The organism is Kordiimonas lipolytica, assembly GCF_042651265.1.
Classification (GTDB): Bacteria; Pseudomonadota; Alphaproteobacteria; order Sphingomonadales; family Kordiimonadaceae; genus Kordiimonas; species Kordiimonas lipolytica.
On sequence record NZ_JBHSCR010000001.1, the window covers coordinates 284,321 to 399,663 of the forward strand.

The 115,343-nt window shown below is 54.9% G+C and carries 109 protein-coding genes and 1 tRNA gene (2 of these 110 running past the window's edge); 59 read left to right on the plus strand and 51 right to left on the minus strand.

The features are described 5' to 3' along the window. A protein-coding gene (locus ACFO5Q_RS01305) for a bifunctional aconitate hydratase 2/2-methylisocitrate dehydratase (protein WP_068151081.1) crosses the window boundary here: on the minus strand, positions 1-773 show its 5' end (the start). Its footprint begins 2,011 nt before the window's first position; the window shows 773 of its 2,784 coding nt (coding positions 1-773); its start codon is at positions 771-773; the stop codon falls past the left edge of the window. A 218-nt stretch (positions 774-991) separates the two neighbouring features. On the opposite strand from ACFO5Q_RS01305, the gene acnA reads away from it, so the two are divergent. Then, complete coding sequence (acnA, locus tag ACFO5Q_RS01310) at positions 992-3,670, plus strand: aconitate hydratase AcnA (RefSeq protein ID WP_068151084.1); 2,679 nt, start codon at positions 992-994, stop codon at positions 3,668-3,670. A 65-nt stretch (positions 3,671-3,735) separates the two neighbouring features. Here acnA and ACFO5Q_RS01315 read toward each other — a convergent pair whose 3' ends face one another. Beyond that, the gene (locus ACFO5Q_RS01315) at positions 3,736-4,215 is read right to left on the minus strand and encodes a hypothetical protein (RefSeq protein WP_068151086.1); all 480 of its coding nucleotides are present in this window, start codon (positions 4,213-4,215) and stop codon (positions 3,736-3,738) included. 177 nt (positions 4,216-4,392) lie between these two features. Between ACFO5Q_RS01315 and ACFO5Q_RS01320 the strand changes: the two genes are divergently transcribed. From ACFO5Q_RS01320 to ACFO5Q_RS01330, 3 genes are all read left to right on the plus strand, one after another. Beyond that, the gene (locus ACFO5Q_RS01320) at positions 4,393-5,151 is read left to right on the plus strand and encodes a DUF1223 domain-containing protein (protein ID WP_068151089.1); all 759 of its coding nucleotides are present in this window, start codon (positions 4,393-4,395) and stop codon (positions 5,149-5,151) included. Positions 5,152-5,441: 290 nt separating this feature from the next. Further along, complete coding sequence (locus ACFO5Q_RS01325) at positions 5,442-6,896, plus strand: DEAD/DEAH box helicase (RefSeq protein WP_068151093.1); 1,455 nt, start codon at positions 5,442-5,444, stop codon at positions 6,894-6,896. A gap of 76 nt (positions 6,897-6,972) precedes the next feature. Continuing rightward, positions 6,973-8,250 (plus strand): hypothetical protein, encoded by a 1,278-nt coding sequence (locus ACFO5Q_RS01330; RefSeq protein ID WP_156432033.1) that lies wholly within the window; start codon positions 6,973-6,975, stop codon positions 8,248-8,250. Here ACFO5Q_RS01330 and ACFO5Q_RS01335 read toward each other — a convergent pair. The 5 genes from ACFO5Q_RS01335 to ACFO5Q_RS01355 form a co-directional block, all read right to left on the minus strand. Next, positions 8,247-8,546: a hypothetical protein gene (locus tag ACFO5Q_RS01335; RefSeq protein WP_068151098.1), complete on the minus strand. Its 300-nt coding sequence runs from the start codon at positions 8,544-8,546 to the stop codon at positions 8,247-8,249. The genes ACFO5Q_RS01330 and ACFO5Q_RS01335 overlap by 4 nt on opposite strands. Continuing rightward, complete coding sequence (gene queG / locus ACFO5Q_RS01340; protein ID WP_068151101.1) at positions 8,543-9,613, minus strand: tRNA epoxyqueuosine(34) reductase QueG; 1,071 nt, start codon at positions 9,611-9,613, stop codon at positions 8,543-8,545. The genes ACFO5Q_RS01335 and queG overlap by 4 nt, the downstream gene beginning before the upstream one ends. A 1-nt stretch (position 9,614) precedes the next feature. Then, positions 9,615-10,283 (minus strand): glutathione S-transferase family protein, encoded by a 669-nt coding sequence (locus ACFO5Q_RS01345; RefSeq protein ID WP_068151104.1) that lies wholly within the window; start codon positions 10,281-10,283, stop codon positions 9,615-9,617. A 137-nt stretch (positions 10,284-10,420) separates the two neighbouring features. Continuing rightward, complete coding sequence (gene gltB, locus ACFO5Q_RS01350) at positions 10,421-14,929, minus strand: glutamate synthase large subunit (protein WP_068151107.1); 4,509 nt, start codon at positions 14,927-14,929, stop codon at positions 10,421-10,423. An 18-nt stretch (positions 14,930-14,947) separates the two neighbouring features. Continuing rightward, positions 14,948-16,375: an NAD(P)-dependent oxidoreductase gene (locus ACFO5Q_RS01355; protein ID WP_068151109.1), complete on the minus strand. Its 1,428-nt coding sequence runs from the start codon at positions 16,373-16,375 to the stop codon at positions 14,948-14,950. A gap of 376 nt (positions 16,376-16,751) precedes the next feature. On the opposite strand from ACFO5Q_RS01355, the gene ACFO5Q_RS01360 reads away from it, so the two are divergent. Beyond that, the gene (locus ACFO5Q_RS01360) at positions 16,752-17,582 is read left to right on the plus strand and encodes an undecaprenyl-diphosphate phosphatase (RefSeq protein ID WP_068151162.1); all 831 of its coding nucleotides are present in this window, start codon (positions 16,752-16,754) and stop codon (positions 17,580-17,582) included. Here ACFO5Q_RS01360 and ACFO5Q_RS01365 read toward each other — a convergent pair. After that, positions 17,579-18,520 carry a complex I NDUFA9 subunit family protein gene (locus tag ACFO5Q_RS01365; protein WP_068151113.1) on the minus strand — a complete coding sequence of 314 codons (942 nt, stop codon included), beginning with the start codon at positions 18,518-18,520 and terminating at the stop codon, positions 17,579-17,581. The two genes, ACFO5Q_RS01360 and ACFO5Q_RS01365, sit on opposite strands and share 4 nt — an antisense overlap. 212 nt (positions 18,521-18,732) lie before the next feature. On the opposite strand from ACFO5Q_RS01365, the gene ACFO5Q_RS01370 reads away from it, so the two are divergent. Next, positions 18,733-18,819 (plus strand) — tRNA-Leu (locus tag ACFO5Q_RS01370). Positions 18,820-18,977: 158 nt separating this feature from the next. On the opposite strand, the gene ACFO5Q_RS01375 is transcribed toward ACFO5Q_RS01370, so the two are convergent. Next, positions 18,978-19,199: a helix-turn-helix domain-containing protein gene (locus tag ACFO5Q_RS01375; protein WP_068151116.1), complete on the minus strand. Its 222-nt coding sequence runs from the start codon at positions 19,197-19,199 to the stop codon at positions 18,978-18,980. A gap of 166 nt (positions 19,200-19,365) precedes the next feature. Between ACFO5Q_RS01375 and ACFO5Q_RS01380 the strand changes: the two genes are divergently transcribed. The 6 genes from ACFO5Q_RS01380 (at position 19,366) to ACFO5Q_RS01405 (ending at position 23,041) form a co-directional block, all read left to right on the plus strand. Then, a complete protein-coding gene (locus tag ACFO5Q_RS01380; protein WP_068151119.1) occupies positions 19,366-19,575 on the plus strand; it encodes a hypothetical protein in 210 nt (69 codons plus the stop codon). 12 nt (positions 19,576-19,587) lie between these two features. Then, positions 19,588-20,772 carry a tyrosine-type recombinase/integrase gene (locus tag ACFO5Q_RS01385; protein WP_068151123.1) on the plus strand — a complete coding sequence of 395 codons (1,185 nt, stop codon included), beginning with the start codon at positions 19,588-19,590 and terminating at the stop codon, positions 20,770-20,772. A 3-nt stretch (positions 20,773-20,775) separates the two neighbouring features. Continuing rightward, positions 20,776-21,207: an MbcA/ParS/Xre antitoxin family protein gene (locus ACFO5Q_RS01390; RefSeq protein WP_068151126.1), complete on the plus strand. Its 432-nt coding sequence runs from the start codon at positions 20,776-20,778 to the stop codon at positions 21,205-21,207. A 34-nt stretch (positions 21,208-21,241) separates the two neighbouring features. Beyond that, on the plus strand, positions 21,242-21,433 hold the full coding sequence (locus ACFO5Q_RS01395; protein WP_068147957.1) for a hypothetical protein: 192 nt from the start codon (positions 21,242-21,244) through the stop codon (positions 21,431-21,433). Between the two features lie 12 nt (positions 21,434-21,445). Continuing rightward, positions 21,446-21,796: a hypothetical protein gene (locus ACFO5Q_RS01400; RefSeq protein WP_068150123.1), complete on the plus strand. Its 351-nt coding sequence runs from the start codon at positions 21,446-21,448 to the stop codon at positions 21,794-21,796. 99 nt (positions 21,797-21,895) lie between these two features. Continuing rightward, a complete protein-coding gene (locus ACFO5Q_RS01405) occupies positions 21,896-23,041 on the plus strand; it encodes an NAD(P)/FAD-dependent oxidoreductase (protein ID WP_068150125.1) in 1,146 nt (381 codons plus the stop codon). A 160-nt stretch (positions 23,042-23,201) separates the two neighbouring features. Here ACFO5Q_RS01405 and ftsH read toward each other — a convergent pair whose 3' ends face one another. After that, positions 23,202-25,013 carry an ATP-dependent zinc metalloprotease FtsH gene (ftsH, locus tag ACFO5Q_RS01410; RefSeq protein WP_068150131.1) on the minus strand — a complete coding sequence of 604 codons (1,812 nt, stop codon included), beginning with the start codon at positions 25,011-25,013 and terminating at the stop codon, positions 23,202-23,204. 348 nt (positions 25,014-25,361) lie between these two features. Between ftsH and ACFO5Q_RS01415 the strand changes: the two genes are divergently transcribed. The 3 genes from ACFO5Q_RS01415 (at position 25,362) to ACFO5Q_RS01425 (ending at position 28,220) form a co-directional block, all read left to right on the plus strand. Continuing rightward, positions 25,362-26,138 (plus strand): alpha/beta fold hydrolase, encoded by a 777-nt coding sequence (locus ACFO5Q_RS01415; RefSeq protein ID WP_269448986.1) that lies wholly within the window; start codon positions 25,362-25,364, stop codon positions 26,136-26,138. Positions 26,139-26,332: 194 nt separating this feature from the next. Further along, positions 26,333-27,409: a phospholipase D-like domain-containing protein gene (locus ACFO5Q_RS01420; RefSeq protein ID WP_380084277.1), complete on the plus strand. Its 1,077-nt coding sequence runs from the start codon at positions 26,333-26,335 to the stop codon at positions 27,407-27,409. A 112-nt stretch (positions 27,410-27,521) separates the two neighbouring features. After that, positions 27,522-28,220 (plus strand): lycopene cyclase domain-containing protein, encoded by a 699-nt coding sequence (locus ACFO5Q_RS01425; protein ID WP_068150138.1) that lies wholly within the window; start codon positions 27,522-27,524, stop codon positions 28,218-28,220. Here ACFO5Q_RS01425 and ACFO5Q_RS01430 read toward each other — a convergent pair. From ACFO5Q_RS01430 to ACFO5Q_RS01455, 6 genes are all read right to left on the minus strand, one after another. Beyond that, on the minus strand, positions 28,217-29,491 hold the full coding sequence (locus tag ACFO5Q_RS01430) for an APC family permease (protein ID WP_156432009.1): 1,275 nt from the start codon (positions 29,489-29,491) through the stop codon (positions 28,217-28,219). The genes ACFO5Q_RS01425 and ACFO5Q_RS01430 overlap by 4 nt on opposite strands. A 77-nt stretch (positions 29,492-29,568) precedes the next feature. Continuing rightward, on the minus strand, positions 29,569-30,897 hold the full coding sequence (locus tag ACFO5Q_RS01435) for an APC family permease (RefSeq protein WP_068150142.1): 1,329 nt from the start codon (positions 30,895-30,897) through the stop codon (positions 29,569-29,571). A gap of 9 nt (positions 30,898-30,906) precedes the next feature. After that, entirely contained in the window at positions 30,907-31,302 is a 396-nt protein-coding gene (locus ACFO5Q_RS01440) for a MerR family transcriptional regulator (protein ID WP_197421191.1), read from the minus strand. A 36-nt stretch (positions 31,303-31,338) separates the two neighbouring features. Further along, positions 31,339-32,073 carry a PepSY domain-containing protein gene (locus ACFO5Q_RS01445; RefSeq protein WP_068150147.1) on the minus strand — a complete coding sequence of 245 codons (735 nt, stop codon included), beginning with the start codon at positions 32,071-32,073 and terminating at the stop codon, positions 31,339-31,341. A gap of 47 nt (positions 32,074-32,120) precedes the next feature. After that, positions 32,121-32,525, minus strand: a complete 405-nt coding sequence (locus ACFO5Q_RS01450) for a MerR family DNA-binding protein (RefSeq protein WP_068150151.1) — start codon at positions 32,523-32,525, stop codon at positions 32,121-32,123. Positions 32,526-32,537: 12 nt separating this feature from the next. Continuing rightward, entirely contained in the window at positions 32,538-35,015 is a 2,478-nt protein-coding gene (locus ACFO5Q_RS01455; RefSeq protein WP_082719983.1) for a heavy metal translocating P-type ATPase, read from the minus strand. 182 nt (positions 35,016-35,197) lie between these two features. On the opposite strand from ACFO5Q_RS01455, the gene ACFO5Q_RS01460 reads away from it, so the two are divergent. The 3 genes from ACFO5Q_RS01460 to ACFO5Q_RS01470 all read left to right on the plus strand — a co-directional run bounded on the left by ACFO5Q_RS01460 (position 35,198) and on the right by ACFO5Q_RS01470 (position 36,484). After that, positions 35,198-35,410 carry a DUF2933 domain-containing protein gene (locus ACFO5Q_RS01460; RefSeq protein ID WP_068150157.1) on the plus strand — a complete coding sequence of 71 codons (213 nt, stop codon included), beginning with the start codon at positions 35,198-35,200 and terminating at the stop codon, positions 35,408-35,410. A 6-nt stretch (positions 35,411-35,416) separates the two neighbouring features. After that, a complete protein-coding gene (locus tag ACFO5Q_RS01465; protein ID WP_068150160.1) occupies positions 35,417-36,052 on the plus strand; it encodes a methyltransferase family protein in 636 nt (211 codons plus the stop codon). Between the two features lie 69 nt (positions 36,053-36,121). Continuing rightward, entirely contained in the window at positions 36,122-36,484 is a 363-nt protein-coding gene (locus ACFO5Q_RS01470; RefSeq protein WP_068150163.1) for a hypothetical protein, read from the plus strand. Positions 36,485-36,538: 54 nt separating this feature from the next. On the opposite strand, the gene ACFO5Q_RS01475 is transcribed toward ACFO5Q_RS01470, so the two are convergent. Genes ACFO5Q_RS01475 through ACFO5Q_RS01515 form a run of 9 tightly spaced genes read right to left on the minus strand, consistent with a single transcriptional unit; the run spans position 36,539 to position 48,889 of the window. Beyond that, on the minus strand, positions 36,539-37,651 hold the full coding sequence (locus ACFO5Q_RS01475; RefSeq protein ID WP_068150166.1) for an ABC transporter permease: 1,113 nt from the start codon (positions 37,649-37,651) through the stop codon (positions 36,539-36,541). 6 nt (positions 37,652-37,657) lie between these two features. Further along, positions 37,658-38,779 (minus strand): ABC transporter permease, encoded by a 1,122-nt coding sequence (locus ACFO5Q_RS01480; RefSeq protein WP_068150168.1) that lies wholly within the window; start codon positions 38,777-38,779, stop codon positions 37,658-37,660. After that, positions 38,776-40,491: an ATP-binding cassette domain-containing protein gene (locus ACFO5Q_RS01485; RefSeq protein WP_156432011.1), complete on the minus strand. Its 1,716-nt coding sequence runs from the start codon at positions 40,489-40,491 to the stop codon at positions 38,776-38,778. The genes ACFO5Q_RS01480 and ACFO5Q_RS01485 overlap by 4 nt, the downstream gene beginning before the upstream one ends. After that, positions 40,475-41,515: an efflux RND transporter periplasmic adaptor subunit gene (locus tag ACFO5Q_RS01490; protein ID WP_068150174.1), complete on the minus strand. Its 1,041-nt coding sequence runs from the start codon at positions 41,513-41,515 to the stop codon at positions 40,475-40,477. Before ACFO5Q_RS01490 ends, ACFO5Q_RS01485 begins: the two co-directional genes overlap by 17 nt. Then, on the minus strand, positions 41,512-42,417 hold the full coding sequence (locus ACFO5Q_RS01495; RefSeq protein WP_068150176.1) for a ribose-phosphate pyrophosphokinase: 906 nt from the start codon (positions 42,415-42,417) through the stop codon (positions 41,512-41,514). Before ACFO5Q_RS01495 ends, ACFO5Q_RS01490 begins: the two co-directional genes overlap by 4 nt. Then, positions 42,417-43,943, minus strand: coding sequence for a thymidine phosphorylase family protein (locus ACFO5Q_RS01500; protein WP_068150179.1), 1,527 nt, complete (start codon positions 43,941-43,943; stop codon positions 42,417-42,419). The genes ACFO5Q_RS01495 and ACFO5Q_RS01500 overlap by 1 nt, the downstream gene beginning before the upstream one ends. Further along, a complete protein-coding gene (locus ACFO5Q_RS01505; protein ID WP_068150346.1) occupies positions 43,940-45,298 on the minus strand; it encodes an MBL fold metallo-hydrolase RNA specificity domain-containing protein in 1,359 nt (452 codons plus the stop codon). Before ACFO5Q_RS01505 ends, ACFO5Q_RS01500 begins: the two co-directional genes overlap by 4 nt. After that, complete coding sequence (locus tag ACFO5Q_RS01510) at positions 45,298-47,766, minus strand: phosphoketolase family protein (protein WP_068150181.1); 2,469 nt, start codon at positions 47,764-47,766, stop codon at positions 45,298-45,300. The genes ACFO5Q_RS01505 and ACFO5Q_RS01510 overlap by 1 nt, the downstream gene beginning before the upstream one ends. A gap of 34 nt (positions 47,767-47,800) precedes the next feature. Beyond that, complete coding sequence (locus ACFO5Q_RS01515; RefSeq protein ID WP_197421193.1) at positions 47,801-48,889, minus strand: acetate/propionate family kinase; 1,089 nt, start codon at positions 48,887-48,889, stop codon at positions 47,801-47,803. 296 nt (positions 48,890-49,185) lie between these two features. Between ACFO5Q_RS01515 and ACFO5Q_RS01520 the strand changes: the two genes are divergently transcribed. The 7 genes from ACFO5Q_RS01520 to ACFO5Q_RS01550 all read left to right on the plus strand — a co-directional run bounded on the left by ACFO5Q_RS01520 (position 49,186) and on the right by ACFO5Q_RS01550 (position 59,717). Beyond that, on the plus strand, positions 49,186-49,473 hold the full coding sequence (locus tag ACFO5Q_RS01520) for a hypothetical protein (RefSeq protein ID WP_156432012.1): 288 nt from the start codon (positions 49,186-49,188) through the stop codon (positions 49,471-49,473). A gap of 90 nt (positions 49,474-49,563) precedes the next feature. Continuing rightward, positions 49,564-50,877 carry a TolC family protein gene (locus ACFO5Q_RS01525; RefSeq protein ID WP_082719985.1) on the plus strand — a complete coding sequence of 438 codons (1,314 nt, stop codon included), beginning with the start codon at positions 49,564-49,566 and terminating at the stop codon, positions 50,875-50,877. Then, positions 50,870-52,369, plus strand: a complete 1,500-nt coding sequence (locus ACFO5Q_RS01530) for an efflux RND transporter periplasmic adaptor subunit (protein ID WP_082719986.1) — start codon at positions 50,870-50,872, stop codon at positions 52,367-52,369. Before ACFO5Q_RS01525 ends, ACFO5Q_RS01530 begins: the two co-directional genes overlap by 8 nt. An 18-nt stretch (positions 52,370-52,387) precedes the next feature. Further along, positions 52,388-55,564 (plus strand): efflux RND transporter permease subunit, encoded by a 3,177-nt coding sequence (locus tag ACFO5Q_RS01535; protein ID WP_068150194.1) that lies wholly within the window; start codon positions 52,388-52,390, stop codon positions 55,562-55,564. Further along, complete coding sequence (locus ACFO5Q_RS01540; protein WP_068150198.1) at positions 55,557-56,543, plus strand: DUF2231 domain-containing protein; 987 nt, start codon at positions 55,557-55,559, stop codon at positions 56,541-56,543. The genes ACFO5Q_RS01535 and ACFO5Q_RS01540 overlap by 8 nt, the downstream gene beginning before the upstream one ends. A gap of 33 nt (positions 56,544-56,576) precedes the next feature. Continuing rightward, positions 56,577-56,933 carry a copper-binding protein gene (locus tag ACFO5Q_RS01545; protein ID WP_068150201.1) on the plus strand — a complete coding sequence of 119 codons (357 nt, stop codon included), beginning with the start codon at positions 56,577-56,579 and terminating at the stop codon, positions 56,931-56,933. A gap of 678 nt (positions 56,934-57,611) precedes the next feature. Beyond that, complete coding sequence (locus ACFO5Q_RS01550) at positions 57,612-59,717, plus strand: TonB-dependent receptor (RefSeq protein WP_068150204.1); 2,106 nt, start codon at positions 57,612-57,614, stop codon at positions 59,715-59,717. A gap of 53 nt (positions 59,718-59,770) precedes the next feature. Here the strand turns inward: ACFO5Q_RS01550 and ACFO5Q_RS01555 are convergent, their stop codons facing one another. From ACFO5Q_RS01555 to ACFO5Q_RS01580, 6 genes are all read right to left on the minus strand, one after another. Then, positions 59,771-62,056: a TonB-dependent receptor family protein gene (locus tag ACFO5Q_RS01555; RefSeq protein ID WP_082719987.1), complete on the minus strand. Its 2,286-nt coding sequence runs from the start codon at positions 62,054-62,056 to the stop codon at positions 59,771-59,773. A 109-nt stretch (positions 62,057-62,165) separates the two neighbouring features. Beyond that, positions 62,166-62,510 (minus strand): c-type cytochrome, encoded by a 345-nt coding sequence (locus ACFO5Q_RS01560; protein ID WP_068150211.1) that lies wholly within the window; start codon positions 62,508-62,510, stop codon positions 62,166-62,168. Positions 62,511-62,520: 10 nt separating this feature from the next. Continuing rightward, entirely contained in the window at positions 62,521-62,814 is a 294-nt protein-coding gene (locus tag ACFO5Q_RS01565; RefSeq protein ID WP_068150216.1) for a hypothetical protein, read from the minus strand. Between the two features lie 17 nt (positions 62,815-62,831). Beyond that, positions 62,832-63,254, minus strand: a complete 423-nt coding sequence (locus tag ACFO5Q_RS01570) for a hypothetical protein (RefSeq protein ID WP_068150220.1) — start codon at positions 63,252-63,254, stop codon at positions 62,832-62,834. A 3-nt stretch (positions 63,255-63,257) separates the two neighbouring features. Then, complete coding sequence (locus ACFO5Q_RS01575; RefSeq protein WP_068150222.1) at positions 63,258-64,166, minus strand: carbohydrate porin; 909 nt, start codon at positions 64,164-64,166, stop codon at positions 63,258-63,260. A gap of 117 nt (positions 64,167-64,283) precedes the next feature. After that, positions 64,284-64,655, minus strand: a complete 372-nt coding sequence (locus ACFO5Q_RS01580) for a hypothetical protein (RefSeq protein WP_156432013.1) — start codon at positions 64,653-64,655, stop codon at positions 64,284-64,286. Positions 64,656-64,841: 186 nt separating this feature from the next. On the opposite strand from ACFO5Q_RS01580, the gene ACFO5Q_RS01585 reads away from it, so the two are divergent. Continuing rightward, positions 64,842-65,243 (plus strand): MerR family transcriptional regulator, encoded by a 402-nt coding sequence (locus tag ACFO5Q_RS01585; RefSeq protein ID WP_068150230.1) that lies wholly within the window; start codon positions 64,842-64,844, stop codon positions 65,241-65,243. Between the two features lie 97 nt (positions 65,244-65,340). On the opposite strand, the gene ACFO5Q_RS01590 is transcribed toward ACFO5Q_RS01585, so the two are convergent. The 6 genes from ACFO5Q_RS01590 to ACFO5Q_RS01615 form a co-directional block, all read right to left on the minus strand. Then, positions 65,341-66,159 carry a formyltransferase family protein gene (locus ACFO5Q_RS01590; protein WP_197421195.1) on the minus strand — a complete coding sequence of 273 codons (819 nt, stop codon included), beginning with the start codon at positions 66,157-66,159 and terminating at the stop codon, positions 65,341-65,343. 7 nt (positions 66,160-66,166) lie between these two features. Continuing rightward, complete coding sequence (locus ACFO5Q_RS01595; protein WP_068150236.1) at positions 66,167-66,664, minus strand: c-type cytochrome; 498 nt, start codon at positions 66,662-66,664, stop codon at positions 66,167-66,169. 66 nt (positions 66,665-66,730) lie between these two features. Continuing rightward, positions 66,731-67,369, minus strand: coding sequence for a CBS domain-containing protein (locus tag ACFO5Q_RS01600; RefSeq protein ID WP_068150239.1), 639 nt, complete (start codon positions 67,367-67,369; stop codon positions 66,731-66,733). Positions 67,370-67,417: 48 nt separating this feature from the next. After that, complete coding sequence (locus ACFO5Q_RS01605) at positions 67,418-67,741, minus strand: P-II family nitrogen regulator (protein WP_068150241.1); 324 nt, start codon at positions 67,739-67,741, stop codon at positions 67,418-67,420. A 29-nt stretch (positions 67,742-67,770) separates the two neighbouring features. Further along, entirely contained in the window at positions 67,771-68,307 is a 537-nt protein-coding gene (petA, locus tag ACFO5Q_RS01610; protein WP_068150243.1) for a ubiquinol-cytochrome c reductase iron-sulfur subunit, read from the minus strand. 402 nt (positions 68,308-68,709) lie between these two features. Continuing rightward, positions 68,710-69,312: a PAS domain-containing protein gene (locus ACFO5Q_RS01615; RefSeq protein ID WP_068150248.1), complete on the minus strand. Its 603-nt coding sequence runs from the start codon at positions 69,310-69,312 to the stop codon at positions 68,710-68,712. A gap of 247 nt (positions 69,313-69,559) precedes the next feature. On the opposite strand from ACFO5Q_RS01615, the gene ACFO5Q_RS01620 reads away from it, so the two are divergent. The 3 genes from ACFO5Q_RS01620 to ACFO5Q_RS01630 all read left to right on the plus strand — a co-directional run bounded on the left by ACFO5Q_RS01620 (position 69,560) and on the right by ACFO5Q_RS01630 (position 71,138). Next, on the plus strand, positions 69,560-69,985 hold the full coding sequence (locus tag ACFO5Q_RS01620; RefSeq protein WP_068150250.1) for a response regulator: 426 nt from the start codon (positions 69,560-69,562) through the stop codon (positions 69,983-69,985). A gap of 140 nt (positions 69,986-70,125) precedes the next feature. Next, entirely contained in the window at positions 70,126-70,671 is a 546-nt protein-coding gene (locus ACFO5Q_RS01625) for a PAS domain-containing protein (protein WP_197421197.1), read from the plus strand. 113 nt (positions 70,672-70,784) lie between these two features. Continuing rightward, positions 70,785-71,138, plus strand: coding sequence for a response regulator (locus ACFO5Q_RS01630; protein WP_156432014.1), 354 nt, complete (start codon positions 70,785-70,787; stop codon positions 71,136-71,138). A gap of 48 nt (positions 71,139-71,186) precedes the next feature. On the opposite strand, the gene ACFO5Q_RS01635 is transcribed toward ACFO5Q_RS01630, so the two are convergent. Next, on the minus strand, positions 71,187-71,690 hold the full coding sequence (locus ACFO5Q_RS01635; protein WP_068150259.1) for an AAA family ATPase: 504 nt from the start codon (positions 71,688-71,690) through the stop codon (positions 71,187-71,189). A 484-nt stretch (positions 71,691-72,174) separates the two neighbouring features. Continuing rightward, entirely contained in the window at positions 72,175-72,879 is a 705-nt protein-coding gene (locus ACFO5Q_RS01640; protein WP_156432015.1) for a hypothetical protein, read from the minus strand. 141 nt (positions 72,880-73,020) lie between these two features. On the opposite strand from ACFO5Q_RS01640, the gene ACFO5Q_RS01645 reads away from it, so the two are divergent. The 6 genes from ACFO5Q_RS01645 to ubiV all read left to right on the plus strand — a co-directional run bounded on the left by ACFO5Q_RS01645 (position 73,021) and on the right by ubiV (position 79,761). Continuing rightward, entirely contained in the window at positions 73,021-74,298 is a 1,278-nt protein-coding gene (locus tag ACFO5Q_RS01645) for a PAS domain-containing sensor histidine kinase (protein WP_068150265.1), read from the plus strand. A gap of 19 nt (positions 74,299-74,317) precedes the next feature. Continuing rightward, positions 74,318-76,204, plus strand: coding sequence for a methyl-accepting chemotaxis protein (locus ACFO5Q_RS01650; protein ID WP_231727301.1), 1,887 nt, complete (start codon positions 74,318-74,320; stop codon positions 76,202-76,204). 164 nt (positions 76,205-76,368) lie between these two features. Then, positions 76,369-77,253, plus strand: coding sequence for a helix-turn-helix transcriptional regulator (locus tag ACFO5Q_RS01655; protein ID WP_068150267.1), 885 nt, complete (start codon positions 76,369-76,371; stop codon positions 77,251-77,253). Between the two features lie 101 nt (positions 77,254-77,354). Continuing rightward, positions 77,355-77,882, plus strand: coding sequence for a ubiquinone anaerobic biosynthesis accessory factor UbiT (ubiT, locus tag ACFO5Q_RS01660; protein ID WP_068150269.1), 528 nt, complete (start codon positions 77,355-77,357; stop codon positions 77,880-77,882). Then, a complete protein-coding gene (ubiU, locus tag ACFO5Q_RS01665) occupies positions 77,879-78,853 on the plus strand; it encodes a ubiquinone anaerobic biosynthesis protein UbiU (protein ID WP_197421199.1) in 975 nt (324 codons plus the stop codon). The genes ubiT and ubiU overlap by 4 nt, the downstream gene beginning before the upstream one ends. Then, on the plus strand, positions 78,850-79,761 hold the full coding sequence (gene ubiV, locus ACFO5Q_RS01670) for a ubiquinone anaerobic biosynthesis protein UbiV (protein ID WP_068150275.1): 912 nt from the start codon (positions 78,850-78,852) through the stop codon (positions 79,759-79,761). Before ubiU ends, ubiV begins: the two co-directional genes overlap by 4 nt. A 166-nt stretch (positions 79,762-79,927) precedes the next feature. Here ubiV and ACFO5Q_RS01675 read toward each other — a convergent pair whose 3' ends face one another. Next, on the minus strand, positions 79,928-80,626 hold the full coding sequence (locus ACFO5Q_RS01675) for a class I SAM-dependent methyltransferase (RefSeq protein ID WP_068150279.1): 699 nt from the start codon (positions 80,624-80,626) through the stop codon (positions 79,928-79,930). Between the two features lie 135 nt (positions 80,627-80,761). Between ACFO5Q_RS01675 and ACFO5Q_RS01680 the strand changes: the two genes are divergently transcribed. After that, positions 80,762-81,652, plus strand: coding sequence for a sterol desaturase family protein (locus ACFO5Q_RS01680; RefSeq protein ID WP_068150282.1), 891 nt, complete (start codon positions 80,762-80,764; stop codon positions 81,650-81,652). Positions 81,653-81,712: 60 nt separating this feature from the next. After that, positions 81,713-82,186 (plus strand): YybH family protein, encoded by a 474-nt coding sequence (locus ACFO5Q_RS01685; protein WP_082719993.1) that lies wholly within the window; start codon positions 81,713-81,715, stop codon positions 82,184-82,186. Here the strand turns inward: ACFO5Q_RS01685 and ACFO5Q_RS01690 are convergent. Continuing rightward, positions 82,183-82,857, minus strand: a complete 675-nt coding sequence (locus ACFO5Q_RS01690) for a helix-turn-helix transcriptional regulator (protein ID WP_068150284.1) — start codon at positions 82,855-82,857, stop codon at positions 82,183-82,185. The genes ACFO5Q_RS01685 and ACFO5Q_RS01690 overlap by 4 nt on opposite strands. 11 nt (positions 82,858-82,868) lie before the next feature. Continuing rightward, the gene (locus ACFO5Q_RS01695) at positions 82,869-83,276 is read right to left on the minus strand and encodes a MerR family transcriptional regulator (RefSeq protein WP_068150351.1); all 408 of its coding nucleotides are present in this window, start codon (positions 83,274-83,276) and stop codon (positions 82,869-82,871) included. Between the two features lie 164 nt (positions 83,277-83,440). Between ACFO5Q_RS01695 and ACFO5Q_RS01700 the strand changes: the two genes are divergently transcribed. The 8 genes from ACFO5Q_RS01700 (at position 83,441) to ACFO5Q_RS01735 (ending at position 93,054) form a co-directional block, all read left to right on the plus strand. After that, positions 83,441-84,031 carry a cation transporter gene (locus tag ACFO5Q_RS01700; protein WP_231727303.1) on the plus strand — a complete coding sequence of 197 codons (591 nt, stop codon included), beginning with the start codon at positions 83,441-83,443 and terminating at the stop codon, positions 84,029-84,031. Positions 84,032-84,074: 43 nt separating this feature from the next. After that, positions 84,075-84,389: a hypothetical protein gene (locus tag ACFO5Q_RS01705; RefSeq protein ID WP_068150291.1), complete on the plus strand. Its 315-nt coding sequence runs from the start codon at positions 84,075-84,077 to the stop codon at positions 84,387-84,389. Positions 84,390-84,477: 88 nt separating this feature from the next. Continuing rightward, positions 84,478-85,719 carry a TolC family protein gene (locus tag ACFO5Q_RS01710; protein ID WP_068150294.1) on the plus strand — a complete coding sequence of 414 codons (1,242 nt, stop codon included), beginning with the start codon at positions 84,478-84,480 and terminating at the stop codon, positions 85,717-85,719. Then, positions 85,716-86,891, plus strand: coding sequence for an efflux RND transporter periplasmic adaptor subunit (locus ACFO5Q_RS01715; RefSeq protein WP_068150297.1), 1,176 nt, complete (start codon positions 85,716-85,718; stop codon positions 86,889-86,891). Before ACFO5Q_RS01710 ends, ACFO5Q_RS01715 begins: the two co-directional genes overlap by 4 nt. Positions 86,892-86,900: 9 nt before the next feature. Continuing rightward, on the plus strand, positions 86,901-90,029 hold the full coding sequence (locus ACFO5Q_RS01720) for an efflux RND transporter permease subunit (RefSeq protein WP_068150300.1): 3,129 nt from the start codon (positions 86,901-86,903) through the stop codon (positions 90,027-90,029). Continuing rightward, positions 90,026-90,343 (plus strand): P-II family nitrogen regulator, encoded by a 318-nt coding sequence (locus tag ACFO5Q_RS01725; protein ID WP_068150301.1) that lies wholly within the window; start codon positions 90,026-90,028, stop codon positions 90,341-90,343. The genes ACFO5Q_RS01720 and ACFO5Q_RS01725 overlap by 4 nt, the downstream gene beginning before the upstream one ends. A gap of 245 nt (positions 90,344-90,588) precedes the next feature. Next, positions 90,589-91,071, plus strand: a complete 483-nt coding sequence (locus ACFO5Q_RS01730) for a c-type cytochrome (protein WP_068150305.1) — start codon at positions 90,589-90,591, stop codon at positions 91,069-91,071. An 87-nt stretch (positions 91,072-91,158) separates the two neighbouring features. Then, complete coding sequence (locus tag ACFO5Q_RS01735) at positions 91,159-93,054, plus strand: cytochrome c/FTR1 family iron permease (RefSeq protein WP_197421201.1); 1,896 nt, start codon at positions 91,159-91,161, stop codon at positions 93,052-93,054. A 110-nt stretch (positions 93,055-93,164) separates the two neighbouring features. Here ACFO5Q_RS01735 and ACFO5Q_RS01740 read toward each other — a convergent pair whose 3' ends face one another. After that, complete coding sequence (locus tag ACFO5Q_RS01740) at positions 93,165-93,575, minus strand: MerR family transcriptional regulator (protein WP_068150311.1); 411 nt, start codon at positions 93,573-93,575, stop codon at positions 93,165-93,167. Between the two features lie 105 nt (positions 93,576-93,680). On the opposite strand from ACFO5Q_RS01740, the gene ACFO5Q_RS01745 reads away from it, so the two are divergent. The 8 genes from ACFO5Q_RS01745 (at position 93,681) to ACFO5Q_RS01780 (ending at position 103,805) form a co-directional block, all read left to right on the plus strand. Further along, positions 93,681-94,052: a mercuric transporter MerT family protein gene (locus ACFO5Q_RS01745; RefSeq protein WP_068150314.1), complete on the plus strand. Its 372-nt coding sequence runs from the start codon at positions 93,681-93,683 to the stop codon at positions 94,050-94,052. 15 nt (positions 94,053-94,067) lie between these two features. Beyond that, positions 94,068-94,394, plus strand: a complete 327-nt coding sequence (locus ACFO5Q_RS01750) for a heavy-metal-associated domain-containing protein (RefSeq protein ID WP_068150317.1) — start codon at positions 94,068-94,070, stop codon at positions 94,392-94,394. 1 nt (position 94,395) lies between these two features. Continuing rightward, a complete protein-coding gene (gene merA, locus ACFO5Q_RS01755; RefSeq protein ID WP_082719995.1) occupies positions 94,396-95,841 on the plus strand; it encodes a mercury(II) reductase in 1,446 nt (481 codons plus the stop codon). Positions 95,842-96,018: 177 nt separating this feature from the next. Beyond that, positions 96,019-96,432 carry a hypothetical protein gene (locus ACFO5Q_RS01760; RefSeq protein WP_068150321.1) on the plus strand — a complete coding sequence of 138 codons (414 nt, stop codon included), beginning with the start codon at positions 96,019-96,021 and terminating at the stop codon, positions 96,430-96,432. Positions 96,433-96,806: 374 nt separating this feature from the next. Continuing rightward, positions 96,807-98,258, plus strand: coding sequence for a Wadjet anti-phage system protein JetA family protein (locus ACFO5Q_RS01765; RefSeq protein ID WP_068150326.1), 1,452 nt, complete (start codon positions 96,807-96,809; stop codon positions 98,256-98,258). Continuing rightward, positions 98,251-98,955 carry a DUF4194 domain-containing protein gene (locus ACFO5Q_RS01770; protein ID WP_068150328.1) on the plus strand — a complete coding sequence of 235 codons (705 nt, stop codon included), beginning with the start codon at positions 98,251-98,253 and terminating at the stop codon, positions 98,953-98,955. Before ACFO5Q_RS01765 ends, ACFO5Q_RS01770 begins: the two co-directional genes overlap by 8 nt. 16 nt (positions 98,956-98,971) lie before the next feature. Continuing rightward, on the plus strand, positions 98,972-102,568 hold the full coding sequence (locus ACFO5Q_RS01775) for an SbcC/MukB-like Walker B domain-containing protein (RefSeq protein ID WP_068150331.1): 3,597 nt from the start codon (positions 98,972-98,974) through the stop codon (positions 102,566-102,568). Then, entirely contained in the window at positions 102,555-103,805 is a 1,251-nt protein-coding gene (locus tag ACFO5Q_RS01780; protein WP_068150334.1) for a Wadjet anti-phage system protein JetD domain-containing protein, read from the plus strand. The genes ACFO5Q_RS01775 and ACFO5Q_RS01780 overlap by 14 nt, the downstream gene beginning before the upstream one ends. A 43-nt stretch (positions 103,806-103,848) precedes the next feature. Here ACFO5Q_RS01780 and ACFO5Q_RS01785 read toward each other — a convergent pair whose 3' ends face one another. From ACFO5Q_RS01785 to istA, 6 genes are all read right to left on the minus strand, one after another. Continuing rightward, entirely contained in the window at positions 103,849-105,054 is a 1,206-nt protein-coding gene (locus ACFO5Q_RS01785; protein ID WP_068150337.1) for a Fic family protein, read from the minus strand. A gap of 258 nt (positions 105,055-105,312) precedes the next feature. Further along, positions 105,313-105,525: a hypothetical protein gene (locus ACFO5Q_RS01790; RefSeq protein ID WP_068147794.1), complete on the minus strand. Its 213-nt coding sequence runs from the start codon at positions 105,523-105,525 to the stop codon at positions 105,313-105,315. 59 nt (positions 105,526-105,584) lie between these two features. Continuing rightward, positions 105,585-105,794, minus strand: coding sequence for a hypothetical protein (locus tag ACFO5Q_RS01795; protein ID WP_380084278.1), 210 nt, complete (start codon positions 105,792-105,794; stop codon positions 105,585-105,587). A 13-nt stretch (positions 105,795-105,807) separates the two neighbouring features. Beyond that, positions 105,808-106,029 (minus strand): DUF2188 domain-containing protein, encoded by a 222-nt coding sequence (locus ACFO5Q_RS01800; RefSeq protein ID WP_082719886.1) that lies wholly within the window; start codon positions 106,027-106,029, stop codon positions 105,808-105,810. 116 nt (positions 106,030-106,145) lie between these two features. Then, positions 106,146-106,904: an IS21-like element helper ATPase IstB gene (gene istB, locus ACFO5Q_RS01805; protein ID WP_380084279.1), complete on the minus strand. Its 759-nt coding sequence runs from the start codon at positions 106,902-106,904 to the stop codon at positions 106,146-106,148. Further along, positions 106,901-108,397, minus strand: a complete 1,497-nt coding sequence (gene istA, locus ACFO5Q_RS01810; protein WP_380084283.1) for an IS21 family transposase — start codon at positions 108,395-108,397, stop codon at positions 106,901-106,903. Before istA ends, istB begins: the two co-directional genes overlap by 4 nt. A 391-nt stretch (positions 108,398-108,788) precedes the next feature. Between istA and ACFO5Q_RS01815 the strand changes: the two genes are divergently transcribed. Then, complete coding sequence (locus ACFO5Q_RS01815) at positions 108,789-109,907, plus strand: THUMP domain-containing class I SAM-dependent RNA methyltransferase (RefSeq protein ID WP_068147987.1); 1,119 nt, start codon at positions 108,789-108,791, stop codon at positions 109,905-109,907. A gap of 3 nt (positions 109,908-109,910) precedes the next feature. On the opposite strand, the gene ACFO5Q_RS01820 is transcribed toward ACFO5Q_RS01815, so the two are convergent. Together ACFO5Q_RS01820 and ACFO5Q_RS01825 are read right to left on the minus strand one after the other, a co-directional pair. Continuing rightward, on the minus strand, positions 109,911-110,879 hold the full coding sequence (locus ACFO5Q_RS01820; protein ID WP_068147990.1) for an oxidoreductase: 969 nt from the start codon (positions 110,877-110,879) through the stop codon (positions 109,911-109,913). Positions 110,880-110,968: 89 nt separating this feature from the next. Further along, a complete protein-coding gene (locus ACFO5Q_RS01825) occupies positions 110,969-111,760 on the minus strand; it encodes a thioesterase family protein (RefSeq protein WP_197421087.1) in 792 nt (263 codons plus the stop codon). Between the two features lie 262 nt (positions 111,761-112,022). Between ACFO5Q_RS01825 and ACFO5Q_RS01830 the strand changes: the two genes are divergently transcribed. The 5 genes from ACFO5Q_RS01830 to rpoN all read left to right on the plus strand — a co-directional run. Next, positions 112,023-112,634, plus strand: a complete 612-nt coding sequence (locus ACFO5Q_RS01830) for a ribonuclease D (RefSeq protein ID WP_068147994.1) — start codon at positions 112,023-112,025, stop codon at positions 112,632-112,634. A 17-nt stretch (positions 112,635-112,651) separates the two neighbouring features. After that, entirely contained in the window at positions 112,652-113,380 is a 729-nt protein-coding gene (locus ACFO5Q_RS01835; RefSeq protein WP_068147997.1) for a hypothetical protein, read from the plus strand. After that, positions 113,377-113,904, plus strand: coding sequence for an LptA/OstA family protein (locus ACFO5Q_RS01840; protein WP_068148000.1), 528 nt, complete (start codon positions 113,377-113,379; stop codon positions 113,902-113,904). The genes ACFO5Q_RS01835 and ACFO5Q_RS01840 overlap by 4 nt, the downstream gene beginning before the upstream one ends. Before the next feature lie 204 nt (positions 113,905-114,108). Continuing rightward, on the plus strand, positions 114,109-114,888 hold the full coding sequence (lptB, locus tag ACFO5Q_RS01845) for an LPS export ABC transporter ATP-binding protein (RefSeq protein ID WP_068148003.1): 780 nt from the start codon (positions 114,109-114,111) through the stop codon (positions 114,886-114,888). 11 nt (positions 114,889-114,899) lie between these two features. Beyond that, positions 114,900-115,343, plus strand: partial view of an RNA polymerase factor sigma-54 gene (gene rpoN / locus ACFO5Q_RS01850; protein WP_068148006.1) — the start only. Its footprint extends 1,140 nt past the window's final position; 444 of the gene's 1,584 nt are visible here — the first part of the coding sequence; it begins with the start codon at positions 114,900-114,902; its stop codon lies off the right edge, out of view.

Here is a 115,343-nt window from a genome sequence, read left to right on the forward strand (position 1 = left end):
TGCTTGCCGGTCCAGAGCGCCACGTTGTTCACGCCGGACATCCGGGATGAACCCACGCCCATGGTGCCCTTTTCCGCCACCAGCATCACGCGCGCATCAGGGTGCTGTTTCTGCAGCGCCTGAATGTCAGCCTGTGCCTTCTCCGAGATCATGCATTTACCGTGCAGCTCACGGTCCGAGCGGGAGTGCGCCTGGTTACCAGGAGAGAGAAGGTCAGTCGACACATCGCCTTCAGCGGCAATGTAAGTGACAACCTTGATCTCTTCTTCGATGTCCGGAAGCTTGGTGAAGAATTCAGCCTTGGCATAGCTTTCCAGAAGCTCTTTCGCCACTGCGTTGCCGGCCTGGTAGGCAGCTGCCAAGCGGTCAGTATCCGCCTCATACAGGAATACCTGCGACTTCAGGACGTCCGCCGCCTGGGCCGCGATCGCCGCATCGTCACCGAGCGCAAGATCGAGCAGAACCTCAACAGACGGGCCACCCTTCATGTGCGACAGAAGCTCGAAGGCGAAGTCTGGGGTGATTTCTTCAACAGCAGCCGTCCCGAGGATGATGTCCTTGAGGAACATGGCTTTCACGCCAGCCGCGCTGGTGGTGCCCGGCAGGGTGTTATAGATGAAGAAATGGAGTGAATCTTTCCGGTGTTCATTGCCTTGATCCATGATCTGGGCAATGAGCTCTTTCACAAGCGCGCCATCATCGATGGGCTTCGGATTCAGTCCCTGTGATTTTCGAGTTTCGATCTCATTCAAATATTCAGCGTACAAACCCATGACTATCCTGACATAAAAGTGTTAGAAGAAGCTTGAAACCCGGGCGGCAGGGATGGCTGCCGAGCAAGGGAAAAGCGGGCCGGCGCGCATACTATTTCAACAAGCGTTGGGTTGCAAGATGGTTCGGCGCGAAAAGCGTATGTTTTCGGCCATTTTTTGCGCTTTCCCGTACGCGAAATCGACCTATTTGAAACTCTTTAAGTGGAGGCCTTTATCTCATGACATCCGTTAGCAAGGACACACTCCAGACTCGCCGCACCCTTACGGTTGGTAGCAAAGAGTATGATTATTACAGCCTGAGGGCTGCTGAAGCCACAATCGGGGACGTCTCCAGGCTGCCCTACACGCTGAAGGTTCTCCTTGAAAACCTGCTGCGGTACGAGGACGGCACAAGCGTGACCGCCAACGATATCCAGGCACTGGCAGACTGGCAGAAAGAGCGCCGGTCAGACCATGAAATCGCCTACCGCCCGGCCCGCGTTCTGATGCAGGACTTCACGGGCGTGCCCGCAGTTGTTGACCTGGCCGCCATGCGCGATGCGATGGCCGAGATGGGCGGCGACCCGGAGAAGATCAACCCGCTGGCGCAGTGCGACCTGGTGATCGACCACTCGGTGATGGTGGACAAATTCGGCACACCGCAGGCCTTCAAGCAGAATGTTGACCTGGAGATGGCGCGGAACGCCGAACGGTATGAGTTCCTCAAATGGGGCCAGAACTCGCTCAACAATTTCAACGCCGTGCCGCCCGGCACCGGCATCTGCCACCAGGTGAACCTTGAATATATCGCCAAAGCGGTATGGACCTCAGATGAAGGCGGCCGCACGGTGGCCTACCCGGACACCTGCGTCGGCACCGACAGCCACACCACCATGGTGAACGGCCTTGCGGTTCTGGGCTGGGGCGTCGGCGGCATTGAAGCCGAAGCTGCCATGCTGGGCCAGCCGGTCTCCATGCTGATCCCCGAAGTTGTCGGCTTCAAGCTGACCGGCAAGCTCAATGAAGGCATCACCGCAACCGACCTGGTGCTGACCGTGGTTCAAATGCTGCGCGAAAAGGGCGTTGTGGGCAAATTCGTTGAATTCTTCGGTGACGGCCTTGATGAACTGACGCTCGCAGACCAGGCAACCATCGCCAACATGGCTCCCGAATATGGCGCCACATGCGGCTTCTTCCCCATTTCCCGGCGTACGCTTGACTATATGACCTTCACAGGCCGCGACGATGAGACCGTTGCCCTTGTTGAAGCTTACGCCAAGGAGCAGGGCATGTGGCGGGATGCATCAAGCCCGGAGCCACTGTTCACCGACACGCTTGAGCTGGATATCTCTACCGTCAAACCGTCGCTCGCGGGGCCAAAGCGCCCGCAGGACCGGGTTGAGCTTGATGTTGCCGCAGAGGCATTTGAAGGCGTGCTCGAAGGGTTCGGCAAGAAAGGCGACGATACCGACTATATCGTCGACGGCGAAGACTTTGCGCTCAATCAGGGCGATGTCTGTATCGCGGCCATCACCAGCTGCACCAACACATCGAACCCCGATGTATTGGTAGCAGCCGGCCTTGTTGCCAAGAAAGCCAATGCGCTTGGCCTCAAGCGCAAGCCCTGGGTCAAGACCTCCTTTGCGCCCGGCAGCCAGGTGGTGACGGACTATCTGGACAAGGCAGGCCTGACCGAACATCTGGACGCCCTTGGCTTCAACCTTGTGGGCTATGGCTGCACCACCTGTATCGGCAACTCCGGCCCGCTGGAGCCCGCCATCTCGAGGACCATCAACGAAAACAATATGGTGTGCGTCAGCGTCCTGTCGGGTAACCGGAACTTTGAAGGCCGGGTCAGCCAGGACATCAGGGCCAACTATCTGGCTTCGCCGCCGCTGGTGGTCGCCTATGCCATCGCGGGATCGATGAAGATCAATGTGGCCACTGACCCCATCGCCCAGACCGAAGACGGCAGGGATGTGTACCTCAAGGACCTGTGGCCCACGAATGCGGAAGTCCAGGCCGAGATCGAGAAGGCGCTGACGCGTGAGATGTTCATCGAACGCTACGCCAATGTGTTCCTGGGCACGCCCGAATGGCAGGCGGTTCCTGTGTCTGAAGGCAAGACCTATGAGTGGAACAGCAAATCCACCTACATCCAGCACCCCCCCTATTTCCTGGGCATGAGCCAGCAGGTAGCCGCCACCTTAAACATCATCGGCGCACGACCGCTTGCGCTTCTGGGGGACAGCATCACGACCGACCATATCTCACCCGCCGGCGCCATCAAGGCCGACAGCCCGGCAGGCCAATATCTGCAGTCGAAGGGTGTAGCCAAGGCAGACTTCAACTCATATGGCTCCCGCCGCGGCAACCATGAAGTGATGATGCGCGGCACCTTCGCCAACATCCGGTTGAAGAACCTGATGGCGCCGGGCACCGAAGGCGGCTGGACCACACACCAGCCATCGGGCGAGCTGATGAGCATCTTTGATGCATCGATGAAATACCAGGAAGACAGCACACCGCTTGTGGTTATCGGCGGCAAGGAATATGGCACTGGCTCAAGCCGCGACTGGGCCGCCAAGGGCACCAACCTTCTCGGCGTCAAAGCGGTGCTGGTGGAGAGCTTTGAGCGCATTCACAGGTCCAACCTTGTGGGCATGGGCGTGCTGCCACTCCAGTTCAAGGAAGGAGATGGCCGCGAAAGCCTGGGGCTTGTAGGCACCGAAGTGTTCGACGTCACGGGCATTGAGGGCACGATTGAGCCCCGCCAGGACGTGGCTGTCACCATCCATTATGCTGACGGCACAACAAAAGAGATCACTGCCCTTTGCCGCATCGATACCGAAGACGAGGTGGACTACTACAAGCACGGCGGCATCCTGCATTATGTGCTCAGGCGCCTGGCGGCATAGGCTTTCAGATAGCGTATTTACTCGGAAAGGGCCGTACTGCGGCCCTTTTTTGTGGGAAGGCCCTTTTAGTGGGCAGCAAAGTCTCCGTCATCGTCAGGTGTCAGCACCCTGATGAAGGAAAGTAGATAGGTCACATTGCCATGCTCGTCGCGCGCCGGAAGGTCCAGAATGTCGGCAGCGATATGTTCCCTGCCATTATGGGGCAGAAAGCCGACGAACCGGCCGATGCACGGCGTGCGAATAAGCCTCGCGCAATAGCTGCTGAGGTTCACAAGCTTGGGATGGTCAACCTCGGACAAATGCATGCCCTGCCACAAGACACCGCTGAACAGCCTGCGGTATTCCTCGCCCAGGATGCGTATCTCCCCGTCTTCCGGAGCGCCAGGGAAATGCATCAGGTTGAAAAAGGCATGCCAGCCCGCCAGCTCCTGAAAATGAAAATCCGCCTTGAAAGGCGGAATGCGTGGGTCGGTGGATTTCGACCGATAGAGGTCGACAATGCCCTCGAAGCCTTCCAGCGATGAGAGATCCTCGTTCATTTCCATGAAACAGGCTCGCCCCCATTTGTGCCGGATAACCTTTGGCCTTGCGCTATGTTCCACCTGTAGCACCTTCGATAATCCTACTCCGATTACAGTGTCGACTGGGCATACCCGCCATGATAAGGAATGCTCACACACTGGTGATTGGCAGTTGACATTCTCTGACGATAGACTGGATTTATGAGAAAGTGGTTAATACTCCTTGCCCTGTTTGCAACGGGCTTCAGCGCCTCGGCGGATGACGCGAAAGCGCCGCGCCTGACGGTGATCGAGCTCTTTACAAGCCAGGGCTGTTCATCCTGCCCGCCCGCTGACGCGGCGCTCAGAAGCCTGCGTGGCCGCCCCGGCATCCTGACGCTTTCCTGGGCTGTGGATTATTGGGACCGACTTGGCTGGGAAGACACATTCGCCCATCCGCACAACAGCATGCGGCAGGCCGCCTACAATAAGCGCCTGGGTCGCGGCGGTGTTTTCACGCCGCAGATGATCCTTGATGGCCGGGTGCAGTGTGTGGGTTCCAAACCTGAAAAGGTCCGTGCGTCTATTGATAAAGCCCGTGCGATCGAACGCCCGGTGATCACACCGGCGCTCGCGGAAACTGCCGATGGCAAGGTCGAGCTGACGCTTCCTGCCGCCAATGTCGGCGACATGGTATCCGTCCGCGTGGTCTGGTTCCTCAGTGACGCGACGGTGCAGATCGGCGACGGCGAAAATCAGGGCCGGTCCCTGCATTATACCAATGTTGTGCGGACGTCCGACATCCTGATGGACTGGAAAGGTGACGCCAAAACGGTGATGCTTGACCCGGCGGATGGCCTCAAGGCCGGTGCAGACCATGTGGCGATCCTGCTGCAGGATGATTATGGTCACGGCCCGATCGTTGGGGCAGCCTCCATGGCCATTGGACAGGCCTCCACAACAGCCGCCAGCGCCCGCTGAACCGCCACTGCCTGGGCGGTCGCAACAAAAGCAATTTCTTGACTTTGCGGCCGAAAACCGTCATAGAGCGCGCCAACCTGCTTGACCCAAGGGGCCTGCAGCGCGCAATGAAAGCGTGAGAATGCCCGACTGTTTTGGGCAGATGATTGAACGAAGTTTCCGTGCGACAGTCGCACAAACCCAGTCAGTGACAAGGCCGATACGGCCCCTGCCCGGTTGAGGAAAAGGCGTTCATTCGAAATGAATGCAGCAGCGCCCATGGCCTGCCTTAACCGTGTTAGGAAAACTGAATGACTGACTTCACCGCGCTTGGTCTGAGCGTGCCTGTAATGGATGCGCTCGAGTCCGAAGGCTTCAAGACCGCCACCAAAATTCAAGCCCGTACCATCCCGTTCCTTCTGGACGGTCGCGATGTCGTGGGCCTTGCCCAGACGGGCAGCGGCAAGACAGGCGCCTTCGTGCTGCCAATGATCGAACGGCTGCTCAATCACGAGGAACGGCCGAAATCAGGCATGCCGCGTGCTCTGATCCTTGCGCCAACCCGCGAGCTGGCGATCCAGATCACCGATGCGGTGAAGACCTTCTCGCGCAACACCAAGCTGAGGAACTGCACCATCTTTGGCGGCGCCCCCTACCGCACGCAAACCCATATCCTGCGCCGCGGCGTGGATATCCTTGTGGCAACGCCGGGCCGCCTCTTGGACCATATGAAGCAGGGAAATATCTATCTGGATGAAGTTGAGTATTTCGTGCTGGATGAAGCTGACCGCATGCTGGACATGGGCTTTGTTGACGACGTGACAAAAATCTCCGCCAACATCCGGCGTGAGCACCAGAGCGTGATGTTCTCCGCGACCCTCAATGACAAGATCAAGGATCTGGCGTCCACGCTTCTGAAAAACCCGGAGCATGTTGAGATCACGCCGGAAGCTACCGTTGCCGACAACCTGATCCACAAGGTAATGTTCGTGGCGCGGCACGACAAACATGAGCTGCTGTTCCACATGATCGAAGAAAAGCGCGTTTCCAAAGCCCTTATCTTCGTGCGCACCAAAAAAGAAGCCGACGAGTTGGCGGAAATCATGCTCGAGAAGGGCTATCTGGTTGACGCCATCCACGGCGACAAGCAGCAGCGCCAGCGCGAACGCATCATCCGCTCTTTCCGGAGCGACAAGATCGATTTCCTCGTGGCGACCGACGTGGCGGCACGCGGTATCGACGTCAAGGACATCGACCATGTGTTCAACATCGATGTGCCGATCGAAGCTGAAAGCTATGTCCACCGCATCGGCCGCACCGCCCGCGGCGGCAAAAGCGGCGAAGCCTATACTTTCTGTTCAAAAGGTGAATTCAACCTGCTGCAGGCCATTGAGCGCCTGATCAAGATGCGGATCGAGATCGATCACGATCACCCGTTCCCACAGCAGCCCAACCCCAAGAAAGGCAAGGCCAAAGTACGTCCGCGCCCGGGTGGCCCGCGCACAGACCGCGCAGAAGCCAGCGGAAAGAAGCGGAAAGACCGCAAAGACCGGACGCCGCTTCACAAGCAGAGCAAGCACCGCAAAGGCCAGAGCGCTGCAGGCAAAGCTTCTGGCAAACCAGGTAAAAGCAGGCCCGCAAAAGGCAAGTCCGACCAGGGCAAGCCCACGAAGGGCAAGCCAGCCCGCAGCGGTAAGCCAATGGCGAAATCGGCCCGCCCGAAGAAAAGCGGTGGCGGCTTCGATACCCTGAAGCGTCGTGCTTGATCTGAGGGCCTGATCTGGGGCGCTGATCCAAAGACAGGCTTGGCGGATTGACAGAATTGTGCCTAGGATGCGTTCCATGAAACACATCCTGGGCATTTTCATTTTTGCCGTCGTGCTGGCGAACTCCGCCACCGCGGCGGACCTTTTCTTTGAAACCGAGGCTGCCTATCAGGCGAGCCAGGCAGAACGCAACAAGGGTGTCGCAGCCTTCCGCGAAGGCGACCACCAGACCGCTCTGACGCACATCGAAGAAGCCCTCAGGCACCGACCCAATCACCCCCTGCTTGTGGGATATGTGGCCTATCTGGCGGCGGAAACGGGCGATACAGACAAGGCCTGGAAGGCCGCCAATCAGTATGCGGCGCTGGGTGTCGCGCCGGGGGCCGATATCCGCCTCGCGCTCAGGAACGCGCTGGGTGAAGTGCGCGGCGATGAGCTGGACCGCCTGTTTGATGCCAACATGGCGGTGGCAGGTAGCGCCCAAGTAAAACTCATGCTGCCGGAAAACCACCGGTTGGTGGAAGGCATCGCACAGGACGCCCACGGGCGCTTCTATTTCGGCACCGTGGTGTCGGGCGAAATCATCCGCATGGACGCCACTGGCCCGAAAAAGATCGTCGACGCCAAACAGCATGAGTTTGGCAGCTTCTTCGGCATGACCTTCCATGACGGCAGCCTTTACGCCACCTTCGCCCACATCGAGCAGACCCCCGGCTATACTGAAGGCGAAGGCCAGACCGGCATCGCCCGCATCGATCCGGCAACCGGAGACATTCAGGATGTCTGGACGCTGCCGGGCGGCACGGAAGACCAACAGCTGGCGGATATCACCGTGACCAAGGATGGCAGCATTTTCGCCACGGACGCCAAAGGCGGGAAGGTCTATCAGATCACGGGCGATACGCTGTTCCCGCTGTTCGCCCATGATGGTTTCATGAGCCCACAAGGGATCGCGGAAACCGCTGACGGCCAGCTGATCATGGCGGACTATGGCCGCGGCCTGTGGCATCTGGACCGGAAGAGCGGCGATGTGAGCCTGCTCGGCGTCCCGACGGACGCCAGCCTGCACGGCATTGACGGGCTGGCACGCGGTGGCGATAGGCTGATTGCCATCCAGAACGGGGTCAACCCGCACCGCATTCTGGCGCTGACAATCACTGAGGATGGCAGGTCTGTTCAAAATGTCGTGGTGAAGGCACAGGCCCTGCCTGATTTTGACGAACCCACCCTTGGGGTCGGCACCCCAGACGGCTTCTATTTCATCGCCTCAAGCCAGTGGCCCAAGTTCGGGCCGGGCGGCATGGTCAAGGAAGGCACTGTGGTTAGCCCCACCGCGGTGATGAAGCTCAATTAATCGACACTGTCGCTGACAATGTCATAAACATCCGGGAACAGGGTGCGCTCAAAAATGCCAACCTTGGCCTTGTAGCCCGGCTTGAAAAAGAAGGGGGCGAGCGTTTCAATGGTGCGTTCCTGCCCGTCTGCGAACCGTACCGTGATCAGGCGATAGCCGTTGCCGCCGGGCACGTCCTCAAGCTTGACGATTTCAGCAACCACCGTGATGGAGGGCTTGGCGGGTACGCGCGAGAAGAACCACGCACCGACGGCCACAGCAAGCAGCACAAACCCTATGGGTAAAAACCTTTTCATTCCAAATCCCCCACTTCTTTTAGTTGCGCTTGCGCCCATTTGGCTGCATCACGCACCACGGCGCTTTCATCCTCGCAAAGCTTGGTCACACGTGGCAAGTGGCTTTCGTCGCCCGAATTGCCGATGGCATAAAGCACATTGCGGACAAACCGGTCACGGCCAATGCGTTTGATCGGGCTGCCGGAAAACACTTCGCGGAAAGTAGCGTCGTCCAGTTCGGCCAGGTCTTCAAGTGCCGGGGCGCCCAGTTCCACCCGCGCGTGGAAGGCGGCCTCCGCCGAGACCTGCGCGAACTTGTTCCAGGGGCAGGCGGCCAGGCAATCATCACAGCCATAGATGCGGTTGCCAAGCGCCTTGCGGAACTCTTCCGGAATCGGGTCCTTGTGTTCGATCGTCAGGTAGCTGATACAGCGCCGGGCGTCGATCTGATAGGGCGCGGGGAAGGCGTCTGTCGGGCAGGCATCAAGGCAGGCCCGGCAACTGCCGCACTGGTCCCGGTGCGGTTCGTCTGTGGGCAAGTCCAGGGTGGTATAGATGGCGCCCAGGAAAAGCCAGCTGCCAAAATCGGGGCTGACCATATTGGTGTGCTTGCCTTGCCAGCCAAGGCCTGCGGCGGCAGACAGCGGCTTTTCCGGCACGGGCGCGGTGTCCACGAATACCTTCAGTTCGCAGCCCCAGGTCTCCACCATCCAGCGCGCCAGCGCCTTCAGGCGTTTCTTGATGATGTCGTGATAATCCTTGCCGCGCGCATAGACGGAGATATTGCCGAAGCCCTTTTCCTCAAGCAGCAGGCGCGGGTCTGCCTTCGGGCCATAGTTAACGCCCAGCATGATGGCGCTTTTCGCCTCGGGCCACAGGTTCGTGGGGCTTTCGCGGTGATGCAGGCGCTCTTTCATCCAGGCCATGGTGCCGTGGCGGTCCTGCGCCACGAACGCCCGAAGCCCCTCTACCACCTTGTCGCTGGTTTCCGCGCGTGTGATGCCGAAGGCGTCGAAGCCCAGCTCGCGTGCTTTTTCTTCAAGCGCGCCCCGAATGTCGCCGGGGCCGGATTTCGGACCCCCCGACACCTTAGAAATCCAGTTCGCAATAGTGCGCCGGCGGCTTCAGCCCGGTGATGCGGTCTTCAAGAAGCGCGCGCACAGACCGGCGGGACTTGACCCGCACATACCATTCCTTGACCTGCGGCCAGTCTTCCCAGTTGATGTCGCCGAAATAGTCGACCACCGAAATGTGCGCGGCAGCCGCTGCATCTGCCATGGTGAACTGCGGCCCCGCCAGATAGTGGCGGCGCTCCGACAGGTAAGAGATATATTTTAGGTGCACCTTCAGGTTATGGGCCGCACAGCGGATGGCTTCCGAATCCGGCTCGCCCATCCTAAGGAACCGCTTGAACAGCTTTTCCGAGACCGTATGGCGCGTCACTTCCGTACCCAACTTATTATGGAACCAGCCCGTAAGGCGGCGGATTTCATAGCGGTCTTCCGCGTCGCCGATCAGCATCGGCGGCTCCGGGATCACTTCCTCAAGATATTCGGCGATGGCCATGGTGCCGGAATAGGCGTGCCCGTCGTCCATCACCAGCACAGGCACCTCGCCTGCAGGGTTAAGGGCAAGGAAAGCCGGGCGGCGCTCCCACTCCTTTTCAAGGCGCAACTCAAAAACCACGCGCTTCTCCACCAGAAGCGCGCGTACAAACCGCGCGGAAGGACTAAGCCAGTGATGATAAAGTATTGGCATAACAGCCCCTTATTAGCCGATGCGTAGCGCCGCGCCAATCCGGAAAACGCTGGCACACGTGAAAAACCCCCGGGAAGGCAAATGCTCCCCAGGGGTTATGGTCTCTTTCAATTAAGGCTGTTGTTTGACAGGCCGCTTTATGCCGTCAAGGCTTCCTCTTCGGCTTCGTCGCTTATCGGATACTCCAGCCGGTTCACCATTTCCTTCGGCACAACCTGCCAAAATTTGCCCCGCTTGGCTTCCCAGTTTGAAAGCACCGTCGCGCCCCAGCGAGAGTGGGTTTCCGCTACATGCTCCTCAACGAGGGCCTTCAGGACAGCTTCCCAGTGCGCGGAAGACAGGCGATTATAAAGCACCGTTTCCTCGTTCACATGTTCTTCGAACGTGCCTTCAGCGTCGAGAACGAAGGCCATGCCGCCGGTCATACCCGCGCCGAAGTTGTCACCAACCCCGCCAAGGATCACCGCTGTGCCGCCGGTCATATATTCGCAGCCGTTGGCACCACAGCCTTCAACCACCACTGTCGCGCCCGAGTTCCGGACCGCGAAACGCTCGCCCGCCTGGCCGGCCGCAAACAGCTTGCCCGCCGTGGCACCATACAGCACGGTGTTGCCAATGATGGTGTTGTCGTTTGAGTTGAACGACGCCCGGTTCGATGGCCGCACCACAATGGTGCCACCCGAAAGGCCCTTGCCGACATAGTCGTTGGCGTCACCCGCCACTTCAAGCTTCAAGCCCTGCACCGCAAAAGCGCCGAGCGACTGACCGGCAGAGCCGCGCAGCCGCACGGTCACATGGTCAGGCTTCAGGCCGGTCATGCCGAAGGTCCGCGTGATCTCTGATGAGAAGCGCGTGCCAATGCCGCGAAGCGTGTTCTGCACCGAGTATGTCAGCTGCATCTTCTCGCCTTTACTGAAGACTGCCTTGGCGTCCTCCAGCATCTGGGCGTCCAGCGTGTCCGGCACTTCGTTGCGGCCTTCAAGCGTGCAAACAGCGCGGCGGTTACGGCCGCCGACTTGCACCAGAAGTGGGTTGAGGTCCAGATCATCCAGATGGTCCGCGCCGCGACTGACCTGATGCAGCAGGTCCGTGCGGCCAATGATGTCATCGAGCTTCTGGACCCCGAGCTCAGCCAGGATTTCGCGCACTTCTTCAGCGATGAAGCTGAACAGGTTCACCACCTTGTCGGCCGTGCCGTCGAACTTCTTGCGAAGGTCTTCGTCCTGCGTACAGATGCCCACCGGGCATGTGTTCGAGTGGCACTGGCGCACCATGATGCAGCCCATGGCCACAAGGCTTGCCGTGCCCACGCCGTATTCCTCAGCGCCCAGCATTGCGGCGATCACCACGTCGCGCCCCGTGCGGATACCGCCATCGGTCCGCAGTTGCACCCGGTGACGAAGCCCATTGAGGGTGAGCACCTGATTGACCTCTGCAAGACCAATCTCCCACGGCGTTCCGGCATATTTGATGCTGGTCTGCGGGCTTGCGCCCGTGCCGCCCGAATGGCCGGACACCAGGATCACGTCGGCGTGCGCTTTCGCAACACCGGCGGCGATGGTGCCGATACCGGCAGAAGACACCAGCTTCACACACACCCGTGCCCGCGGGTTGATCTGCTTCAGGTCGTAAATCAGCTGCGCCAGATCCTCGATCGAATAGATGTCATGGTGCGGCGGCGGCGAGATCAGCGTCACACCAGGCGTGGAGTGCCTGAGGCGTGCGATCATTTCCGTCACCTTAAAGCCCGGCAGCTGGCCACCTTCACCCGGCTTGGCGCCCTGGGCCACCTTGATCTCAAGTTCTTCACAGGCGTTCAGATATTCAGCCGTCACCCCAAAGCGACCGGAGGCCACCTGCTTGATCGGGCTGTTGGCATTGTCGCCGTTTTCATACGGCGTATAGCGTTCCTTGTCTTCGCCACCCTCGCCCGAGACGGACTTGGCGCCAATGCGGTTCATGGCAATCGCCAGCGTTTCATGCGCTTCTTTTGAAAGCGCCCCCAGGCTCATGCCCGGCGTGATGAAACGCTTCCTGATCTGGGTGATCGATTCGACCTCATCCAGCGGCAGGGCCTCATCCGCCCGGCGGAAGTCCATCAGGTCCCGCAGGTTCACCGGCGGCAGGTTATGCAGCCCTCGTGAATAGGTCAGATATTTTGCGTAATTATCCTGTGTGACTGCCGTTTGCAGCAAGTGAATCAGCTGGCCGTCATGGGCATGCACCTCACCGCCGCGGCGGTACCGGTAAATGCCGCCGATGGGCAGGCTCGCGCCTTCCTCATCAAATGCCTTGGCGTGCTGCTCAAGCACCTTGTGCTGGATACCCGAAAGGCCGATGCCTGAGATTTTCGTCGGCATGCCCGGGAAGAACTCCGCCACCAGCGACCGCGAGAGGCCAAGCGCCTCGAAATTGTTGCCGCCCCGGTAACTTGAGATCACCGAAATGCCCATCTTGGACATGATCTTCAGGAGTCCCTGGTCGATGGCCTCAGACGCGCGCCAGATGGCGTCGTTGAGGTCCATGTCGCCAAACAGGCCCTTGGCGTGCCGGTCTGCGATCGCATCCTGCGTGAGGTAAGCGTTCACCGTGGTCGCCCCCGCGCCGATCAACACAGCGAAATAGTGTGGGTCCAGACATTCGGAGGAACGCACATTCAGGCTGGTGAAGGTGCGCAGGCCTTCATTGATAAGGTGTGTATGCAGGCCGCCCGCCGCCAGGATCATCGGCACCGGCGCACGGTCTGCGCTGATGGCCTCGTCCGTCAGGAACAGGTGGCCCCGGCCTTCGCGTACGGCGTCCTCCGCCTCGCGCCGGATACGGTCCAGTGCTTCCCGAAGCGCGCCGTCGCCACCGCGGGCATCGAACGTACAGTCGATCACCTGCGCTTCGTCACCGAAATGACTGATCAGCGTTTTCCATTCTCGGTTCGAAATCACAGGGCTGTCGAGCACGATGGCACCCGCCTGCGTATGACCGGCATCAAGCACGTTGTTGAAGTTGCCGAAACGGGTTTTCAGCGTCATCACCCGGTGTTCGCGCAGGCTGTCGATCGGCGGGTTGGTTACCTGGCTGAAATTCTGCCGGAAATAATGGCTGAGGTTGCGGTATTTCGAGGACAGCACAGCCAGCGGCGTGTCGTCGCCCATGGAGCCAATGGCTTCCTTGGCGGTCATCACCTGCGGCTGCAAAATCAGCTCAAGGTCTTCATGGCTCAAGCCCGCCACAATCTGGCGACGCCGAAGCTCTTCACCCGTAAACTCCGGCTCTTCCGGGCCACGGAAGCCGGGCAGTTCGTCAATCTTGCGGATATCCTCAACCCAGTCCTCAAACGGCTGGCTTGCGGCCATCTTGTCCTTGATTTCACGGTCGTGATAGAAGCGGCCTTCCTTGAGGTCGAGCGCGATCATCTGACCCGGGCCAAGGCGGCCTTTTTCCAGCACGTCTTCTTCATCCACAACCACCATGCCGGTTTCCGACCCCACGATCAGATAGCCGTCGTTCGTCACCGTGAAGCGCATGGGGCGCAGGCCGTTCCGGTCCAGCCCTGCGATAACCCAGCGGCCATCAGTGGCAGCAAGCGCGGCCGGGCCGTCCCACGGCTCCATCACAGAGTTGGTATAGGCATACATGGCGCGGTGCGCGTCCGGCATGCTTGGTTTGTTGGTCCAGGCTTCAGGGACCAGAAGGGTTTTCACCATCGGCGCGTCACGGCCCGCGCGCACCATCACCTCAAACACCGCGTCAAGCGCTGCGCTGTCGGATGCGCCCTTTGGCACCACAGGCTTGATATCTTCGGAATGCTCACCGAACGCGATGGAGGCCATCCGGATCTGGTGGCTGCGCATCCAGTTCACGTTGCCGCGAATGGTGTTGATCTCACCGTTGTGGGCCAGCATGCGGAACGGCTGGGCCAGCCACCACTGCGGGAATGTGTTGGTGCTGTAGCGCTGGTGATAAAGCGCGAAACTTGAGATAAACTTCTCGTCCAAAAGATCCGGATAGAAGGTGGAAAGCTGCTCGGCGAGGAACAGGCCCTTGTAGATCACCGACCGGCAGGACAGCGAACAGATATAGAAATCCCCGACCTGCGCCTTGATCACAGCGGCTTCGATTCGGCGACGGCAGACATAAAGCTCGCGCTCAAAGTCCTCTTCGCTCGCGCCCTTGGTGTTCTCGATCATGATCTGCTCGATCTCCGGGCGCGTGGCCTCGGCCTTCTCGCCGATCACATCGATATCCACAGGCACCTGGCGCCAGCCATAGATGGCATAGCCAAGCGCGAGGATTTCCTTCTCAACAATCGTGCGGCAGGTTTCCTGGGCAGAAAGATCAACCCGCGGCAGGAACACCATGCCCACAGCCAGCTTGCCCTCAGACGGTTTATGGCCCGTGGCGCGCACATGTTCCTTGAAGAATTCCTGCGGGATTTCCACGTGGATGCCCGCGCCGTCGCCGGTTTTGCCGTCAGCGTCCACAGCACCCCGGTGCCAGATGGCCTTCAGGGCCTCAATGCCGCGCAATACCACTTCGCGCTTCGGCTTGCCGTCCAGCGCCGCAATAAGGCCAACGCCGCAGGAGGAATGCTCATCAACCGGGTCGTAAAGACCGATTGGGCCAGGGACGTGCTCGTTAAACTGTTGCATTGATAATACTCCCTCGCGTTACGCTACCTGGCGCGCTTTTTCTTTGAGATACTTCTTGATGCTGTCGGCGGCGTCGCGGCCGTCGCGGATGGCCCACACAACAAGCGATGCCCCGCGCACGATGTCGCCTGCGGCGAACACGCCGTCCAGGTTGGTCATCATGCTTTGGTGGTCCACCGTTACCGTGCCCCAACGCGTCACCCGAAGCTCAGGCGCGCCAAACATGGCCGGCAGGTCTTCGGGCTCAAACCCCAGCGCCAGAATGGCCAGGTCGCAATCAAGCGTATAGGATGAATTCGGCACCGGTTCCGGCGCCTGGCGGCCCGTGGCGTCCGGTGCGCCCAGGCGCATCTCGTAAACGCGGACACCTTCGACAACATCGTCGCCCGTGAAGGCCTCCGGCCCCGCGAGCCAGACAAATTCAACGCCTTCTTCCTCCGCGTTCTGCACTTCGCGCACAGAACCGGGCATGTTTTCCCGGTCGCGGCGATAGACACATTTCACAGATTTGGCGCCCTGGCGCACGGCCGTGCGCACGCAGTCCATCGCGGTGTCGCCACCACCGATCACAACTACATTCTTGCCGGTCGCATTCAGGCTGCCGTCATTATATTCCGGCACATCATCGCCCATGCCCACCTTGTTGGAGGCTGTCAGGTAATCCAGCGCCTCGCGGATGTTGCCAAGACCCACACCCGGCACCTTCAGGCCGCGCGCGCGGTAAACACCAGTGGCGATCAGAAGCGCATCATGCTTTTCCCTGAGCTCGCTCAGGCCCGCCTCGTCACCCACCTCGAAATCCAGATGGAACGTGATGCCGGATTGCTCCAGCCGGCCCGTACGGCGCTCCACCACATCCTTTTCAAGCTTGAAGCCGGGGATGCCGTATATCAGCAGGCCGCCAGCGCGGTCATGCCGGTCATAGATATGAACCTGAAAACCCGCTTTCCGAAGTTCTTCAGCCGCCGCAAGGCCCGCCGGGCCCGCGCCGATGATGCCAACGCTTTCCTTCAGCTCCACGCGCGGGGTGATCGGCTTGATCCAGCCCTGCTCCCAGGCATTGTCCGTGATGAATTTCTCTACGCTGCCGATGGTGACGGATTTGAAATCCTTCTCGATCACACAGTTGCCTTCGCACAGGCGGTCCTGTGGGCAGATGCGGCCGCAGATTTCCGGCATATTGTTGGTGGAAGCCGCCATCTCGTACGCTTCCTCCAGCCGGTTTTCAGCCGTCAGGCGCAACCAGTCTGGAATATTATTCCCGAGCGGGCAGTGAATATGACAGAAGGGCACACCGCACTGGCTGCAGCGGCTGGCCTGTTCTTCTGCGCCTTCAATATTATAGCGCGCGTAAACTTCGTCGAAATCGCCGACGCGTTCTTCCGCTTTGCGCTTTTCCGGCATTTTCTGGTCGATCGAAACAAATTTCAAAAGATCGTCGGCCATAAGTCACCCTTCTTCTGGTCACGGTTTATCTCGAATCTTCAGACACTTGGAGACAAAGGGAGGCTTCGGCGGTCCTTCATTCAGGGTCGTCGGCAGAGCCTCTGGATTGTCGCGTAATAATAGTGTCTGCGAATCTGCTTGTGCGCATTATATGTTCAAAAATCTCAAATTTCGAGTAAAAAATGCATAATAGGACATAAAAGCTGACCTATTATAGCTAAACCCATTGAAAATATCGAGTCTTTTTCGGTGATGGTCGCTTATTTTAGTACCACATTGGTATCATATAGAATGTCGCATCCCGGATAGGGCGCTGATATAAGGAATCAACAAATTGGTCGGCGCGCTGAATGCCGGCTTAGGGGAGGACATTCTTTTGACCGCGCTGCATATTTTCGTTCTGGCCATTGTCCAGGGCATCACCGAATTCCTGCCCATCAGCTCAAGTGGTCATCTGATCCTTGTGCCCGCGCTCACCGGCTGGCCGGATCAGGGGCTGATGATGGATGTGTCGGTGCATGTGGGCACGCTTGTCGCCGTGCTCCTGTATTTCCGTGAGGACACCAAAGGCCTGTTCCTGGCGGCACTTGGCGCAGTTGGCATCGCGCCTGCCCGCCGCGCGGTCGCGGACACCATCTATGCGAAGCTTTTCTGGGCGCTGGTGATCGCCACCATCCCGGCGGTCATCTTCGGCTTCGCGGTGAAAGTATCTGGCCTTGCTGACCTGATGCGCGGCGCGGCCGTTATCGCTACCACCTCGATCGTGTTCGGCCTCTTGCTGTATGTTGCCGACAAAAAAGGCGCGACCGAGAAGATGCTGGACCGCATGGCCGTAAAGCCCGCGCTGATCATCGGTTTCGCGCAGGTTCTGTCGCTGATCCCCGGCACCAGCCGCGCCGGCATCACCATGACGGCGGCGCGCTATCTGGGCTTTGGCCGGCAGGAAGCGGCGCGTTTTTCCATGCTGCTGTCGATCCCGACAATATTGGGCGCCGGCGTGCTCTTGGGCAAGGATGTGGCCGACAGCGGCGATCCGGTGATCTGGGTCGATGCCGCCATCAGCGCCGGGCTGGCGTGCCTTGCAGCCCTTGCTGCGATCCATTTCCTGATGAAATGGCTGGAGCGCGCCAATATGACCATCTTTGTGGTTTACCGCGTGCTTCTGGGCGTCGGGCTGTTTGCTCTTATCGGGACAGGCACCATCTAGGACGCCCTGAACTGCCCCTTCGGCTTATATTGCTGGCTGTAGCGCGGCAGCACGCCCGCGATCCCGGTTGGTGTAATACCGAAGGCCTCGAACCCTTCCGCCCCTTCCGACACGATATTGTCTGACCTGAGGAGCGTCACCTGATCGCGCGTCAGCGGCGGGTTCGGCAGCATCTGCATAAAGGTGGCCTGCAGCATCGCCAGGCCCCACGGCACGCGGATGATTGGCCGGTGGGTGCCGATGCGGTCCATCATGTCCTGTAGAAGGGCGCGAAGGCTCATTGCTTGCGGGCCGCCAAGCTCGAACGTCTTGCCCTCAAACGCGTCACCGCCACGGCTCGCCATCACCGCCGCCGCCGCCACATCGTCCACATAAACGGGCTGGAACTTGGTGTCCGCGCCCGGAATGGGCAGAATGGGGAACATCTTCACCAGTTTGGCGAAGCGGTTATAGAAGCCGTCTTCCGGCCCGATCACAACGCTGGGCCGCAGGACCGTTGCTTTCGGGAAGGCCGACAGCACCGCGTCTTCGCCCATGGCCTTGGTGCGGGCATAGCGGCTATCGGATGCGTGCGTGGCCCCCAGCGCCGACATATGCACCATATGTTTGACGCCTTCCTCTGACGCCACACGGGCCACAAGCCCCGCGCCTTCCGCCTGCAGCGCCTCAAACGTCTGCCCGCCACTGTTATAAAGAATACCTACCAGATTGATCACCGCGTCCGCGCCGCGGATCGCCCGCCTGACAGAGGCCTCATTCTTCAGATTCGCGGCCATCAGCTGTATCTGGCCCAACTCCCCCAGCGGCTTGAGGAACAGCGCCTCATTGGGGCGGCGCACGGCCACGCGCACCCGCGCGCCTTCGCGCGCCAGCCGTTCCACAATATATCTGCCGATAAAACCAGACCCGCCAAAGACGGTAACAAGCCGATCTTTCATCGCCTAAGTCCTTTCATCAAAAAGAAACTTTACCCTGGTGGGATGAGTGTAAACCCTTTGGGCGCCGGTCGCAATTCGCCCGCAACCGGTCTCTATACGCAGCGGCCCCATGCGCCGGATGGACCCGCCCGCAAATTTTGTGATTTTTTTGGAACAGGATGCTTGACAGCACCCCCTCAGCCGCGCTAAATCCCGCCGACCAATTGATCCGTGCCCAGATGGCGGAATTGGTAGACGCGCTAGCTTCAGGTGCTAGTGTCCGTATGGACGTGGAGGTTCGAGTCCTCTTCTGGGCACCAATCAAAAAGCCTTTTGTTTCCAAATGGATACGAAAGGCTTTTTGCTTTTTGTGAACGCGCGCACCCTAGGTTCAACCCGCCCTTGGGGACCATAAAGGGACCACGTGGGGACTACGGCCTCTAAGGCAAGTGCTCCGCAGGCCTCCCTTATCTCCGAATCAATCAGGGATATACTCCAGCAAATCTTGGATTCTGCAATCGAAGTATACACACAAACGGTTCAAATTTTCAGTTTTGGCATTGTAGTCATGCACTGACTGCATCTTGGACAGTGTGGTTTTACTGATCCCTGTTGCTTCAGCAAGCTCATCCAACTTGATCTTGCGCTTCTCGGCGATTTCCTTTTTCGCCACCAGCTCCCTGAGCAATATCCGAATCATTTCCGCCTCTCTGCTTTCCCATCCTCATTTAAATAGCACGACACTTTTTCAAAGCCCACGAGAATAAATTTAAGTGTGCTTTAATTTTTATATTGACCAATCACAATTAAACATGTTTAAGTCTACTTGGATTTAACGAAGCGTACATCAACAGCGGAGCCTTAACATGACCTACCTAACGACCAACGAACTCTCAGAACGTATCAAATACGACCCGCGCACCATTCGGAATTGTCTGAAAGACAGTGTCCTCTTTGAGGGTGTTCATTACATCCGCCCTTTTGGCGGGCGCAAAATTCTCTACATCTGGGAGAAAATTGAAAAAGACATGGCCATCGCGCCCTCAATCAGCACCTTGCTTGCTGGCATTCAGTAAGGGACATGCCCTATGGCAAGTGTAAATACCAAAAATGGAAAACTCTTCATCGACTTCCGATACAAAGGGATCAGATGCAAAGAATATACGCGGCTGCCGGACAAGCCACAAAACCGAAAGCGGCTTACAGAAATTGCAGCCCGGATTGAAGCAGAGATCCTGTTGGGCACTTTTGAGTATGCCAGATATTTTCCAAATTCAAATCAGGTAGAAAAGCTCCGGATCATTGAAAACCGTACAGCATGTGCACGATCAAGCATGCCCACTTTCGAAGAGTTTGCGGAGGTATGGTTTCTTGAAAAGCAACCAGAGTGGCGAAATAGCTATATCACTAACATTAGGCAAACGATGGACAAGTATCTGTTGCCGACGTTTGGTGCAAAACCACTCGATACGATTACCAAGGCAGACATTCTATCGTTCAGGAGCGATCTCGTTCGGCAAGACGGCCTAAAAGGTCGGAAATTATCACCGTCACGCATCAACCATATCCTGACCCCAGTTCGGCAGATTCTGACAGAAGCGTCGGACCGATATAGCTTCCAGACACCCTATCGAAACATCAAACCCATCAAGGTACCTCGGTCAGATGTTGAGCCCTTCACTCTACAAGAAGTGAAACTAATTCTGGATCATATCCGGGAGGACTTTAGGGCCTACTACACCGTCCGCTTTTTTGCCGGGTTGCGAACAGCGGAAATTGACGGCCTCCCATGGGACTCGGTGGACCTTGAAAGACGGCAAATCCTTGTAAAACAAGCCATCGTGAACGGCGAGGTTGTTCCGACCAAAACAGACGGATCCTACAGAACTGTCGATATGTCCGGGCCTGTCTATCAGGCCATGGCTGAGCAGCAGAAGGCCACCAAAGGGCAGGCCTATGTTTTCTGCAATGGTGCAGGGCAACCGCTGAGACACAATGATGTCACCAAGAAGATTTGGTATCCCATTCTAAATCTCTTGGGCCTAAAAAAGCGCCGCCCCTACCAAACACGCCATACCGCCGCCACACTCTGGCTTGCTGCTGGTGAAAATCCCGAATGGATTGCCCGCCAAATGGGCCACAGCAACACCAAAATGCTATTTGAGGTCTATAGCCGCTATGTCCCCAACCTTACCCGAAAAGACGGCTCAGCTTTCGAGCGACTATTGAAAGCTGAACTCAACCACCCACTAGCCACGACAGACAAGGAATAAGAAATGACCCGGATGAAATATGCAAAACAAACAGCCCCCAAACTATTGCCGGCAGACCCTTTCCACCAGAAACTTACCATTGAGCTTTCCTTCACAATCATGCGCGGTTGGGCATTGTCTGACAGCGAGCAATTCACACTGACCGGCCTCAAAGACACATATATCTTTCAGTTGTGGCAACAGCGGGTTTTCACCGAACTGAGCAAGGAGACCTATCTTCGCCTTGCCTGCGTCATCGATGTAAACCGACAGCTAAAGCTAATGGGCACGTCAGCCACTTCAGCCGTCCGGTGGCTCAAGTCGAACAATCCTGCTTTTCAGGATCAAAGCCCCCTCCATCATATGCTCGGCCATGGCCTGGAAGGCATTCAAGATGTGAGCAGGGTTCTTTGTCAGCAGGTTCACTACCCGCTCAACACCACCCACCTTCATTAACCGCCCTATCCACGACCCGCCAAAGGAGGCACCGATGACTGCTTCTCACGCTACTGCTACGCCTAAAATCGCCGGTACACAGCCCCTAAAGACAGTGACCGCAGAATATCTCACCACCTGTCACAAAGAGTTCATTGCGTGGCTCTTTGAACAAGCTGCCAAAGGCGGTTATCACATTCTGCTCGTGCTAGCAGGATTGATCTCTGAAGCCACAAACTGGTTCTGAGGGAGGCAAGACATGAACAAAATATATGATGGCGTCATCGAAGACGCATGCCTCGTTTCCTTCACGGATGCTCCTGAGCACCACAAAAATCTCCGTTTGCTATGTGGTACTGTTGTGGAAGATAAGCTCCAGCGCTTCCGCTCTGGCGACGCCTTCCGGTCATCGCCTGTCCTAGAGGTTGATGGCGATAATGTGCGCACCGCCAATAGTCTCTACCAAGTGAAAGGTCCGCTGGACCATATCGAGCTGCCGTGGTCTCACTTTGAGGCAGTGCTCCGATTGATGCACCCTAGGGAAATCAAAGACTTTGTGGATGAGGGCATCACTGAAATCCTTATTCAGGCTGAAACTAAGAAAGAATGAAGCATCTTCAATGTTAGATAAATCAGTCACAGTTGCAATGCTAGTATACAATACCCGAATTCGTACTGTTCAGAATGCAGGATATGGTGGAGCGGCATTGTGACGACACAAAAGGCAATCCAAATTGTTGGCGCAGGCCCATCGGGTTTGGCTTGCGCCATAGTATTGGCTCGCGCAGGCTTCAAAGCTAAAATTTATGATAGAAGGCCGGGAGTTGGCGGCCGATTCCATGATGACTTTCAAGGGCTAGAGAACTGGACCGCAAAAGACGACATATTGCGGGAGCTTGAGCTCGCAGGAATGAAAATCAACTTTGATGTCCTTCCGGTCCGGCATGGTACAGCCTTTGATGCTTGGGGTCATGCCTACGACATCAATAGTAATGCACCACTATATTATCTCGTCCGCCGGGGGCAAATGGCCGGAACCCTTGACCGGGGCCTACTACAACAAGCCCTGGATTTAGATGTGGAAATACAGTTTGGCCATCCGATTGAAGAGGTCGATAGCCCTGCGGTGCTAGCTATCGGTCCACGTACTGCTGACGCGATTGCCACAGGCTACATATTTGAAACGACCATGCAAAATGGAAGCTGGATTTGTTTCAACAAAGAATTGGCCCCCCTTGGCTATTCATATCTACTTGTTTGGCAGGGGCGCGGCACAGTGGCAAGCTGCATGTTCACAGGCTTCAAAAGCCACCAGAAGTTTGTTGATCGTACCGTCGCATTCTTTGAAAAAAAAGCTGGCCTCCAAATGACCAATCCGCGACAATTCGGGGGCTACGCGAATTTCCGGTTACCGGAGACTGCCACCCAGGGCGACAATTTGGTCATTGGCGAACAGGCCGGGTTTCAAGATGCTCTTGCGGGCTTCGGAATGGGCTATGCTATACGATCTGGCATATTGGCAGCTCGCAGCATCATTGAAGGTACGAGCTATACGCGGCTCTGGAGACGTGAACTGCTCCCGCAGCTCAGAACATCTGTTTGCAATCGATTTATCTTCAATGTCGCGGGGCGATATGGTCACAGATATGCTATCGCAAACCATATAGCCACTGGCGACGCCCGCGAAGCACTGTCTGCATTGTATCAACCATGGTGGGTAACAAAGCTATTACAGCCCATCGCGTTGTTGCGCTACAGGCATCCTCTGCGCGACAAAAGCTGTGATCATATAGATTGTACATGTGTTTGGTGTGAGCATGGCATCACCGGCCACCCAAGCCAACACGATGGATAAGACATCAAGCCATCTCAGCGCAAATCGCAGCTACTGCAGGACTACCCTGGGGCTTTGGATGCTTTGCACAGAGGATATTTTACTATGTTAACTATGCCCGTGAATATCCTGACAAGTGGGCTCGCAACAACCTTGCCACATTAGGTTTGGCTCAGAGAACCTACTTAGAGTGCCGATGAAGATATTGCCCCAATTCTTTACCACTTAGTGTTTCCTTTTCCAATAGACCCGCGGCAGCTGCATTGAGAATATCTCGTTTTTCTCGGAGAATATTTGTTGCTGCATCAAAAGCCTTATCAATTAAATCATGCACGGCGCTATCAATCTTACTCGCTGTTTCTTCACTATAGTGCCGCACACGTTCTGGCGCGGGGCTAAGAAATTGTTGCGGCTCAACTTCATAGGCTATTTGCCCAAGAGCCTCGACCATACCAAAACGGGTAACCATAGCACGAGCGATATCAGTCGCCTTCGCCAGGTCATCAGCGGCACCGGTTGAGACTTCATCAAAAATGAGAGCTTCAGCTGCACGCCCCCCCAATAGAACCGCCATCTTATTTTGGAGCTCGGTTCGACTCATTAGAAAACGATCCTCTGTCGGTCGCTGGATAGTATACCCCAGCGCACCAACACCACGCGGGATAATCGATACCTTGTGAACTTCGTCTGTCCCGGGCAGAGACATAGCGACAAGGGCATGCCCCATTTCGTGAAATGCCACAACATTCCGTTCATGGGGATTCAACAGTCGATTCTTTTTTTCCAGACCAGCAACGATGCGCTCGATCGCTTGATTGAAATCTTCCAAGGTAACAGCGTCGGCACCGCGGCGTGTCGCTAAAAGGGCTGCTTCGTTCACAAGATTTTCAATGTCCGCGCCACTAAAGCCTGGAGTCAAAGCGGCAATTTGAGCCAGATCAACATCGTCTGCCACTTTGGCTTTTCGAATATGAACCTGCAAAATAGCCAGGCGCCCACCCTTATCGGGGCGATCTACCAGAACCTGCCGGTCAAACCGACCGGCACGTAGCAGTGCCTGATCCAAAATTTCCGGGCGGTTCGTAGCTGCGAGCAAAACCAAGCCATCCCTTGGGTCGAAGCCGTCGAGTTCAGACAACAACTGATTGAGCGTTTGCTCTTTTTCATCATGCCCACCCAATCCAGGATACGCTCCACGGGCACGGCCCAACGCGTCTAATTCATCGATGAATATAATTGCTGGGGCTTGTTTGCGAGCTTGCTCGAAAAGATCCCGTACTCGTGCCGCGCCAACGCCAACAAACATTTCGACAAATTCGGAACCATTAATTGAGAAGAACGGCACCCCCGCTTCTCCCGCCACGGCTCTGGCAAAAAGTGTTTTTCCAGTTCCTGGAGGGCCGACCAGCAAAATACCCTTTGGCATGCGGGCGCCCAATCGACCATATCCTTTTGGCTCCTTCAAGAAATTGACTATTTCCTCCAGCTCAGCCTTGGCTTCATCGACACCAGCGACATCTTCGAATGTAACCTTGGTGTCCGTTTCCAAATATACCTTGGCCTTGCTTTTCCCAATCGACATTGCTCCTCCGCCAAGGCCCTGCTTTTCCGCCATCCGACGGATTAAAAACATCCAGATGGCGACAAAAAATAGCGTCGGTAGCAACCAGGACATTAGGTCACTTAAAAAGGTGTCTTCCACAACGCCAGCAACCTTAACGTTATATTTAGAAAGCTGTTCCGCTAAGGCTGGGTCAACTCTAACAGCTATGACATGTTGCGGTTGCTCGCCGTTGCCGCCTTTCAGCGTGCCTTGAACGTATTGCGAGGTTATCACCACCTCGCTCAATTGATCACTTCTGAGATAGTCCTCGAATTCGCTATATGCGACCGTGGTGACGTGAGGCTTCTGAGCAATAACATCTTGAAGAAGAAGAATGCCAAACACCGCCAAAACGACATACCAAAAGTAGATCCGTGTTTTCTGGTCCATCCTTACGCTCCATATAGCCGGCTTGAGACTTACCTCACCCGTTATATTGACAGAGCACTCGAGCTAAGCATCAAGATACTATTGCCACGATACAGGTGCCTCTTTGATTTATGTCAACAGCTACCGTTGTTACTCAATCGATATTTCATACGATTATAGGCAATCATCGCAAGCTGATAGAATTTGTGGTCGCTGCTTCACTGACGCAGGAAGTATATTGATCTGCCCCCGGATCATGCTTGTGGAAATATTGCATTGCGACATAATCTTTCAAAACACAAACGCCCTGAACTGCTGCCCATGAACAAAACAATGTCTGAGACGCTATCACTCACGTTTCTTGGTGATATGTCACCGCAAAAAGCTTCCGCGGACGAACCTCTTGTATTTTTACATGGGCTCGGTGGTACAACCCGTTACTGGACCTGTATGCTAGATAGAGCACCACTTGGTCGGTCAGCAATTTTTGTAGATTTGTTAGGATTTGGGGACTCTCCTCGACCTTGGTGCCGTTATACGGTAGACCGTCACATAGCTACCCTCCACAATTCGCTTGCACCATTGGGGCCTATCACATTGATAGGCCATTCGCTTGGAGCCGCATTAGCGCTCATCTATGCTTCGCGGTATCCAGAACAGGTCAGATCTCTCGTCCTTATCAGCTTACCCTGTTTTCACGACAAAAAGCGCGCGTCAAAGTGGTTTCGGCACATGCCTGGTGGCTGGATATTTACGAACATGGTGATAGCCGCATTAGTGTGCATGTTTACTCGTCACGTAATAGGCCGCCTGCTGCCCCTCATCTTAACTGACTATCCGCGTGAAGTTGCAGAGGACCTCGTGAAGCACAACGCGATGTCGTCCATCACATCACTATGGAACATTCTCTATCGTCGAGATTTGACTAATGACGCCCAAGAGATTTCCCCCAATATCGACGTCCTTTGTATCCACGCCATCGATGATGACACCGCGCCCTACGCGGAAACAGCGGCTCTTGTTGGAAAGATGGAAAATTGGCAAATTCGGCAGATAGACGGTGCTCGACATCATCCCTGGCTTTTGAATACGCAAGCCTGCCTAGAAGCAATCAAAGATTTCTGCGACCGCCGGAGAGCACCATAACGGCATGCGCGATACGGTTCACCTATCGGGCGGTAGCCTCTAGCTGCCTTCTCTATTATCCACAAGCTTATCTTATTATTTAACGATGGAACAAGATAACCAAGTCGGCCTTTCAACGGATTCCCGTTGATCACAGTCCAAATAGGTTTAGGTTAAGGAAATTGTCTATTTCTTGTCGCATGGAACTCGATCCGATGCAGCAATCCTACATGGAAAAGTTTGATCTTTTTGTCGACGGTGATGAATTGTATAGCTCAATGTTGTCGACAATCGCGACCGCAGAGAACACCATCGACTTTGAGAGCTATATTTTTGCTGATGATGTGGTTGGCAATCAATTCGCCAAGGCCTTGGTTCAGCGAGCTCAGCAGGGGGTCAGCATTCGATTGCACCTTGATGCGGTTGGATCAATGTTTGCAGCCTCCCGTCACTTGGAAAAATATTTACGCAACGGCGGGGTACAGGTGCAATGGTTTCACCGTTGGAATTGGCGAAGGCCCTGGCGCTATAACCGAAGGAATCACCGTAAACTGCTGGTTATCGACAACAAAATTGCATTTCTAGGGGGCTTCAACATTCACAAGGAAAACTCCCGCAAATCCTATGGGGATTCATGCTGGCGAGACACGCATATCCGGTTTGAAGGGCCCGTAACTCACGCAGCGTCCCAAATCTTTGACGCATTCTGGCGCGGCTGTAGGGTTCACACCAATGATTTGCAGAACACAGAAACAGTCTTGCTGCACAACCCAACCCGTTCCTGTCGGCACCGCCTCAGATGCACCTACATGGCATCATTTCTGGCCGCAGAATCATGTATCTATATAACAACACCATATTTTGTGCCTGACCACCGCCTATTAAAACACATGAAACAGGCAGCCCGGCGCGGCGTTGATGTCAGGCTGTTGGTTCCGAGAATAAGTGACGTACGAATAGCACAGTGGGCCGCGCGCCATTTCTATGCTTCCCTGATAAAGGCGGGCGTTCAAATTTATGAATACCTGCCAAGAGTACTGCATGCCAAAACAGTGGTTGTAGATGATACATGGTCTGCGATAGGCACAGCAAACCTAGACTATCGCAGCTTCTTTCTTAATTACGAACTGACATTGGCAACCAATAATCACATGTTGGCAAAAGGCCTCCGAGAACAATTTTTGTCGGACCTAAACGTGTCCGAAAAAATCCTGTTGAGGAATTGGAACACAAGATCCAGACTTTCCAACATTCTTGAACATATGGCTGCAATGTTCAGGCGTTGGCTGTAAACAAAAAATAAATCTGCGAACTTCACATATAGGCTGTTCACAGTCTCCCCCCTGAACCAAGAAGGGGTGCTGGCAGAGGACGTTAGCTAAACTGGAGAGGGAGAATGCCGTGATGACCATGCATTATACATATCTAACATGGAGCCTTCTGTTACTCGCAATCTGGGGAGGTGTTTTTGTTGCCAACCGGACAGAAAAGAAGAAAATGCTCTTCGTCAGCGTAAGTACCATGCCACTTGGGTTAACCGAGCCGCTCTTTTATCCAGAATATTGGTTCCCACCTACCCTTTTTGATTTGGCGGCCCGAACAGGTCTCGATGTAGAAAGCCTAATTTTCTCCTTTTCGGTTGGAGGACTTGCAAGCGCACTATACGGCATTGGACAACGTACCGACATGGAGCTTATGCCAGAATGCACCAAACGTCAGAAACGCCATCGCTTTCACAAGTTAGCACTGGCGTCACCAATATTAGCCTTTATACCTATGTTTATCTTCTCGGAACTGAACGCAATTTATATTGCTTCTATCTCAATGGCTGTGGGTGGCTTGGCTACTGTTTTGTGTCGGCCAGACCTTTTTAAGAGAATGATTTGGAGCGCCAGTATTTTTGGGGGCCTCTATTTCCTGTTTTTCGCCGCTATGAGCTGGTCACACCCAGACCTGGTTTCTCTATATTGGAATAATAACGCCATCAGCGGTTGGACCATTGTCGGAGTGCCAGTGGAAGAGCTGTTGTTTGCTGTAACCTTCGGCTTTATGTGGGGCGGTCTGTACGAGCATCTCGGATGGTACAGGTCCATCCGTACTTAGCCTGCAGGCAAGGCAAACAGAACCGCGAACGTCAATATACCCGCCATCGTTACAAAACACATAAGGCGCAAGCCTTCTTTTATACTTGCAACGCTACCCTGACAAATCACCCAAATTCCCAATAGTGTTTGCAGAAGGTAATATAGGGCAAACGCGCGCGACGCGAATGCAATGATAGCAAAGATATCCGTGACCCAAATGAGTATGATTGCACTTCCTACAATACCTAAATAAGCGGTACGGCTCGAAAGCCTTTGATCGCTCTCCTGTTCGAGCAATCCCCCGGCACCGACTGTATCAGCAACCGCTGCGCTAAACTGGCTCATGATTGCTGCCAAGGCCAAAAGTGCAGGTAGAATTGGGGCTGCAAAAGCCGACAGGTCAATTATCGCTGTTTCATCTGGATTGCCCTGTTCCAAATGATGGATCAAAGGCAGAATCAGAATGATAAAGAACAGATATATAACCGCTGAAAGACGCTGAGCTAACTTCATGCTGGCAATCCGCTTATCCGCGCTATATTCGCTTGCTAGATAACGCGACGTCTCAAACCCTTGTACGACCAGCAGCATACCAGCCAACATTCTCAATTGATCCAAAAAGGAAAGATGGGCTGCTCGCACTCCAACAAAGGAAAAACCCTCGACCAGGTTGTGATGTAGCAAGCCTGCTAACAACGCCACAATGATTGCAAGCTTAACGGAAACTGCGAGCGTTTCCATGCGTTCGAGAGCGGTCAAGCCGTAGCGCCAACCCAGGCCACCGATTGCTGCCAAAACAATCGTCGTAAAGGAAGCCTCCAGAAAGGGGGCCGTATCTTCGAAAGCACTAAACAGAAAGGCCGACATCAAACGCAAATAAAACGCGATCGAAATAACATAGGCGATCGAGAGGGTTATACCGGAGGCATGTTCCAATCGCCGCACAATCAACGGCTGGTAACTTCCCGCGTGTCTTTCACAATAGTTGATATTGAATCGGATGACAGCACCAATGCCGTAAGCAACAAGCAATATACTGGCCATTGCCAATGGCGCCAACTCTCCAGCAACCTCAGCCATTAAAGGTGCGATGATTAGAAATCCACTCCCTATAATGGAGGCAAGGGGCGTCACTGTCGCGCGCCAAAATGAGGACTGTCGCAGGTGCTTGTTCTGGAGTATTGCGAAAGCAAGAACAGCAACCAGCAACACAGACTCGTTCAACAACAGCATAGAGGAGCTATTGGTTGACATCGGTGCTGTGGTTCCTACTGATTGCGTATTTTGCAATGCACCTCCTCCACATACAAGTCCTGAAGGTCTGAGCCTTAAAAACCCTGAACTAGCTTTTCACCTTCGAGGGGCCGCTAATGATGGTGGTGTTCATGGCCCACATCACCTGCTCCTCGAAGGTTGCGCAGGTAAAATCTTTCGAAAGCAAATACAGCAGCAATGCTGCTCGCGGAGACGATAATGATGAAGGGGTCAGTGGACCCTTTGATAAAGATAAAGGCCCCCAACATAAGCGCATCCAGAACCATTGCCACAATCAGAACCCATATCGCCGCTGAGACATCGCGACGCAGGTGTCTAAACACGCCCCAGTGAATGATTATGTCCATCAGGAGGTAGAATATGGCTCCCATTGACGCGATCCGGCTCAGATCAAAGAAGGCCGCCAGCAGGCTTGCCAATACCACCGTATAGACCAGTGTGTGTTTCTGAATCCCACCCGGCATTCCGAAATGGCTGTGGGGAATCAGCTTCATGTCTGTAAGCATCGCCAGCATGCGCGACACGGCAAATGTGCTTGCAAGCAGACCGGATGCGGTTGCGATCAAGGCAATGATCACTGTGAATACAACACCGTCGTCCCCTATCGCGGGGCGCGCGGCTTCAGCCAATGAATAGTCTTTCGCTTTGACGATTTCGGCGACAGACAATGTTGAGCCAACGGCAAAGCTGACTGCAAGATAAACGGCAAGGCATATCAACAATGACAGGACGATGGAGCGGCCCACGTTTTTCTTCGGCTCCTTCACCTCGTCACCGCTGTTCGTGATCGTCGTGAACCCTTTGTAGGCCAGGATGGCAAGGGCCGTAGCAGCCAGAAAGTCCGGCAGGGACCGGTTAGCAGGTTCTCCACTCAGCTTTGACGCAAAGCTGAAATCCGCCGCCCACAGGGCCAACAGGGCAAAAATTAAAATCCCGCCTACTTTGATAACTGCAGAAGCCAGGGATATCCGGCCGATAATTTTGTTCCCGGAGATATTGACCAGAAAGGCCGCGACGATCAGCCCCACAGCAATAGTCGGAACCAGGATTTCGCCCTTGTCAGTGTCAATCAACCGCAACAGATATGTCGCAAATGTCCGAGCCACCAGGCTTTCGTTAATGATCATGGAAAACGCCATCAGGAGCGCTGCGGCACCCGTGATGGTGGCAGGCCCATAGGCCTTGTGCAGGATCATCGCGATGCCACCAGCCGACGGATACTTACGCGATACAACAATATAACTGTAGGCGCTGAAGCCGCTTACGATTGCAGCCAGAAGGAACGCAAGCGGAAACCATGGCCCCGCGTATTCTGCAACCTGTCCAGTGAGCGCAAAAATGCCTGCGCCAATCATGACGCCAGTTCCCATGGCCACGGTTGCGATCAGTGACAGGCTTCCCTTTTCATAAGTCGGCTTCATTTTTCTCCCCTATTGCAGTCCGCCCCCGAACATTTTCTCGGCAATATCCGGACACCTCTGGCCAGCTTTTAACTCTCTCAGCACTGTTTCCAAGCGATCTGACAAAGCTCGCCGAGCGTCAAGCTCCTCAAGTATCGCATCGACAAAAGATTTATCATCCACACTCAATGGCTCCTGTTCATCACAGAGCGAAAGCAACGAAACCAATTGACGAAGCGACAACCCCAAAGATTGAAGATGGTGCAAGAAACGAACCCGTGCGGCATCTTCCTTGCTATACATCCGGTAGTTGGAGGGCTTTCTCGCAGGTGCCGGAAGAAGCCCGCGCCTTTCATAGTATCGGATAGTTTCACTCGGCACACCTGAGAAGGCCGAAAAATCCGATATCTTCATTGTCTTTTCCAAAGCCAGCATCCTTTCCAGCCGCCGCCTGACAAGCACCTAAAGCCGCTTCCTCCGTCCGAGGAGCCAGTTGAAATCCCGCCGGTAGAAACGGAAAAACACGAGGCCCAAACCCGACAGTGTGAACAGCGCTGCACTGAACGCAAAAGTCATGATCAACGGATTGTTGAAATTTTCGCGTTCGTCATAATCCATGATGTGTAGCATCCAGAAAAAGTCATACAGGCGCCAAGTGGCCGAACGCCTGGCAAGCACACGCCCCTCGGCGGGCGACACATAAATTGATGTGGTGTCTTCATCGGCAAACGTGACCTGCCACACTGGAAGCGGCCCGCGATAGTCTATCGTATGCGCATCCAGAAGCGTGCTGGACGCTATCGGCACATCCGGTTTGAAATCAGCATCGGCGATCTGGCGTGCCACCTGCTCATCAATGGGTGACAGCAGCTCGCCGGATCCAGCATCCACCAGTGTCACTTCACCACCCAGATGCACTAACCGGACGACCGGGTGCCCCAATAAGGTCATATATGTTGCTTGCTGAATTTGACCTTTTTCTTGGCTGGCAAGGTCCCCCAAAGGCAACAGTCCCTCGACATTTGGCAGCGCTACAGGTGCATGCTCTTCGACATTATGCGTACCCCTCACTGTATCGATAGGTATCCAGCTCATGACGACGCCACCCACCGTCCAGGCCAGAACCTGAAGACCAAGAACCAGGCCGATCCACTTATGGGTTTTTGCTAGAAATTTATGAAGTTGCTGCTTTTTCAAAGTTTATTCCTGCTCAAAACGAGCTTTAGTATGAAAACTGGTAATGGTTAGTCACCGTACAAATGATTTATGATGCTACAGTCCTGGAGCGGCTGTTCATTGCCAGGGCAATACTCAGCCAACACTTCCAAATTCTGTTTGATCTTGCTGAGAAGAGCCAATTTGCCATCTATCTGTGCAATCTTGGCTCTTGCTATCTTGTTCACAGTTGCGCAATCAGCCTCAGGACTTGCAGACAGTTCCAACAGCTCTCTGATTTCCTTGAGTGTAAAACCCAGGGACTGCGCTTCCTTCACAAACTTAAGCTGCCTGACATTTTCCAAGCCATACACCCGGTATCCGGCGCTGGTTCGCTCAGGCGTGGGGAGGACATGGCACCTCTCATAATACCGTATTGTTTCAATGCCAACGCCGGTCGCATCGGCTAGTTTCCCAATTGTAAGCTGTGCCATGTCATTTCACTCCTAGAGCCGGATCGACTTAAGGCGTAGCGAATTGCTGATCACCGAAACAGAACTCAGGCTCATGGCCGCGGCCGCAAACATGGGCGAGATGAGGATACCGAACCAGGGATAAAGGACACCTGCCGCAATCGGCACACCAGCGGCGTTATAGACAAGTGCAAAAAACAGGTTCTGCCTGATATTACGCATGGTGGCGCGCGCCAGCCGCCGTGCCCTGACAATCCCGGTCAGGTCCCCTTTCACAAGGGTGAAGCCCGCGCTTTCAATCGCTACATCGGCACCGGTGCCCATGGCGATGCCCACATCGGCCTGCGCGAGCGCCGGCGCATCATTGACACCGTCACCCGCCATGGCGACACGGTGGCCTTTTTCCTGCAGCTCCCGAATGATCCGTGCCTTGTCCTCGGGCAACACGTCCGCGCGGATATCGTCGATCCCGAGCCTTGCGGCAACGGCCCGGCCCGTGCGTACATTATCACCCGTTGCCATGATCACCTTAAGGCCTTCCGCATGCAGTGCCTTCAAGGCATCGGGCGTGGTCTCTTTCACAGGGTCGGCGACCGATACCAGCCCGGCGACCGCACCGTCCATCACCACGAACATGACGGTTTCACCCTCATCGCGACGAGCATTGGCGGTATCGGACAGGGCCCCTCCATCGATCCCCATATCGTCCAGCAGTTTGGCATTACCGAGTGCGACTGAAGTGCCGTCGATCACGCCTTTCACGCCCTTGCCTGTCACCGCTTCAAAATCGTTGGCAGACACAAGCTTCAGGCCACGCTCTTCCGCGCCGGAGACAATAGCTTCCGCCAACGGGTGCTCGGACCCGCGCTCAAGGCTTGCTGCAAAGCGAAGTACATCGTCTTCGCCATATCCTTCCTGTGGCAGTACAGCTACCAACTTGGGCTTGCCCACGGTCAGCGTACCAGTCTTGTCGACAATCAGAGTATCAACCTTGGCGAAGCGCTCAAGCGCTTCTGCATTCTTGATCAACACACCCGCCTGCGCGCCCCGGCCGGTAGCTGTCATAATTGACATCGGTGTTGCCAAGCCGAGCGCACATGGACATGCGATGATGAGTACAGCGACAGCCGCGACCAAGCCATATGACAACGAGGGTGCTGGACCCCAAACAGCCCATGCGATAAAGGCGAGCACGGCAATAAGGATTACCACCGGCACAAACTTGCCCGCGACAGAGTCTGCCAGTTTCTGGATCGGCGCCCGGCTCCTTTGCGCATTTGCCACCATCTCGACGATCTGGGAAAGCATGGTGTCCTTGCCCACCCGTTCCGCCGTCATGATCAGGCTGCCTGTGCCATTGATTGTGGCACCTGTGAGCTTGTCACCCTCCACCTTTTCAACCGGTACCGGCTCCCCGGAAATCATCGATTCATCCACTGACGACCGCCCTTCCTGCACGATACCATCCACCGGGATCTTGTCGCCCGGTCGCACGCGCAGGCGGTCACCAACCACAACATCTTCAAGTGGAATTTCTTCTTCCCGCCCGTCTTCACGGATCACCCGCGCCGTCTTGGCCGCCAGGTCAAGAAGTGCCTTGATGGCAGCACCGGTGCGTTCCCGCGCGCCCAGTTCCATTACCTGGCCAAGGAGTACAAGCGTCACGATCACAGCACCCGCTTCGAAATAGACACCCACATGGCCTTCCGGATCGCGGAACCCGTCCGGGAAAATGCCGGGCGCCATCACCGCGACAACGCTGAAAAGATAGGCTGCACCGGTCCCCAATCCGATCAGCGTGAACATGTTGAGGTTACCGGTAACAACTGATTGAACGCCACGAACAAAGAAAGGCCAACCGGCCCACAATATCACGGGGGTACCAAGAGCTAACTCAATCCACAGCGTCAGACGTTCGCCAAAGATTTCACGAACGCCACCAAGGCCGACATAGGGGCCCATGGATAGCACCAGAAGCGGTACCGTGAAAACTGCCCCAAACCAGAAACGGCGCTTAAAATCCACCAGCTCCGGATTTGGGCCTTCGTCTCCCGTGGGCACACCCATTGGCTCGAGAGCCATACCGCAGATGGGGCAGGTCCCCGGCCCCACCTGTTGGATTTCAGGATGCATCGGGCAGGTGTATATCGTGCCTTCCGGCATCGGTTCTTGGGCCGGTCTGTCGTCAATATATTGGGCAGGATCGGCTACGAACTTCTGCTCGCACTTTTCCGAACAGAAATAATAGCTATTGCCCTCATGCTTCTGGATATGGGTCGCCGCGCCCCGGTCGACATTCATGCCGCAAACCGGGTCTTTGGCTGTTGCATATGTATCAGGGTCTGCTTCGAACTTGGCTTTGCAGTGGTCGCTGCAGAAATAATAGTCGTGCCCGGCGTGGCTTACCTTGCGTTCACTTTTCTCCGGATCGACGGACATGCCACAAACGGGGTCATGGACTGCCGACTTGCCATTGCTGGCATGGTGATGATGGTCGTGGTGCTCACACATAGGCGAAACTCCTGATCAACTGTAGATTCGCCGGAAGCCTAAAGCTTCTAGTAAGGGCAAGGTCAATAGGGTTTCTGCTTTTTTTTGACCCTCTGAAAATATAATGCGCCTGAAGATTTCCTGCCTTGACCTTCCTGTAACTGGAAGCCCTAAGCTCGTGCCAAACCTTTCGGAGGGCGACCATGAAAAATTCTCCAGGCTTCTTTCAAACAAGGATCGGTTTCGTGTTCATCGTGTTCCTAGCGATCGCTGGTCTGATGTTAGTTTATGAACATAGGGCTCATATAACACTCGGTGGCAATGCGCCGTTACTGCTGTTGTTGCTACTTTGCGTAGGAATGCATCTGTTCATGCATGGAGGCCATTCCCACCATGACCACAAGGATGAGGAGTAAGACACCATGGATCATTCTTCATCCTATGGTCTCTGGAGCCTCGTGATCCTGAATTCGGCCATTTTCATTTTCTTTGCTTTCAGCTTTACAAAACCAAAGACGACAACTGACTGGCGTTCCTTCGGCGTTTTCAGCGCATTCATTGTTGCTCTCTTCACCGAGATGTACGGCGTGCCGCTGACCATCTATTTCCTGTCCGGATGGCTGCAAAGCCAATTTCCTGATGTGGACTGGTTCGCGCACGATTCCGGCCACCTGCTGGAGATGATGTTCGGCTGGAAAGCCAATCCCCACTTCGGGCCATTCCATATACTGAGTATGGCCTTCATTGGCGGCGGCTTCTGGCTTCTGGCAGCCGCTTGGAACGTTCTGTACCGGGCGCAAAAGACAGGAACACTTGCGACAAGCGGGCCGTATGCCCGCATGCGCCACCCACAATATGTTGCATTTGTCCTGATCATGTTCGGGTTCCTCCTGCAGTGGCCCACCATCCTGACGCTCGCGATGTTCCCTATCCTGCTTGTTGTCTATTGGCGGCTGTCGATCACGGAAGAACACCAGGCGGAAAAGGATTTCGGCGACACCTTCACACGGTACGCCGAGCACACACCACGCTTTGTCCCAAACCTGACAGGCGCCTGATCCTCTGCCGCATTAATCCCAACACTTGGAATTTCCAAACAGATCACAATCAATTCTCAGGAGGTTTTCATGAAAAGCAAATCCATCGTTACCACATTGGCAATTGCCGCTATCGGCTTGTCGCTCACGATGCCCGTCTATGCCTACGACGATGATCACAAGGATGATCACAAAGACAGGGCGGGGCATATGATGATGAAAGACGGCATGATGATGCGGGATATGATGCGCAAGCATATGAAGGCCTGCATGACCGAGAAAATGGAAATGGATCATGAGACCGACCCAGCCAAAATCCGCAGCAACATGATGATGCAAATGGATGAGTGCATGTCGATGATGCCCATGGATAAAGGGATGAAAAAGGGCATGGACAAAGACGGCATGAAACAGGAAGGCGAGAAGAAAAAACAGCACGATCATAACCACTGATCGGCTGATCCCTCTCCTTTATGCGGTGTGTCGCCTTGGCACACCGCATTGGCATCAGGAGAGCTTGCGCCGGAACATCCAGGCACCGGCCGACAAGGTGACAAAGGCGATAGCCAGCATCGGCCACATATGGCCGACCACATCACCTGCCGGCACCGCTTTCAGGAAAACACCCCGGCAGATCGCAATAAAATGCGTCACCGGATTGGTTTGCGCCACGGTTTGCAGCCAGTCGGGCATGTTTTCCACAGGCGTCGCATAGCCGGACAACAGAACGGCAGGTACCATATACATGAAAATGCCGATGATTGCCTGCTGCTGCGTGGAGGCGAGCGATGAGATGAACAGCCCGATACCGATGATGGCCGCGAGATAAAGCGTCATGGCGGCAAAAAGCAGAAGCACCGAACCTTCGAACGGCACGCCCAAAACGAGGATACTCAGGATCAACATCGCAAGCGCGCTTGTCATGGCGATGATCAGCGCGGGAATGGTCTTCCCAACCAAAATCTCAAACGGCCGCAGCGGCGATACCAGCAACTGCTCGAAACTGCCCAGCTCGCGCTCCCGCGCGACCGAAAAAGCCGACACCATAAAGCCCACTGTGGCAATAAGCCCCGCAAACAGCCCCGGCGTCCCCGACCAGATGGTGTCGAAATTCGGGTTGAAGTAGGTTCGGGAGACAATCTCGCTGGGCGGGTTCCCGTTCCTGGGCGTTCGTGCCTCCACCTCCGCATTGAAAGCGGCAACAATTTCCCCAGCATAGCCCGCCAAAATCTGTGCAACGTTCGACCGACGGCCATCCAGAATGATCTGCACATTTGCTGTCTCGCCCCGTGCGAGCCGTTTGGAAAAGTCGGGCTGGATGTGAAGGACCATCAATGCCGCCTGGTTCTCGATAACCTCACCGATGTCGCTGTCGCTTTCCAGGTAGGTAATCTTCGTGAAGGTCGGTGCCCCGACAAAACGCGACACCAGTTCGCGGGATTCAATGCCCTGATCCTGATTGAAAACCGCAAGCGACACATTCTTAACTTCCTGCGTCAACGCGAAAGCATAGATGAGCAACAGGAACGGCGGCGCCACGAGCAGCAGAAAACGGGTTTGCCGGTCCTGGATATTGGCCCACAGTTCCTTTTTGATCAGCGCATAAAGCCGGGTCCACATGGGTGCCTACTCCAAATCCGTTCGGGTTTTCCTGACTGCCGCCATGAAAAACACCAGCCCGATCAGCGCCAGCACCAACGTATCAGTCACGATCACACCGCCCGCGTCCCCCGCCAGGAACAGCGTCTGCAGTGTTGAGACAAAATATTTGGCCGGTACGATATAGCTGACCCACTGAAGCGGCGCAGGCATGCTGTCGATCTCAAACACAAAGTTCGAAAAGTAAAAGGCCGGAAGGAAGGCTGACAGGATGGAAATCTGGGCCGCGATCAGCTGGCTTCGTGAGATAGTCGAGATCAACAGCCCCATGCCAAGCGACGTCCACATGAACACCGCGGATGTCAGCCCCAACAGCCAAAAGGACCCACGAAACGGCACGTCAAAAAGCCAGATGGCCACGCCAACCGACAGGACCATGGACGCCATGCCCAACAGAAAGTAGGGCGCAAGTTTCCCAAGAAGCAGTTCCCACCGGCCGATAGGCGTGGTCAACAGCGCCTCCATCGTGCCGCGTTCCCATTCCCGCGCCACCACAAGGGCGGTCAGCAACGCGCCGATCATGGTCATGATGATCGCCACGGACCCGGGCACCAGATAATTTTTGCTGGAGGCTTCCGGATTGTACCACAGGCGGGATACAAGGCTTACGGGCGGCGCATAGTCGATGCCGTTGCTGGATAGTTCCTGACCAAGCCAGGAGGCCCACAGAACCTGAACATAGCCACGGATCAGCTCGGCCGTATTGGCGTCCGTCCCGTCAACAAGAACCTGAATGGGTGCAGTATCCCGGCGGAAGGCGCGGCGGGAGAAATCAGCGCGTAACACCACAATACCCTTCAGATCGCCCGACACCAGTTTGCTTTCCAGGTCACGCACATCGCGGCCAGTTTCCACACGGAAGTAACTGGACGTCACCAGCGAGGCCGTAAAGCTGCCGGTCTCGGGCGTGGGCTGTTCAACCACAAGGCCAATATCATAGTGGCGCGGGTCGAACGTAACGCCGTACCCGAACAGGAACAGCAGGGTCAGCGGCAGAAAGACGGCAATGATCAGGCTGCTGGGGTCTCTTAATATCTGCCGGCTTTCCTTGCGGGCCAGGCCACATATGCGTCCCGTATTGAACCTCATGCCGCCGCCTCCTGTTTCGCCACCAGGGCAACAAAAGCGTCCTCCAGCGTGGGGTTGGGCACATCGGGCGCACGCACCTCAGATTTCAGGACATCGGGGGCGCCTGAGGCGATGATCCGGCCTTTGTTGATCAGGGCCACCTGATCACAATATTCGGCTTCGTGCAGAAAGTGGGTGGTCACAATGATAGTGACACCCCGGCTGACCATGGCGTTGATATGGCCCCAAAACTCGCGCCGTGTCTTCGGATCCACCCCGGATGTCGGTTCATCAAGGAACAGGATATCCGGCTCGTGCATCACTGCGCAGGCGAGCGCCAAGCGGCGTTTGAACCCAAGGGACAGCTCGCCCGCTCGGCTCCCGTGGTGGGCCATAAGCCCAAAAATATCGCTTACGCGGTCTATCGCATGACGGGCGCTTTTTCCCTTCAGCCCATAGATGCCCGCAAAGAAGATCAGGTTCTGAAACACGCTCAGGTCGCCATAGAGGGCAAACCCTTGCGCCATATAGCCAATTCGGCCACGCACCATGCTCGGCGCCTTCCGGAGGTCCAGCCCTGCGACCGAAGCATTGCCCGCGCTGGGCTTCAAAAGCCCACACAGCATTTTGAAGGTGGTGGATTTCCCCGCGCCGTTCGGCCCGATCAAGCCAAAAATCTCACCCCGACCGACGGAGAAGCTGACCCTGTCCGCCGCCACAAATTCGCCAAACCTGCGCGTCAGCCCATCGGCCCGGATCGAGAAATCGCTACCGTTCCGCGCCACTTCAGCCATATCCGCGAAAGGCGAGGCACTGAGACGCGCGCCACCGAGCAAGGCGATGAAGGCATCTTCAAATCTCGGCTCAACAGGCACGATATCGACGTCATCTTCAATGCCCAGAGAGCGCGGTGTCGGCCTCTCAGCCCCCACCCCCATAAGGAAGCGAACCTCGTGCCCTTCGATCGTCGCGTCAAGCACGCCGTCCTGCTGCATGATCTTGGCCAACGTCCTGCGCTGACCCGACACAAGGCCGCGCACAGCATAGGTTTGGCCTGCCATGCGGTCAGTCGCCACAGCAGGCGGCCCGCTATATAAAACCCGGCCGCTTTCCAGCAACAGTACGGACGAACAGCGCGCCGCCTCATCCAGATAGGCGGTACTCCACACGACCGCCATACCCTGGCCCGCCAGCTGCTGCGTCATCGCCCATAGTTCCCGCCGCGAGATCGGATCCACGCCCACGCTTGGCTCATCCAGCAGCAGGATTTTGGGTGTTCGGATGAGCGCACACGCGAGGCCAAGCTTCTGCTTCATCCCGCCTGAAAGCCGCCCGGCGAGCCGTGCCGTGAACGGGCCAAGCCCGGTAAAATGCAAAAGCGTTTCAGAGCGCGCCGGTCTTTCCGCTTTGGGCAGTGACCGCAAATCTGCATAAAGTTGCAGGTTTTCCATGACCGTCAGGTCTTCATACAGGCCGAAATGCTGCGGCATATAGGCCAGATGATCACGCCCCCCGCCGCCGTCGCGGCTATCCTTGCCATCAACCAGAATGCGCCCTTCATCGGGATTAAGAAGCCCTGCCATCATCCGAAGCAAGGTGGTTTTGCCCGCGCCGTCGGGGCCAACAATACCCGTTATCTCGCCGGGCATCAGGCTGGCGGATACATCTGTGATCGCCGCGCGACAGCTGCCAAAGCTTTTGCTGACCGCCTGTATGTCAATCAGCGGCTGCACCGGCCACTGCCCCTTTCGGCACAAGAACCACGGTCACCGGCATACCCTGCCGCAAACCGTCGTCATCACTGTCTACAATCACCCGTACACGATAGACAAGGCGCGTACGCAACTCTCTGGTTTCCACTGTCTTCGGTGTGAATTCCGCAACCGGTGAGATGAAACCGACCTGGCCTTCAAATGTGCCCCCGGAATCCGTCTGCACGGTTGCTTTCATACCGGGCGTGACAAACCCAAGCTGCGGTTCTTCCACATAGGTACGAACCCAGACCGGCGACTTCAGGCTCAGGTTCAGGATGGGCTCCCCCGCCTGAATGATGGCGCCGGGCTCCCGCACGCGGGTCAGGATGGTGCCTTCGTTGGGAGCAAAAAGGTCCGTGTCTGCCAGCCGACGCTGGGCGAGCGACAGCGCCGCCGCGTCCGCCCCGTGGGCAGCCCGGGCGCGCTCGATTTCCTCATCCCTCGGCCCAGCTTTCACAAGATTGAGCGTCTCGATGGCCGACTGAAGGCGGGCCTCGGCTTCCAGCAGCGCGGCTTCGGCATCTTCGTGCGCCTGATGTGCGGTAAAGCCTTCTTCCGCGAGCTCAGCCCGCCGCTTCACGGTGCGTCTTGCATTCTGAACCGTGGCCCGCCGTTCCTCAACTAGGGCCTCGGCCTGGGCAATTTCTTGCGGCCGGGCGCCGTTTTCAAGCTGATTGAGGGCAGCCGCACTGGCATCAAACCGGGCCTGCGCCAGCGCGACGTCATCAACAAAATCGGGCTTTTCAAGGGTTGCCAGTTTCTGGCCGGGCATCACCCGGTCCCCTTCTTCGACCTGCAATTGGTCCACACGACCGGAAACCTTGAAGCCTAGATTGACCTGCCGCACATCCACGTTGCCATAAAGTATGATCTGTTCGGGAACACAGGTCGCTGGAACACCACCAGCCGTGCAGACACTGTCATCTTGCTGCCAAACCCACGCCGCCGCGGCAAGGGCAGCTACAACCGCACCTATTGCGATATATCGAATTGTCTGGTTCATGATACGCCCTGTTTGGTGCTAAGAAGCGCCTGCATTCCACTGGCGATCAAACCGGTCAGGTCAATTGCGTTTGTCGAATGCGGCACAGCGTTGCAGGTAACGATCCTGCTCGCCCCACTATTCTTCAGTACCTCATACCCGTCACCCGCGAAGATGGCATGCACACCAATGCATACCGGCGGTTTCATTCCAGCATTCTTCAAATGGGAGATCGTTTCGATCATTGTCCGTGCCGTGGAAATGATATCATCTACCAGCACCGGCGTTCTGTCGTGCCACCGGTCTGCGTGCGGCACACTGACCTCCACATCGCGGTCTCCATGCCTGACTTTCGTAAGCACGATGAAAGGCATGTCGGCGACCTCGGCCACGGCCTTCACCCACTGTTCGCTTTCACCATCAGGCCCCACAAGAAGGGCGTCCGGCACATTATGGGCTATCCAGTCACCGATAACCGGTGCCGCATGAAGCGCACTGGCTGGAATGGAATAAATCTCAGAGAGGCTCTTGCGCCGGTGCAAATGCGGATCGACCGTAATCATCCAGTCCAGCGCGTTATTGACCAGTTTGGCGAAGGAAGCGGAGGTAATCGCTTCACCCTCATGGAACCGTTTGTCCTGGCGCATATAAGCCAGATAGGGCGCCACCAGCCCCACATCTTCAGCGCCAAGATCATGCATAAGATCAGCAGCGAAGAGCAGCGGCAAAGCCGAACGATCAGGCCGCGCAAGATCCGCGACCAGTACCACCCTTTGGTCCCGACACGGCGTATGGGCCCGCACATATATTTCACCATCAGGGAACTGGTGCACTTCCAGGCTGCCAACCTTGGCCTGCGCCCTGTGGGCCAAATCTTTTGCCAATGTTTCCGCGCCTGGCAAGGCATAATAGATAAACCCCATCAGTTGACCTCCACGGCAATAATATCTGGGTTTTGGTCCACATAGGCCAGCGCGTACGCAAGCTCACCCGTGGTTTCTGCATGCATCTCATAGAGCAGTGCGCCAGCTTCTACACTGTCGCCCACACACACTCTCATCAGCACGCCTGCGGCTTTGGCATCGGGGGCGCCCAGCAGCTTTGCCACCTGGGCGATGCGGCGGTTGTCGATACGCACTACCCGTCCGCCTTTTGCCGCCTCAACCGCCCGCCGATGCTTTACGACAGGCGGCTCAGCCAAGCCACCCTGGGCCATGCAGATGGCTTCAAACTTCTTGAAGGCGCGGCCGTCGTCCAGGGTGGCAGTGGCGCAGGCTGCACCCGCGCCCGCGTCCACACAGCCCGCCATTTCAAGCAGGCATCCGGCAAGGGTGATGGCGCGGTCTCGCAGGTCCTCTGGCGCGTCCTGTTCGCACCTGAGAACAGACAGCACATCCCGCGCCTCAAGGGCTGGGCCGATACCACGCCCCACTGGTTCTGTCCCATCACTCAGGACTGCTTGCGCTTTCAGGCCAAAGGCCGCCGCGACACCCAGAAGGCTGGCCTTCAGTTTCTCCGCAGCCTCAAGGGACCGCACCTTGGCCGTCGGCCCATAAGGGATATCAAGGACAAGATGGGTGGCCCCGGCGGCGATCTTTTTCGACAGCACCGAGGCAACAAGTTGGCCGTCGCTATCGATATCAAGCGCGCGTTCGATACGGATCAGCAGGTCGTCAGCTGGGCTGAGACGCACCGCCCCACCCCAAGCGAGGCAGGCGCCTTCGCTTTCCACCACCCGCCGGATGGCCGCAAGGTCAAGATCAACCTTGGTCAGCACCTCCATCGTATCCGCCGTACCAGCGGGCGAGGTGATGGCGCGCGACGATGTCTTGGGCATCAGGAGGCCGTTCGCCGCCACAATGGCAACAACGATCGGCGTGGTCCGGTTCCCGGGCAGGCCGCCGATACAATGCTTGTCCACCACTGGCGTGCGCGGCCATTCAAGCCTGTCGCCCACGTCAACCATGGCTTTGGTCAAGGCAATACGTTCTGCCCCATCCAGATCGCGGGCGGAGCATGCCGTGATGAAGGCGGCGGTTTCCACATCGGAATAGCGTCCTTCGGTCAGGTCACGAACGATGATAGACAGGTCATCGCCCTCAAAGGCGCGGCCATAAATTTTGCCCCTAACTTTCCTGAGCGATTCCAAAAGCGCCGGGTGGGACAGTGAGATGCAATCCCCTTCGCTCGCGCCGAGCAACGCCCAGGCCCGCTCAGACAGACTTGCCTCGCCGTCGGACAACAGGTCGGTGCTAACATGATGAACCGTTGCGATGATGAACCTGTCGCCCAGGTCCACACGGACTCGCGCCTGTGCGCTGAAGCCCTCGGCCCGACAAACGGCACAGTCTTCGCGCATATAGATGATATGATCAGAGCGGCTGTTGATGCCAAGCCGCTTGAGCCGGATACCCAGATGGCACGCCCCTTCTTCCCCCGAGGTGGTCATGACAGCTCAACCTCTTGCCCCAGTTCCGGGATTTCACAGTGCCAGCCGAGCTCATCCCTTATTCTGGTGGCAAGCGCGGCCGACGCCTCAGGTTCGCCGTGGGTGACAAAGGTTGTTTTGGGCGGATGCTTGAAGCCGGAAAGCCATTCAAGGATTTCGTCACTGTCTGCGTGCGCAGACAAGGCATCAAGATTTTCAACCTGCGCATTGACCGGAATGTAGGACCCATGGATCTTGATCTGACGTGCGCCTTCAACCATTGCCCGACCGCGCGTACCCGCCGCCTGAAACCCGGTGAACAGGATGGTGTTCCGCCTGTCCGCCGCATAATGCTTGAGATGGTGCAAAATCCGCCCCCCTGTTGCCATGCCGCTCGCGGAGATGATGATCGCAGGCATCGCGAGATATGTCAGCTTCTTCGATTCTTCGACCTTGCGGGTATATTTGGCGACCGAGCAGGCTGTTTTACATTCAGCATCGGAAAGGCGGTGTACCGCCCGGTTTTCGCAATAGATATGGCTGGCATTGATCGCCATCGGGCTATCAAGGAACACTGGCAGGTCCGGTATCCGGCCCGCCTTCTTCAGCCGCGAAATGTGATAGAGGAGCGACTGGGTCCGCCCAACAGCAAAAGCTGGTACGATCACCGAACCACCCCGCGCCGCCGTGCTGGAAATAATATCCGCAAGCCTTGCTTCCACATCCAATGACTCATGCTTGCGGTTCCCGTATGTGGATTCCACCATCAGATAGTCGGCATGGTCTATCTGCGCCGGGCGCGGCATTACAGGGTCTGTCATGCGCCCCAGATCGCCTGAGAAAACAATGGTACGCCCTTCCATCTGCAGCGTGATGGTAGAGGCTCCCAGAATATGTCCCGCTGTCCGGAAAGTTGCTTCAATGCCGTTCTGCACATGCATCGGGTGATCAAACGCTTGCGGCCGCAAGAGGCCAATCGCCTTCTCTGCATCCTCGCTTGTGTAAAGCGGGCGTGCCGGCTTGTGTTTGGAGAAACCATAACGGTTCGCGAACTCGGCATCCTTTTCCTGCAGGTAGGCGCTATCGCGCAGCAGGATGTCGCACAACTCGGCCGTTGCACCAGTGCAATAGATGGGGCCCTTGAAACCCTCTTTCGCCAACAGCGGCAGATAGCCGGAATGGTCAAGGTGCGCGTGGGTCAGCAAAACCGCGTCGATGGTCGAAGGCGCGACCTCAAGCGGTGCCCAGTTCTTCAGGCGCAAGTCCTTGAGCCCCTGGAAAAGGCCACAATCCACCATGATTTTAGAGTCCGCCCCGGACAGGAGATATTTGGACCCTGTAACGGTGCCCGCCGCCCCTATGAATGCCAGTTTCATCATTGGATATCTCCTTTACTGTTGCGCCATAGTGGCTCTGGGTCCGCCTTCCCGTGGATCGCTGCAATTTCACCTTCACTCAGAAATTGGGCTGGATCGACCTGTAACCCCTTCGCGACCTTCTCAAGTGCGTGGGCCCATGTGCAGCCGTTCGCGAACAGCATGCCATTTTCATCAAGCGTGCCGCCACGGTTGGCATACCCAAGAACAAATGTCTTTCCCGGTCCCGTATCAAGCGGTCGGGTCGTTCCCAGAAACGGGGCGGCCCGCATGTGCGTGAGCATCACCCGAATGTCTGCTGCGTCTGGAAACAGCTCACCACGAATACTGTCTGCTGCCACCATCGCCGCTTCGCGTTCGTCGCGTGGCTCTCGGAATCTGCCGGGTTCCAACAGATACACCAGACCATGGGCGATACCGCGTTCATCAAGTCGCCCGGAGGCCTTCAATGCTTCCGCCAATTGATAGGCACCGCAGGCGACCAGAATAACCTTTTCATCAGGCCCACCTTGTCCCTTCAGCCTGACTGCCCCTTCGGCAACCAGTTGCTGCGCCTGCTCTGGCGTAAAGAAGTTCGGTTGCGGCCTTTTGGGTGTCACGAGGGACCAGATGGTTCCCTTGCTTTCATAAACCGCCCGAAGGCTGGTTTGGGCGCTGTTCCAATCAGCAGGGAACAAGACGCGGGACACGTCCGACATCTCACCCAACAGGGCTTCACACAAAGTTGGGTCCTGGTGCGATTGTTCGTTCTTGCCGTTTTCCCAAGTGTGGGATGTCAACAAGATCGGCACACCAAGCCAACCAGGTTCCTGCCCCGCAACCCTTCGGTGCCGCGCGAAGATGATTTCCTGCCTGAGCGCACCCAGCATCTTGACGGCAAAGGCTTCATACGAGCAGACGAGGTTCAGGCCGCCCTTGTTCCCAAGCGCCGCACATACAACGGCTTCTTCATTGAGGGCCGTCACGACAGCACCATCAACGGCTTCTGCCACACCCTCCTCCGGAGCCGTAACCCTGTGCTTGAGAAGATCAAGCGTCGCATTCAGCTTGTTGCTGCGCATCTCATCGGGGTTGCCCACGCGTGGCCGCAGCCCGGGGTTGGACCGAACCATACTGCAAAAATACTCATCAATGCCAGCCATGGGGGAGCAGGTCTGCTCATCGCCAACATTCTTCCACGTCGGCTCCGGCAGAACAGTGTCCGGCAGCTTGCGCGATACCAGTGGATGGTCTCGCTCCATTGGGCGACCCTGCGCTTCATGCTGGTTCAATAACTGAACCGCCTCTGCCAAGGCGTCCTTGGGCACAAAGAGCGCCTTTGCCCCTTCATTGAAGGCCGCCCTCGCTGCGTCGTTGGCATGGGGATTTTCGACCAGTGGCAGATTATGAGCCGCATTGGTGCCCGCACCTGGAAAACCGAAACCCTTTTCCGTTTCCGCGATGCCATAATGAAGCGGCACAGGATACTGTCCAGTGCCTTTTTTACAGGCGCTCGCACAAGCTGACAACCGAGCCTCGATTTCAAAAATGGCCCACGCAAAGGCCGCCGGGTCCCGCCCATCCAGATCGATGGGGTCAAATCCATTCAGGCGAAGATGATCGCGGAACCAGTCAACACCGCCGCTTTGGGCCATGGTTGACCGTTGGTCAATCCGGCGACCGTTGGCGATCATGATCGGGGCAACCAGCCCACTGTCTTCGGCGCGCCACCACCGGGCCGCCCAGTCGCTGCCCCTTTGCTCTTCGAATGCGCCGTCGCTCAGGAATGCCACCAGCTTTTCGCCGGGCAAAGGCATGTGGGGATACAGTAGTTCTGCAAACCCCAGATAGCCGCCTTCGATCATGCCGCCTCCAGTCTGCGGATTGACATGGCTGCCAAGCGGCGACAGTGGGTACCCGTCATACCCAACAGCATAGGAGTAGAAATCCTGCACGAACCGTGTCGCCCCGTCATCCGTCCAGTCGTATCGCCTAGCCTGCTCGGGGGACATATTGTTGGTGATCAGATTGGTCGCATCGATCGCCGCCACACAGTGCCCCTGGCCCATCAGCCAGGACCTGGTTTCACCGCTGAGCGCATTTGCAAGCAAATAGCCCACATAACCGATCGCCATATTGAGCGAACCGCCAGTGTGGCCTTGGGGTTCCGCTTTGAAATCGCTCGCCTCCATCGTACGACCGTCCGTATAGACGCGACCGGCGTAGGTCATATGCGCAACCATCCACATGGCCGCGCTTGCCACCTTGTCCGCAGCCTTCAGCCGCGCATATCCCTCGGCTGCACTTTGCAAACTTCCATTTTCCACCAACATCATCACCATGTCGTGGGCACGCACCTGGGTCAGGTCGTCGTGGCGGATAACGCCATAGCCCGCCGCCCATGTGGCGAATGCCTCGTTGTTGGCGCGGAAGGCTTCGGCACGGGCCCGAATCCTGTGTCGTTCGTGGGCGGGAAATTGCGCTAACATGATTACACTCCATTCCTTTCGGTCACCCAGTCGATCACCTGGCTGGTTGGGCAAACAGCCGGGCAGCTTCGTCTGCCATAAATCTGTTTTCGTCGAGCACCACGACTTCAACAGTCACGTTGCTTTGGGGGGCAGAAATCACACCTCCCGATCCGTCACAGCTTGCGTTGCGACAGTCATCCATCTCGACGCCCAGAAATGCCAGTCCATCGAAACAGCGCCGTCTGATTTCAGGGAGGTGCTCGCCAATACCGCCACCAATAACGATGGCATCTAGTCCCCCGAGCGCCGCAACATAAGCCCCGACATATTTCCGGATACGGTAACAGTACATATCAACCGCAAGTTTTGATTGATCATCGTCAAGCAAGAGAAGGTCTTTTAAGCTCGTGTTACCCCCCGAAACTCCATGCAGGCCGGATCGGCGGTTTAGAAGATCCTCAATCTCGCTTACCGACAGGCCTTTCTCCTGCTGCAGATACAAAAGGACACCAGGATCAATATCACCGCATCGGCTGTTCATCATCAGGCCTTCAAGGGGCGTGAAGCCCATGGACGTGTCAACAGCGCGCCCGTCCCTGACCGCGCAGGCGGAAGCCCCCGAACCAAGCTGCAGACTGATCACGCGACGGGCCTGAGGATTGCGTTTGACGGCTGCCTGCCACATCAAGTGGTGCGCGATACCGTGAAACCCCAAACGCCGGATGCCCAGGCGGGCCGGAATGGCATAAAGCGCGGCATAGTCCGGCATATTGTGAGAGAAGGCGCTATCAAACACTGCCACCTGCGGCACAGCCGCCCCAAACAGCGCCCGACAGGCTTCGATCAGCTCAAGCGCCAAGGGGTTGTGCAGAGGAGCCAGCGGGCTGTTGGCCTTGATGGCTGCAACGACTTTATCGTCAATGAAACAGCTTTCACCATAGGCCGCACCGGCGTGGACAATTCGGTGACAAACTGCTGTGGGGGTCGCATTGCCCTGGGCCTCAATGAATTGACCTATATGTCGGGACAGAACAGTCGCGCCGCCTTTACCGTCGAAGGGCGCCGTCGTGGCGGACCCAGCCTCCCCATCATGCCAGCCAAGCCGCAAACTGGAACTGCCTATGTTGACGGTAAGAAACATTGATCGCACCTTTCGCTTCAGGCAACACATACCGCCTCGATTCCTGAGCAGGCTAAACCTTCCACAAACTGGAAGGTCAAACAGGAAATTGGATTAACGACACACGCCACGATCAACTCGATGTGAACTGTGAAAAGCCCCTTGACCCTGAACTATGGTACAGGGATATGCTTCTGGGCATGCGATTCGTCAGACACATATATGGCGCCCTATTGGCTGCGCTCCTGTTTGTCTCTCTCGCCAGCGCTCCGGTGATGGCGAAGGTTGCTGCGCATGCCTGTTGTCCAGAAACAGAAATGTCTTTTTCAACGACCTATATGGACGGCACGCTCATCCATAGCCAGCATGTCAAAAGCATGGGGCAATATAATGCTCATGGCGACCATGACCGCAGCTCTTCCAAAGCTCCCTGCAGCATCGCATGCTGTGCTGGTTTCGCCAATATTGTCGCGCTGCCCGACCCTTTGGGCAAACAGGACGACTACTATGGTGCGGCACCACTTTATGAGCTGACGCCCCAAGTTGGCCTTTCCGTAACACACTCCATCGTCACCCCCCCTCCACGCCTCCTGACTTTTTCCTAAGGTAGCATTGGTCCGCCAATCTGCGCCTTATGCTGGTATACTTGCTCTACCAGCCAACCATTCCTGTCCTTTGTCAGTTGAGGTTTAGACATGTACCGACAGACGTCCCTAGTCGCTATCGCGACTATTATGATGGCCGTTCCGGGATTGGCATCTGAAAATGCTGTCCCCATAGAGGTAGCGCCAGCTACTCCACGCACCACTATGCAACAAGATGAGCACCAACCCGCCCTTACGATGAAAGAGGCCGTTAGGCTGGCGCTCAATTCCGACGACCCCTATCTTCTGGAGCCCGGCGTTCGCGCGAGCGCCCAACAGGACCGCGCTGTGGCTGACTCGCAGTTGCCCGATCCAAAATTCCGGGCCACATTCGCCAATTGGCCGACAAATAGCTTCAGCTATACCCAAGAACCGATGACTCAGCTTCAGCTGGGATTGAGCCAGAGCTTTCCAAAGGGTGATACGCTCAAATTCAATCGCCAGAAACGGCAGGCATTGGCAGGAATGGAACAGGCCAGACTGGACCTACGCCGCCGCGAGATTGTGCTCGACACACGGCAAAACTGGCTTGATCTCTATTATTGGACTGCTGCCCGGGAAAAGGTCCTGGCCAGCAGAACGGCCATCGCCGAACTGATCGAAGTCATTGAAGCCATCTATGCGACGGGTCGGGAAACCAGTCAGGACGTGTTCCGTGCGGAGCTGGAATTAAGCCTGCTGGATGACCGGCTGGTAGAAATTGACCGCCAAGACGCAATGGTACGTGCCCGACTTGCCCGCCGTATAGGGCAAGACGCGGCCACCAAACAAGTCACCGCGTCCCTACCCCCAATGCGTCATCCTTCCGATATTGCACCACTGACGGAACGCCTCAGCCAACACCCTGCGGCCCGTGTGCAGGAAGCCAATGTGGCGGTAGCGGACAAAGACGTTGGCGTGGCTCGGGAGCAATATAAGCCCGGCTGGTCGGTGAACGTGGGTTATGGCGCACGTGGGGCCGACAGGGCCGACCTAGCTACCGTCGGTGTCGTGATGGATGTGCCCTTATTTACCCAGAAACGCCAGGACAAGCGCCTATCTGCCGCCAAGAAAGACCGGCAGGCCGCCCAGTTGGGGCATGACACCGTCCTTCTTGACCTGAAAAAGATGCTCGACAGCAGCTATGCCGACTGGCAGCGGCTGCAGAAACGCGTGGGCTTGTTCCAATCCGTTGTTATCAAGCGGGCAAAGGAAACGTCCGAGGCGTCCCTGACATCTTATCAAAATGGGGTCACCGACTTTGCAGAACTTGTTCGGGCCCGGCTCGCTGAACTGGATGCGGAGCTTAATCTGCTCAAGCTCCAGAGCGAACGCATGAAGGCCCAGGCTCAACTATTATTCCTCGAGGGGGAAGACGATGCGTAAGACATTAATGATTACTACGGCCACGCTTGCAGTAGGGATTGCCCTTGGCTATGCGGGCAGTCAACTGACAGTCCCAGGCGCCAGTGAAACTGCTGGTTCTGCCAAATCCGGCGAACGCGAAATCCTGTATTGGGTTGCGCCAATGGACGCCAACTATCGCCGCGACCAACCAGGTAAGTCACCGATGGGGATGGACCTGATCCCCGTCTATGCCGATGAAGCCGGTGGTGGGGATGACGCCAACGCGCTGAAAATCAGTGCCGCGGTCGTCAACAATCTTGGTGTCCGGACAGCTGCAGCCACCGTTGCCGATATGACCCGAGAGATCGAAACCGTGGGCTATATCGACATGGACGAAGACAAGACGGCCCATGTCCATGTTCGGACGGCTGGCTGGGTTGAAAAACTGTACCGGAAGGCCGTTGGTGAGGAAGTCAGGAAAGGCGAACTGATTTTCGAACTGTATTCACCTGAACTGGTGAATGCCCAGACGGAATTCCTGCAGGCAATACGCCTGAAGCAGGAGGGCCTGACCCGTGCCTCGCAGGAACGCCTGCGAGCCCTGGGCATGACAGACGGCCAAATCTCGGACATTAGGAAAAGCGGCACTGTCAAACAGCTTGTTGAGGTTCGCGCCCCTCAGGACGGGGTCATTGTAGACTTGGGCATTGGCGAAGGCATGTACATCCAGCCCGCCAAGACCGTCTTTTCACTGGCCGACCTGTCAACAGTGTGGGTGATGGTTGATGTTTTCGAAGGTCAAAGCGATTGGGTCGCAGAAGGCCAGAAGGCAACAATGCAACTGCCATTCCTGCCAGGAGAGACCTGGGACGGAACGGTTAACTATGTCTACCCGATGGTTGACCCTAAAAGCAGGACCGTACAAGTGCGGCTTGCGTTCCCCAACAAAGATGGCCGTCTGAAGCCCAACATGTATGGCGAGATCAGCATTATGGCGGCACCAGAATCCGGCGTTCTTTCCATTCCGCGTGAAGCCCTGATCCGCACAGGTAAGACAGACCGGGTTATCCTGGCCCTCGGAGACGGGCGTTTCCGGCCCGCTGAAGTGATCGCAGGCCATGAGAGCGGCGACAGAGTCGGCATCAAGGCTGGCCTTGAAGCAGGCGAGCGTGTTGTGACCTCCGGACAGTTCCTGATCGATAGCGAAGCCAGCATCAACAGCGCATTCCTGCGCATGCTTGACGCCGGTGCCCCTATGGCGGACATGGCCATGCCGAATGACGACACGTCGCCTTCACCTGAAGAGGTTCAAATCCATCACGGCATGGGGACGGTCAATTCGATTGCGGGCAGCACGATCAACCTGACTCATGATCCGATCCAGTCATTGGGCTGGCCGGAAATGACCATGGATTTCACCGTGGCGCCAGAGGTGGATCTTTCCCTTTTCGAACCAGGTGACCGGATGCACTTCCAACTTCAGCAAGGCGAGGATGGACCCTTCATCATCGTCTCAGCCATGAAAATGTAGAAGACGGAGTTTGAACCCATGATAGCCAATCTTATTCGCTGGTCGGTTCAGAACCGTTTTCTGGTTGTGATCCTGACTCTTCTTTTCGCCGGTTGGGGTGCCTATTCGCTGTCGAAGACACCACTTGACGCCATCCCAGACCTTTCCGATGTACAGGTAATCGTCAAAACCACCTATGCGGGCCAGGCCCCTCAGGTGATTGAAGACCAGGTTACCTATCCTCTGACAACTGCGATGCTGTCTGTCCCAGGTGCTGTAACCGTTCGCGGCTACAGTTTCTTCAACGACAGCTATGTTTATATCATCTTCGAAGACGGCACCGATCTTTACTGGGCACGGTCGCGTGTTCTTGAATATCTCAGCCAGGTTGCCCCCACGTTGCCCGAGGGTGCCAGAACCGCGCTCGGGCCCGACGCAACCGGTGTTGGCTGGGTCTATCAATATGCGCTTGTCGATCGCAGCGGAAAACATGACCTTGCAGAACTCCGGAGCCTTCAGGACTGGTTTCTGAAGTTCGAGCTTCAGACCGTGGAAGGTGTATCCGAAGTCGCCACCATTGGCGGCATGGTCAAGCAATATCAGGTGGTGGTGAATCCGAACCGCTTGCGCGCTTACGACATCCCGCTCCAAATGGTCAAACGGGCGATCCAGCGCGGCAATCAGGAAACTGGTGGTCGGGTGATCGAGATGGCCGAGGCGGAATATATGGTTCGCGCTTCCGGCTATATTGACGACCTGAAGGATCTGGAATCCATCCCCGTTGGCCATACAGCGAACGGCACACCGATCCTGCTCAAGGAAATAGCCGACATCCGCATGGGGCCGGAACTTCGCCGGGGTATTGGTGAACTGAACGGTGAAGGCGAGGCCGTTGGTGGTGTCATCATCATGCGATGGGGCGAAAACGCTTTGGCCACCATTGACCGGGTGAAGGAGAAGCTGGAACTCCTCAAGGCCAGCTTGCCCGAAGGCGTGGAGGTTGTTGAAACCTACGACCGTTCCTCACTGATTGAGCGCGCCGTAGAAACGCTGAACGAAAAGCTCATCGAAGAATTCATCGTGGTAGCCCTTGTTTGCGCTGTATTCCTTTTCCACCTGCGGTCAGCGCTTGTTGTCGTGCTCAGCCTCCCGGTTGGCATTCTGGCCGCGATCATTGTGATGAATGCGCAAGGTATCAATGCCAACATCATGTCGCTTGGAGGCATCGCAATTGCCATCGGCGCCATGGTGGACGCCACGATCGTCATGATCGAAAATTTTCACAAGCACATGGAAGACGAGACAGTCACCAGCGCGAACCGCTGGGAGATTGTCACCAAGACCGCCGTCGAGGTGGGGCCGCCCCTCTTCTTTTCGCTTCTTATCATAACCCTAAGCTTCGTGCCGATCTTCGCGCTCGAAGCGCAAGAGGGGCGGCTTTTTCATCCGCTGGCTTTTACCAAGACCTACGCGATGGCTGCTGCATCTGCCTTGTCTGTCACATTGGTGCCGGTTCTGATGGGCTATTTCATCCGCGGCAAAATCTTGCCCGAACATAAAAACCCCATCAACCGCGGGCTGATCGCAGCCTATCGGCCCTTCATTGGCATGGTCCTGAAGTTTCCGAAAAGCATGGTACTGGTTACCCTGATCATCATGATCAGCGCCTGGTATCCGCTCAGCCGTATCGGCGGAGAATTCATGCCGGACCTTGATGAAGGTGACCTTCTATATATGCCCAGCGCCTTCCCCGCCGTCTCTGCGGGCAAGGTTGCCCAAGTCGTCCAGCAAACCAACAAGCTGATCAAATCGATCCCCGAAGTGGAGGCTGTGTATGGCAAGGCGGGACGCGCTGAAACCGCCACGGACCCCGCACCGCTCACCATGATCGAGACCACGATCAAGCTGAAGCCCAGAAGCGAGTGGCGCGAAGGGATGACCACTGAAAAACTGAAGGCCGAACTGAATAGCCTTGTTCAAGTCCCAAGCCTCACGAATGTCTGGATTATGCCGATCAAGAACCGGATCGACATGCTGGCAACAGGCATCAAAACCCCTGTGGGGATTAAGGTGGCCGGGCCTGACCTGAATGTAATCAGCGAAGTTGGCCAACGCATTGAGGCGGTGATGAAAAATGTACCTGGCACCGCATCCGTTTATGCCGAGCGCGTTACGGGCGGACGCTATGTCAACGCCGAGATCGACCGTGTGAAGGCCGCCCGGTATGGCCTCAATATCGCGGATGTCCAAGAAGTAATCCGTACCGCCATCGGTGGCATGTCTGTGACGGAAAGCGTTGAAGGGCTGGAGCGATACCCAGTCAACCTGCGCTACCCACGGGAATACCGGGATTCACTTGACCGACTTCGGTCTCTGCCCATCGTTACACCCAAGGGCGAACACATCCCGCTTGGGCAGGTGGCCGACATCAATGTCTCAGGCGGCCCCGGCGTGATCAGGTCCGAAAACGCGCGGCTTAACGGCTGGATCTATGTCGACATATCCGGCGTTGATATCGGGTCCTACGTCAAGGAAGCGCAAAGGGTGGTTCGGGAACAGGTTGACTTGCCTGCGGGCTATTCGATCGCCTGGTCCGGTCAGTATGAATATATGGAACGGGCAAAGGCGAAACTGAGCGTCGTCGTTCCTGTCACGCTGATTATCATCCTGCTTCTGCTGTTTATCAACTTCCAGAACCTCACGTCGGTGCTGATCATCATGGGGACACTACCGCTGTCGCTCGTTGGTGGCATCTGGCTGCTGTACCTACTTGGATACAACCTCTCCGTGGCCGTTGGTGTGGGCTTCATCGCCCTTGCAGGCGTCGCCGTTGAGATTGGCGTCTTGATGATAGTCTATCTCAATCAGGCTTGGGAGAAGGTCAAATCCGAGGCTGAAACTGAGGGCCGCCCTGTGGTCACTGCCGATCTCACAAATGCTGTTGTCCAGGGAGCATTGATGCGGGTTCGGCCAATCATGATGACGGTCGCCGTTATCATCGCTGGCCTTCTACCGATCATGCTTGGCTCTGGCACGGGGTCTGAGGTTATGCGCCGGATTGCGGCCCCAATGGTGGGCGGCATGGTCAGCGCCACCATCCTCACGCTCCTGGTGATCCCAGCCATGTATCTGCTGTGGAAAGGGCGTGAAGTGAAACAGCTAACCATCCAGGCATCCAACCATATCAACCCTGTATCGGGAGACGAAAATGACTGATCTAATCATTCCCAACTGGCACCCGTTGCTGGTCCATTTCACGGTGGGTTTGACCGTGAGCTCGACACTGTTTCTTATATTGTCAAAAGTCGTACAGAAGAAGCATGTCACAATATTTGAAACTGCCGGGAAATGGACCCTGTGGCTCGGCGCGGCTATCACCGTTTTGACTGTGCTGGCAGGCATTCAGGCTTTCAACAGCGTCGCGCACGACGATATTGCCCACAAGGTGATGAAGGTTCATCGGGCCTGGGCGCTCGGGACGGCGGCCACAATCATTTTGGTTGCGGTTTGGGTCTACAAGTCGAAGACCATCTCGGCCGCTGTCATCGCGGCCAGTCTGGCGCTTACAGGCCTTGTGGGCGTGACCGGTTATTTGGGCGCAGAGCTTGTATACCGCCATGGCCTTGGCGTCATGCGCCTGCCTGACGCCAGCGGCGAAGGCCACGACCATGGCGGCGATGCATCACACAGCCATGACAGCGATCACCAAGAGGAAGCCGCTGGTCACGACGAGGACCACGATCACGCTGCTGCGGGAGTTGAGAGCGACCGACATGAACCAACAGCGCCCGCGGTTATAGATGGTCATTCACATTCAGGCATGTCGGCGCAGGACTATGCCCAGCACTTTCAAGAAGCCCTATACAGCGGCAATTTCGAGAGTGTGGCCGCAAGTTTTGCCGCAGACGCAGTCATCTTCGAGAACGGCGTGCGGGAAGCGTCACTCGAAAACTACCTGGAACATCACTTGAAGCCAGAGATGCCCATGCTTGAGGCAGCACAACGCAAGCTCCTCAAACAAGATGTTCAAGAGAAAGCCAATCTAGCAGTCGTCACCACGTCAGCGACACTTTCATTCATGAACAACGATAAGCGCTACGATTTTTACAGCGTCGAAACTCTTGGCCTTGTGAAGGTGGACGGAGAATGGAAGGTATCACACGCCCATTGGTCCTCCCGTCCCATAAAAAAATAGTGACAATTTGGCAATTCAAATAAAGGAAAAGTCATGAGAAAAATTTTGAAAGCCCCCCTGACCGCCCTCACAATTATCGGACTGAGCTCACTCTCGGTCCATGCGGGTGGTGATAGTCATGAACACAAAAGCCATCAACGCAAGCACGCCGCCGAAAAGCAGGTAATGGTGCATGCCAAGGTGAATAGAATCGACGCTGACAAGCGTACAATCAACGTCACCCATGGTGCCATCAAAGAGCTCAACTGGCCCGCGATGACTATGGATATGAAAGTCGCCAACGACGTTGACTTAGATATTCTAGAGACAGGTCAGGAAGTCATGGTTTCCCTCGGCCGTGGAGAAGATAGTATCTACATGATCACAAAGGTGATGGTCCACGGTCACTAGGGCGGGAGGCCCCGGGCAGTTTCCTCTCAGTGCCTGGGGCCTCTATTCTTGACCCATCTGGTTGTGATGCTACCTTAGGAACAATTGAATAGGGGAGATTAAGCTGATAGCGAAAACGTTCAGTCACATTTTCCTTCTGGTCAACATTCTCGTGTGGATCAGCGCACCTGCTCTTGCGCTTTCCTCAGGAGAGCCCCTTCATAAGGGCGGAAGCCTTGCAGACCTTGTTCAGGGCCATAGCATATTCCTAGCTCTTGAAGATGTGGATTCCGAAACACTAAGGAATACCAACACGGCAGAGCTTGATATGTTCATTGGGCTTCATATTGCTGAAACTGCGCCGGATGATTGGACTCATATCCATGGCACTCTTGACGGTTGCTGCGCGGCCGGCGGCCTTGTCTGTGACGCAGGCCTCACCTTCAGCACAATGCACGCCCATTATTATATCGGTCAACTAACGCACTGTGCCCATACGGTGTCCAACCTTTCGGGTATTGAAACTCCCCCACTTTACCATCCTCCCAAAGTGTAAGGCGCGGACCAGCCGCATGCTGCCTATATAGCGCCGCATGCACAAGCTGACGCGACTTTTCCCAAAGTTCGAAATTCAAAACCACACGCCCGAGGGGGCTGTGTGAATTGGTCAACGGGCACTTTTGCCCCGTGGAGGAAATTATGACGTATCAATCAAAATCAAAATACACTCTGACGTGCACGACATGTGCCGTCGCCCTGCTTTCTAGCGCTGCCATTTCCGATGACAGCGACAAGAATGAGATGTTTCTTGAAGAAGTAATCGTTACCGCACAAAAGCGGGAGTCCAGTCTTCAGGATACTCCTATCGCGATGACAGCAATGACGGGAGAGATGCTTGAGAAAATCGGTATACGCACCATTGAAGACTTCCAGTTCTTCGTCCCTGGCGTCACGGTCACCAACGATTCCATGGCGATCGTGAATATCCGCGGCATCGGCACATCAGCATTTGGGGTCGCGACAGACCCAAGCTCAACCGTACATTTCGACGGCATCTACCAGCCACGCCCAACCACCGGCTATCAGGATATGTTCGACGTAGAACGGCTGGAACTGCTGCGCGGTCCGCAAGGGGTGCTGTTCGGTCGCAACTCCGCGGGCGGTACGCTCAATGTGATCTCGAAAGCTCCAAGCGAGACCTTCGAGGGTACCTTCGGAGTTACATTGGGAAATTACAACAAGCGCACATTCAGCGGTACCGTTTCAGGTCCGCTGAGCGACAATATTCGCGCACGCCTAACTTTGCTGAAGAATGACAGGGATGGCATCTACACCGACATTAATTCCGGTGACAAATATCAGGATCAGGACACGTTCGCGGGCCGTGCTACGGTGGCCATTGATTTTACTGAAAATTTCGAGATGATCCTGCGCGGTGACTTCAGCAAGGAAAGGGAAACGGGCTACCCTGCCGTCCGCACCTTCTATCCAGACGAATTCGCAGACGCTGGAGCCACGATCCCCACCAACAGGGATGAAGTAGCGTTCGACACCAAGCCGGTAAGCAATGCCGACATCTGGGGAGTGTCGGCTACTGCCATCTGGAGCGGCGAAGACTATAGCTTCAAGTCGATCACGTCCTACCGGGAAAGTGAGATAGATCAGGTTATTGACGCCGACGCAACAGACCTGACCATCTTCGATATCGGCTTCCAGGAAAACTCGCGCTCCTTCACGCAGGAACTCCAGCTTTCCAACAACAACCCTGAGCGCCTTGAATGGATCGTGGGTGCCTTTTTCCTGAATGAAGACGGTGACGGCGGCATTGATATCCTGTTCGAGGACCCGAAGATCAATATTCCAGAACGTAACGTCACCAATGCCTATGCCCTGTTCGGCCAGAGCACCTACAGCGTGACAGACCGACTGCGCGCCACCGTGGGCCTGCGTTACAGCTACGAGAAAAAAAGCTACAACTATTCCACGGCAGTGAACGGCACGGAAGTAGATAGCGGCTCGCCTACCGACGATTGGAAGGCTTGGACACCACGCTTTGCCATTGATTACGACATCAATGACGACGTGATGGCATATATTTCGGCAACTCGTGGTTTCAAATCCGGCGGTTTCCAGCTTGGGGACGCCAGTTCATTCGATCCTGAATATCTCTGGAGTTATGAAGCGGGCGTGAAATCCACTCTGTTCAACAAACGCATGCGAGCAAATGTCGGTGTATTCCAGTATGATTACACCAACCTTCAGGTGGTTGAATATATTGGCGGCGTAGCCACCACATCCAATGCCGGTCAGGCCACCATCAAAGGCATTGAGGGCGAGTTTGTGGCGCGCGTTGCCGATGACTTCGATGTCAATGCAACCATTGCCTACCTGGACGCCAAATATGATGTCTTCTTCGAAGGCGGGGAGGACTTCTCTGGCAATCGCATCTCCAACTCGCCGAAGTGGGCGTATTCGTTCGGTGCCCAATATACGTACGATATTGGCGACAAGGGCTATATAACCTTGCGCGGAGACTTTGCTTGGCGTGACAATGTCGATTTCAAGCGGAACAACCTACCGCAGTACCGGGCGGATACCTATTCGCTTCTGAACGCGCGCATTGCCTACACCACGGCAGACGAACTGTGGGAAGTATCGCTATACGGCCAGAATCTGACCAATAACCGTTATGCCACATATATCACAACAGGACGCAACGTCGCAGGGGCCGCCGACAGTAGCCTGCCCGTTACCGTTTTTGGCGAACCTCGCCAATATGGCATCCAGCTGAAGCGGAACTTCTAAGGCTCGGCTCCGAAACATGAGTGGCGGGGAAATCCCCGCCACATTTCACCCGATTAAAAGCTATACTTCACGCCACCGATTACGGTGCGCGGCTTGCCCGGCAAAAGGCCCATAGGCCTCCGGGAAACAGCATAAACGTGGTCCAGCAGGTTATCGACATTCACAAACAGGCCAATACTATCGTTCAATTGATAGCTTAACGCAAAATCGACAACCATACGCCCTTTCACTTTCTCCTCATCTTCAATAACGCCAGAACTAGGCTCCGTTCTGGTGGCCGAAACATAGTTTGCCTGCAGCGTGGTGCTGAACGCATCAGAGGCTAGCCCCATCCCCAAGGTCAACTGATGCCGGGCCAGGTAAGGAAAGTGATCACCCTTCTCGACTTCGCCCCAGAAACTATCAGAGAAACTGGTCCGAAATTCTGAGTCCGTAAAGGTATAGTTGAAGGACAAAGGCATGGTCCAAGTGCCTGAAAGATCGATATCGTAACCTCCTACCAGCTCAAGACCATATACGCGGGCAGCACCGCCGTTGAATTGGTCGCCAATATCGCATTGCCCCGCTTGACCGGACGCCGCCGTACAGTCACCAAGAATATTGCTATAGTCAGAATAAAACAAAATGCCTTCAGCGTAAAATCCGCCCCTGTCGTATACTAGCCCACCTTCTACATTGAGGCTGCTTTCCTCTCGTGCGCTCGGGTTGCCAGCACCGGGCGGGTTGAAGCCGCGAAACAAACCACCGACGATATTCAAGTTGTCAGAGTATCTGTAGCTCACGCCGATTCCTGGTACGAATGTACTGATTTTGACTTGCGGCTTGCTTGTGCCCGCAGTCTGTCGCTCGGCATCTCCGGTCCAGTCCGTCCGATCAAGCGTAATCGCTTCAAAGCGCATCCCCGGTACAATTGTCCAGTCACCAATCGAGATTGTGTCCTGTGCGAAGAAAGCCCAGGCTTTCGCCTCTACCAATCGATTTCCTGCATCACCCAGGTTATCAGCTGAAGAAAAGACCAATCCACCATCGATCATCGAATAGCGCTCATTGTATTGAAGCCTGTCTTCATTGTCCTCGTGATATCGCAGTGAGATCTCCAGATCATGCTCTGCCTTACCCGTAGAGAAAGGGATCGCAAACAGAGACTGGATACCCTGAGCCGTGTATGTTCGGTCATTGTGCCGGATACGCATAGCACCGTCTGCACTATCTGCCCCCCCTCTTAACCAACTGATCTCAACGCTACACCGGTCAGGGTTTGCAATAATATAAGAACCGCTGCTGCTCCCGCATGCATCCGTAGTGTTCTTGAGGTCATGAAGTTTGAACCAGTCGCGCTCAAATGTGTTCCGATAGGCGGTTGTGACCACTTCCACATCCCCAAACTGAGCCTGATGCGTGAGCTGGATTTGTTCATGTTTCGTGTCGATATTATCCAGTGCGCTCGCGGCATACCGCATGTAGGGATTAGCTGTAAAGTCAGCGTCTGAGAGACCCAGGTAAGTCTCGTTTGACGAACCATCTGTTCTCGACACCTTAATCTCGATGGATTGAGGAACCTTGGCATCGGCACCGGTCTTGACCCTGAACTTGGCCAAATAATCCTTCACGTCAAAGCCTGTGTCCCTGCCGTCTGGCAGTTCTTTAAAGCCTTCATTGCCCGAGCTGAAAAATTCCACCATTCCGCTGATATTTTTGCCTGACCCGCCAATTACGCCGTGTGTAGTGGCCAGGGCGTCACTGCCTAGTTGCTGCTCAAGAAAGCCGCCGAATTCATCGGGGATGCGTCGGCTGACAAGATTGATCGCGCCACCGACAGAACGTGGGCCAAACTTCACAGCTGCAGAACCCTTTCGCACCTCTACGGCCTGCATGCGGCCCGCAGTAGGGAAATAGTAAGCTGCCGGTGCAGCATAGGGGGCCGGCGCAATCAAAACGCCATCTTCCATCAATGTAATTTTGGAAGATCGTTCAACACCTGATCCCCGTAGCCCGATATTCGGGCGCAGCCCATAACCGTCTTCTTCCTGAATATTGACGCCGGGCACCATACGCAGCGTACGCAATATATCCTGATATTTGAATGTATCGAGATCTTCTTGGCTGAGCCGGGTTGCCGAACCTGGGACCTTTGACCGGTCTGTCCTTTCCCCAATCACTTGGATACGCTCTACATCCAGAAACTCAATCGTGGGTTCATCCACCCCATATGCGTTTACGGAAATAGCAATGAGGGCTGCAGTCGAAACAGAGCCGAGCAGTGCTGTGTTTATAGTTTTGCTTTTCATCTTTTGTTCCATTTTCGCTAATTTGCGAATGCTTTTGCGTGTTATTCGCATTAATTTTGCTAAAAAGAAGCGCTGGCAGATTTCCTTATCAAAGGATCAAACAGCGCTCTTGTTGATGGAGCCGCCCGCCGCTGGCGGGTGGCTCAAATTCTAATATTCGTCATTTGCCTTTGAATGTTTTGCGGATGTAGGAAAGAATATCGCGAACATCATCCTCGGTCAGGTCCGGGTTGCCTCCGAGAGGAGGCATTGCCATGTCCGCGCCTGGACGATCAACACCTTCCATCACACTTTTCACAAGCGCACTGTTACCCTTTTTTAGGGGCCCAGTTCGCGATGTGAAATCCGGCAACCCGGGAATGGTTGGCTTTCCATTCTCACCATGACACGCGATACAGGTCTCTTCATATTTCTCTTTACCGTTGGCCAAGTCACGTGGTGCGGCTTGCGCAGCAACAGAGAAGGCCGAAATGACAATCAACGATATTGCGGTTTGTTTTTTCATCATTAGGTCCTTACTTGTTGCTGGCCTGAAGAAAGGCTTTGATGTCACGGGCCACATCGCCAGGAATATTTGCCCTCACGCGCATGTGCGTCACATCCACATGCCACTCTTCATCAGAATTGTCCTGGGCACTTTTCATGTTGTGGCACCGCGCACAGGTTTTCGCCCATGCCTTGGCCCCGCGAGCAAATTGCATCGGATCGGGTTTGGGTTTTTGTGTGTCTGCGGAGGCTACGCCTAAGCCCACCATGGACAGAGCGGCGCCCGCGAAAGCAAGGACAACGAAATCACTTTTCTTAAGCATTGTTTATCTCCTGATGCCTAGAAGCCGTATGACAACTGGAACTGAAGACGGGTATCATCTTCACGTTCTTCTGCGATATAATTGCGAAATTCGAGACCGCCTTTGACAACGACCGAAGGAGAGAACCAATAGTTGAGACCCACGTTGAAGCGTTTCTCATTGGTCTCCTCTTCCAGTTCATGGTCCCCGGCAACTTTGAATTCGCCATAGCGAACTACAGGCTCAAGTCTTTGAATAAAGGGAGAATCTGAGATATCAGACAAACGATAAGCCGCCTGTGCATACCATGCTTTCCAGGACAATGCCTCTGGTTCGCCGTGATCATCATCAGCTTCGCCGAAATTCTTGAGGTCCGCTTTCAGGTATTCGGCACGGATATCCCAGTTGCCGCCTGTATAGGCTGTATCGAAGCCCCACAGATCATAGCTACCCTGTCTCAAGTCCTAGAAAACTTCCACTGGCTCATCATGATCATCGACAATCGGCTCTTCACCGTGACCATCACCATCTTCTTCCACTTCAGGTGCAACCTTAGCCGTAAGGAAAGAGCCACCTATTTCCAAGTCGTCAAACGGCAAGAAAGCAAGTCGTCCACTAACGGCTTTGTTGCCATTATCATCTCGGCCAAAGCCCTCAACTTCGACACCACCGTGCCCAGCCCGTGGGCCGTTCCCGACGGCAACAGAATAGGTGAACAAGCGCTCGCCCACGGGGATACCGCCCCGCAGCATCAGCCCCACTTCACTGATTGGCTGGATACCGCCATGACCAAAACCGGCTGGTGCATTTACCGACCGGTTGATCCAACTGGGGTGCAACCTTTCCTGAAATTGGCCAACTGGGCTCAGGAATTTGCCAGCGACCAAAACCGCATTGTCGTGCAGTAAGAAGTCGAGCTGACTATATTCAACCTCAATGTCCGTTTCGCCAGTATTACTGGTTGAAACCTCAAATTCGGATTCGAATAGGACCAAATCCTTATATTGGAAGTGAAACGCTGGGTTAAACTTACCACTCGTAAAAGTGTCAGACTCCTCACCGTCTGTGAATTCAATGCCAACGTCGGCATAACCTGCCAGGTGCCAAGCATTTGGACGGACAGGGTCGGCTGCTTTCTCGGCTTTTTGTGCACGGTTGTCAGCTCGCTCTGCAATCTTCTTGGATTGATCGGCTTGCGTCTTTGTTTCTGCAAGCTGTTGCTTTAAAAGTCTCAACTCTGCCTCAAGCGCGCTCAGCCGCTCAATAAGTTGGGTTTGATCGGCCTGCTGGGCATAAGCAGGTGTGCCCAGGTTGACCGCGGACACAGCACAGGCCATGCTGGCGGCAATGCCCCAGTAAGAAATTGCTCTCATGGCAACTCTCCGAAAACTAAGATAAAACTTGATTCTGTTAGATGGTTAGCCAGCCTCCTCGACCCGAGACACACGGGTTCAAGGTTTGGTTGATAGGGCCGAGGCGACTAGCTGCTATCAGCAAGCTTTCGGGGGATGTGGGGCAACTTCAGGATGAAGCGAATGAGGAATGTGCTCTGAGGGAATCTGGACCTTGTAAGCCTTTGGTGCAGGCACTGCCAACCGTGCCGGTTGCGCCAATACCAGAAGTGGAGTCGGCGCAATATCGTGGTTAGAGACATCTGTCGGCAAATCTTCTGCGCTCATGAAATGGCCGCAAAAAACATCTTCACTTGTTTCGACTTCATCAGCTATTCCAGCAGCATCAAGCGCTTCAAATGACCATGTGCCGTCCCATTGACTAACACAGGCGTCATAACTGGTTTCACCGCTCTTATTTGGCAGCATCCGCGCAGATGCAGGCAGCGCAACCAATGACGCAACAAGCATAAGTCGGAGCATGTAAACCAAATATCTCAAAAGACGAACCTTTCTAACTAGGGAGAAAAGCGTGAAAACTGTATAGCAGCCTTGACCAAAATCAAACGGACAAAAAAATCCTTCTCATTCACTGGATGCAAATGTATTGTATGCGAAAGGGTTCAAGGTACTCAATACTTTTAGAGAGGTATTGCGATGAGTACCCTTGTCAAAATCGGTGAGGCCGCAAAAAATATTGGCCTGCCTGAAAAAACCATCCGCTACTATGAAGATATTGGTCTTGTGAACCCGCTTCGCGCTGAAAATGGGTTTCGCCAGTATCGGCAGTCCGACCTTCAGCTTCTTAGAATTGTTAAAGGCGCCAGACAACTCGGTTTTTCGATAGATGATAGTCGCGCTCTCCTGGACCTGTTTAACAACGACGCGCGGAGTAGTGCGGAAGTTAAGGCGCTTGCAACAAAGCAACTGCTGGAAACCCGAAAGAAAATCGATCGACTGAAAAATCTGGAAGCGAAGCTGCAGCATCTCACGAACCGTTGCCAAGGCAACCACAAGCCCGACTGCGCCATTCTGGATTTCCTCGCTGACCCGCATTAGCAAAACGTAGTACCGAGTAGTTAGGCTAGCGGGAGTGCTCAGGGATTCCGCTAGCCTCCTTCCACGTCCACTGCGGTTCAGATTCACCCCCCCTCCGCTACAGCTCGACCAGGCAATATTTTGGGATACAGATGAACCCATCCCGGTTCGATATGGCCAACATTTCACTATGCTCGAAAAGCAATTCACCAGGGCTTTTCTCGGCATCGTATGGAACAGCTTCGGCGTGAATGACGCGCCAAAATCGATCCTCAAATTTCAAAAACAGTCCAAAATGCCCGAAACGCTTGATACGCTGCTGCAATTCGACCGTCGTCAGATCCGGGTCAAGCAATCGCTCGGTTATGTCGGGCACAGGCCAATAGCTGCCTCCCATCTGAGGTTGCGCATTTGTATAATAGAAATCGATATCACGCAGAAACTGTTCTACTAGCTCCGGCGCCTGCAGATGCATTTTGACCATTAAGCTATTGAGAGTGTCATGTTCTTCCACCCCAACAGCCGTATTTATGATGATATCGCCGCAATCAAATTGGGGTGTTAGTTTGTGAAGTGTTAGTCCGGAATGCTGGTGCTGACCGTGAGTGAAATACGGAAGAGGCGTCGCCCCCCTTCCTTCCGGCAACAAGGAGGTATGCAAGTTGACTCCGTACCTCAGCCCGGAAGGTGTCGGGATTTTATGTTGGTACTCGGCGCTAAAAAATAAGGTCACTCCTTCATCGACCAAAGCCTTCATCTCTTCAGGTAAAGGCAACCCTGTCCGAACTGTCAAACCCAGACGCGTCGCTTTCGCCAGCATGTTCGCCGCAATACCCTCAATGGGATTGACATAAACCGCACATATTTGATGTCCACGTTCGACAAAAACATCGAAGCAGGAGGAAAACATGTCATTACCGAAGTAGGCGAGCTTCATGGCGGAGCTATCCCGGAGGCCTAACACCATCCGGCTGCATCAAATCGTGCCTTTGACGAACATGATCCGGCCAACGGCTTTTGATGTACGAAAGGGTCGCCAATATTTCCCTGTCCGTCAGTATGCCTTCATATGCAGGCATATCACTCTGATAACTTTCATCCCCAACTACTGTGGCGGGGCCATATTTGGTTAGTGCAAACAGCACTGCATCTGGATGGTGCCAGGTATGACCGGTTTCATCATGCGGCGGCGCGGGCAAGCGGCCATTAGGCTTGCGCTCGCGCCAATTTGGCTGCCCCTCCAGGTTTACGCCATGGCATGCCGCACACTGGGCCTGATAGACCTTCCGACCCAAGGCAACCACCTCATGGTCGTTTGGTAATAGTTGGATATCAAGGAGCTGCTTCTCGCTGCCCTCTTGCATCACGACTGCCCAGCCAATGACCAGTAAGGCGACCATCGCGCCCCCAAAAATCCAGGCTTTCATATTTTTATCTGCCATATAGCTGCTACCCTTGATCCGAATATTTGCTTGGCCTGAAAAGTTTATGCAGGCCGCTGATTGGGCTCACGCCCACAATTCCAACACATAGTGCCTGACAACCGCGGACAGGATATCGCTGCGGGTGATGATGCCTTTAGGGATATGGCCGTCGACAATGGGCATGGCGCCGATGCGCCTTTCAACAAAAAGCCGCGTGATAAATCGTAGATCAGTGCTGCACTCGGCCGTCAGAATGTGGGGCGTCATAACTTGGTCGACCGGCGCGCCCAACCGAGCCATGGCCCCTTCAGGCTGGTCGGTTTCAGGCAAGTCGGCCAGATAACGCAAGATGTCCCGCTCAGAAAGAATGCCCACCAGTGGTCCACCCGCTGACGAGACCACGGGAACGTGCCTAAATCCATTTTCCTGCAACAACTGCAACGCCTCAGCGACGGTCGCCTCTGGCGTCACTGTCACAACCGGCCCGGACATCACCTGGTCCGCCATGATCGCTACCGACTGAACCGCTGGATTGGTGCGCGCGGCATAAATGTCGAGCGGAGATCCTCTACCAATTGGTGGGCGGCGCTCCGCCTTGGGCTTTTTGCGCCGAACCGGCTGCACTTTCGCAATCGCTCCGGCTTTCTCGACACCCTGCTTTTTGAACAGATTGCTGGGCGGAACAATCTCGAAACCGTCCAGGGAATAGACCGTAAATGTCATGGCTTTCCTCGTATCTTGACGGGGCTCATCTGTCCCCACGACTGCTCGTTATTCATCCGCAGAGACTTCTTCCCTGTCAGAAATCCGATACAGTCTGCTGACGGGTGTAATGGCAAGTATACCATCGCTGTCGAGCCCCGTATGGGCCGCTTCGAGGATTGCACAGGCAATCCTTTCGCCATCCGCTTCCGGTACATAAAGCTGCAAGCGGGCATATGGCCCCATCCAGTCGTGCTGGTAGAAATTCTTGTAGGCACCATAACCCTTGGTTTCTGAAACACTCAGCCCCGGCACCCCCAACTCCTGCAACCGCTTCTCCACGTCATCAAATTTCAGTTTATGAATGGTGGCTGTAATAGCAACAAAACCCATTTTCTCCTCCTCTCTTGAGGTTGAAATCTTCATCCGATCCGCAAAACGTCCGCGGCAACAAATTGGTAGGGCGGGAGGTCCAGGTTCCTGGGTGCCGGCCCTTTCCTGATCCGCCCCGACGTATCATAGTGCGAGCCATGGCACGGGCAGAACCAGCCGCCATAGTCACCGCGAGAGTCGGTCTCTTTCTGGCCAAGGGGGACACACCCAAGGTGCGTACAAATGCCGATAACAACCAGCCAAGGCTGGTTGATAATCCGGCTCGCATCCGTCTCTCGGTCGACAAGGGCCGCCTCATCGTCATGGCGGGCGGCCGCAATCTCCGTTTTAGTTCGTCGGACAATAAAAACAGGCTTGCCGCGCCATTTGATCGTGACCCGCTCACCGACCGCGATCACGGACAGATCGACATCCACAGACGCCAAGGCAAGAGTATCGGCCGCCGGATTCATGCTATCGATAAAGGGCCAGGTCGCCACAATGCCACCCGTCGCGATGAGAGCACCTGACGCGACATGAAGAAAGTCTCGCCTGGGTAACGCTTGTGTATCGGCATGCGCTGGCATTTGTGCCTCCTTTCATCGTTCCTTCAGCATGAGGCTTCCAGCAACCGGAGGGTCAAACCCTGTTTCAATTTTCCGATACACAAATCTGTGAGTGAATAGAGGCTGTACCGAGGCCTGCAGATCCTAAGGGCCACTTTAGGCGAATTTGAGACGTACCGAAACACTCGATGGATGGCTCAAGCTGACCCCATGTATAGACCGGCTGCCGTTCGCAAGGAAGATGTTCCCCGTCAGGGCTTATGGGAGTTTTCGTGTTGAAAGAGGGGTTTCATGACCTGTCTCCTTTTTGATCAGGAAACAGTTATTCTACTCCCATCAACTGAGTGCACTTTCTGACCCAATTAATTATAGGTACAATAGTGACAAATGCCTCTGACTATAGACTCACTAACGGTGCGATATTCAATCTGCCACGAGGCGACCCAAGTCAAACATCACCGCCTCAACGGGTCCCACCAGGCGTTTGTCTTCAGGTTGATAAAACAGTTTAGCCTCGTTGGTTGAGGCAGCTGAACTATTGGCACACTCTTCAAGATAGCCGCATGACACACAAACGTTTTTGCTACACGCCGAAGCACAGCCCAAAAACAACTGAACGCTTGGATCGGCCTGTTTTAGGAGGCCATAAAAGCCGCATATATCGGTCTTCTCACCTGCTGGGTTTGTCAGTTGAAGGCGCAATCGAAGCACATTGCTTTTGGAAGCGGTGAGTTCCCCACATAGTGAATCCAAGTCTTCTCGAGCCTGTGTACTAAGAAGCGGCAAAATATCCGTGCCCGTTAACGACCTACCGAAAAGATCATCTTGTGCGGTCCCCATTAGAGCTGGCGTCAAAAATTCGTGTGAGGAGTATGCCCAAATAGACAACCAAGGCAGGAATTTGACCATCTCCTTAGGGTCAACACGTGCCTTTTCTGGCCTCTCCCCTTTATACATCAAGGCCTTATAGTATCTCAAAAATTCTTGAAACAGAAAATAAGCTGATCGCGCCTGACGTCTGCTCATATTCTGACACCAATTCCTGCCTGCCCCAAGACACTGGCCGACTGGCAACATTCTGCTTTAATTGCGGTCATTTATTGCTCGCTCTTGTTTTCAATCCTACACCTACTCAGGTCGATGTGATGAGCGGTCAACTCATCGCAATACAAAATTCATGAACTTGCCCTATTGTTATTGAAATACTCATCTGCGACAGCTTTGATACCAATGCCCAAGCATCGCATTGCTCTACTATAGAGGTGATCATTTAATGGAAAGTTACGTCAAACATCAGCGCGATGTGTTTGCAGGACATTCAATCTTGGCAATCGATGATGAGCCGATCATTCGTGAATTACTGAACCGGCTGCTTAAAGACCTGGGGTTTGAGCACGTCGAATGTGCGGCTGATGGATCAGAGGCTCTCCGGAAGCTCGACAAATCGCGCTTCGACCTAATTCTTTGCGATATTCTCATGAAGCCTATGAATGGCATTGAATTTGTCAGGACATTAAGAAAATCAGCGCCTGTCAGATATGATTCCAGCAAAGCGTCCACGCCCGTCGTGTTTCTGACAGGCAGCACCGAACAAGAGCATATCAAAGGGGCGAAGGAGGTTGGCGCAAAAGGCTACATCGTCAAGCCCATTGATGCCGCAATCATGCGAGATAGGTTAGCCAGATTCTTCCGCAGATAATTTGGAAGGCCCCCAACGTTAGTACCAAGCTAAATACATGTTAGGACAGGTGAGCTTTCATGAGGACATTCCCCTCTTCCTGTTTGGCTTCCAAGCTTGACACAGCTCAACCTAAACTCCAAAAGGTGGCCGGGGCATGTATGGAAATCAAGTTTATCAAGAAGTCTGAATTTCAACCGGCGGGGCATCACAGCCTGCTGTGGCAGTACTGGCGTACCCTTTATAGGGAGGCCCGTAATGATATCCCGCTGCGAACATCGTTGCGACCAGATCAAATAGCATCTCTGATACCCTACTTGACCATCCTCGACATGATCGATGAAGATACTGTCTCGATCCTCTTGATTGGCAGTGCGCACGACCAGATGTGGAGCCGAAACATTATCGCCGACAATTTTCTCGACCACCTCTCTGGCGAGGCTCGACAGAAATACAAAGACCTCTTTATCTCGCTCAAAAATTACAGGCTGGGCTGCGTAACCGAGGAGGTTGTAACAACGGCCAGCGGTACGACACTTCGTTGTAGCGGACTTCTCCTGCCCCTTAGAGCTAACACGGGAGAGACAACAGCTTCAGTTGGTTACTTCACCTATGAAGGTATAGAAGAGGACTTCCAGGACCTAATGAGAAATGGCCCTTCTGACCGGTGCATTGAAAATGTAACCTTCATATCAATGGACGATTGACAATTCACTTCCGATTAAGTCTTTTGCGCTAGCTTCCCACGTCAAAATCCAACTTGCGGTGACCCACGATGGCTTCTCGGCACACATTTTCTGACGTTTCAGTTCTAGTATGCGTGTCCGATGACGAAGAACGTGCGCTCCTCACAAACATCCTCTCTCTCTTGGGCAACACAACAGTCACTGAAGCTACCAACGAACAGAAAGCTTTCAGCGCTCTTTCGGGAGGCAAGCTTGATATGATCTTTTTGCGCTTAGGCCATCTGGAACCAGATCCTCAGCAAGTTCTTGGTAAGATATTTGCGACCCAATCAGACGCTGCACTCTTTGTCTTTTCTGCAGAAGGTTTCTCATGTGACGCTTTTGAAAAGCAAGCGCAAACATATGGCCTTAGGGTCGCAGGATGCTTTGCTGAACCTTTCAGCCTCAGTGCCCTCGCGGGGCGCATCGTTGATTTCAATCCGCAATAGCAGTGCGTGACCCTTACTAGAGCGATCAAGCGTCGTACCATGGAACGGCTATGACCAATCAATCTTTGACATAAGTTCGAACACGCTCGCAGGAATCTTTTTCTGAGCGGTATCGACACGAATAGGAGGCCTATTCCAGTCATCGAATTGCTGTTCCTGAATCTGTTCCCAAGTTAGGGCGCCTTCGCCCACTGCATAGTCTGCCTGGCCTTCAACGCGGGAACGATGGACATCTACGTCCGAGCAAACTACTTCGACATTCTGAAGCTTGGCACCCTGCTCCTCAGCCAAACGTGTCCATTCATCTCGGGTGGCCTGCACGGGATTGCAACAATCAACCACGACATTGTGCCCTAACGCCAGGTTATCTTCAGCTAGTCGATAAACGAATTGATAGACGCCGCTTAGGTCTGCCGCACTTCCCAATTCACCAAGTGTTGTTTGAATTGTATCGATCTGGATATAGGCTGCACCGGTTTCTCGGCAAATAGCTTTTGCTAACGTCGACTTCCCGACCCCAGGCAAACCCGAAAAAATCACCAGAGTGGACATGGTATACTTCCTAGTTTAGTGCCATCTGCACGTCACGGCTCGGCTTTCTTGCGACCGCCAAAAAATTATTAACAATAACAGTATGTTAATATTGTGCCGTGTTCTATTTACACCGTCAACTATGCACGATATCCAATCACAAATTCTCTTGAGCGCTGCAGAAAAACTGCATATGGCTAATTCCCCTACCGGAACCTCGACGTAAAGCATGAATCCGTGAAAGAATTCTCCTCCGAACTAGCTCTGCTTATACTCTTGCTTTTGTCAACAGGAGGCATCTTGATGCGCCGCGTTCAGCGTCGCAGATATAGGTGCCGTCGATGTGGACACATCTTTCGCTTAAGGATTGCCGATCGCTTCAGTTTGATAAGACAAAAATTTACATGTTCAGGATGCAAAATACCGCGCAATTGGTCAAAGCTCGAGAGAATCTGACATAGAGCCACAGAAGCGACTTGCCCTCTACAAACTGGCAAGAAAGGCGTCATGGCAGCGGGGCCAGATATTGATCAAGAAATGCCTGCCCACCCAGCCTCTTGACGGCAGCCTCGAGAGCTTTAGCCTCTACACCAAATTGCTGTGCCAAAACATGATAAACCTTGATCTCCTTCAATGGAGACGCCTTAAGGTTTGCTGTCATATATTGCTTCACTTCCGGCCACATTCCGGCATCTAGAATAATGAAGTCCGCCCGTTCCTTTGCCAGCAGATCGTGCATGGTTTTGAAGCCGGGGAGGGGTAGTGGTGTTGCTTGCCACTGGTGCAACATCGCCTCCGCCCACTTTGCACCAGAGCGGAATCCGACGACCTTGCCCTCGAAGGAGCCTGACCCATCTGCACCTTCGGATTTTAGCCATACGGCGATCAACGATATTTTCCCGAGATAGATATTGTGGCTATTCAGCTTTGTACCATACGCCTTGACCCAAAGGGTCGTCCTCGCAGCCTGGCCATCCAAAAGATCACGCTGCATCAATTCGTGCGCCCGTGACAGTGACACATCAACAATTCGCAGACAAAGCCCAGCTTGGTCATATAGCGCCTTCAACATTGGGTCGAGTGATCGGTTCAGGCCGTCATCTGAATAGCTGGCAATTTTGAGGCAAGCGCCATTGTCCCAAGTCGGCTCCGCGTTGACGGCCCCATCACGGGGCACCAATTCTCCATACAGCAACATGGCTACTGCCATCCATATGAAAGTCCGGTGTCGCATCGCAGAACTATGGCTCAAAATGGTTGAGCAATCCCTAAAAGCCCTACCCACAGGAACAACTCCATACTCCCCAAATGGGTAGGAAGAAAAACTTTCTAACGATGTCACAATGTAAGTATGAAATTATTTGATCGCGAGCTGGATACTTCTTCTAACGAGGCCTTTGCAACGTCCACAACCGACAAACCCTCTGCTCCCCTCCTGAAATTACTCAAGGACAATCTCCTCGATTTTTCCTCAGACGCAGTCTTCATCTGCGATGACACCTTCCGTTTCTGCTACATCAATTCTGCAGCAACCAACTTGACCGGTTTTTCCTCAAGTGAGCTTCTTGGACAGCCGGTCGACCTATTGCTGCCGGAAACTCTAAGATCCAGTCACCGAGAGCAGATGGTATCATTCGCGGCTGTCGAGGGCATTTCCCGAAGCATGAACCGGCAACGCCAGATTTCCTGCCAGACAAAGGACGGGGCTATTGTCAAGACATCCGGGGCACTGACAACGATGACCCAAGACGGGAAACGCTTCTTCGGCGTCGTTTTGAGGGATCAGACCGAACGCGACGAGCTGCTAGCCAAGCTTGAAAGAAAGGAACGGGCACTCAGCCTTGCCTTGCAGAAAGCCCAGTTGGCCATCTCGGCGCGGTCGCATTTCCTGTCCAAAGCGAGCCATGAGCTTCGGACGCCGCTAAACGCTATTCTCGGCTTCAGCCAACTTCTTGCGAACTGGCAAGGGCCTCCTTCCGAAGAGATGGCCCGAGACTACGGGCAATACATCCTTGGTAGCGGTGAGACATTACTGCATGTGGTCAATCAAATACTGGAATTCAGCGAACTCAACAGCGATTATGCGGACCCCAATCTGCAATCGTTTGCTCTTGAGGATCTACTAGAATCCGTTGCAACAGCATTTGGCCCCAAAGCCGAAGAGGCCAAGATCAACCTGAGGCTAGAGGTCATCGATGGAGCTGACAGTTTCATTGACTATCCAAGAATGTGGAGAGCCCTATCGAACGTCATCGACAATGCTATCCGCTACACAGCCGCCGGCGGCAACGTAACCTTGAGCCTAGAAAAAACTGCCAAGGGAATTCCTGTCATCAACATTGAAGACACAGGTCAAGGTATTGCACGCGACCGGCTAGTAGCGATCACCAAACCTTTCGAATTGTCTGCAGATAGCCCACACGGTGTTTCGAACGGGATAGGGCTAGGCCTTGCCACGGCTAAGACAATCGTCGCGATGCACGGTGGTCGGCTACGCATCAGAAGCAAGCCAGCTCGCGGCACCACCGTATCCATTTCACTTCCTGACATCGACCCGTTAACCCGCCAAAAAACCGAGCACGACAGCAATCCGGCCGACAAAAAGAACCGGACAATCTTCTATATCTAAATCCCTGGGAAGGACCAACATGTTTGATATTATTCGGAAAAAACCTCCATCTTCACAATCCACAAAGCTTCCGGCTGGCCTGAATGCCTCAAGCCTCATAGGAACGATGTGTGCATCACAAGCCATGATTTCCTTTGACCCAAATGGGGTTGTCGTGGATGCTAACCCTACATTTCTCTCGCTAATGGGCTATGGCCTTGAAGAGATCGTCGGAACCCACCACAGCAAGTTTGTGGACAAGAAATTTGCAGCAAGCCCAAAGTATCGCGAGTTTTGGGATGAGCTCAATCATGGCGTCTATCAGTCAGGCATCTTCAAGCGCCATACAAAATCAGGTGATGTCGTATGGCTGCAGGCCGTCTATCTGCCTCAAATGGGTTCAGACGGCAAACTTGAACGCGTTGTCAAATTCGCGACCGATTATAGCGAAACCCAAGACCGCAACATCGATGCTCTCGGGAAAGTGGCCGCCATGGACCAATCCCAGGCGGTGATTGAGTTCGAGCTGGACGGCACTATTATCACAGCCAACGAAAACTTCCTTTCCACCGTGGGCTACGAGCTTAGTGAGATTCAGGGGAAGCATCACAGCATCTTTGTGGACCCTGCCTATAGCAAATCCCCAAAATATGCAGAGTTTTGGGATAAGCTCAGAGCGGGTGAGCACCTAACCTCCGAATACCGACGCGTTGGCAAAGCTGGCAAGGAAATCTGGCTGCAGGCCAGTTACACGCCAATATTGGATGCTGACGGCAAACCTATAAAAGTCGTCAAATTCGCCACAGACATAACCGCCCAGAAGCTGAAAAATGCCGACTATGAGGGCAAGATTGAAGCCTTGAACAAGGCTCAGGCGGTGATCGAGTTCGAACTGGATGGCACCATCATTGCTGCGAACCAAAATTTCCTCGAAGCGGTTGGGTATGAGTTGGAAGAGATTGTTGGCAAGCATCATTCAATGTTCGTGGATGGTACCTACAAGGGATCAACCGAATACAAAAATTTCTGGATTGCACTTGGAAGCGGCGAGTTTCGATCCGGGGAATATCAACGGGTCGGAAATGGTGGCAAAGAGATTTGGCTGCAGGCCACCTACAACCCGATCTTCGATCCCTCAGGCAAGCCTTTCAAGGTCGTAAAATTCGCGAGTGATATCACCTCTATGGTGTTGGCGCGAAAGGAAAGAGAACGCGTAGGCGCCCAGGTTGATAAAAATTTGGAAGAGATCGTCTCCAGCGTAGGGACCGCCAACGAACGCGCGGGATTGGCGGCCTCTGCCTCAACTGAAACCGAAGCAATGGTACAGACCGTCGCGTCCGCGGCGGAAGAACTCAATGCCTCTTTCCGCGAGATTGCCGAAAGCGTGGCACTGGCACGGAATGCGGTCGACAAAACGTCTGGCGAAACCCGAGCTGCAGACAAATCTACCAAGACCCTTAGCGAGGCTGCCGAAGCCATGAACAAGATTGTTGTTCTGATTGAGGATATTGCCTCCCAAATCAACCTCCTCGCCCTCAATGCGACTATTGAATCGGCCCGAGCAGGTGAAGCCGGCCGAGGTTTCGCGGTTGTTGCCAGCGAGGTTAAAAATCTGGCAACACAAGTAGCAACCGCTACTGGCCAAATCTCAGATGAGATTGCTCGCATGCAGGATGTATCAAGCGAAGTGGTTGAGCGCCTTGTTGGGATCAACGGTGCCGTGGGCGATCTTCAGGGAAGCGTCACGGGTATTGCTGGCGCGATTGAGGAACAGAGCGTTGTGACGCAGGAGATCTCATCAAACATGCAAACAGCCGCTGGTGCCGTTGCGGAGATAAACGAAAACCTGAATGATCTGTCCCACAACATTAACTCTGCAAACAACCTCGCAAACGAAGGCATCGACCTGTACCGACGCCTGGAATAGCCTTTGCGCGCTCCTTCCCAGGGTGTGCTGCCCTCTCTGTCAACCATCTAGGTGGTTCGACAGAGAGGGCTCCTTCTTGTCAACCGATGAGTTTACGCTTTCTAAACGATAGGTCTGGATAATAATGTCGTACGCTTGGGGGCGCCAAAATGGACCGATACTGAATGCTAGATCAGGCCAAGACATCTGAAAATCTGGCGCTAGCCTATAACCAACATGTCAGTACTGTTGTTAGTTCCCTTTGGGCACAATATGCATTGGAAGCCCGGGGCCCCGAAGGCCTACAGATGCTTTTTAGGGACATTTTGCCTGAGGGACTTGGCAATAGTTCAAAATTCCACATGAATGACAGCCCGGTAGGCTATCCCTTCTTTGTGCAAGAAGGAAACTGGTTCCCAAATCACCTGTGCCTGAAGTTTTACGAAAACCTCTGCAGTATCGAACCAGATCTTTTTGAGGTTGGCCGCCGGGTGGCCGGCTTTTCGTTGAAGAAACGCAACATAATCGAACTGCGTCTGCTCAATCTTGCCCGTGCATCCCTTATTCTTAGAAACATTGCACGCGTCAATGCCCGCTTTGCCAAAAACAAGAAGCCAAAGATCACCTTCCTTGGCAAAGAAAGAGGTGACCTGAGACTCAATTACCTCGAGGGTTTCCGCCATACAGAAAAAAGTACGGACTACTATCGGGGTTTTATTGTGGGGGTGCTGGAGTTCATGGGCTTTCGAGATCTGAAGTCTGAAATTGTCTCCGACAGCTTTCCCCAGGAAGGTGGCGGTGTCACAGACCTGTCCTTCACATGGGAGAAAAAGAGCTTTCCACAGCGACTGAAGCTCCGCCCCCCATCAAAGAGACTGACTATTCGCGAACGAGAAATCGTCCGCCTTTTGACTGAAGGCTTCACGCTAAAGGAAATCTGCTATCTGGAAGATATCAGCTACGAGACAGTAAAATTTCACTTGGCCAACGCACGGAAGAAACTACATTGCCGGACCAGCGAGGAGCTAGTTGCCAAGTTTGTCGCGATTGATTTGGGGCATGAGCTATGATCATACTGCCTTAGCGGTCCAATTCTGGTCAGTTTGATTTGCGTCAAGGCGTACACAGCACATCCCACTAGTGTGCCTGCAGTACAACAGTGGAATCAGACATGCATATAGATTTCTTTCGCAAGGCCGCACCGATTGCCGCAAGGTCGATCCGCATCCTGCCCCTTCCCCCGGCCAACCTGGCTTTGTCTTTACTGGTCAAGCGCATGTCACGCAGGCATGCGAACATACTTGAGCGGCTGCAGCCAATTGCAGGCAGGCTATTCTCGATCCAGATCACCGACCTTGGGGTGGCGCTCCTGCTGACAGTACACAGCCATGCTGTGGCTGTGAAAGTCGTGCGGCAAGCGCCCCCCTGCGATGTCGGTATTGAAGGAACTTTGTCTGTTCTTTTCGCCTTACTTGAAGGTGATCTGGACGGTGATTCCCTTTTCTTTTCCCGCGACCTGCAAGTGGACGGTGATACAGAAGCCCTTTTAACACTAAGGAACGCTCTGGACAGTGAGGACTTCAGCCTGAAACGCGAGCTTCTGAATATCTCAGGTCCGATCATTCCAGCTGCACAGCGTATCTTTGAGGCACTGGCTCCTGCCCACCCAGGCGCTCTGAAATCGGGAGGCAGACCTTGACCAAGCTTGAACTTGTATGCCCTGCGGGCACACCTGCGGCGCTAAGAACGGCAGTTGATGCCGGCGCCGACGCCGTTTATATGGGTTTCCGCGATGAAACCAATGCAAGGAATTTTCCCGGCCTGAACTTTTCGCGGAAAGAGCTTTCTGAAGCGCTTACCTATGCACACGCACGTGGCGCTCAGGTTTTCCTCGCCGTTAACACATATGCGAAGGCGGGAAACCCGACACCTTGGCATGAAGCAATCAATTCCGCAGCAGAACTGGGCGTGGATGCCCTGATCCTGGCAGATATAGGCCTATTGGACTATGCTAGGCACACCTTCCCTAACCTCCGCCTGCATCTTTCGGTTCAAGCATCTGCATCAGACCCGGCATCAATAAACTACTATGTCGAACGCTTCGGTATTCGCCGCGTCGTCCTGCCGCGCGTCCTCACAGTACCAGAGATTGGAAAGCTTAACAGTCAGATACCCATTGAAACGGAAGTCTTTGCCTTTGGCGGTATGTGCCCGATGGCCGAGGGACGTTGCACACTGTCGTCCTATATCACAGGTAAGTCGCCAAACCGGAACGGCGTGTGCTCACCTGCAAGCCATGTATATTACGCACAGACTGACGAAGGCCTGACAAGCAAGCTGGGAGGCTTCACGATCAACCGGTTTAGGATCGATGAGCCCGCGGGCTATCCCACCCTGTGCAAGGGGCGGTTCAAGTCCGGCGGAAAAACACGCTATCTATTCGAGGAACCTACCAGCCTAGACATTACCCCTATCTTGCCTGACTTGCTGGCTGCGGGTGTCACTGCTCTCAAGATCGAAGGACGCCAACGCAGCAAGGCCTATGTTCGTGATGTGGTCACTGCCTTCCGCGCCGCTATCGACGGCACGCCCGAATTCACGCAATGCGTCGGCCACCTATCTGAAGGCAGCCAGAACACTACAGGCGCGTATGGGAAGAAATGGTTATGACACAAAATGCCCCCACCCTTTCACTAGGTCCGCTTCTGTTCAACTGGCCAGCGGAGAATATGCGTGATTTCTATTTCCGAATCGCTGACGAGGCGGACTTGGACATTGTCTATTTCGGTGAGGTTGTTTGCGCCAAACGCCGTCCGTTCCAACTGCCCTTCTATGAGGCTATCCTCGAACGACTGGCGCGCGGCGGCAAGCAGGTGATCCTGTCAACGCTCCAGTTGGTGATGGACACCAAGGACCAACAGGCGGTCGCAGACATGGTGGCTTTCACGGGCGACTATCTGGTGGAAGCCAATGACCTGTCGTCCTGCGCGGCACTCGCCGGGAAGCCCCACGCACTAGGGCCGTCCGTAAACATTTATAATGAAGACACACTCAGATATTTCGAGGGTGAAGGTGCCACCCGTATCTCTCTCAATGCCGAACTGCCGGTTGACAGCCTACAAGCCCTGGCGGACGTCGCCACCGTGGACCTTGAGGTGCAAGCTTTCGGTCGTGCACCGCTTGCTATTTCCGCCCGCTGCTTTCATGCCCGCACGCATGGCCTGGCGAAAAACGGTTGCCAGTATGTATGCGAAAAAGATCTCGATGGCTTGGCGGTTGACACGCTTGATGATCAACCGTTTCTGGCAGTTAATGGCTTGCAGACCCTGTCACAAGCCTATTTGTGTCTACTGGAAGAAATCCCAGCGTTGCAGGATATGGGCATTATAGGCCTGCGCCTATCACCCCATAGCTGCGACATGGTTAAGGTGTCAGAAATATACCGCGCTCGTGCGGCCAGGCGGTCTAGCGCCACAGAAACACTGGAAGCTCTGAAAGCCGTCCTGAATGGCCAACCACTCGCGAACGGCTTTTTCCATGGTGAGGAAGGACTTAAGTACGTCGCATCACATATCTGAGCTCCGCCATGTTTGCCTAGGGCGGGCTATACCGAAAAACCTGCCATCCGGCTTCGGCAATACGAGCCTCCTTACACTGAAGGTATGAGATTGGATGTTTTTGCCTTGGGCTCAAGCATCCACATAGGCGGGACTGGCGAGAGCGAGCAAAGCAGTTACTGGATAATTAGTTGCACCTATTTGCGGAATATTGCCAGATTGTGCCGAACATTGTGTTCAGCAATGGTTTTGCGTATATCTGCGAGAAGCTGGTTTCTTCAAGCATGTCGGGTAAGTTTCCCTTCGCATTATCTCGGGTGACGGCCAACCCGTCAAGCAAGCGCACCAGCCAGAAGGCGGCTCTGAGGAACACATTCGCCCCGGGGCCCCAGTCGATCAACACAAATCGACCGCCCGGTCGCAGCAACGCCTGAACGGACTTAAGCGCCCGCTGTTTTTGATCATGGGTCAAATGATGAAACACGAGGCTGGAGGTCACACAATCGAAGCGGCCAATATCTTGCTGTGGAAGTGAGGCGGCGTCCGTCACATTGACGTCTCGAAACGTGACTGCAGATACCTCACTTTGGAGCCCCATCTTATTGAGTGCGATCTCCAGAACCTCAGGATCGATATCATATCCGGTGACACTACTTCTTGGCTCAGTCTGCGCTATTGCGAGGGACAACTCACCCGTGCCACACCCGAGGTCCAAAATGGCTTCTCCAGGCTCTGGCGCTATCGCATCGACAGACAATCTCCGCAGTACACTGCCACGCGTAAAATATTCGATGACCAAGTCATAAACGCCTGTTGCCCACTTGTAGCGAAGGGCGGGAACAAAGCCCTCGGGCTCGCCCTTTTCTTGCTCTGCAGTCTTCGACATTGCCGGCTCCTGGACTGAAATCCTGAATGACACACTAGGTGAACGACCGACGTACGGGCTTGAATAAATGGCCATTTATTCAAGCTGCTTCGGTCTCCAATCGTTATTTCTGCCCTGAACAAAGGAGAGAGATCGATGTTTGTTTTGAAAGAGTTGATCAAGGTGAGCTATGTGCCATTGATGCTTGGCGGCTTTTTGGCTGCCGCACTCTACGCCATTGCAGGCGGTTACGGTTATGGCGCGCTGTTGGTACTGCTACCGCTTGCCATTGGCATATCGTTTGGGTTGGAGCGCCTTGTGCCATACGAGAAACAATGGAACCAAGACCATGGGGATAGCTGGCGAGACGCGGTTCACGCCCTTGTAAATGAGGTTGCGAATGCTTCGTCGGTGGCTTTGCTGCCTTTGATTGTCGCCATCGTACCCGGACTTGATATTTGGCCCACCAACTGGCCCATATGGGGGCAACTGTTGCTCGCCATCCTGATTGCTGATTGCGGCATCACTTTGGTGCATTATGCAAGTCACATCAATCCTACCCTGTGGCGCTTCCATGCGGTTCATCACAGCGTCAAACGCATGTATGGCTTTAACGGCTTGATGAAACACCCGCTTCATCAAGCGATTGAAACGCTCGGCGGCACATGTCCTTTGATTCTGATGGGAATCCCGCTGGACATTGCAGCCCTGCTCGCCTTCGCGGTCGCCATCCAGCTACTCCTGCAGCATAGCAATGTGGACGTGAAAATCGGGCCGCTTCGCTATATATTGGCGCTCTCGCCCCTACACCGGTTTCACCACATCAAGTGGCCTGTGGAGGGCGACGTGAACTTCGGCCTGTTCACCACAATTTGGGACCGGATGCTGGGGACAGCCGTATATGACGCCAAGCGTCGCTTCTCCTCAAATGACCTGGGCATCGGCAAGGAACCCGACTATCCGGACGGCTACCTGGCACAGTTGACCCGGCCGTTTAAAGCGCCCTCTAAAACAGAAGCAGCAGTTCCAAAACAGCCTGTAGAATGAGTTGCCATATACCACAAAAACCCTTTAGTATCAGTGCCGTAAGAAAAAGGGAGGGATAGAGTGAGAACACTAATCTGTGCGGCACTGATCGCCATCGGGTCAACGTCCGTTTTCGCGTCTGTTGATGACGAAAAAGCGATCAAAGAGATCATCGCCGCCATCGAATATGGTTGGGAAAACGGTGATGGGACACCGTTCCGAAAGTACTTCCTCGATTTTGAAGGCGCCCGCTATGTAGAGTCCGGCGGTCAGAATGAAGGATTGGACGACCTGGTAACCAACCATGTGGAACCGGAGAAAGATGCCCTTGAATATCTGCACCTCGATTTCTCGGATATCGAAATTCATTTCGAGGGCGGCTTTGCCTGGGCGGTCGCCGACACACGCGTCAAAGGCAAGGTCAGGAAAAATGGGCACGAGTTTGATAAGGCCGGGCGCCAAACATTCCTGTTCCGCTTGGTAGAGGGCGACTGGAAAGTGGTGCACACCCATTCTTCAAGCCGCGACTATAGGCCAAAGAAGCACGAACACTAGACAGCTGGCGTTTCCGCAACTGTCATCTGGATCTTTAAAACGCTATCTGTGGGGGAGACACCAAATGTCTCCCTCATTGTTCTTGAGAAATGGGCAGAATCCGCAAAGCCTGCCTTGTGGGCAGCTTGGGTTGCATCTGCCCCCGCGCCAATCTCGGCAACCGCAACATTTAGGCGCCGCCACAAGACATACCGCCGAAGCGGCATACCGATGATGGCGCGGAACAGTTTCGTAAAACTGCTTTTAGACATGCCAGCGGCACACGCGACCATATCCTGCGTGACTTTGCCGCCAAGCCCGTCGTCGATGGCTTCGAGGGCGCGAATCATCCTCGTGTCATCAATGGTGGCTTTTCGCCGCCGCAGCGCTGAAAGCCACTCGGGAAGAGCTCTACTCTCTCCCTCGTTTCCTTCCAGCAAGGTTGGCTCAATATAAAGCAGATTAAGCGGCTGCTGGCTTGGCGCCAACATGTGCTTTGCGTTTGATGGGATGTCGAGGAAACGCCCCGTTATCTGGCGATCATCCAGTGTAACGGTTGCGTCGCAGGCCTCAGAAAAGACTAGCTGGACAGGATAATGGGCATGGAAAGTCGTGTCGCCGGCGAGCCCATGATAATGCGCCCACCCTTGCGCGAGCAGGAGTTCGCCTTGCCATTGTTTGCTGCTCTTCACAATCAGGCTTCTTAATCATGGTTTTTGCACAGGCTATGGTCAGCCAGTACTTTGATTATCCGACAATCCGAAATCGTCCCTCCCGAGCAATTGTTGATCATACGCTTCAGCTCTGTCTGCAGAATCTGCAGCGAGGCGATCTTGCTTTCCACAGCGTTCAAATGCCTTCTAGCAATAGCATCTACTTCCTCGCATGGGCGGTCGGGTTGATCGGACAACTCAAGCAGGTTTCTGATATCATCAAGGGAAAAGCCCAGTTCGCGGCTGTGACGCACGAAGGTAAGTCGTTCCAGGTGAGTTTCATCATATAGGCGCCTGTTATTCGCCGCGCGGAACGCTTTAGGCATCACACCAATGTCCTCATAATAGCGGATCGTTTGCACCTTTGTATCGGCACGTTTCGCTAACTCGCCTATCATAAAATCGCTTGCCACAAACTTTCTCCTTGCTCCTACAGCTACTGTAGCATGTAGGATTTGTTCAACGAAATTAACAGTGATTCGAGGTAAAAATGTCTGGTAGTTGTGGATGCGGTTCCGATCAAAATTTTGATGGTTCATCACCCGCCTACAAGCGGGTGCTGATGGTTATTATTGCCATCAACTTTGGCATGTTCTTCGTGGAGTTCTTTGGTGGTCTTGCTTCTGGGTCCATGGCGCTACTTGCTGACTCGCTTGATTTCCTGGGTGACAGCGCGACCTATACAATCTCGTTAATCGTTATTGGGATGCCGCTCGCCGTTCGCGCCAAGGCAGGCTTGTTTAAAGGCCTGTCCCTATTCGCTATTGCCGCCTGGGTTCTAGGAAGCACATTTTACCGTGTTTTTGTTGAGGGCGTTCCTGAGGCGCTAACCATGGGCGCGATTGGTGTCGCAGCTTTCGCAGCCAATGTGATCAGCGCGCTACTACTGCTCAAATACAAGGACGGTGACAGCAATGTGCGCTCGGTTTGGCTCTGTAGCCGTAACGATGCGATTGGTAATCTGGCTGTTATCGTTGCAGCTTCCGGGATTGCGGCGACTGATGCGGCTTGGCCTGACCTATTGGTGGCAGGTATCATGGGTAGCCTGTTTATTCATTCGGCCACGAGGATTGTTCAACAGTCATGGGCTGAGCTTTCCGAAGAGAAGCGCCAGAGCGAAACCGGCAGTGACACATGCAGTGAAAACCTGTAAAAGCCGTATTGTAAAAACTTAGGAATAGGCACTGAAGCTATCGATGGCGAAATATCTAAAAATCTTGCTGCTGATCATTTTTGTAACAGCACCTGCCTTGGATATCGCTTTCCTTGATCCTCAGGAGTCCGTTGAACATGTCAGCGAAACCTATCACGATGCAGCAGAACAAGACGAAGATGTAACAGCAGATCTGCATTGCATCTGTCATGTCATTCATCACGGTGTATCCGCAGGCAAGACTGCCGTCCTATCCATCAATTACACACGTTTTAAAACGCGACAGGTGACGTCTATCACGATTAACGGCCTGAACCCCAAACCAGGCCTGCAACCACCTTCCACGTATCACTCTTGATATTTCTCGGCGTCGGGCATGCCATGGCTTTCTGCAAAGAAGGATAGGCTTCCCACGCACATATCAATCTATTTGAGAGTGAATAAGCATGACATATATGCGACATGCCCTTATGGGCGTGGCAGTGATCAGCCTTTGTACCGGTATGGTGCAAAGCGGTCCTGCGGTGTGGGCGGACAGCCAGAAGCGTCCCGTCCTCCATGAATTTATTGAACAGGTCTCTGCCGACCATCCAGCCTTGAAGGCGGCGGAAGCGGCCTTGGCTTCAGCCAGGGCGCGGGCCAAAGGGCAATCACGTCCTATCTATAACCCTGAAATCGAAGTGGGGTATGAGAACGCCTCTGAAGTCACCAGGGAAGTTGGCCTGACACAGACATTCGATTGGTCGGGTAAGCGCAAAGCACGCTCAGGTGTTGGTCGCGCCGAGGTTGACGCAGCCGAGGCCAGCTACGCGATCGCGAAGAAGTCCTTGTTAAGCAATATCCTGCAGTCACTTGCTGAATATCAAACAGCGTCGAGGCTATTGAATGTTGCGGAGCAGCGCGAAAACCTGAGCAAGCAATTTCTTGAGCTGGCAACACGCCGCCATCAGGCCGGCGAAATGCCGCAAGCTGAACTGCTGACCGCGCGCCTTGCATTGGCCGAAGCGCGTGCTGCGAAGAATGACGCGCTGCTCGCCCTATCTTCAGCGGAAGAAAAGCTGGTGGCGATCAGTGGCAAGGACCGGGAGATGTGGCCACGCCTAATCGGTACGCCGCTTCATACAGTTGTAGAACCGGAACAAACGGCCTACGAGCGACTTCCAGAGCTGCGCCTCGCTCAGGCGCAATCGGAGATCGCCCGCGCCCGCATCCGGGTCGCCAAATCGGAGCGCATGCCTGATCCTACGGTTGGCGTCAGGGTTGGCGAGGAAGGCAATAGTAGCCTTGTCGGGCTTTCCGCCTCCATTCCTATCCCAATCCGCAACAGCTACCGGGATCAGGTGGATGCGGCCGGGTCAGATTTTCTGGAAGCCCAGCAAAACTATTATGCTGAAAACAGGCGTGTTCGGGCACGTTATGATGCCAGTCTGAAACGCTATCTTGCGGCCTCCCAGGCCTGGAGCCTTTGGCAGGACCAGGGGGCTGAGCCGCTTCAAGAGCAACGCTTGCTTCTAAGTAAGCTACTGGATGCACGCCAGATCGGCGCCATCGATTATCTGATTCAACTCAATCAAACATTCGCAACTGAAGAGGCCTCTGTCGAGCTGAATGGTCGGCTCTGGAACGCCTGGTTCGACTGGCAAGACGCTGGTGCAACGGTTGAAGAATGGCTGGAGACAATTCAATGAAATACTCAATAAAATTTGCGCTGCTGGCCTTGGTTTCGCCACTGGTAATCGACACCGCCGTTGTTGGGATGCTGCCACAGCAGTTTGCTGCGTTTGCTTACGGCCAGGACGAACGTGGCGACGGGCATTCTGAAGAAGAAGGCGAAGAGCACGGCGAAGAAGAAATCATCAAAATGTCTGATCAGGAATTACGTGATTCAGGGGTTGTAACCGCGCGTGTCGCACCGCGGACATTGGCAGAGACGGTCTCGGCTCCTGGGGAAGTTACCGTCAATCAATATGCAACCATTCAGGTGACGCCCCGTATCGAGGCCCAAGTGATCGCACGCCATGCCCGTATGGGGGACGTCGTTAAAAAGGGCCAGCCTCTCGTAACCATGTCCAGTGTAGAGATGGCTCGTGCGCAGGCGGATCTGATCCTGACAGAACAGGAATGGCAGCGGGTCCAGAAGCTCGGGCGGGACGTTGTCTCCGAACAGCGTTTTCTTGAAGCGAAGGTGGCGGCACAACAAGCAAAAGCCAAAGTGCTCGCCTACGGCATGTCAGAGGCTCAGGTTAAAACTCTGCTAGCCAATGAAGTCTCTGCCGCCACGGGTGAGTTTGATCTGTTGGCCAATCAAGGCGGCACCATCATTCATGACACGTTCGTGGTGGGGCAGATTATAGCGCCTGGAAATCTTCTGTTTGAAGTAAGCGATGAAAGCCGGATATGGGTAGAAGCCCAGCTGTCACCGGAAAAAGCTGCCTTGGTCGAACAGGGTTCTCAAGCCTGGGTCACAAAGAATGGTATATCCATGACGGGGACCGTCGTGCAAGTCCACCACCGTGTCGATGAAGCGACACGAACTCTGTCTGTTCGGATTGAGGTGAATAATCAGGAAGACAATCTCCATCCGGGCCAGTTCACTGATGTGGCAATCCAGACTGGCGAAACCGAACGGGTTGTTGCGGTTCCAAATAATGCGATCGTTCTTCTTGAAGGCCAGCAGGTGGTGTTTAAGCGCGAGGGCGACGAGTTGCATCCCATGCCGTTGGATCTTGGCATCTCTAAAGGCGGCTGGACCGAAGTGAAAGCGGGCCTGTTTGGCGGCGATGTGATCGTTGTTGAGAACGCCTTCCTCATCAAATCCCTCATCTTGAAGTCCAAGATGGGTGAAGGCCATGGGCATTAGGAGGCGCAAATGTTGAACAAACTCGTAGAAAGCGCGCTCCAGTATAAATTTCTGGTGATCATCGCGTTTCTGGTCGTCGGCTTTATGGGCTGGCGCGCCGTCAACACCGTACCAATCGACGCATTTCCTGATGTGACGCCGGTACAGGTGAATATCTATACAGAATCCCCCGGCCTTGCAGCAGAAGACGTGGAGCAACTGCTGACCTTCCCGGTGGAATCCGGGATGGCAGGCCTGCCTGGTGTGCAGGAAATACGCTCCGTTAGCCTTTTTGGTCTTTCGTATGTGGCGGTTTATTTCGAGGACGACATGGACATCTATTTTGTCCGCCGCCTCGTTATGGAGCGCCTGGCGGAGGTCGGGGACCGTATTCCTGAAGGATACGGGACGCCAGAGATGGGGCCCAACACATCAGGGCTGGGTCAGGTGTTTTGGTACACAGTTGAGCAAGCAGACGAGAAGCTGGCTGGCGCCGATAGTGAGATGGACCTGCGTACTTTGCAGGACTGGACCATCCGGTTGATCCTGAGAACCGCACCCGGTGTGGATGACGTTATGTCTTGGGGTGGTCAGGAGCGCCAGTATCAGGTTCAGATCGATCCGCTCAAGCTGATTAAATATGGCCTTGGCTACCGCGATGTGATGGAAGTGATTGAGGCCAACAACCGGCAGGTGGGCGGCCAGTATATCGATCAAGGGCCGGAACAGTATCTGGTGCGCGGCCTGGGGCTGGTTCGGAATGAAGAGGATCTCGGCAACATCGTCGTCAAGGAAGCTGACGGCACGCCTGTGTACCTGAAGGACATTGCAACAATTTCACAGGCAGGCGCCCTCAGGTTCGGTGCTGTCACGCGTGACGGCAAGGAAGTTGTGCTTGGCATGGCTTTGTCCCGTATCGGTGAGAACGCCAAGAATGTGGTAGATGCGGTCAAGGACAAGGTCGGTATCGCCGAACAGGCATTGCCGGACGGTGTGGTGATCAAACCGATCTATGACCGGACCGAACTCGTGGAAAAAGCAGTTTCGACGGCAGAGAACGCGCTCATTGAGGGCTCCATTCTCGTGGCGATCGTGCTGTTTCTGTTCCTTGGGGAGTTACGGTCGGCCTTTGTGGTGATCGCGGCTTTGCCGCTCGCCATGCTGATCGCTTTCATCTTCATGGAAAATGCCGGGCTATCCGCCAATCTGATGTCGCTTGCAGGTCTCGCGATCGGCATTGGTATGATGGTGGATGGGGCCGTCGTGATGGTGGAAAACTCGTTCCGGGTTATGTCGGAGCGACGGGAAGCTGGTGAGACTGTTAACAGAACCGCAGCAGTACTTGAAGCTGCACGCGAGGTGGCCAACCCGATTTCGTTTGCGATTCTGATCATCATCGTGGTGTTCCTGCCGCTCTTCAGCCTCGAAGGGCTGGAAGGCAAGCTCTTCAAACCGATGGCTTTCAACATCAGCTTCGCCATGGCGGGTTCCCTCCTGCTGACGCTGACAATCATCCCGGTTTTGGCCGCGTTGATCCTCAAGCCAAAGGAAGAAAAAGACACCTTCCTCGTCGCCTGGATCAAGAAGCGTTATCTGCCGCTCCTTGAGTGGGCGCTTGGGCACAAGAAAACCGTTGTCAGTGGGGCTGTCGCCCTTCTTTTGGGTAGCTTGGCGCTCTTTCCGTTCCTCGGCAAAGAGTTCATGCCGCAGTTGCAGGAAGGCTCGATCATGTGGCGGGTCACCTCGATCCCGTCCACGTCGCTCGATCAGTCGATCAAGATATCGAAGGACATTGAGTTGGCGCTAGGCGAGTTCCCCGAGGTGGAAACGACCATCGCCATGATCGGCCGCGCCGAGAAAGGTGAAACCGCCGATGTGAACTATATGGAGATCTATACCGCACTCAAACCCCATGATGAATGGAGCAATGATCGGTCCATTGAGGAACTGGCCGATGACATGCGAGAGAAGCTTGAAAAGGTTGTTCCTACGTCTGTCATTGCTTTCACCCAGCCTATTCAGATGCGGGTGGAGGAATTGATCTCCGGCGTACGGGCCACGCTCGCCGTCAAACTCTATGGGGAAGATCTGGGCGAACTGGACCGGCTTAGCGCCCGGATCAAAGAGGCTGTGTCCGCCGTGCCCGGTGTGGCTGACCTGTCACTTGAGGCCAACATCGGCAAACCGCAGGTGCGCATCCAGGTGAACAGGGCCGCACTCGCGCGGTACGGCATGAACGCAGATGACATCCTCGATATTGTCCGTACCGGAATCGGCAATGAGCCTGTCAGCACCCTGATCGACGGCGTCAAGCGGTTCGATATCACTGCACGCCTGCAGGATGCTTCCAAAGCATCCGTTGAAGCGATCAAGGCCATACCTGTCAGGACATCGTCAGGTGCCATCATCTCGCTTTCTGATGTAGCAGACGTCAGTGTCGCCGAGGGCTACAGCTTCGTTAGGCGGGAACAGTTGCAGCGCTATGCTGTCATCCAAATGGATGTTCGCGGGCGTGATGTAGACGGTTTCGTGCAGGAAGCCAATCGAGTGATCGGCGAGCAGGTTGAGATGCCTCCTGGCTACTGGATTGAATGGGGCGGTGCCTTTGAAAACCAGCAGCGGGCACTTGCCCGTTTGTCGGTGATTGTGCCGCTGACGATCTTCTTCATTTTCGTGCTTCTCTATACAGCCTTCAATTCCGTGCGCTTTGCCACGCTGATCATCGCCAACGTACCATTCGCGACGGCGGGCGGTCTGATCGGGCTCTTTATCACAGGCCAATATGTGTCCGTGCCATCCGCGATTGGTTTTATCGCTGTGTTCGGTGTGGCCATGCTCAACGGTATTGTGCTCGTTAGCTTCATCAATGAACTGCGGGCCAAAGGCATGAGTGTGCGTGACGCGGTCCAGAGAGGTACCGAACTCCGGCTTAGACCAGTGTTGATGACTGCCAGTGTCGCCATCCTGGGCCTTGTTCCCATGCTGCTGTCCAGTGGCGTCGGTGCAGAGACACAGCGGCCTCTCGCGACCGTTGTCGTCGGCGGGCTGGTTACATCGACGCTGCTCACATTGGTGCTCTTGCCAGTCATTTATGACTGGATGGAAAGCCGGGGCGGCAAGGCAAAAACACTTCCTTCAATCGATGAGGTGCAATCATGAAAGAGATCAAAGCTTTCATTCACCGGAACAGGATTTCAGATGTGGTCCATGAACTGAAACAGTCGGGATATAAATATATCTCGGTGGTCGATGTTCTTGGTCTCCTCAAGGCGCTCAGCTCCCAGGAACAGCACTATTCTGTCGAAATCGGCGACAAGGTGCTGTCTGAGATCAAGCTGGAACTGGTGTGTGATGATCACCAATTGGATAGTGCGATAGATATCATCTGCCGTCAGGGTCGAACCGGCCAGAAAACGGCGGGCTGGATTTATGTGACCGATGTGGAACAGGCCATCAAAATTGATGACATCTAAGGCTCTGCCCATGCCTGCTGATGCACTGCGTTAATTGTGCTCGGCGGGCAGCTCGGCGGCTGGATGACCTCGCGGTCTTGCTGCCGGGCACATGGGGTATCACGGATCGTCGATGACGAGGTTGTATCACGACCATCCGCTGGTGCTCCACGGCCTGGCAACATGTGACCCCCATCAACGCGTTGCCAGGCCACCTTTTTGAGATTTATCCGCTATGGCAAGCTAAGCACAGGAAACCCTATGAGATGAAAACCCGAAAGAACGGTAAATCGCTCCTGAAGGTGATGGTGGTTCTCAGCGTGTTAACTGCGTCGCTTTTGCTGCTGTCCTATTATGAAGCGCGGACCCTTCCGGATATGACACTTAATCCGGATAATGCAGACATTGTGCAGCGAGGTAATGCCTTATACGGCCAGTATTGCGTGAGCTGTCATGGTGAAAACCTCGAGGGACAGAAGAACTGGCAGGATAAGAAACCTTTCGAGAGATGGCGGGCGCCGCCGCTCGACGCATCGGGGAGAGCTTGGCAACACGGAGATAAAACCCTGTTTATGATGACCAAGTTTGGTGTTCACGCACTCGAAGGTAAAGGCACATTGAACAGCGACATGCCCGCCTTTGAGGGCACCCTTGAGGACGAGGAAATTGCGGCGGTCCTTTCTTATATCAAGAGCACCTGGCCTCAAAGCAACGCAGAGAAAGCCGAAGCTTCCTCGGAACCAGATTGATGTTGTACGCTGCTGGATAATATTTAATATTAACTCTTAGTAGCATTATAGATTGTAACGAACGGTACCCCGATTATGACGAGATTAATGACCATACTTCTCATCCTGGTCCTCCAACTCGGTTTTCTGGCCGGTGCGCAGGCGAATGACAGCGATCGGCTTGTCCAACTTATCGATTATATCGGTGTGGACTATAGCGCCGCCGTGTCTGAAGGCGTCATTGTCAACCAGCTTGAATATGATGAGATGATGGAGTTTGCTGGCATCATTGAAACCGAGGTGCAAAAGATGGTGGTCCCTTCAGATGTGCAGAGTCTTCGCCAACAAGCTACAGCCCTGAAGGACCTCATACTTTCACGGGCGTCCCCCCTCGACGTCAAGGCACTCACACAGTCGATGCGGGCGACCGTTGTTCAGGTTACGGGCCTGAAGGTAACGCCGGACCGTATTCCGGATATTAGCCGTGGCAAGCTACTCTATCAAAGTGAGTGCGCCGCGTGCCACGGCCCGAGTGGTAGTGGGAAAGGCAACCTCGCCGAAGGACTCGATCCCCAGCCAACCGATTTCACGGATCAGGTGCGCTACAGCCAACGGTCGCTCTATGCCCTTTTTAACACCATAACTAACGGTGTCGATGGGACCGGTATGGCTGCCTATCCTCATCTTTCCGCAGATGATCGATGGAGCCTTGCGGCCTACGTGGGTAGCCTGGGTGCCAAGCCAAATGCGGCAAGCAACGGTCAACGGTTATGGCAACAAGCTGACAGCGCCGTACCGATTGACATCCAAGGCTATGCAAGCCTTTCACCGGAGGAAGCGGCGGAAAAATTGTCTGGCGGTGCAGATGTGATGGCATTTCTACGGACCGACCCTATAGCCCTGTTTGACCGCAAGGACGCTCCGCTTGATGTGGCGATGAGCCTGCTTCAGTCCGGTTTGGAAAGTTACCAGCAAGGCGAGACTGAAAAGGCCTATACACTAACCCTTACTGCTTACCTTGAAGGCTTCGAGCTGGCCGAATCTACCCTGTCTGCTGTAGATGGCGACCTGATGCGAAAAATTGAAGCGGAGATGATGCAGCTCCGCAGCGCGATCCGCGCCGAAGAACCGGTTGATGACATTACTGCCCGTGTACAGGCAATACTTTCCCTTTTACAGCAGGCCAAAACTGCCTTAAGCGATAGCGAAGGATTGTCCACATCGGCCGCATTTATCACCAGCTTGGTTATCTTGTTGCGAGAGGGTCTGGAGGCCTTACTGGTGGTTGTGGCCATCTCAGCGTTCCTGATCAAGACCGGACGACGGGAAGCGATGCCTTATCTTCACTCAGGCTGGATCGCCGCGCTGTTGCTGGGTGGTCTCACATGGGTAGTATCCGAGCACTTCATCCAGATCAGCGGTGCAACGCGCGAAGTTACAGAGGGCGTCGCAGCACTTCTGGCATCGGGCATGCTGTTGTTCGTCGGTTATTGGCTTCACAGCAAGACAAGCGCGGCAGGTTGGCACGCCTTTATCCAAAAAAGCCTTCAAACCGTTCTGGCTAGGAGGACTCTATGGGGTTTGACAGGACTGACTTTCATTTCCGTTTATCGCGAGGTCTTTGAAACCATCCTTTTCTATCAGGCGCTGTGGACCCAGGCCACCGGCGATAGCGCCAATTGGATCATGGCGGGATTTGGTGCCGGTACGTTGATTTTAGCTGTCGTGGCCTGGCTGGTTATTCGTTTCAGCGTGAAATTGCCGCTGAGACAATTCTTTGCAACCACAGGCATTCTATTGCTGGCCCTGTCGTTCATCTTTGCCGGCAAGGGTATCGCCGCGCTACAAGAAGCGGGCACGATGCCACAGACCTTGTTGCAGTTTACCCCTATTGAATGGTTGGGAATCTATCCTAGCAGGGAGGGGCTGCTTCTTCAGACAGCGATCCTGATCTCTTCTCTTGTTTTCCTGTCCAAAAGTTTTTCCCGCAAGACGGGACAATGACGAGCCATCACCCTGAGCAAACGCATTCAGTGTGCGCCTATCTAAGGCGAGGTGTGAAGTCATAGCGTAGTCTTCTTGGCAAGCTTAAAGAGGGCGTCAGCTTGACGCCCCTAATCCTCCAGCAATCGGTCGACGATGACACAATCGGGGGTGTCGCCGCCGCTGCATTCCGCCGCCATGGTTTCAAGGGCGGATTGTAATTTCACGAGGTCGGCAACCTTATTTTTGATCAGCGCCACATGCGCAAGTGCGATGTCTTTTACATCATCGCAGGCGTAGGTGCCGTCCACCATTTCCAAGAGGCCTGCCACTTCCTGATTGGTGAAGCCAAGTTCTCGGGACCGGCGGATGAACTTCAGCCGCTTCAGATGATCAGGCGAATAGCATCGATAGCCAGACGCCGTGCGCGGCGGATCGGGCATCAGGCCGATCTTCTCATAGAAACGGATGGTCTCCAGATTGACCCCGCTCTCTTTCGCCAGCGTTCCTCTGGTAAATTCACGTTTTTGCGATACGGCCATTTTCCTATTGATCCTGTATTTGCTACAGGGTGTAGCCTACAGGAAATCAAGCCGGTGGCGCAAGCCGCGGCTGTCTGGCGATCAAAACTGTGATGAAGAGTATTTATGAGCGACCTGGAACAAACCAATGGCACAAAGAATTGGGCGGCCAGCTTTGGCGTCATCGGTGCCATCCTGGCGTCGTCCTGCTGCGTCCTGCCCTTCGTTTTCCTGATGCTGGGCGTCAGCGGCGCCTGGATTGGGAACCTGACGGTGCTGGAACCCTACAAGAACTATTTCGTGGCGGTGACGCTGGTCTTCCTCGGTGTCGGCTTCTGGCAGGTTTATGTCAAACCCAGAAAACAGTGCGCGGAAGGCCACTGCGCTACCCCCAAGTCGGACCGGGTCATCAAAACCGTTCTGTGGGTGTCTACCGGTCTGGTTCTGCTGGCACTAACCGTCGACTTCTGGGCCCCCATTCTTGGCAACTATATCTGATACGGAGTAAACAAGATGAAACATCTTATGAAAGCAACCCTTGTGGGCCTGGCACTTGGTCTGTCCATCCCCGCTGGAGCAAATGCCCATGACATGCAAACGGCAGCGGATCAGGCCACGCAGAAGACAGTTACTTTCACCATTGAGAAAATGACCTGCGCCATGTGCCCGATCACCGTGCGCAAGGCCATGGAGAAAGTGGCAGGCGTCCTCTCTGTCGAAACCGACTATGACAGCAAAACCGCGACTGTCGTCTTCGATCCGTCGAAAGCGAACACCGATGCCATTGCTGCCGCGTCCACTAATGCCGGCTATCCCGCAAAAGTGACCCAAGGGTCCTGATATGGCATTCGACAAGGCTGCGGAGGACTGCTGCAGCGGTAAAGGGTCCGGGCAAAAGACACGCCTGATGGTCATTGGCGCCGGGTCGGCGGGTTTCTCAGCCGCTATTACAGCCGCAGAGGCCGGAGCGGAGGTGACGCTTGTCGGCGCGGGCACAATCGGCGGCACCTGCGTCAATGTAGGCTGTGTACCCTCAAAAACCATGATCCGGGCTGTGGAACCACTCTATCAAGCCAGCCACGCCAGCCGGTTCGAGGGTATTTCCTCTGCCGCGATGGTGTTGAACTGGCAGGCTGTGGTCGGCCAGAAACAGCAACTGGTGGATGACCTTCGGAAAGCCAAATATACCGACGTTCTGCCGTCCCATCCCGGCGTAAGCTATGTGGAAGGCAAGGCAAGGCTGACAGCAGATGGTGTGCTGGTGGACCGCACGCTCTACCGGCCTGACAAGATTATCATCGCGACCGGCTCATCGAATGCGGTGCCCCCCATCCCCGGTATCGACAACGTGCCCTATCTGGACAGCACGTCCGCCCTTGATCTAACGGCGCTACCAAAGTCCACGATTGTGATCGGTGGCGGCGTGATCGGTTGCGAGCTGGGGCAAATGTTCGCGCGCGCAGGTGTCAAGGTGACTATCTGTTGCCGGAGCCGCCTGGTGCCGGGCATGGAACCGGAGATTAGCGAGCATCTGGCCCGTTATCTGGAAGAGGAAGGCGTTCGCGTTCTCACCGGGATCGACTATCAGTCTGTCACGGAAGAGGATGGCACCATTAACCTCATCTATGGGCAGAACGGCATCCGTCAGACGGTGACCGCGGAAACGCTCCTACTGGCTGCCGGGCGCCGCACCAACACGGAAGGACTGGGACTTGAGGAAGCTGGGGTCGCCCTGAACGATAGGGGCGGGATTGAGGTGGACAGCACCATGCAAACCACCAATCCCATGGTCTATGCCGCTGGTGACGTGACCGGCAAGGACATGTTCGTCTATATGGCGGCCTATGGCGCTAAACTCGCGGCCTTCAATGCAGTCGGCGGCGAGATGCGCGGCTATGACAATGCTGCCATGCCCGTGGTGATCTTTACCGATCCGCAGGTCGCTTCCGTGGGGCTAACGGAGACACAGGCCAGCAGGCAAGGTATCAATGTAAAAACAAGCCTGATTACCCTGGATCATGTACCGCGCTATCTGGCTGCCCGCGATATGCGCGGCTTGATCAAGCTAGTGGCCGACAAAACGTCTGACCGCTTGATAGGCGCCCATATTCTAGCTCCCGAGGGCGGTGAGCTTATTCAAACCGCCGTGATGGCGATCAAGGCAGGCATGACCACGAGTGAGCTTGCTCAAACCATCTTCCCCTATCTCACTGGCGTTGAAGGCCTGAAGCTTGCCGCCCAAACCTTCGACAAGGACGTGAGCACATTGTCCTGTTGCGCTGGATAGGTCAGGACATAACCAAACGAACGGCGAGGAGAAACTACATGTCCACCACAGACCTCAAACTGGAAGAATGCGGCAGGGTTGCCAAAGCCCGGCCCGATTGGACGGCTGACTCGCCTCCTGTTCGGCGCCATGTGCCTCTATTATGTGCATGATCTGTGGAGCGTACGTGGGGATCTGATGACCGGCGAAGGCACGATTCGACCGCTTTTGTGGAATGGCATCGTCATAGGCCTCGTGCTGATTAGCTATGTGATCAATATCGGCTTTTCTCGCTCGTGGAAGAAATGGCCCGCTGCCATAAGTGCAGTGATATTGATAGGCTTCGCCCTGACGGGGTATCTGCAATCAGGCCAGCTTGAAACACCAATGCTGGCGCGCGCCGTTCATGTCTGGGAGCTATACATCTTCAGCCATCTTGGACTGGCCTTTGTAGTTGCCGCCCTGATCGGCACGCCTGGCTGCGAAATGCGCGCATTCCATCATCTATTCTCTTTGGTCACAGGAACGCCGACCAAGGAACACTGCTGCCCAATTGGCCCGCTGAAGCCGATTGATAAATGGGAAAATCAACAATCATGGATGCCCAAATAAGCGTATGGCGTTCAATCCCATCCGTCCGGAATTGGCGGATTGGGACGTTTGACAGCATAAATTGAAGGTCTGATTATGGAAGAAATAGCAGCCTTGTAGGATAGCTGCCTGAATAAGCCTCAAAAGTGAAATACTTCAATTTATCCTCTGCCCGGACATAAGCAATGGTGAGTTCTATTAGAAACCGGCCTCACTATTTATATCATCAGAAAGTTGCATAATAATAAGTTGCCAAAATCAACCACAGATATATTATATGTGACGTTTTGACCCTGCAATGATCGTAATATTATCATTTTTGGCAAAATCTCAGCTGTGTTCACTTAATATATTAATTTCAGAACACGCTTGGCCGACTGCAGAAAGGCCTCTAAGTGCTTTTTGAGGTAATCCCAGATCACTTTTTTCGGGTATTTTCAGGCCCTAGACGTCATATCAATGCATACCTGATCAAACGATTATATAATGTCTACTATGGCGATGATGCAGATCTAGAGGTGCCGCTCGCGTCAGAAGTCAGGGCGTTTCTTATCTCAGAGATTCACACACTTCCGGAACACCTCCAGCAAACCCTGGATAGGGACGGTGCTCCACCCAGTCCCGAAACCGAGGGGCATGCGTTCTTTCGTAAACTGGTGACGTCCTACAAGTGGCTCAAGATCACAAGAGACCTTGGTAAAAAGTATGTTCAGTTCACAGCCGTTGCACACTCCATCCTTGATTTTTTTATGGGGCTGCGCTCTGCCTTGTCGGAAGACTTTACCATTGACCTCGCGGGCATTTTATCGAGCCTTGAGACTACGGTAAACAAGAGCGACCCTCATGCGTGTCTGTCTGCACAGAAACAGTCTCGCGAATTAGTGAAGAAGCTGAAAGCCCTCAGCGCCTCCCTCATCGATATTGAAGAGCAGTTCTTCACTAACAAGGATCTTAAATCCAACATTCATCTGCTGATGCAGGAATTTTTCGACAATATCCTGATAAAGGAAATTGCGCCACTTGTTACCCAGAACCACCCAATACGGTATCGAACGCGGATCATCGAGCTCTGCAATGAGCTGAGATCGGACCGTAGCGCTGTGATGTTGCTTGGGCGTTCCTTGTCAAAGGCAAGTAAGTATGGCGAGATGGAAGCTATTGATGTGATCAATGACTCTTTGAGCTTCATATCCCGTGCCTTTGATATCGTCCCTGCCCTGATGCGCCAGGTTGACACCAATCGCCGAAAGCTTGAGACCCGAATCGACAATACAACCAAATATATGGAGCTATCAGCACCAACCGATACGGAAAAATTGCGCCTGGTGTTGGCAAATATCTCCCGCCACCCTGTCGAGGAAAACGAGTTTGACTTTCGGGGGCGAGCCGGGCTTGTCAGCGAGACAATGCAGGAGTTATTCCCGTGGCCGTTCCTGTCTGAAGGATGGTCCCTTATCGACGACGCCTGCCTCACCTTTCCCGCTGCAAGACGACGCATGGTCGTGCCAAAACGGCAGAGGCGGCAAAAACGGAACAAAGCGGCGGATAGGCGGATCAGGGCTATCAGGCAGTGGGAGTTGTTTCTGGAGGGAGATCCGGAGATCGCCCGCACTATCATTGAGAAAACCATTTGCAAGGGTGAGCCTTTTCGGAGCGCCGAGTTGAAGGTGGATGGACTGAGCGACTTTATCCTCTTTGATCAGCTCAGAAATCTTGAAACGGTTTTCGAGGGGGTCCTTAGGGAAGACTATCAGATTGACCGAGAGGAGCTGGGCGAAAACGACTTCGCTATCTTCCGGCACTTTACGATCACACCAAGACACAAGGATGGGGGAAAATATGGCTGATGCTATGCTGTTTGAAGAAGCCGAAGAATTGCTGGAAAAGGCAGCGCGCCGCAACTTGAAAATCGACGAATCAGACCTTCAGAAAACAGCCCAGCATCTTTTCGAGAAGCAATTTCTGTTGGAAGAAGTCAAGCTTGACCGGGCGAAATACGAGATTGTCGCTCGATATCCCCAGTATTTCGACATGCTGGCTTACGCCTTCGGGCGCCGACTGATTATCGATCCGGAGAAAGGCCTTGTTGGCCTAGTGCCGATCGACCATGCAAGTGAAGCACGCGGCCCCCGACGCCAGCGCATATCTCAGTCAAGAACTCAGATGCTCTTGGCATTACGGATCGCGTTTGCCGATGCTGCAAGTGGTGGGCATTACCGGCGAGGCATGGTGGCACAGATTCCTATGAAAGATGTGCTCGAGATTCTTGAGACTGGTCTAGGAAAAAAGTTCGAATGGAGCCCACAAGCCTTTGAGGACCTTCGCTGGGCAAAACAACATCGGATTGTTGTCGGGTCCCTGGACGAGATCAAAGAGGAGGATGCCGTCATTGAGGTGGCCCCCACAATCCTACACATCATTGGTGACAACTGGCGACAGCTTGCTGAAAGATACCATGGCAGTTTTGGAGAAGCGGCCATAGAGGCGAAAGAACAGGCTGAGAAAGAAGCAGCACTTCAGAAACCTGAGCAAGAACAGCATTAGGGCGAGGAATAGCGAGATGGATGACAAACTAAACCTAGAGCCAAAAAAATCTTCCGGATTGCCAGCTACCCACATATACAACGCGCGGTCTCTTGCTGACCGCCCTAAGGTTTTTGAGCTGGTCCATATCGCCATCGTGAATTGGTACCTGTTGGACAGGGAAGACCTGCCTGTCCGCGGTGCGATCGCGATCACAGGCGCCAACGGAGCAGGCAAGTCGTCGATCCAAGATGGCATACTGGCTGTCATTTCCGCACTCGACGAAAGCAAAATGGACTTCAATGCCCTGGCTCGCGGTGGCGCCAGCAAAGCCCTTGGCGGTCGCTCTGTAAAGGACTACGCCCTTGGGAAGCTGGATGACTACGGCTATAGGCGCTCTGATGAGGACGGTACACTCACTCGCTTTTCCCTAGGTTTCAAGCACACCGTTACTCAGGAGGAAGTATCCATCGGGTTTGCGATTTCTACCGCACCTGGGCAAGACAAATATGATATTGAGGCCCTTTTCATTGTTAAAGGACGCGTTCTCAAGACTGACGACTTCGTAGATGACTTTGACGAGGACGAGTATTCACCTGTGTTCTTTCAAGAAACGACCGACAGGCTTCAAACTGAAGGGCTTCAGGTCGAAACCTATAGCAAGCACGAAAAGAGAAAGTTCCTGAAGCACTACCTGACGGCGCTGCAAGGCCAGAAGTTCAGAATGGATGCTGAGCCCGAGCGGGTCAGGAAAGGCTTTCTGGCGGCGGCGTCCTTGAAGGAGATCAAGAACATCTCGGATTTCGCAAGGCGTTATGTCTTTGACCCTGCCTATATCGACGTCGGCGACTTCAGGGAAAGCTATGAACGCTATACCGCGCTCAAGAATAAGGTTGTGCGGATACAGGACGAGATTGACGTCCTGAGCGGACTGATCGATGTCTGCACCTCCTACGAAACCAAGGGACGGCAGATCGAGGCTTGTGAATGGTTCAAACGTCGAGCGCTAAACATTGAGGAGTATCTCAGGTTTCGTGAAACCCGTGAGAACATGATCAAGGCTGAGGCTGACTACCGCGAAAGGGAGGTACTTCTTCAGCACGGGCAAAATGCGCTTGAACAACGCCTCGCCCAGCGAAATGCCATGGAAAAGAGGCTGAACGAGGCTGGCGTCAATGACATGGTCGAAAAGCTACGGCTTCAGGACGAACAAAAAATTAGAGCCGCAGGGGAATTGAGGGGTGAAATTCAGCGCTTCGACACGGCTATCAAGAGCATTGTGGGGTTGCAGCAGAATGCCCACTATATCAAAAACCATCGGCCTCTGTTCGAAGCGATTAATGCCGTAGCCAAAACAATTTCTCCCCTGCCCGCCAGTGCAGTTGAAGCGGATGCCGTTGACCATAGCTTGGAGGGCGTCAGGAGTTTTTCTGCGCTCGAGACAGATATCAAGGCTCAGTTACAGAAGGCTTTTGCTGAAGCAGAAGCGGCCAAAATGCAACTGAAGGAGTTTGAGGCCCTAAGAAATACCGAAGGGCGCTCCAGTGTAAGAGTTCCGGAGGCAATTTCAACGTTTCAGGAAAGCCTTCGCAGGGACGGCTTTGATACGAAATTGCTGTTTGAGCTTGTCGATGATGTTGATGAAGAGTGGCAAGACGTGATCGAGGCATATCTAGGACAAGGCAGGTTTGCAATTGTTCCTCGCCCTGATCAGGCAATTGGAGTCATCAGTGCATATCGCCGCCATCCGAACACTGACCCTTTCCGGGCTGTAAAAGTGCTAAACAGCTCTTGGTCGGTCGCCAAGGGGCGGAGCGCAAAGCCTAATAGTATCGCCAGCAAAATTACAGCGACCGATCCGACCATCAGGGCGATCCTGGATGACCGTTATGGCGATATCATCTGTGTTGAAGACAGCGAAGACTTTGAACTTCATGCAAGGGTTCTGACCCGAGATTTTACGACACAGAGCGGAGGCATGGTGTCAAGGATCAGGCCTGCCGATGGTGCCCTGCTATCTTCCAGCACATCGCCACAAATGGCGGCAAGGCTTCAGGAAAGCTTCTATGAAGCGCAGAGCCAGCTTAAGAAGGCAATGCATGAAGTCACGAGAATTGAAACCGATCATGCTACAGCCAAGCGGTTCATTACAGCCCATGATCGGTGGCAAGAGCGCCGCATTCGTAAGATTTGCGAAGAAATAGATGACATCGCGAACGAAAGAGCATCAATCCAGAAACAGATTGAAGTCGCGTTTGCAAGTGTCGACGCAGACCTACAGACCGAGTTTCAGGCACTTGAACAGGAGATTGGTGAGGCACGAAAGGAATTGGAGAGAGACCAAAACCTTTATGAAAAGGCTAAGGAAACATTCAATACTCAGCAGGGCATTCTCAAGTATTTGCCTGAGCTCAAGAGCTATTGCACCCGTTTGGAGCTGAATAAACGGCCAGCCGCAGCTGACTTTGCCATGACGAGCTTCTCAGCACTTTTCAAGCGAAATCTGGAGCAGAAGCAAGCTCGCTCTTCCCAAGCCCTTTCGGTTGCCGCGCGGATAAAATCACTGGAGACCGCCCTGGCTGGAAGCACAACGGTGTGTGATCAGGAAAAGCAAAGGCTAGAGCCTGAGATTGAGGCAGCCGGGGCGAGGATCGTCAAGGACTATGCAAACTATGTCCGCGATTTCCAACAGGACCCAATACTGGACTTTGAAACTCGCCGGGCAGATATCCATGACCACGTGTCTCGACGCCACGCAAAACTGAAGGATCATGTCCTTCTCGATTATGAGGCCAAGCTGGCAGAAGCGCTCGTGCAAGTCGATGAGATGCTGCAGGGGCGGTATTTGACCGAGCTTCATGGCCGAATTCAGGAGATCGATATCCGGCGGAACAGTATCAATAATAGCCTCCGCAAAAGCCCCTTCCATGGAGAACACTATCGGTTCGTCATGAAATGCAAGGCAGATTACCTTCCTCTCACAAAATTGGCGGACCGGATCGGTGGTGATGGCGCTCAGCTTAGCCTCTCGATGAATCCCGACGATATCAAAGACCTTGAAGAGGATGATGTGGAAGCGCTTGAGAAACTGAAACTGCTGATCTCCTCTCCAGAGTTCGAGTATGATGAATTTACCGACCCGCTCGCCTTTTATGACTTTGAGCTAGAGATTGGTCGCTACGAGCAGTCCGAGACGGGTCGAACGGTCTTTAGGAAAAAGACAACCTTTACGCACGGCGTTGGCACCCGCTCCGGAGGAGAGATACAGGCCCCCTACTATGTTGTACTGGCATCTGCCATGTCTTCGCTCTATCACGGCAGGAGCATTAACACCCATGACTCGCTCGGAATGGGCCTGGTTTGTCTCGATGAGGTGATGAACAAGACCGATAGCCCGAACATGCGGCGGTTCATTGACTTTCTCGTCAGCATTGGCCTTCAGCCCATCATGGCGGCGCCAGGTAAGGAAAGAAGCACCTTCCAAAGCAGATGTGACACCGTCATCGATATTGTGAAGATTGAAAACAATGCGATGCTTGACATTCTCTATCCAAAGGACCGGCTCCATGCAGAAATCAAGGCATCAGATCCCAACGAAAGATCACTAGAGGCGTTTGCGCGTGACGACGATTGATCTTCCAGAGGCCCTGCAGCGCGAACTCTGCAAGTTTGCTGACAAATATGAGCGTGCCACATGGAGCGGCGCGAGGGAGCCCACACTAAAGTCCCCTAGTCCGACCTTAATCGGGCAGGAACGGGAGCGCACAGATGCGGCGCTGGAGCATCTATGCCAGGCGCGGGCGCTAAAACCAGTCTTTGGTAGGCGCCGGGACCAAGCTCATGTCATTGAGCGGTACAAGGTCGCAGACTTGGAATCGTTGAGCGAACAGTTGAGTAGGTCCTTGCTTGGCGACCGCATCGAACGCGGTTTGGCCTCTATTTCTCATATCTACGCAGACCGAGCAGAGGCCCGCAACTTTCAAGACTGGGTAATCCGAGCAGCAGCCGAGAAGTGGCGCACAGGTCAATCTTTCTATGGCTACCGTATTGACAGCGCCTTTACCCTTTCAAAGGTCGTTACAGTGGCCACCTCACTCATTGCAGGCAAGGGCGGTGGCAAAACAATCAGGAAGTTCAGCACTGAATCTGTCAGGGACAGCAAGTTCGTCGGAGACCACCAGAGCAAGATACAACGATTGTTGGTTGCCTATTATGGCTTTGAGCCGGAAACTGCACCAGATTTTCTGAGCAAGTTTGGACTCGGGACCCCAGCCGCGCCTGTATTCGTCTCAGGGCAACTTAAGGCGGTATATGACGGCCACGCAGGGATAGACGTTGGCAAAGTCCCGTTTGTCGGTTTGCCACCAAATGGCGCCTTTTCGCCAGCGTTAGCAGTGAAGGCCGTTTTGACAATCGAAAACTGGGAGAGCTTCTATAGGCATATTGTCGAGGTGCCGGAGCGCGAAGTGATCGTTCTCTATACTGGGGGTTTTGCGTCAGTGGAGACAGCTTCTATCCTTGAGAAGCTGATAAGCGCTGGCCTCGACTGGTTCCATTGGGGTGACATAGATCCATACGGCCTAGCCATTATTCAAGCGCTTGAAGGTGCGGTAGGCCAACCGTCAAAACCACATCTTATGTCTCCCGAACGACTGCAAGAGATTGGGGCTTGGGCTGACCGGCCAGCAAATGCGAAAGTCCTGCAAGACCTGGCCGACAGAGATGGATGGATGCAAGACTTGGCACGGTATTTCCTGAGTGAAGATCGCACCAGGTGGCTTGAACAAGAAATGCAAGACCCTGAGCCAATTTTTCGCCCCTCGAACGTCAAGCCAGTTGAAAATCCGCCCTCGGAAAAGCCGCGCTATTAGCCTTGGTTGAGGCTGCTGACGCCGCGTAGCACCGCCGCCTATATCATGTTTTGTCCGGGAAAAGGCCTGGCATCCATCTGCCGGCCAATGCAGCTGGGAATGTAAGCCGCAGTGGCGCCCGTGTGCTTGCACTTGTGAGTACCCCTCGATCCAGCAAGGCCGACGTAATGCGCCGCGCGGTACGTTCACTGGCGTTCAAGAGTGGGGCGACATCACCGCGTGGTAGTTCACCCCGAAACAGAACGGCCTCCATGACACTTCCGGACTTGGTTGGTAGGCGGTCTCCGCGGATTTCTTCTTCCACCCAAATCAACATGCGATCCCGCAATCGATCCGGCTGAACCAACTCTTCCATGAAGCTAACCTGGTCAATGCAGGCCTTCAGGAAGAATTTGGCAAACTCCGCGAGCGACTCTTCGCTCAGGTTGCCGCGGCCGTCTAGGTCATTGCGCCGAGGTTGATCGCAAGCTGCCAGATGCGCCTTGTAGGTTTCGACGTGGCGGGCAAGTCCGCGGGCAATTGACCAAATACCGCCTGTATCGAGCGCATCACGCAGCATGGCATAGGACATCAAACGAGATACACGTCCATTGCCATCCAAGAACGGGTGAAGCCAGGCAAGCCGATGGTGTGCGGCAGCAGCGGCAATGATGGAATCCAGCCTACCCAACTTTTCATATGAAGCCTCAAAACGCTTCATGAAACGAGGCAGGGCCCCTGGGCTGATTGGAATATGCCGTCCGACCTCTACATCTCGATCACGCATTTTCCCCGGTATGACCTCGATTTTACCTTTCGTGACTGGATCTTCCACCCATAGCAGTTCCTCCGGGAGCAATTCGCAGAAACGACGGTGGATTTCCAAAATGCCTGAAGCTGAAGTCGCCTTGCCTTTAAGGCCACCTTCATCAATCCATTTCTGCACAGCAATGTGGGCTTCAGCCTCAAGCTGCAAATCACGCTGTTGGGGATCGGCGCTATAATCTTTGTTCATTGCGCGTTCGATATCGATCGGATGCGTATCATGCCCCTCGATCAAGTTGCTATAATAGCAGTTCATCGCGCGTACGAGATCGGACAAGGCGGTAACCACACCGTCGGGCAGGCTCCGCCGCAAACCTGTCGATTTAGCGGTCAGTTCCAAAGCGAGATCAGCCAATTCCCCCCGATGTTTGGAGCTTTCAGGCACAAGCATAGGCTCCATGCTTGTAACAGCTTCACCCCGATCTACGGGCATTTCCTTGTCCATGTTTTTGGCCGCTTTTTTGTCCGGTTTTAAATTAGCAATAACTGTATATATATCATTATGTTATATTTTAATATAGGCGTTTATGTCAGAAAAATTGGCCACTTTATTGGCCTATGAATTATAAGACAGCTCTATGCTTTTAGCATCGCCCAAAGGACGAGATATCCCTAGCCACATTATGTCATGAAAACAGACAGCCGGTGAGGATGGTTGACAAGAACACCCACATCAAAAAGAGCGATTTAGTAAACAGGCGGTTTAACGCCGCCTGTTTACATTATCCTTGGTGGAACGATCCGGATTGTCGCGCGCATACTCACGGCCGTTGATTTTGACAACATGTGCATCTGGATGTTCGCCGCGTTTGATTTCAGCGACAACATTCCTGCGCGGTACATCTTTTCGTGCACCAATATCATAGTGTTCATTACGACCTCCAGGGCCGTCATTTTTGCCAACAATTTTTGTCATTTTGACTTCTCCTGCTATTTGGCTTTCTATCAGTTAAGTGAATTGATCACACGCCCGACCTAACGCAAGCGCCGTTTCATCCGTTCGATCTGTTCGGGAGAGCCTTCAGCCTCAAAGCCATTCCGGGTTTTCTTCACTCTAACGCCCGGACCCGCAGCCCTACGGATTCCCTGCTCAATCGTTTTTTCAAACGATCGTTTCATTTCGCGTTCAAGCTGCTGCGAGCTTGTAATGCGTTTACCGTTAAACTTCATATCAATGCGTACCATGTCAGGCCTCCTATTATCCTTTGGGTGGAAAAGGGTCATTGCCGTATGAGTCGCGAGCGCGAATGCGTCCATCGCTACCATGAATCAGCAATTCACTTTGATGGTTACGGGCAATTTCGCGGGCGGCATCAATAGCTTCAGCCTGCGTGTCGTGAATGGATGTTGCCCGGGAGTTTCCTTCGCCCTGGACAGCCCATTGGCCTTGCCTTGGCGTAACATGTTGATTCTTTGACATTTTACTTTGTCAAGGGCGGAGTAAAATTAGGCCAGAGGGCGGCGTAAAAGTGAGCCACTCTGGATATGATGGATAGGATAGCCGGGGGCATGCCCCCGGCTATTCTATCTGGGCGATTATTTTGGGTGTGTTTTTGACCGGCTTTGAGTGAGACGGTAGCTTTCGCCGTTCATCTCCAGGATGTGAACATGGTGGGTCAGCCGGTCGAGGAGTGCCCCGGTGAGACGTTCCGAGCCGAAGGTCTCCGTCCATTCATCGAACGGCAGGTTGCTGGTGATGATGGTGGAACCGCTCTCATAGCGCTCGGAGAAGACCTCGAACAACAGTTCGGCACCGGTCTTTGAGAGCGGCACAAAGCCCAGTTCGTCAACAATCAGCAGCCGGTATTTGGCCAGCTTTTTCTTGTAGCGCAGCAGGGACTTCTCATCCCTCGCCTCCATCAGTTCATGCACCAGGGCGCTGGCCGTGGTGAAGCCGACGCTGATGCCCTTCTGGCAGGCGGCCAGACCCAGCCCAAGGGCAATATGGGTCTTGCCGGTGCCACTGGGGCCAAGGGCGATGATATTCTCATGACGGTCCACATACTCTGAGCGCGCCAGCGAGAGCACCAGCATCTTGTTGAGCTCGGGAATGGCCTTGAAGTCGAAGCTGTCCAGGCTCTTGACCGCCGGGAACTTCGCCAGTCTGATCCGCCGCTCGATCATCCGCCTTTCCCGGTCGATCAGTTCCAGCTCGGTGAGCCTGGCAAGATAACCGGTATGGTCAACGCCTTCGGACGCACACTGGCGGGCCACCTTGTCATAGTCCCTGAGGAAGGTGGGCAGACGCAGCTTCTTCAGATGGTGGGATAGCAGTATCTGTGGTGCTTCACTCATGACGCAACTCCCACCAGGCACATATAGGTGGATGGCGACGTGGTGCCCACATTGGCCCTCGGGAGGTAGGGGTAAAGTGTCAGGTCAAGCCGGGCCGGGCGGCGCTCAATCCGGCACAATACCAGATGCTTCACTGCATCATAGCCAATAGCCCCCAGGTTCAGGGCATCCTTCACGGCCGCCGAGAGCGTTGCCATATCCACTGTATCCAATAGCCGCAGCACCTGGACATATTCCCGCTTGCCGGCCTTGCCCATGCGGGCTTCCAGAAGCCGCCGCAGCTTGTGTATCTCTTCCGGCAGGTCCCAGCCATCAAGCGGGGCTGCCTGGTCAAGGCTCATGATCTTGCGCTCAATCAGCGGCAGGTAATGCAATGGATTGAAGACCATGTCGGCCTCGTCATAGGAGCGCTCATGACGGGCGATGATCTCACCAGCACAGCCAATGACCACTTCGCCAACATAGCCCCGGACCCAGACCTCCCGGTGGGCAAAGGCAACAGGTACCGAGTAATCATTGCCCTTGTAGCGCACCAGAGACAGGGAGGTGACCCGACCGGCCTGCTTGTGGCAGGCGTCGAAGAGCGTCGCAGGTAAGGGGCGCATCGCCGCCAGATCAGCCTGCAGCCGGTCCCCGATGCTCACCTTGTGCCCTGACAGGATGTCTGACTGCCGCCTGATACAAGCGTCCTCCAGATATGCATTGAAGGCGTCAAAGCTGGCGAAGGACGGAATGGGGACCATGAAGTTGCGCCGAGTATAGCCGACCATGCCTTCAACCTTGCCTTTGTCGTTGCCCTTGCCGGGACGGCCATAGCGGTCTTTTACCAGATAGTGGGACAGAAAGGCCGAGAAGCTGTCGGTCCGCTTGCGCGTGCCGTCCGGCATGATCCGAGCTACCAGGCAGCGATCGTTGTCGTACACTATCGACTGCGGCACAGCGCCAAAGAAGGCAAAGGCGTGGTTATGGCCATCCAACCACGCTTCCGTTGTCGCCCGGGGATAGGCCCTGACATAACAGGCATCGCTGTGCGGTAGGTCCAGCACAAAAAAGTGTGCCTTCTGCTGGACGCCGCCGATGACCACCTGGGCTTCGCCGAAGTCCGCCTGACCGTGGCCCGGGGTATGGCTGAGCGGGACATACACTTCCCGGCTGACACGCTTCTGCTCCCGCACATAATCCTTGATGATCGTATAGCCGCCATCAAAGCCATACTCAGAGCGCAGGCGCTCAAAGATCCGTTTCGCTGTATGGCGCTGCTTGCGCCCGACCTGACGGTCACCCTCAAGAATAGTGTCGATGATCTCTGTAAAACCGTCGAGCTTTGGGCGCTTGACCGGTTCTGTGCGCTGGTAACCCGGCGGCTCTGAATGGTGCAGCATCTTCGATATGCTGGCTCGGGATACGCCAAAACGGCGCGAAGCTTCTCTCTGGCTCAAACCCTCAACATGGCAGGCAAGCCGGACACGTCTGTATAAGTCCACGGTGAATATCCTCTGGCCCTCCCAGAAAATGGAAAAGCCTCAAACTGGCAAACTTTTAGTCCGCCCGCAGCAACACTTTGTCGCCGCTTCCGTGGTTCACTTTTGCACCGCCCTATACACAACATACCTAAATTTACATCAGGTGTTACACCCTGTGATAGAGTCTAACTATTTAATATATATAATTAAATAGGATTGATATACATTTACGTAAATTTATGTACTAGCTTAGGTATAAGCTTCAGGTGCTAGTGTCCGTATGGACGTGGAGGTTCGAGTCCTCTTCTGGGCACCATTCAAAACCCGCCTTTACCGTTTTCGGTCAGGCGGGTTTTTGCGTTTCGGGGTTAGCTGGCTCGAAACAGTCGACGCCTCAGCCCAAACAGGATACCTATAACGCATGACGCAAAATGAGCCCCTTGAGATTTTTCTGGTGACCGTGCCCGGCCTTGAAGCCGCGCTGTGTGATGAAGCGCGCGCGTGCGGGTTTGTGGATGCGAAGCTGGACAAGGGCGGCGTGACGGTAATGGGCAGCTGGGCCGACGTGTGGCGCGCCAACCTTTTACTGCGCGGCGCAAGCCATGTGCTGGTGCGGCTGGGCGCTTTCCGGGTGATGCACCTGGCCAAGCTGGATAAAGCCGCGCGCAAGTTCCCGTGGGGCGACACGCTGCGGCCTGACGTGCCGGTGCGCGTGGAAGTGACCTGCAAAAAGTCCCGCATCTATCACCATAAGGCAGCAGCGGAACGGTTCGAGACTGCCATCGTTGACGAGTTCGGCGGCACGATTTCGCCGGACGCAGGCGTATGCATCAAGGTGCGCATCTTTGATGATATGTGCACCATCAGCATCGATACCTCCGGCGAAAGCCTGCACAAGCGCGGCTACAAGGAAGCCGTGAACAAGGCCCCCATGCGCGAAAACCTGGCAGCGCTTCTGCTGCGCGACTGCGGCTTTAAGGGCGATGAGCCGGTGGTGGACCCCATGTGCGGGTCTGGCACTTTTGTGATTGAGGCCGCGGAAATGGCCACAGGCATGGTGCCGGGCCGGGCGCGGGCCTTCGCGTTCGAGCAGCTGGCGACGTTTGATCTTGAGGCGTTCGTAAACCTGAAGGAAGCGCTGCCGAGTGCCGCTGACACCAGCGCCCGTTTCTTCGGCTTTGACCGCGATGGTGGCGCCATCAAGATGAGCATGGCCAACGCAGACCGCGCGGGCGTGGCGGCGATCACCGCTTTCGAGCGAAAAACCATCAGCGAGCTTGTGGCGCCCGAGGGTGAGCCGGGCCTCGTGATCATCAACCCGCCCTACGGCATGCGGATCGGCGAGGTGAAGAAGCTTCGGAACCTGTATCAGGCGCTTGGCGCGACTCTCACCGCAAACTTCAAGGGCTGGCGTGTTGGCATTGTCACCAACAATGACGAGCTGGCGCGAGCTACCGGCCTCAAGTTCAAGAAAGCCAAGACGCGCTTTTCCCATGGCGGCATCCCGGTAACGCTCTACCAAACACCGCCAATCAAATAGCCATCAGACAGTAGCCAGCATCTCTTCGCTCAGCGCCCACAGCATGTCGGCGTTCGCTTCATCACACGCCCAGGCGCGGACATGTTCCCACCGCTGGCTATCCTCAGTGCCAAGCTGGGCGATGTCACAGTCTTCGCAATACAGCCCGCCCATGCCGTCAAGCTTCGGGCTTGTCGCAGCCCATACGGCTGTCGATGCGCCCTGCTCAGGCGTTTTGAACATGGCCTTCACGCGCTCAGGCACCGTGCCGTCAGCGTTTTTCCACCCCAGCGCGACCATTTCCTCATCTGGCAGGAACCGCTGAAGGTCCGTGAAAATGCCGCCGGGGTGCACGGAAAAGGCGCGGATGCCGTTTGCCGCCTCGCGCCGGTCCAGCGCGTTGGCGAACAGGGCGTCGGCTGTTTTGGATTGGCCGTAGGCTTTCCATTTATCGTATTCGGTGCGCTCGAAATGAATGTCGTCCCAGAGCACATCTGTGAAGATATGGGCCGTGGACGAAAGGGCAATGACCCGCGCCCCGTTCGCACGCCTCAGCGCCGGCAACAGCCCCTTTGTGAGCGCCATATGCCCCAGGTGATTGACGCCGAACTGGGCTTCCCAGCCCGGCCCCACGCGGGTTTCCGGGCAGGCCATGATGCCCGCATTATTGATCAGGATATGAAGCGGCTTGCCCGTGGCTTCATAGTCTGCGGCAAAGGCGCGGACGGAGGCGATATCTGCCAGGTCTATCGCCGCGACCGTCACGCCGGAAGTGCCCGCAAGCGCCTCAGTCGCGGCCTCAGGCCGCCGGGCGGGCACGGTGACAGCAGCACCCGCATTCACCAGCGCGCGCACCATTTCAAGCCCGATGCCGCTATAGCCGCCGGTCACAACGGCGTTCTTGCCCGCGAGGTCTATGCCTTCAAGCACCTCCGCGGCTGTTGATTTTGCGTGAAATCCCGACGCGATCGGTTTCTGGTCTTCGGCTGCCATATCCTGTCCCCTTAATTATCTGTTCCCACATGAGGTAAGGGGCCTTTGCCCCAAGGCAAGGCGGCCCACCTTTTCGTGACCGGAGCCGATTATTCGAAATAGGTCATGCACTGACGCGAAAGCGCCACCAGGTCGCCGTCTTCCGTGAAAATCCGGCCCGACTGCTGGCAGTAGCCGCCTGCGGCAGCGTCCAGGTCATAGTCCAGATAGAACCAGTCGCTTGCCACCTCATGCGCGGGGCGGACAAATTCAAGCGACCAACTGAGCGAGCTGGCCAGCACCCGCTGGTCATAATGAGCCAGGATGATCGGTGGCGGGATATCGGCGATGGCGACAATCTTCTCCAGCGGGAAGACGCTCATGTCCGTCTTGTTACGCACCCACTGCCCAAGCCGCCGGGCGCCGGTGTTGGACATGGGAATGCCGCCGCCGGTCCAGTGAACATCGAAATTGCTGATAAAGGGCGGTACAGGCGCGCGCACGGCCTCGACCGAGGGAACACTGTCGCGCGGCTCCGCGTTGAACTCTGCCGTGGGGGCAGCTGATTTGGTGTCGCGCGCGTCGCCAAAGGCCGCGGCGGCCTGCAGGCACACGGCATCACCCGCCATGATGCGCACGGTTGCCTGGGTGACATTCTTGCCCTCACGCAGCAGTTCTGACCGCACGGTGACATCTTCGGCCGGAATAGGGCCAACGAAGGATACCATCAGCGACCGCATGGGCTTTTCCTCAGCCAGCAGCGTGCGCATGCCCTTGGCCGCCATGGCCGCACCAAGCCCGCCAAAGGCCGCCCGGCCCTGCATCCACACAGGCGACACCCGGGTTGTGGCAACGGGGCTATCAATGTCGGCCAATATTTCGGCCAGCGTTCTGTCTGTCATCTGTCTCAGCCTCACAAAATGCTGCGCGCGCGCCCACAGGGCGCCAATAGCGCCGTACGCACAGGAAACTATGTCGCAATCGTGATAGAGCAAGCTTTCATTCGTGCATGGCACCCATACCCGACCCCATTCAAACCTTTCCGCCATATAGTTCTTTTTTCTGCCACAAGGCTCTTTATAATGTGCAGATGACATGACAAAAGGTGGCAGCAGGGCGCCATGAAGGCACCCCGGCAACCAACCACCATATTCAGGAGCGCATATGGCCATTCACTTTTACGAAGGCGACCTGCCGGACGGGCTGGATTTCGGGTCTTCCGTAGCCATCGACAGCGAAACCATGGGCCTTCTGCCGCACAGGGACCGGCTGTGTGTGGTGCAGCTTTCAAGCGGGGATGGCGACGCCCATCTGGTGCGCTTCAAGAAAGGCACTTACGACGCGCCGAACCTGAAAGCGCTGCTTGCTGACCCGAAAGTCCTGAAGATTTTCCATTTCGCCCGCTTTGATGTGGCTGTGATGAAGCACTATCTGGGGGTCGACACGGCGCCCATCTATTGCACCAAGATCGCTTCCAAGCTGGCGCGCACCTACACCGACCGCCATGGCCTGAAGGACCTGTGCCGCGAACTGGCGGGTGTGGAGCTGGATAAGCAGCAGCAGTCAAGCGACTGGGGCGCAGATGACATCACCGACGCGCAGAAAGAATATGCGGCGTCTGATGTTCTGTATCTGCACAAGGCAAAAGAAAAGCTGGACATGATGCTGGCGCGCGAAGGGCGAACCGCGATGGCCCAGGCGGCCTTCGCCTTCCTGCCGACCCGCGCCGACATGGACCTGGCGGGCTTCGAGCCCATGGACATTTTCTCGCATTGACGGATAGGGGGCGGTTCGTGACCAAAGCCACACGCGATCACTATACAAGCCCCGGCCTGGCCCGCGAGGAAGCCATGGCCGCCTTGTCGCCTGTGGTCATGGGGCCGTCGAACCCCTTTTGGGACAAATTCATCCATACCATGCGGATTGCGCTTCCCATCCTGGCCATTGTGCTTGGCGGGATCACGCTACTCTGGCCCATCCTCAATGAAACGGAAGTGAGCTTCACCCTGTCGAAAGATGAGGTCGCCAAATCGGACGGCGTGATCCGCATGACCAACCTTTCATACGCCGGTACAGACGGCCTTGACCGGCTTTTCCGGGTTGAGGCCGCGTCCGGCCTGCAGGAAAACCCAAGCGCCCCGCGCGTACGCCTGACGGATATCCGCGCGGAAATGGAACTGGACCCCGGCCTGCCCGCGACCGTTGAGGCCCGCACCGGCATTTACCGCATGAAGGAAGGGACGCTGTCGCTTGTGGGCGGTGTCCATGTCAATACATCGAACGGCTACCGCCTGGATATGGCCGGGGCGGAAGTGGACCTCAAGGGCCATAAAGCCACCGGACAAGGCTCCATCACCGGGGTCTCTGATCTTGGTACCCTAGAGGCCGGCCGTATGGAAATTCTGGTGGATGAGCGCGAAGGCCTGTTTGACGGCGGCGTGAAACTTTCCATCACACCTAAGCGCCCAAAAGGCGACCGCACCAAAGAAACACCAGCCGCAAACAGTGAGGCGAAATCATGATGTCAAAAACCTTCAAAGCCGCCATGCTGGCGACAATGCTGCTTGGTGCACCCGGTGCGCTGGCGCAATCGGTTCTCAAGAATCATGATACCTACCAGCCGCTGGATATCTCAGCCGAACGGCTTGAGATGAAACAGCGCGAAGGCCGGGCCATTTTCCGCGGCGCCGTGAATGTAAAACAGGGCAAGATGACCCTGACATCCGACACCTTGACTGTGTTTTACGAAACCGAAGACGGCATCGAGAACCCCAGCATCGACCGGCTTGACGCCCAGGGCAAGGTAACCCTGACATCAGAATCCGAGACCCTGTCTGGCGACTGGGCCGTATATGATGTGGACCGCCGCCTGGTCACCATCGGTGGCAATGTGGTTTTCACCCAGGGCGATAATAGCCTGCGCGGAGAACGCTTGGAGTTTGACCTGGTATCCGGCCTTGCAAAACTGGACGGGGAAGCAAGCAATGAAGGCCGCGTACGCGGCACCTTCAATGTGCCCCCGAAGAAAGACGGCGAGCCCAAATAGCCCGGCCAAACGGGATTTCAAGTCACGTTTCACAGAGATTTCTTTGCCCGCTCTTTTAGGAATTTTCCTACCTAATGGGCTGGCGTAAACATCTTATTCATGATTTATTGACAATGCTTATGCATGAAATGAGCCAACACCCAGGTCGGCTTTAGCAAAGCATGGGGGATGGCCCGGGTTTCGGGCCACATCGAGAGGCAGTTTATGAGTGCAGACACAGACATCAAGGCAGGTAGCGCCCACCCTCTGACAGGCGGGACTGCAGAAGGCCTTATCATCGACGGTATCGGAAAGTCCTATAGTGGCCGCCCGATCCTGCGCGATGTGTCCCTGTCTGTTCACCGCGGCGAAGTAGTCGGGCTTCTGGGCCCCAACGGCGCGGGCAAAACCACCTGTTTCTATTCCATCACCGGGCTGATCGCACCAGACCATGGCCGCGTGATGCTGGACGGCACCGAGATCACCCACCTGCCCATGTACCGCCGGGCGCGGCTTGGCATCGGTTACCTGCCGCAGGAAACATCGATTTTTCGCGGCATGACCGTGGAGGACAATATCCGTGCCGTGCTTGAAGTGGTGGAGACAGACCGCAAGCTTCGCGACGCGATGCTCGACAAGCTGCTGGAAGAATTTTCGATCACGCATCTCAGGAACACGCCTGCGCTTGCGCTTTCGGGCGGTGAACGCCGCCGCTGCGAGATTGCCCGGGCCCTGGCGGCGCGCCCCAGCTTCGTGCTGTTGGACGAACCGTTCGCCGGCATCGACCCGATTGCCATCGCCGATATTCGGGAGCTGACGGCCCACCTGAAAGACCGCGGCATCGGCGTGCTGATCACAGATCACAACGTGCGCGAGACCCTAGATATCATCGATCGGGCCTACATCATCTATGAAGGTCACGTTCTGTTTGAAGGCAACGCAGAAGCCGTCCTGAAAGACCCGGATGTCCGCCGGGTGTACCTGGGCGAAAGCTTCAGCCTGTAGGAGGTGGAGACGTGGCGCTAACGCCAAGACTTGATCTCAGACAAAGTCAACAGCTGGTGATGACTCCCCAGCTGCAGCAGGCGATCAAGCTTTTGCAACTCTCCAACCTGGAACTGGCCGACTATGTCTCGACCGAGGTCGAGCGCAACCCGCTTCTGGAAATGGGCGAGCCCGGTGAGGGCGGCAGCGGCGACGAAGGCGGCAACCCCGGCGAGAGCGATTTCAGCGACTCCAATTTGCGCGAAGGCGGCGACGCCCGCGACGGCAGCGACGGCATCGTTGCAGCCGACAAAAGCATGGATAGCGATTTCGATACGTCATCGGGTTCCGACGGCGCACTGGACGCCAACTTCGAGACCAACATCTACAATAACGACGCAGTCTCCGACCGCGTTCCCCAGGAAGGCGGTGCCGGCAGCGGGTCGCTTTCCTATGAAGGCGGTGGTGCCATCAAG

Excerpts from the sequence above, each read along its gene's own strand:
- acnA (WP_068151084.1), top strand. The coding sequence starts at position 992 with ATGACATCCGTTAGCAAGGACACACTCCAGACTCGCCGCACCCTTACG.
- ACFO5Q_RS01315 (WP_068151086.1), bottom strand. The coding sequence starts at position 4,215 with ATGGAAATGAACGAGGATCTCTCATCGCTGGAAGGCTTCGAGGGCATT.
- ACFO5Q_RS01320 (WP_068151089.1), top strand. The coding sequence starts at position 4,393 with ATGAGAAAGTGGTTAATACTCCTTGCCCTGTTTGCAACGGGCTTCAGC.
- ACFO5Q_RS01325 (WP_068151093.1), top strand. The coding sequence starts at position 5,442 with ATGACTGACTTCACCGCGCTTGGTCTGAGCGTGCCTGTAATGGATGCG.
- ACFO5Q_RS01330 (WP_156432033.1), top strand. The coding sequence starts at position 6,973 with ATGAAACACATCCTGGGCATTTTCATTTTTGCCGTCGTGCTGGCGAAC.
- ACFO5Q_RS01335 (WP_068151098.1), bottom strand. The coding sequence starts at position 8,546 with ATGAAAAGGTTTTTACCCATAGGGTTTGTGCTGCTTGCTGTGGCCGTC.
- ACFO5Q_RS01345 (WP_068151104.1), bottom strand. The coding sequence starts at position 10,283 with ATGCCAATACTTTATCATCACTGGCTTAGTCCTTCCGCGCGGTTTGTA.
- gltB (WP_068151107.1), bottom strand. The coding sequence starts at position 14,929 with ATGCAACAGTTTAACGAGCACGTCCCTGGCCCAATCGGTCTTTACGAC.
- ACFO5Q_RS01355 (WP_068151109.1), bottom strand. The coding sequence starts at position 16,375 with ATGGCCGACGATCTTTTGAAATTTGTTTCGATCGACCAGAAAATGCCG.
- ACFO5Q_RS01365 (WP_068151113.1), bottom strand. The coding sequence starts at position 18,520 with ATGAAAGATCGGCTTGTTACCGTCTTTGGCGGGTCTGGTTTTATCGGC.
- ACFO5Q_RS01375 (WP_068151116.1), bottom strand. The coding sequence starts at position 19,199 with ATGATTCGGATATTGCTCAGGGAGCTGGTGGCGAAAAAGGAAATCGCC.
- ACFO5Q_RS01380 (WP_068151119.1), top strand. The coding sequence starts at position 19,366 with ATGACCTACCTAACGACCAACGAACTCTCAGAACGTATCAAATACGAC.
- ACFO5Q_RS01385 (WP_068151123.1), top strand. The coding sequence starts at position 19,588 with ATGGCAAGTGTAAATACCAAAAATGGAAAACTCTTCATCGACTTCCGA.
- ACFO5Q_RS01390 (WP_068151126.1), top strand. The coding sequence starts at position 20,776 with ATGACCCGGATGAAATATGCAAAACAAACAGCCCCCAAACTATTGCCG.
- ACFO5Q_RS01395 (WP_068147957.1), top strand. The coding sequence starts at position 21,242 with ATGACTGCTTCTCACGCTACTGCTACGCCTAAAATCGCCGGTACACAG.
- ACFO5Q_RS01400 (WP_068150123.1), top strand. The coding sequence starts at position 21,446 with ATGAACAAAATATATGATGGCGTCATCGAAGACGCATGCCTCGTTTCC.
- ftsH (WP_068150131.1), bottom strand. The coding sequence starts at position 25,013 with ATGGACCAGAAAACACGGATCTACTTTTGGTATGTCGTTTTGGCGGTG.
- ACFO5Q_RS01415 (WP_269448986.1), top strand. The coding sequence starts at position 25,362 with ATGTCACCGCAAAAAGCTTCCGCGGACGAACCTCTTGTATTTTTACAT.
- ACFO5Q_RS01420 (WP_380084277.1), top strand. The coding sequence starts at position 26,333 with ATGCAGCAATCCTACATGGAAAAGTTTGATCTTTTTGTCGACGGTGAT.
- ACFO5Q_RS01425 (WP_068150138.1), top strand. The coding sequence starts at position 27,522 with ATGACCATGCATTATACATATCTAACATGGAGCCTTCTGTTACTCGCA.
- ACFO5Q_RS01435 (WP_068150142.1), bottom strand. The coding sequence starts at position 30,897 with ATGAAGCCGACTTATGAAAAGGGAAGCCTGTCACTGATCGCAACCGTG.
- ACFO5Q_RS01450 (WP_068150151.1), bottom strand. The coding sequence starts at position 32,525 with ATGGCACAGCTTACAATTGGGAAACTAGCCGATGCGACCGGCGTTGGC.
- ACFO5Q_RS01455 (WP_082719983.1), bottom strand. The coding sequence starts at position 35,015 with ATGTGTGAGCACCACGACCATCATCACCATGCCAGCAATGGCAAGTCG.
- ACFO5Q_RS01460 (WP_068150157.1), top strand. The coding sequence starts at position 35,198 with ATGAAAAATTCTCCAGGCTTCTTTCAAACAAGGATCGGTTTCGTGTTC.
- ACFO5Q_RS01465 (WP_068150160.1), top strand. The coding sequence starts at position 35,417 with ATGGATCATTCTTCATCCTATGGTCTCTGGAGCCTCGTGATCCTGAAT.
- ACFO5Q_RS01470 (WP_068150163.1), top strand. The coding sequence starts at position 36,122 with ATGAAAAGCAAATCCATCGTTACCACATTGGCAATTGCCGCTATCGGC.
- ACFO5Q_RS01475 (WP_068150166.1), bottom strand. The coding sequence starts at position 37,651 with ATGTGGACCCGGCTTTATGCGCTGATCAAAAAGGAACTGTGGGCCAAT.
- ACFO5Q_RS01480 (WP_068150168.1), bottom strand. The coding sequence starts at position 38,779 with ATGAGGTTCAATACGGGACGCATATGTGGCCTGGCCCGCAAGGAAAGC.
- ACFO5Q_RS01490 (WP_068150174.1), bottom strand. The coding sequence starts at position 41,515 with ATGAACCAGACAATTCGATATATCGCAATAGGTGCGGTTGTAGCTGCC.
- ACFO5Q_RS01495 (WP_068150176.1), bottom strand. The coding sequence starts at position 42,417 with ATGGGGTTTATCTATTATGCCTTGCCAGGCGCGGAAACATTGGCAAAA.
- ACFO5Q_RS01500 (WP_068150179.1), bottom strand. The coding sequence starts at position 43,943 with ATGACCACCTCGGGGGAAGAAGGGGCGTGCCATCTGGGTATCCGGCTC.
- ACFO5Q_RS01505 (WP_068150346.1), bottom strand. The coding sequence starts at position 45,298 with ATGAAACTGGCATTCATAGGGGCGGCGGGCACCGTTACAGGGTCCAAA.
- ACFO5Q_RS01510 (WP_068150181.1), bottom strand. The coding sequence starts at position 47,766 with ATGTTAGCGCAATTTCCCGCCCACGAACGACACAGGATTCGGGCCCGT.
- ACFO5Q_RS01515 (WP_197421193.1), bottom strand. The coding sequence starts at position 48,889 with ATGTTTCTTACCGTCAACATAGGCAGTTCCAGTTTGCGGCTTGGCTGG.
- ACFO5Q_RS01520 (WP_156432012.1), top strand. The coding sequence starts at position 49,186 with ATGTCTTTTTCAACGACCTATATGGACGGCACGCTCATCCATAGCCAG.
- ACFO5Q_RS01525 (WP_082719985.1), top strand. The coding sequence starts at position 49,564 with ATGTACCGACAGACGTCCCTAGTCGCTATCGCGACTATTATGATGGCC.
- ACFO5Q_RS01530 (WP_082719986.1), top strand. The coding sequence starts at position 50,870 with ATGCGTAAGACATTAATGATTACTACGGCCACGCTTGCAGTAGGGATT.
- ACFO5Q_RS01535 (WP_068150194.1), top strand. The coding sequence starts at position 52,388 with ATGATAGCCAATCTTATTCGCTGGTCGGTTCAGAACCGTTTTCTGGTT.
- ACFO5Q_RS01540 (WP_068150198.1), top strand. The coding sequence starts at position 55,557 with ATGACTGATCTAATCATTCCCAACTGGCACCCGTTGCTGGTCCATTTC.
- ACFO5Q_RS01545 (WP_068150201.1), top strand. The coding sequence starts at position 56,577 with ATGAGAAAAATTTTGAAAGCCCCCCTGACCGCCCTCACAATTATCGGA.
- ACFO5Q_RS01550 (WP_068150204.1), top strand. The coding sequence starts at position 57,612 with ATGACGTATCAATCAAAATCAAAATACACTCTGACGTGCACGACATGT.
- ACFO5Q_RS01555 (WP_082719987.1), bottom strand. The coding sequence starts at position 62,056 with ATGCGAATAACACGCAAAAGCATTCGCAAATTAGCGAAAATGGAACAA.
- ACFO5Q_RS01560 (WP_068150211.1), bottom strand. The coding sequence starts at position 62,510 with ATGAAAAAACAAACCGCAATATCGTTGATTGTCATTTCGGCCTTCTCT.
- ACFO5Q_RS01565 (WP_068150216.1), bottom strand. The coding sequence starts at position 62,814 with ATGCTTAAGAAAAGTGATTTCGTTGTCCTTGCTTTCGCGGGCGCCGCT.
- ACFO5Q_RS01575 (WP_068150222.1), bottom strand. The coding sequence starts at position 64,166 with ATGAGAGCAATTTCTTACTGGGGCATTGCCGCCAGCATGGCCTGTGCT.
- ACFO5Q_RS01580 (WP_156432013.1), bottom strand. The coding sequence starts at position 64,655 with ATGCTTGTTGCGTCATTGGTTGCGCTGCCTGCATCTGCGCGGATGCTG.
- ACFO5Q_RS01585 (WP_068150230.1), top strand. The coding sequence starts at position 64,842 with ATGAGTACCCTTGTCAAAATCGGTGAGGCCGCAAAAAATATTGGCCTG.
- ACFO5Q_RS01590 (WP_197421195.1), bottom strand. The coding sequence starts at position 66,159 with ATGAAGCTCGCCTACTTCGGTAATGACATGTTTTCCTCCTGCTTCGAT.
- ACFO5Q_RS01595 (WP_068150236.1), bottom strand. The coding sequence starts at position 66,664 with ATGGCAGATAAAAATATGAAAGCCTGGATTTTTGGGGGCGCGATGGTC.
- ACFO5Q_RS01600 (WP_068150239.1), bottom strand. The coding sequence starts at position 67,369 with ATGACATTTACGGTCTATTCCCTGGACGGTTTCGAGATTGTTCCGCCC.
- ACFO5Q_RS01605 (WP_068150241.1), bottom strand. The coding sequence starts at position 67,741 with ATGGGTTTTGTTGCTATTACAGCCACCATTCATAAACTGAAATTTGAT.
- petA (WP_068150243.1), bottom strand. The coding sequence starts at position 68,307 with ATGCCAGCGCATGCCGATACACAAGCGTTACCCAGGCGAGACTTTCTT.
- ACFO5Q_RS01615 (WP_068150248.1), bottom strand. The coding sequence starts at position 69,312 with ATGAGCAGACGTCAGGCGCGATCAGCTTATTTTCTGTTTCAAGAATTT.
- ACFO5Q_RS01620 (WP_068150250.1), top strand. The coding sequence starts at position 69,560 with ATGGAAAGTTACGTCAAACATCAGCGCGATGTGTTTGCAGGACATTCA.
- ACFO5Q_RS01625 (WP_197421197.1), top strand. The coding sequence starts at position 70,126 with ATGGAAATCAAGTTTATCAAGAAGTCTGAATTTCAACCGGCGGGGCAT.
- ACFO5Q_RS01635 (WP_068150259.1), bottom strand. The coding sequence starts at position 71,690 with ATGTCCACTCTGGTGATTTTTTCGGGTTTGCCTGGGGTCGGGAAGTCG.
- ACFO5Q_RS01640 (WP_156432015.1), bottom strand. The coding sequence starts at position 72,879 with ATGGCAGTAGCCATGTTGCTGTATGGAGAATTGGTGCCCCGTGATGGG.
- ACFO5Q_RS01645 (WP_068150265.1), top strand. The coding sequence starts at position 73,021 with ATGAAATTATTTGATCGCGAGCTGGATACTTCTTCTAACGAGGCCTTT.
- ACFO5Q_RS01650 (WP_231727301.1), top strand. The coding sequence starts at position 74,318 with ATGTTTGATATTATTCGGAAAAAACCTCCATCTTCACAATCCACAAAG.
- ACFO5Q_RS01655 (WP_068150267.1), top strand. The coding sequence starts at position 76,369 with ATGCTAGATCAGGCCAAGACATCTGAAAATCTGGCGCTAGCCTATAAC.
- ubiT (WP_068150269.1), top strand. The coding sequence starts at position 77,355 with ATGCATATAGATTTCTTTCGCAAGGCCGCACCGATTGCCGCAAGGTCG.
- ubiV (WP_068150275.1), top strand. The coding sequence starts at position 78,850 with ATGACACAAAATGCCCCCACCCTTTCACTAGGTCCGCTTCTGTTCAAC.
- ACFO5Q_RS01675 (WP_068150279.1), bottom strand. The coding sequence starts at position 80,626 with ATGTCGAAGACTGCAGAGCAAGAAAAGGGCGAGCCCGAGGGCTTTGTT.
- ACFO5Q_RS01680 (WP_068150282.1), top strand. The coding sequence starts at position 80,762 with ATGTTTGTTTTGAAAGAGTTGATCAAGGTGAGCTATGTGCCATTGATG.
- ACFO5Q_RS01695 (WP_068150351.1), bottom strand. The coding sequence starts at position 83,276 with ATGATAGGCGAGTTAGCGAAACGTGCCGATACAAAGGTGCAAACGATC.
- ACFO5Q_RS01700 (WP_231727303.1), top strand. The coding sequence starts at position 83,441 with ATGGTTATTATTGCCATCAACTTTGGCATGTTCTTCGTGGAGTTCTTT.
- ACFO5Q_RS01705 (WP_068150291.1), top strand. The coding sequence starts at position 84,075 with ATGGCGAAATATCTAAAAATCTTGCTGCTGATCATTTTTGTAACAGCA.
- ACFO5Q_RS01710 (WP_068150294.1), top strand. The coding sequence starts at position 84,478 with ATGACATATATGCGACATGCCCTTATGGGCGTGGCAGTGATCAGCCTT.
- ACFO5Q_RS01715 (WP_068150297.1), top strand. The coding sequence starts at position 85,716 with ATGAAATACTCAATAAAATTTGCGCTGCTGGCCTTGGTTTCGCCACTG.
- ACFO5Q_RS01720 (WP_068150300.1), top strand. The coding sequence starts at position 86,901 with ATGTTGAACAAACTCGTAGAAAGCGCGCTCCAGTATAAATTTCTGGTG.
- ACFO5Q_RS01725 (WP_068150301.1), top strand. The coding sequence starts at position 90,026 with ATGAAAGAGATCAAAGCTTTCATTCACCGGAACAGGATTTCAGATGTG.
- ACFO5Q_RS01730 (WP_068150305.1), top strand. The coding sequence starts at position 90,589 with ATGAAAACCCGAAAGAACGGTAAATCGCTCCTGAAGGTGATGGTGGTT.
- ACFO5Q_RS01735 (WP_197421201.1), top strand. The coding sequence starts at position 91,159 with ATGACCATACTTCTCATCCTGGTCCTCCAACTCGGTTTTCTGGCCGGT.
- ACFO5Q_RS01740 (WP_068150311.1), bottom strand. The coding sequence starts at position 93,575 with ATGGCCGTATCGCAAAAACGTGAATTTACCAGAGGAACGCTGGCGAAA.
- ACFO5Q_RS01745 (WP_068150314.1), top strand. The coding sequence starts at position 93,681 with ATGAGCGACCTGGAACAAACCAATGGCACAAAGAATTGGGCGGCCAGC.
- ACFO5Q_RS01750 (WP_068150317.1), top strand. The coding sequence starts at position 94,068 with ATGAAACATCTTATGAAAGCAACCCTTGTGGGCCTGGCACTTGGTCTG.
- merA (WP_082719995.1), top strand. The coding sequence starts at position 94,396 with ATGGCATTCGACAAGGCTGCGGAGGACTGCTGCAGCGGTAAAGGGTCC.
- ACFO5Q_RS01760 (WP_068150321.1), top strand. The coding sequence starts at position 96,019 with ATGACCGGCGAAGGCACGATTCGACCGCTTTTGTGGAATGGCATCGTC.
- ACFO5Q_RS01770 (WP_068150328.1), top strand. The coding sequence starts at position 98,251 with ATGGCTGATGCTATGCTGTTTGAAGAAGCCGAAGAATTGCTGGAAAAG.
- ACFO5Q_RS01775 (WP_068150331.1), top strand. The coding sequence starts at position 98,972 with ATGGATGACAAACTAAACCTAGAGCCAAAAAAATCTTCCGGATTGCCA.
- ACFO5Q_RS01785 (WP_068150337.1), bottom strand. The coding sequence starts at position 105,054 with ATGGACAAGGAAATGCCCGTAGATCGGGGTGAAGCTGTTACAAGCATG.
- ACFO5Q_RS01790 (WP_068147794.1), bottom strand. The coding sequence starts at position 105,525 with ATGACAAAAATTGTTGGCAAAAATGACGGCCCTGGAGGTCGTAATGAA.
- ACFO5Q_RS01795 (WP_380084278.1), bottom strand. The coding sequence starts at position 105,794 with ATGGTACGCATTGATATGAAGTTTAACGGTAAACGCATTACAAGCTCG.
- ACFO5Q_RS01800 (WP_082719886.1), bottom strand. The coding sequence starts at position 106,029 with ATGTCAAAGAATCAACATGTTACGCCAAGGCAAGGCCAATGGGCTGTC.
- istB (WP_380084279.1), bottom strand. The coding sequence starts at position 106,904 with ATGAGTGAAGCACCACAGATACTGCTATCCCACCATCTGAAGAAGCTG.
- ACFO5Q_RS01815 (WP_068147987.1), top strand. The coding sequence starts at position 108,789 with ATGACGCAAAATGAGCCCCTTGAGATTTTTCTGGTGACCGTGCCCGGC.
- ACFO5Q_RS01820 (WP_068147990.1), bottom strand. The coding sequence starts at position 110,879 with ATGGCAGCCGAAGACCAGAAACCGATCGCGTCGGGATTTCACGCAAAA.
- ACFO5Q_RS01825 (WP_197421087.1), bottom strand. The coding sequence starts at position 111,760 with ATGACAGACAGAACGCTGGCCGAAATATTGGCCGACATTGATAGCCCC.
- ACFO5Q_RS01830 (WP_068147994.1), top strand. The coding sequence starts at position 112,023 with ATGGCCATTCACTTTTACGAAGGCGACCTGCCGGACGGGCTGGATTTC.
- ACFO5Q_RS01840 (WP_068148000.1), top strand. The coding sequence starts at position 113,377 with ATGATGTCAAAAACCTTCAAAGCCGCCATGCTGGCGACAATGCTGCTT.
- lptB (WP_068148003.1), top strand. The coding sequence starts at position 114,109 with ATGAGTGCAGACACAGACATCAAGGCAGGTAGCGCCCACCCTCTGACA.